The 112,800-nt window shown below is 63.6% G+C and carries 108 protein-coding genes and 3 tRNA genes (2 of these 111 only partly in view); 61 read left to right on the forward strand and 50 right to left on the reverse strand.

Going from position 1 to position 112,800, the window contains the following annotated elements:
- From G6P99_RS22270 to G6P99_RS22300, 7 genes are all read right to left on the reverse strand, one after another.
- On the reverse strand, positions 1-321 hold the 5' portion of the coding sequence (locus tag G6P99_RS22270) for a class I SAM-dependent methyltransferase (RefSeq protein ID WP_029084220.1). 477 nt of this gene lie to the left of the window's left edge; only the first 321 of its 798 coding nucleotides appear in the window; it begins with the start codon at positions 319-321; its stop codon lies beyond the left edge, outside the window.
- Between the two features lie 492 nt (positions 322-813).
- A complete protein-coding gene (locus G6P99_RS22275) occupies positions 814-2,151 on the reverse strand; it encodes an O-antigen ligase family protein (RefSeq protein WP_051346683.1) in 1,338 nt (445 codons plus the stop codon).
- A 6-nt stretch (positions 2,152-2,157) separates the two neighbouring features.
- Complete coding sequence (locus G6P99_RS22280; RefSeq protein WP_029084355.1) at positions 2,158-3,585, reverse strand: glycosyltransferase family 4 protein; 1,428 nt, start codon at positions 3,583-3,585, stop codon at positions 2,158-2,160.
- Positions 3,582-4,322 carry an ABC transporter ATP-binding protein gene (locus G6P99_RS22285; protein ID WP_029084356.1) on the reverse strand — a complete coding sequence of 247 codons (741 nt, stop codon included), beginning with the start codon at positions 4,320-4,322 and terminating at the stop codon, positions 3,582-3,584. The genes G6P99_RS22280 and G6P99_RS22285 overlap by 4 nt, the downstream gene beginning before the upstream one ends.
- Before the next feature lie 2 nt (positions 4,323-4,324).
- Positions 4,325-6,265, reverse strand: coding sequence for a glycosyltransferase (locus G6P99_RS22290; RefSeq protein ID WP_029084357.1), 1,941 nt, complete (start codon positions 6,263-6,265; stop codon positions 4,325-4,327).
- Between the two features lie 17 nt (positions 6,266-6,282).
- A complete protein-coding gene (locus G6P99_RS22295) occupies positions 6,283-6,471 on the reverse strand; it encodes a hypothetical protein (RefSeq protein WP_029084358.1) in 189 nt (62 codons plus the stop codon).
- A gap of 262 nt (positions 6,472-6,733) precedes the next feature.
- The gene (locus G6P99_RS22300) at positions 6,734-7,168 is read right to left on the reverse strand and encodes a hypothetical protein (RefSeq protein WP_029084359.1); all 435 of its coding nucleotides are present in this window, start codon (positions 7,166-7,168) and stop codon (positions 6,734-6,736) included.
- A 161-nt stretch (positions 7,169-7,329) separates the two neighbouring features.
- Here G6P99_RS22300 and G6P99_RS22305 point away from each other — a divergent pair, with 161 nt between their 5' ends.
- Positions 7,330-8,205: a DUF6502 family protein gene (locus G6P99_RS22305; protein WP_029084360.1), complete on the forward strand. Its 876-nt coding sequence runs from the start codon at positions 7,330-7,332 to the stop codon at positions 8,203-8,205.
- Positions 8,202-9,440, forward strand: a complete 1,239-nt coding sequence (locus G6P99_RS22310; protein ID WP_029084361.1) for a DUF5666 domain-containing protein — start codon at positions 8,202-8,204, stop codon at positions 9,438-9,440. The genes G6P99_RS22305 and G6P99_RS22310 overlap by 4 nt, the downstream gene beginning before the upstream one ends.
- A gap of 69 nt (positions 9,441-9,509) precedes the next feature.
- Here G6P99_RS22310 and G6P99_RS22315 read toward each other — a convergent pair whose 3' ends face one another.
- On the reverse strand, positions 9,510-10,874 hold the full coding sequence (locus tag G6P99_RS22315) for a M23 family metallopeptidase (protein ID WP_029084362.1): 1,365 nt from the start codon (positions 10,872-10,874) through the stop codon (positions 9,510-9,512).
- Positions 10,875-10,974: 100 nt separating this feature from the next.
- Positions 10,975-11,694 (reverse strand): peroxiredoxin, encoded by a 720-nt coding sequence (locus tag G6P99_RS22320; protein ID WP_165123435.1) that lies wholly within the window; start codon positions 11,692-11,694, stop codon positions 10,975-10,977.
- A gap of 241 nt (positions 11,695-11,935) precedes the next feature.
- Between G6P99_RS22320 and G6P99_RS22325 the strand changes: the two genes are divergently transcribed.
- Positions 11,936-15,640, forward strand: a complete 3,705-nt coding sequence (locus G6P99_RS22325) for a DUF3971 domain-containing protein (RefSeq protein ID WP_035977986.1) — start codon at positions 11,936-11,938, stop codon at positions 15,638-15,640.
- 37 nt (positions 15,641-15,677) lie between these two features.
- Complete coding sequence (locus G6P99_RS22330) at positions 15,678-16,301, forward strand: class I SAM-dependent DNA methyltransferase (protein WP_029084365.1); 624 nt, start codon at positions 15,678-15,680, stop codon at positions 16,299-16,301.
- A 60-nt stretch (positions 16,302-16,361) separates the two neighbouring features.
- On the opposite strand, the gene G6P99_RS22335 is transcribed toward G6P99_RS22330, so the two are convergent.
- The 3 genes from G6P99_RS22335 to tyrS all read right to left on the reverse strand — a co-directional run bounded on the left by G6P99_RS22335 (position 16,362) and on the right by tyrS (position 20,698).
- The gene (locus G6P99_RS22335; RefSeq protein ID WP_029084366.1) at positions 16,362-17,954 is read right to left on the reverse strand and encodes an alkaline phosphatase family protein; all 1,593 of its coding nucleotides are present in this window, start codon (positions 17,952-17,954) and stop codon (positions 16,362-16,364) included.
- A gap of 188 nt (positions 17,955-18,142) precedes the next feature.
- Positions 18,143-19,387, reverse strand: a complete 1,245-nt coding sequence (locus G6P99_RS22340; protein ID WP_029084367.1) for an MFS transporter — start codon at positions 19,385-19,387, stop codon at positions 18,143-18,145.
- A gap of 57 nt (positions 19,388-19,444) precedes the next feature.
- Complete coding sequence (gene tyrS, locus G6P99_RS22345; protein WP_029084368.1) at positions 19,445-20,698, reverse strand: tyrosine--tRNA ligase; 1,254 nt, start codon at positions 20,696-20,698, stop codon at positions 19,445-19,447.
- A 150-nt stretch (positions 20,699-20,848) separates the two neighbouring features.
- Between tyrS and G6P99_RS22350 the strand changes: the two genes are divergently transcribed.
- The 3 genes from G6P99_RS22350 to G6P99_RS22360 all read left to right on the forward strand — a co-directional run bounded on the left by G6P99_RS22350 (position 20,849) and on the right by G6P99_RS22360 (position 23,045).
- Positions 20,849-21,952 (forward strand): anhydro-N-acetylmuramic acid kinase, encoded by a 1,104-nt coding sequence (locus G6P99_RS22350; RefSeq protein WP_029084369.1) that lies wholly within the window; start codon positions 20,849-20,851, stop codon positions 21,950-21,952.
- A gap of 82 nt (positions 21,953-22,034) precedes the next feature.
- Complete coding sequence (locus G6P99_RS22355; protein WP_029084370.1) at positions 22,035-22,712, forward strand: glutathione S-transferase family protein; 678 nt, start codon at positions 22,035-22,037, stop codon at positions 22,710-22,712.
- A 3-nt stretch (positions 22,713-22,715) separates the two neighbouring features.
- Positions 22,716-23,045 (forward strand): DMT family transporter, encoded by a 330-nt coding sequence (locus G6P99_RS22360; protein WP_165123437.1) that lies wholly within the window; start codon positions 22,716-22,718, stop codon positions 23,043-23,045.
- A gap of 97 nt (positions 23,046-23,142) precedes the next feature.
- Here G6P99_RS22360 and G6P99_RS22365 read toward each other — a convergent pair whose 3' ends face one another.
- On the reverse strand, positions 23,143-23,790 hold the full coding sequence (locus tag G6P99_RS22365) for an alpha/beta hydrolase (RefSeq protein WP_016843213.1): 648 nt from the start codon (positions 23,788-23,790) through the stop codon (positions 23,143-23,145).
- Positions 23,791-24,148: 358 nt separating this feature from the next.
- On the opposite strand from G6P99_RS22365, the gene G6P99_RS22370 reads away from it, so the two are divergent.
- The 8 genes from G6P99_RS22370 to G6P99_RS22405 all read left to right on the forward strand — a co-directional run bounded on the left by G6P99_RS22370 (position 24,149) and on the right by G6P99_RS22405 (position 31,741).
- Positions 24,149-25,306, forward strand: coding sequence for a cysteine desulfurase family protein (locus G6P99_RS22370; RefSeq protein ID WP_029084372.1), 1,158 nt, complete (start codon positions 24,149-24,151; stop codon positions 25,304-25,306).
- Between the two features lie 94 nt (positions 25,307-25,400).
- Positions 25,401-26,897, forward strand: a complete 1,497-nt coding sequence (sufB, locus tag G6P99_RS22375) for a Fe-S cluster assembly protein SufB (RefSeq protein ID WP_165123439.1) — start codon at positions 25,401-25,403, stop codon at positions 26,895-26,897.
- Positions 26,898-26,956: 59 nt separating this feature from the next.
- Positions 26,957-27,709, forward strand: a complete 753-nt coding sequence (sufC, locus tag G6P99_RS22380; RefSeq protein ID WP_029083376.1) for a Fe-S cluster assembly ATPase SufC — start codon at positions 26,957-26,959, stop codon at positions 27,707-27,709.
- Between the two features lie 19 nt (positions 27,710-27,728).
- Entirely contained in the window at positions 27,729-29,051 is a 1,323-nt protein-coding gene (gene sufD, locus G6P99_RS22385; RefSeq protein ID WP_029083375.1) for a Fe-S cluster assembly protein SufD, read from the forward strand.
- Positions 29,048-30,295 (forward strand): cysteine desulfurase, encoded by a 1,248-nt coding sequence (locus tag G6P99_RS22390; protein WP_029083374.1) that lies wholly within the window; start codon positions 29,048-29,050, stop codon positions 30,293-30,295. The genes sufD and G6P99_RS22390 overlap by 4 nt, the downstream gene beginning before the upstream one ends.
- Positions 30,292-30,663, forward strand: coding sequence for an SUF system Fe-S cluster assembly protein (locus G6P99_RS22395; protein ID WP_028342143.1), 372 nt, complete (start codon positions 30,292-30,294; stop codon positions 30,661-30,663). The genes G6P99_RS22390 and G6P99_RS22395 overlap by 4 nt, the downstream gene beginning before the upstream one ends.
- A 74-nt stretch (positions 30,664-30,737) precedes the next feature.
- Complete coding sequence (locus G6P99_RS22400; protein ID WP_029083373.1) at positions 30,738-31,127, forward strand: HesB/IscA family protein; 390 nt, start codon at positions 30,738-30,740, stop codon at positions 31,125-31,127.
- Between the two features lie 143 nt (positions 31,128-31,270).
- Complete coding sequence (locus G6P99_RS22405; RefSeq protein WP_035977620.1) at positions 31,271-31,741, forward strand: TfoX/Sxy family protein; 471 nt, start codon at positions 31,271-31,273, stop codon at positions 31,739-31,741.
- Positions 31,742-31,949: 208 nt separating this feature from the next.
- Here the strand turns inward: G6P99_RS22405 and G6P99_RS22410 are convergent, their stop codons facing one another.
- The 5 genes from G6P99_RS22410 to G6P99_RS22430 all read right to left on the reverse strand — a co-directional run bounded on the left by G6P99_RS22410 (position 31,950) and on the right by G6P99_RS22430 (position 41,044).
- A complete protein-coding gene (locus G6P99_RS22410) occupies positions 31,950-33,017 on the reverse strand; it encodes a GGDEF domain-containing protein (protein WP_029083372.1) in 1,068 nt (355 codons plus the stop codon).
- Positions 33,018-33,333: 316 nt separating this feature from the next.
- Entirely contained in the window at positions 33,334-34,845 is a 1,512-nt protein-coding gene (locus G6P99_RS22415; RefSeq protein WP_029083371.1) for a DEAD/DEAH box helicase, read from the reverse strand.
- 390 nt (positions 34,846-35,235) lie between these two features.
- Positions 35,236-39,102, reverse strand: coding sequence for an autotransporter outer membrane beta-barrel domain-containing protein (locus tag G6P99_RS22420; protein ID WP_051346565.1), 3,867 nt, complete (start codon positions 39,100-39,102; stop codon positions 35,236-35,238).
- Between the two features lie 227 nt (positions 39,103-39,329).
- Positions 39,330-39,839: a hypothetical protein gene (locus G6P99_RS22425; protein ID WP_156928800.1), complete on the reverse strand. Its 510-nt coding sequence runs from the start codon at positions 39,837-39,839 to the stop codon at positions 39,330-39,332.
- 251 nt (positions 39,840-40,090) lie between these two features.
- A complete protein-coding gene (locus G6P99_RS22430) occupies positions 40,091-41,044 on the reverse strand; it encodes a helix-turn-helix domain-containing protein (protein WP_029083369.1) in 954 nt (317 codons plus the stop codon).
- 238 nt (positions 41,045-41,282) lie between these two features.
- On the opposite strand from G6P99_RS22430, the gene G6P99_RS22435 reads away from it, so the two are divergent.
- The gene (locus G6P99_RS22435; RefSeq protein ID WP_029083368.1) at positions 41,283-42,779 is read left to right on the forward strand and encodes a caspase family protein; all 1,497 of its coding nucleotides are present in this window, start codon (positions 41,283-41,285) and stop codon (positions 42,777-42,779) included.
- A gap of 64 nt (positions 42,780-42,843) precedes the next feature.
- On the forward strand, positions 42,844-44,088 hold the full coding sequence (locus G6P99_RS22440) for an FAD-dependent oxidoreductase (RefSeq protein WP_205751507.1): 1,245 nt from the start codon (positions 42,844-42,846) through the stop codon (positions 44,086-44,088).
- Positions 44,089-44,218: 130 nt separating this feature from the next.
- Here the strand turns inward: G6P99_RS22440 and G6P99_RS22445 are convergent, their stop codons facing one another.
- The 4 genes from G6P99_RS22445 to G6P99_RS22460 all read right to left on the reverse strand — a co-directional run bounded on the left by G6P99_RS22445 (position 44,219) and on the right by G6P99_RS22460 (position 48,752).
- Entirely contained in the window at positions 44,219-44,989 is a 771-nt protein-coding gene (locus G6P99_RS22445; protein ID WP_029083366.1) for an SDR family NAD(P)-dependent oxidoreductase, read from the reverse strand.
- 186 nt (positions 44,990-45,175) lie between these two features.
- Positions 45,176-45,967 carry an outer membrane protein gene (locus G6P99_RS22450; RefSeq protein WP_029083365.1) on the reverse strand — a complete coding sequence of 264 codons (792 nt, stop codon included), beginning with the start codon at positions 45,965-45,967 and terminating at the stop codon, positions 45,176-45,178.
- Positions 45,968-46,196: 229 nt separating this feature from the next.
- Positions 46,197-48,257, reverse strand: coding sequence for a DNA topoisomerase IV subunit B (parE, locus tag G6P99_RS22455; RefSeq protein WP_165123441.1), 2,061 nt, complete (start codon positions 48,255-48,257; stop codon positions 46,197-46,199).
- A 186-nt stretch (positions 48,258-48,443) separates the two neighbouring features.
- Positions 48,444-48,752, reverse strand: coding sequence for a hypothetical protein (locus G6P99_RS22460; protein WP_245284808.1), 309 nt, complete (start codon positions 48,750-48,752; stop codon positions 48,444-48,446).
- A gap of 188 nt (positions 48,753-48,940) precedes the next feature.
- On the opposite strand from G6P99_RS22460, the gene G6P99_RS22465 reads away from it, so the two are divergent.
- The 5 genes from G6P99_RS22465 (at position 48,941) to G6P99_RS22485 (ending at position 53,120) form a co-directional block, all read left to right on the forward strand.
- Positions 48,941-49,471 (forward strand): DedA family protein, encoded by a 531-nt coding sequence (locus tag G6P99_RS22465; protein ID WP_029083363.1) that lies wholly within the window; start codon positions 48,941-48,943, stop codon positions 49,469-49,471.
- 152 nt (positions 49,472-49,623) lie between these two features.
- The gene (locus G6P99_RS22470) at positions 49,624-50,613 is read left to right on the forward strand and encodes an MBL fold metallo-hydrolase (protein WP_029083362.1); all 990 of its coding nucleotides are present in this window, start codon (positions 49,624-49,626) and stop codon (positions 50,611-50,613) included.
- A 220-nt stretch (positions 50,614-50,833) separates the two neighbouring features.
- The gene (locus G6P99_RS22475) at positions 50,834-51,511 is read left to right on the forward strand and encodes an FMN-binding negative transcriptional regulator (protein ID WP_165123443.1); all 678 of its coding nucleotides are present in this window, start codon (positions 50,834-50,836) and stop codon (positions 51,509-51,511) included.
- Positions 51,508-52,488 (forward strand): N-acetyl-gamma-glutamyl-phosphate reductase, encoded by a 981-nt coding sequence (gene argC / locus G6P99_RS22480; protein ID WP_029083360.1) that lies wholly within the window; start codon positions 51,508-51,510, stop codon positions 52,486-52,488. Before G6P99_RS22475 ends, argC begins: the two co-directional genes overlap by 4 nt.
- Positions 52,489-52,502: 14 nt before the next feature.
- Complete coding sequence (locus tag G6P99_RS22485) at positions 52,503-53,120, forward strand: class I SAM-dependent methyltransferase (RefSeq protein WP_051346564.1); 618 nt, start codon at positions 52,503-52,505, stop codon at positions 53,118-53,120.
- 107 nt (positions 53,121-53,227) lie between these two features.
- Here the strand turns inward: G6P99_RS22485 and G6P99_RS22490 are convergent, their stop codons facing one another.
- The gene (locus G6P99_RS22490; RefSeq protein ID WP_165123445.1) at positions 53,228-53,626 is read right to left on the reverse strand and encodes an MAPEG family protein; all 399 of its coding nucleotides are present in this window, start codon (positions 53,624-53,626) and stop codon (positions 53,228-53,230) included.
- Positions 53,627-53,699: 73 nt separating this feature from the next.
- Entirely contained in the window at positions 53,700-55,499 is a 1,800-nt protein-coding gene (locus G6P99_RS22495; RefSeq protein WP_029083358.1) for a PHA/PHB synthase family protein, read from the reverse strand.
- A gap of 292 nt (positions 55,500-55,791) precedes the next feature.
- Here G6P99_RS22495 and G6P99_RS22500 point away from each other — a divergent pair, with 292 nt between their 5' ends.
- The 7 genes from G6P99_RS22500 (at position 55,792) to G6P99_RS22530 (ending at position 63,649) form a co-directional block, all read left to right on the forward strand.
- Positions 55,792-56,103, forward strand: coding sequence for a hypothetical protein (locus G6P99_RS22500; RefSeq protein ID WP_051346563.1), 312 nt, complete (start codon positions 55,792-55,794; stop codon positions 56,101-56,103).
- 214 nt (positions 56,104-56,317) lie between these two features.
- Positions 56,318-57,538 carry an LL-diaminopimelate aminotransferase gene (locus G6P99_RS22505; RefSeq protein ID WP_029083356.1) on the forward strand — a complete coding sequence of 407 codons (1,221 nt, stop codon included), beginning with the start codon at positions 56,318-56,320 and terminating at the stop codon, positions 57,536-57,538.
- Between the two features lie 22 nt (positions 57,539-57,560).
- Positions 57,561-58,880, forward strand: coding sequence for a homoserine dehydrogenase (locus G6P99_RS22510; RefSeq protein ID WP_029083355.1), 1,320 nt, complete (start codon positions 57,561-57,563; stop codon positions 58,878-58,880).
- Positions 58,881-58,959: 79 nt separating this feature from the next.
- Complete coding sequence (gene glpX, locus G6P99_RS22515) at positions 58,960-59,958, forward strand: class II fructose-bisphosphatase (RefSeq protein WP_029083354.1); 999 nt, start codon at positions 58,960-58,962, stop codon at positions 59,956-59,958.
- Positions 59,959-60,101: 143 nt separating this feature from the next.
- The gene (locus tag G6P99_RS22520) at positions 60,102-60,821 is read left to right on the forward strand and encodes a haloacid dehalogenase type II (protein ID WP_029083353.1); all 720 of its coding nucleotides are present in this window, start codon (positions 60,102-60,104) and stop codon (positions 60,819-60,821) included.
- A gap of 155 nt (positions 60,822-60,976) precedes the next feature.
- Positions 60,977-62,818 (forward strand): single-stranded-DNA-specific exonuclease RecJ, encoded by a 1,842-nt coding sequence (recJ, locus tag G6P99_RS22525; RefSeq protein WP_165123447.1) that lies wholly within the window; start codon positions 60,977-60,979, stop codon positions 62,816-62,818.
- A gap of 18 nt (positions 62,819-62,836) precedes the next feature.
- Complete coding sequence (locus tag G6P99_RS22530) at positions 62,837-63,649, forward strand: SDR family NAD(P)-dependent oxidoreductase (protein WP_029083351.1); 813 nt, start codon at positions 62,837-62,839, stop codon at positions 63,647-63,649.
- Between the two features lie 101 nt (positions 63,650-63,750).
- On the opposite strand, the gene G6P99_RS22535 is transcribed toward G6P99_RS22530, so the two are convergent.
- Positions 63,751-64,986 (reverse strand): lytic murein transglycosylase, encoded by a 1,236-nt coding sequence (locus tag G6P99_RS22535; protein ID WP_029083350.1) that lies wholly within the window; start codon positions 64,984-64,986, stop codon positions 63,751-63,753.
- Between the two features lie 55 nt (positions 64,987-65,041).
- Positions 65,042-65,614, reverse strand: coding sequence for a MarR family winged helix-turn-helix transcriptional regulator (locus G6P99_RS22540; protein ID WP_029083349.1), 573 nt, complete (start codon positions 65,612-65,614; stop codon positions 65,042-65,044).
- 93 nt (positions 65,615-65,707) lie between these two features.
- On the opposite strand from G6P99_RS22540, the gene G6P99_RS22545 reads away from it, so the two are divergent.
- From G6P99_RS22545 to G6P99_RS22555, 3 genes are all read left to right on the forward strand, one after another.
- Positions 65,708-66,181, forward strand: a complete 474-nt coding sequence (locus G6P99_RS22545; protein ID WP_029083348.1) for a carboxymuconolactone decarboxylase family protein — start codon at positions 65,708-65,710, stop codon at positions 66,179-66,181.
- 48 nt (positions 66,182-66,229) lie between these two features.
- Positions 66,230-66,736 (forward strand): cupin domain-containing protein, encoded by a 507-nt coding sequence (locus G6P99_RS22550; protein WP_029083347.1) that lies wholly within the window; start codon positions 66,230-66,232, stop codon positions 66,734-66,736.
- Positions 66,737-66,947: 211 nt separating this feature from the next.
- Entirely contained in the window at positions 66,948-67,841 is an 894-nt protein-coding gene (locus tag G6P99_RS22555; protein WP_029083346.1) for a dihydrodipicolinate synthase family protein, read from the forward strand.
- A 24-nt stretch (positions 67,842-67,865) separates the two neighbouring features.
- Here the strand turns inward: G6P99_RS22555 and G6P99_RS22560 are convergent, their stop codons facing one another.
- The 3 genes from G6P99_RS22560 to G6P99_RS22570 all read right to left on the reverse strand — a co-directional run bounded on the left by G6P99_RS22560 (position 67,866) and on the right by G6P99_RS22570 (position 71,054).
- Positions 67,866-69,452 (reverse strand): peptidoglycan DD-metalloendopeptidase family protein, encoded by a 1,587-nt coding sequence (locus G6P99_RS22560; protein WP_029083345.1) that lies wholly within the window; start codon positions 69,450-69,452, stop codon positions 67,866-67,868.
- A 144-nt stretch (positions 69,453-69,596) separates the two neighbouring features.
- Positions 69,597-70,163, reverse strand: a complete 567-nt coding sequence (gene efp / locus G6P99_RS22565; RefSeq protein ID WP_029083344.1) for an elongation factor P — start codon at positions 70,161-70,163, stop codon at positions 69,597-69,599.
- A 165-nt stretch (positions 70,164-70,328) separates the two neighbouring features.
- The gene (locus tag G6P99_RS22570) at positions 70,329-71,054 is read right to left on the reverse strand and encodes a hypothetical protein (RefSeq protein ID WP_165123449.1); all 726 of its coding nucleotides are present in this window, start codon (positions 71,052-71,054) and stop codon (positions 70,329-70,331) included.
- 243 nt (positions 71,055-71,297) lie between these two features.
- Here G6P99_RS22570 and epmA point away from each other — a divergent pair, with 243 nt between their 5' ends.
- The 4 genes from epmA to G6P99_RS22590 are packed head-to-tail and all read left to right on the forward strand — an operon-like array spanning position 71,298 to position 73,950.
- Positions 71,298-72,350 carry an EF-P lysine aminoacylase EpmA gene (gene epmA / locus G6P99_RS22575; protein ID WP_165123451.1) on the forward strand — a complete coding sequence of 351 codons (1,053 nt, stop codon included), beginning with the start codon at positions 71,298-71,300 and terminating at the stop codon, positions 72,348-72,350.
- A complete protein-coding gene (locus tag G6P99_RS22580; protein ID WP_029083341.1) occupies positions 72,347-73,438 on the forward strand; it encodes a lysine-2,3-aminomutase-like protein in 1,092 nt (363 codons plus the stop codon). Before epmA ends, G6P99_RS22580 begins: the two co-directional genes overlap by 4 nt.
- Positions 73,407-73,658 carry a hypothetical protein gene (locus G6P99_RS22585; RefSeq protein WP_245284807.1) on the forward strand — a complete coding sequence of 84 codons (252 nt, stop codon included), beginning with the start codon at positions 73,407-73,409 and terminating at the stop codon, positions 73,656-73,658. Before G6P99_RS22580 ends, G6P99_RS22585 begins: the two co-directional genes overlap by 32 nt.
- Before the next feature lie 46 nt (positions 73,659-73,704).
- Positions 73,705-73,950, forward strand: a complete 246-nt coding sequence (locus G6P99_RS22590) for a hypothetical protein (protein WP_246709598.1) — start codon at positions 73,705-73,707, stop codon at positions 73,948-73,950.
- A 113-nt stretch (positions 73,951-74,063) separates the two neighbouring features.
- Here the strand turns inward: G6P99_RS22590 and G6P99_RS22595 are convergent, their stop codons facing one another.
- The 5 genes from G6P99_RS22595 to G6P99_RS22615 form a co-directional block, all read right to left on the reverse strand.
- Positions 74,064-74,924, reverse strand: a complete 861-nt coding sequence (locus G6P99_RS22595; RefSeq protein ID WP_029083338.1) for a DMT family transporter — start codon at positions 74,922-74,924, stop codon at positions 74,064-74,066.
- A 70-nt stretch (positions 74,925-74,994) separates the two neighbouring features.
- The gene (locus G6P99_RS22600) at positions 74,995-75,591 is read right to left on the reverse strand and encodes a TetR/AcrR family transcriptional regulator (protein WP_029083337.1); all 597 of its coding nucleotides are present in this window, start codon (positions 75,589-75,591) and stop codon (positions 74,995-74,997) included.
- 194 nt (positions 75,592-75,785) lie between these two features.
- Positions 75,786-76,871 (reverse strand): 3-deoxy-7-phosphoheptulonate synthase, encoded by a 1,086-nt coding sequence (locus G6P99_RS22605; protein WP_165123453.1) that lies wholly within the window; start codon positions 76,869-76,871, stop codon positions 75,786-75,788.
- 239 nt (positions 76,872-77,110) lie between these two features.
- Complete coding sequence (locus G6P99_RS22610) at positions 77,111-77,683, reverse strand: HdeD family acid-resistance protein (RefSeq protein ID WP_165123455.1); 573 nt, start codon at positions 77,681-77,683, stop codon at positions 77,111-77,113.
- Between the two features lie 50 nt (positions 77,684-77,733).
- The gene (locus tag G6P99_RS22615; RefSeq protein ID WP_029083334.1) at positions 77,734-78,771 is read right to left on the reverse strand and encodes a PrsW family glutamic-type intramembrane protease; all 1,038 of its coding nucleotides are present in this window, start codon (positions 78,769-78,771) and stop codon (positions 77,734-77,736) included.
- A 674-nt stretch (positions 78,772-79,445) separates the two neighbouring features.
- On the opposite strand from G6P99_RS22615, the gene G6P99_RS22620 reads away from it, so the two are divergent.
- Positions 79,446-80,330: a sulfite exporter TauE/SafE family protein gene (locus G6P99_RS22620; protein ID WP_245284806.1), complete on the forward strand. Its 885-nt coding sequence runs from the start codon at positions 79,446-79,448 to the stop codon at positions 80,328-80,330.
- A gap of 28 nt (positions 80,331-80,358) precedes the next feature.
- Here the strand turns inward: G6P99_RS22620 and G6P99_RS22625 are convergent, their stop codons facing one another.
- Positions 80,359-81,591 (reverse strand): Zn-dependent hydrolase, encoded by a 1,233-nt coding sequence (locus tag G6P99_RS22625; RefSeq protein ID WP_165123457.1) that lies wholly within the window; start codon positions 81,589-81,591, stop codon positions 80,359-80,361.
- Positions 81,592-81,754: 163 nt separating this feature from the next.
- Between G6P99_RS22625 and G6P99_RS22630 the strand changes: the two genes are divergently transcribed.
- The 4 genes from G6P99_RS22630 (at position 81,755) to G6P99_RS22645 (ending at position 83,257) form a co-directional block, all read left to right on the forward strand.
- A complete protein-coding gene (locus tag G6P99_RS22630) occupies positions 81,755-82,102 on the forward strand; it encodes a hypothetical protein (protein ID WP_156928799.1) in 348 nt (115 codons plus the stop codon).
- Positions 82,103-82,479: 377 nt separating this feature from the next.
- Positions 82,480-82,554, forward strand: a tRNA-Glu gene (locus G6P99_RS22635).
- Between the two features lie 168 nt (positions 82,555-82,722).
- Positions 82,723-82,980, forward strand: coding sequence for a PilZ domain-containing protein (locus tag G6P99_RS22640; protein WP_029083331.1), 258 nt, complete (start codon positions 82,723-82,725; stop codon positions 82,978-82,980).
- 31 nt (positions 82,981-83,011) lie between these two features.
- Entirely contained in the window at positions 83,012-83,257 is a 246-nt protein-coding gene (locus tag G6P99_RS22645; RefSeq protein ID WP_029083330.1) for a hypothetical protein, read from the forward strand.
- Positions 83,258-83,269: 12 nt separating this feature from the next.
- Here the strand turns inward: G6P99_RS22645 and G6P99_RS22650 are convergent, their stop codons facing one another.
- The 3 genes from G6P99_RS22650 to G6P99_RS22660 form a co-directional block, all read right to left on the reverse strand.
- Positions 83,270-83,911 (reverse strand): glutathione S-transferase family protein, encoded by a 642-nt coding sequence (locus G6P99_RS22650; RefSeq protein WP_029083329.1) that lies wholly within the window; start codon positions 83,909-83,911, stop codon positions 83,270-83,272.
- Positions 83,912-84,279: 368 nt separating this feature from the next.
- Positions 84,280-84,732 carry a VOC family protein gene (locus G6P99_RS22655; RefSeq protein ID WP_029083328.1) on the reverse strand — a complete coding sequence of 151 codons (453 nt, stop codon included), beginning with the start codon at positions 84,730-84,732 and terminating at the stop codon, positions 84,280-84,282.
- Between the two features lie 866 nt (positions 84,733-85,598).
- A complete protein-coding gene (locus tag G6P99_RS22660) occupies positions 85,599-85,772 on the reverse strand; it encodes a hypothetical protein (protein ID WP_156928798.1) in 174 nt (57 codons plus the stop codon).
- Between the two features lie 166 nt (positions 85,773-85,938).
- On the opposite strand from G6P99_RS22660, the gene G6P99_RS22665 reads away from it, so the two are divergent.
- The 3 genes from G6P99_RS22665 to G6P99_RS22675 all read left to right on the forward strand — a co-directional run bounded on the left by G6P99_RS22665 (position 85,939) and on the right by G6P99_RS22675 (position 87,305).
- Entirely contained in the window at positions 85,939-86,286 is a 348-nt protein-coding gene (locus tag G6P99_RS22665; protein WP_029083326.1) for a GrlR family regulatory protein, read from the forward strand.
- A 244-nt stretch (positions 86,287-86,530) separates the two neighbouring features.
- Positions 86,531-86,716, forward strand: coding sequence for a hypothetical protein (locus G6P99_RS22670; RefSeq protein WP_035977618.1), 186 nt, complete (start codon positions 86,531-86,533; stop codon positions 86,714-86,716).
- Between the two features lie 313 nt (positions 86,717-87,029).
- A complete protein-coding gene (locus tag G6P99_RS22675) occupies positions 87,030-87,305 on the forward strand; it encodes a hypothetical protein (RefSeq protein WP_029083324.1) in 276 nt (91 codons plus the stop codon).
- A 145-nt stretch (positions 87,306-87,450) separates the two neighbouring features.
- On the opposite strand, the gene G6P99_RS22680 is transcribed toward G6P99_RS22675, so the two are convergent.
- Positions 87,451-87,612, reverse strand: coding sequence for a hypothetical protein (locus tag G6P99_RS22680; protein ID WP_165123459.1), 162 nt, complete (start codon positions 87,610-87,612; stop codon positions 87,451-87,453).
- 286 nt (positions 87,613-87,898) lie between these two features.
- On the opposite strand from G6P99_RS22680, the gene G6P99_RS22685 reads away from it, so the two are divergent.
- From G6P99_RS22685 to G6P99_RS22705, 5 genes are all read left to right on the forward strand, one after another.
- Entirely contained in the window at positions 87,899-88,660 is a 762-nt protein-coding gene (locus G6P99_RS22685) for an SIR2 family NAD-dependent protein deacylase (RefSeq protein ID WP_165128953.1), read from the forward strand.
- 211 nt (positions 88,661-88,871) lie between these two features.
- Positions 88,872-89,537, forward strand: coding sequence for a cold-shock protein (locus G6P99_RS22690; protein WP_029083322.1), 666 nt, complete (start codon positions 88,872-88,874; stop codon positions 89,535-89,537).
- Positions 89,538-89,718: 181 nt separating this feature from the next.
- The gene (locus G6P99_RS22695) at positions 89,719-90,198 is read left to right on the forward strand and encodes a DUF192 domain-containing protein (RefSeq protein WP_029083321.1); all 480 of its coding nucleotides are present in this window, start codon (positions 89,719-89,721) and stop codon (positions 90,196-90,198) included.
- Positions 90,199-90,318: 120 nt separating this feature from the next.
- Positions 90,319-90,395: transfer RNA gene (locus G6P99_RS22700), tRNA-Pro, on the forward strand.
- 181 nt (positions 90,396-90,576) lie between these two features.
- Positions 90,577-91,215 (forward strand): ImmA/IrrE family metallo-endopeptidase, encoded by a 639-nt coding sequence (locus tag G6P99_RS22705; protein WP_165123461.1) that lies wholly within the window; start codon positions 90,577-90,579, stop codon positions 91,213-91,215.
- A gap of 5 nt (positions 91,216-91,220) precedes the next feature.
- On the opposite strand, the gene G6P99_RS22710 is transcribed toward G6P99_RS22705, so the two are convergent.
- The 6 genes from G6P99_RS22710 to G6P99_RS22730 all read right to left on the reverse strand — a co-directional run bounded on the left by G6P99_RS22710 (position 91,221) and on the right by G6P99_RS22730 (position 96,408).
- Positions 91,221-92,105: an AbiJ-NTD4 domain-containing protein gene (locus G6P99_RS22710; protein ID WP_334262119.1), complete on the reverse strand. Its 885-nt coding sequence runs from the start codon at positions 92,103-92,105 to the stop codon at positions 91,221-91,223.
- 258 nt (positions 92,106-92,363) lie between these two features.
- A complete protein-coding gene (locus G6P99_RS22715) occupies positions 92,364-92,714 on the reverse strand; it encodes a hypothetical protein (protein ID WP_165123465.1) in 351 nt (116 codons plus the stop codon).
- 277 nt (positions 92,715-92,991) lie between these two features.
- Positions 92,992-93,909, reverse strand: coding sequence for a tyrosine-type recombinase/integrase (locus tag G6P99_RS22720; protein ID WP_165123467.1), 918 nt, complete (start codon positions 93,907-93,909; stop codon positions 92,992-92,994).
- 154 nt (positions 93,910-94,063) lie between these two features.
- Positions 94,064-95,779, reverse strand: coding sequence for a site-specific integrase (locus G6P99_RS22725; protein ID WP_165123469.1), 1,716 nt, complete (start codon positions 95,777-95,779; stop codon positions 94,064-94,066).
- Between the two features lie 168 nt (positions 95,780-95,947).
- Complete coding sequence (locus G6P99_RS47710) at positions 95,948-96,178, reverse strand: helix-turn-helix domain-containing protein (protein ID WP_165123471.1); 231 nt, start codon at positions 96,176-96,178, stop codon at positions 95,948-95,950.
- Positions 96,175-96,408: a helix-turn-helix transcriptional regulator gene (locus G6P99_RS22730; protein ID WP_165123473.1), complete on the reverse strand. Its 234-nt coding sequence runs from the start codon at positions 96,406-96,408 to the stop codon at positions 96,175-96,177. The genes G6P99_RS47710 and G6P99_RS22730 overlap by 4 nt, the downstream gene beginning before the upstream one ends.
- A 1,872-nt stretch (positions 96,409-98,280) precedes the next feature.
- Here G6P99_RS22730 and G6P99_RS22735 point away from each other — a divergent pair.
- From G6P99_RS22735 to G6P99_RS22760, 6 genes are all read left to right on the forward strand, one after another.
- Positions 98,281-98,583, forward strand: coding sequence for a hypothetical protein (locus G6P99_RS22735; RefSeq protein WP_165122986.1), 303 nt, complete (start codon positions 98,281-98,283; stop codon positions 98,581-98,583).
- A gap of 119 nt (positions 98,584-98,702) precedes the next feature.
- Complete coding sequence (locus G6P99_RS22740) at positions 98,703-99,089, forward strand: response regulator (protein ID WP_414645599.1); 387 nt, start codon at positions 98,703-98,705, stop codon at positions 99,087-99,089.
- Between the two features lie 108 nt (positions 99,090-99,197).
- Positions 99,198-99,977: a sensor histidine kinase gene (locus tag G6P99_RS22745; protein WP_165123475.1), complete on the forward strand. Its 780-nt coding sequence runs from the start codon at positions 99,198-99,200 to the stop codon at positions 99,975-99,977.
- A 712-nt stretch (positions 99,978-100,689) separates the two neighbouring features.
- Positions 100,690-101,157, forward strand: coding sequence for a hypothetical protein (locus G6P99_RS22750; RefSeq protein ID WP_246709600.1), 468 nt, complete (start codon positions 100,690-100,692; stop codon positions 101,155-101,157).
- Positions 101,158-101,238: 81 nt separating this feature from the next.
- Positions 101,239-101,610, forward strand: coding sequence for a signal transduction histidine kinase (locus G6P99_RS22755; protein ID WP_165128957.1), 372 nt, complete (start codon positions 101,239-101,241; stop codon positions 101,608-101,610).
- Between the two features lie 309 nt (positions 101,611-101,919).
- On the forward strand, positions 101,920-102,153 hold the full coding sequence (locus G6P99_RS22760; protein ID WP_165123477.1) for a hypothetical protein: 234 nt from the start codon (positions 101,920-101,922) through the stop codon (positions 102,151-102,153).
- A gap of 430 nt (positions 102,154-102,583) precedes the next feature.
- Here the strand turns inward: G6P99_RS22760 and groL are convergent, their stop codons facing one another.
- From groL to G6P99_RS22775, 3 genes are all read right to left on the reverse strand, one after another.
- Positions 102,584-104,230: a chaperonin GroEL gene (groL, locus tag G6P99_RS22765; RefSeq protein WP_165123481.1), complete on the reverse strand. Its 1,647-nt coding sequence runs from the start codon at positions 104,228-104,230 to the stop codon at positions 102,584-102,586.
- Between the two features lie 136 nt (positions 104,231-104,366).
- Positions 104,367-104,684, reverse strand: coding sequence for a co-chaperone GroES (locus G6P99_RS22770; protein ID WP_165123483.1), 318 nt, complete (start codon positions 104,682-104,684; stop codon positions 104,367-104,369).
- A gap of 832 nt (positions 104,685-105,516) precedes the next feature.
- Positions 105,517-105,777: a hypothetical protein gene (locus G6P99_RS22775; protein WP_165123485.1), complete on the reverse strand. Its 261-nt coding sequence runs from the start codon at positions 105,775-105,777 to the stop codon at positions 105,517-105,519.
- Positions 105,778-106,403: 626 nt separating this feature from the next.
- Here G6P99_RS22775 and G6P99_RS22780 point away from each other — a divergent pair.
- The 3 genes from G6P99_RS22780 (at position 106,404) to G6P99_RS22790 (ending at position 108,042) form a co-directional block, all read left to right on the forward strand.
- Entirely contained in the window at positions 106,404-107,084 is a 681-nt protein-coding gene (locus G6P99_RS22780; protein ID WP_165123487.1) for a Crp/Fnr family transcriptional regulator, read from the forward strand.
- Positions 107,085-107,169: 85 nt separating this feature from the next.
- Complete coding sequence (locus G6P99_RS22785; protein ID WP_165123489.1) at positions 107,170-107,334, forward strand: hypothetical protein; 165 nt, start codon at positions 107,170-107,172, stop codon at positions 107,332-107,334.
- 585 nt (positions 107,335-107,919) lie between these two features.
- Positions 107,920-108,042, forward strand: coding sequence for a hypothetical protein (locus G6P99_RS22790; protein WP_256434664.1), 123 nt, complete (start codon positions 107,920-107,922; stop codon positions 108,040-108,042).
- Positions 108,043-108,598: 556 nt separating this feature from the next.
- On the opposite strand, the gene G6P99_RS22795 is transcribed toward G6P99_RS22790, so the two are convergent.
- On the reverse strand, positions 108,599-109,855 hold the full coding sequence (locus G6P99_RS22795) for a site-specific integrase (RefSeq protein ID WP_165123491.1): 1,257 nt from the start codon (positions 109,853-109,855) through the stop codon (positions 108,599-108,601).
- 107 nt (positions 109,856-109,962) lie between these two features.
- Here G6P99_RS22795 and G6P99_RS22800 point away from each other — a divergent pair.
- From G6P99_RS22800 to G6P99_RS22810, 3 genes are all read left to right on the forward strand, one after another.
- Positions 109,963-110,049, forward strand: a tRNA-OTHER gene (locus G6P99_RS22800).
- Positions 110,050-110,518: 469 nt separating this feature from the next.
- Complete coding sequence (locus tag G6P99_RS22805) at positions 110,519-111,295, forward strand: cyclase family protein (protein ID WP_029083320.1); 777 nt, start codon at positions 110,519-110,521, stop codon at positions 111,293-111,295.
- 17 nt (positions 111,296-111,312) lie between these two features.
- Entirely contained in the window at positions 111,313-111,762 is a 450-nt protein-coding gene (locus tag G6P99_RS22810; RefSeq protein ID WP_165123493.1) for a GNAT family N-acetyltransferase, read from the forward strand.
- 819 nt (positions 111,763-112,581) lie between these two features.
- On the opposite strand, the gene G6P99_RS22815 is transcribed toward G6P99_RS22810, so the two are convergent.
- A protein-coding gene (locus G6P99_RS22815; RefSeq protein ID WP_051346561.1) for an adenylate/guanylate cyclase domain-containing protein crosses the window boundary here: on the reverse strand, positions 112,582-112,800 show its 3' end. 1,488 nt of this gene lie beyond the right edge of the window; 219 of the gene's 1,707 nt are visible here — the last part of the coding sequence; its start codon lies off the right edge, out of view; it ends in the stop codon at positions 112,582-112,584.

Genomic DNA, 112,800 nt, shown 5'->3' on the forward strand with positions numbered 1-112,800 from the left:
GTTCAGGACATCCGCTTGAGCAAAGCTGAGATTTTCGAGCCCCTGGCGCTGTGCCATGTCATTTGCGGCTTCGACAAAGGCAGGAATATAGTCGAAGCCCAATACCTCGCGTGCCTTCCTGGCGAACCGGGCGCTCGAGTGGCCATCGCCTGCGCCGATATCAAAAACCGTCGATCCGGTGGCCAGCCATCTTTCGATGGAAGCTTCAACCACCGTCTGCAGATACGGGTCGCGCGCGGTCGGACGTAGGCCGTCGGCATCCACCGGCTTTTCGGCCGCAGTCCGCCAGTAGTTTTCTATATCCGAAAGCGTAGGGGCCATTATGTGCTTTCCTTGCTCCTGACGACGTCATTGCTATGGATTCGGCTGGGGCATCTCGCTTGGCAATGTAACTCTCGCCGCCAGGTTTTTCATTGCCTCGGGAGTCGCCAATCTTGATGCTGCCGGATCTGTCGAGAATGACATTTGGGTCAATCTATGTGCGTTTTGCTACCGCGTTGCCGCGTCGCTCGGGGAGATCGCCGATAGACATGCGACGATTATCTAAGGGTCTTCTTTTCCGCCTGGAGCGTTTTGATGGCTGCTTTCAACTCGTCAACAAGTCCCATCCGGAACCCCTCAGCTAATTCTGGGTAGTCACTACCACCACCCCCCCAGCCGAGCAACCCGAGCCGTCGTTGGCGGAGGCGGTCTCTTCATTGGAGAACTCATTGTGACTTCTGGAATATTTGCCGCTGCCGGTTGGATTTTGCCGCAGCCCGCGTGCTAGCCGGTCCGGCATCCGTTCTCGTCGGATTCAATTCGTTCCGGCGGCTACCGTTTCAATGCGACGACCTCTGCCGCGGCACCTTTCGCCAAAATCTTCTCCGGCTGCCGCGCCCGCTCCGCCATGCCGCCGGCGACGCCGACGCCGATCACGTACATCCAACCTTCGTGAAAATCGGACAGATGCGAGTTGAGCAGCGAGCTCGTGATGTTCTGCACGACGACGGCAAGCCCGATCCAGGTGACGAGATCGCGGCTAACGAGATCGCGGCCGGTGAACAGGCGGATGTGGCTATACCACATGGCGTAGAGCAACAAGATGCCGGCAAGCCCCCACTGGATTCCGACATTGAAGGTCTGGTTGTGCGGATTGTTGATCACCTCGGCCTGCAGGCCGGTCTGTCCGGCGGCATCCTGCGTGAACATGTGCTTGATCGCGCCGGTGCCGTGCCCGAGCCATGGCGCCCCGGCGATGAATTTCACCGACTTCCGCCAATAGGTCAGCCGCTGCGCGGTGGAGGCGATGCCGGAGGTGTCGTGCGCGCGATACTCGATGCCGACATCGGCGATACGCTGGCGCAGATAGGGGGATGTGGTCCAGACCAAAAGGCTCGCTGCGGCGACAGCGGCGAACAAGAGCCGCGTGGCGCGTCGTGACAAATGCAGCGAAGCGAACAGGATCAGGAGCACCGGTATGTAGACCAGCGCGGTCCGCGCCGAGACGACATAGAACATGTTGGCGAGGAACAGCAGGATCAGCGCGAGGCAGCCTGCCGCGATGCGCCATTGCCGGGCCTGCAGCGCCGTCAATGCCGGCAGCGCCAGCGCGAAGGCGCACAGCGCGAATTCCTGGCTCTGGTCGACATAGTTCTTGACCGGCACGCCTGCGGACGCGGTGTGCGCGAGCTTGAGCTGCGGCAACGCCAGCACGATCCAGGACAGGATCATCATCAGCGTGCACGAGGCCAGAAAGGCGATGAAGACCCAGAGCCCGCGCTGCGAGCGCTGGAAGTAGCCGAGCAGGAACGGCAGCAGCAGCAGCTTGCTGAGCGGCTTGATGCCGTGCAGCCGTTCGGTCCAGTCGGCCTCCGACCAGGCCAGGCCGACCAGCGCGAGCGCGACCAATGCGATCGGCAACGCAAAGGACGGCCGTGCGAGATCGAGAACGAATTGCTCCCAGTCGATGGTCGGGAGCACCGCGACAAGCCACAGCAGCATGAAGACGGCGAGCGCGGTCGTCGACCAGGGCAGCGACGCCGCGGCCAGCGCGATCATTGTATCGGTGGCGCGGAGGTAGGCGACCGAGCCGGGCCAGGCGCGGACACGGTCGCGCCATCGCATCGGCGGTTCGATGGCAAGACCAATGGCGTCGGAATCGGTGGTCATGACCGGTCACACGCCGTGTGCGGTCGCGCTGTGGAATGTAACCATCGCGGCGGACAGCGCCGCGGCGGCGGCCGCGATTTCGGGGGCAGCCCGATGGGACAGCAGGTCGCGCGCCTGGGTATGATGGCCGAAGCGCTCGGCGAGCTCGGTCCGGCGCTCGCGGATCCGCTCGCGCCATTGCTCCTGCTGCGCCAGAACGCGCCGCACCGAGGCGCAGATCGATTCGGTCGAGAACGGATCGAAATAGTCTGCAAGCTCGCCCGCGACCTCGCGGAACACGGCAATATCGGAGCACAGTACGGGGGTATTCGCCGCAAATGCCTCGATGATCGGGACGCCGAAGCCTTCAGCGAGGCTCGGCATGATCAGGCCATGCGCGCCCGCGATCAGCGCCACCTTCTCGTGCTCATCGACATAGCCGGAGAAGCGGACGTTTTTCGGCTGGTTGCGCGCCTGATTGGCGCCGCCGGCATAGCCGATCACGATGAGATCAGCCTCCGGCAGCTTGCGGAAAGCGCGGATGACGGCCGCGAGGTTCTTGCGCGGCTCATTCGAGACGATGACGACGAAGCTCGGCCGTGCCGGAACGGCGGTGGTCACCGGCGCAAGCGGCGCTTCCGCCACGTCGAAACAGGTCCGCGGATAGACCACCCGCGTCGGAATGTGCGCATATTGCGGGAGCAGGGCGCGGAAGCGGTTCATGCTGTAGTTCGAGACGAAGGCGAGCTCGTCGGCCTGATGCACGCTGGTTAGAAGCCGCGACAGGAACAGGCGGGTCGCGATGTCATCCAGCTTGAGATCGGTGATCGGCAACAGGTCGTGGACCACGCAGATCACCTTGGCGCTCGGATGACGCTTGATCGCAACCCGGGTCGGGGTGTCGATGAGAATGACGTCATAGTCGCGCGCGTCGACCCGCGGCGGGGGCAGCCGGGTCAAGGCCGACGTGTCCTGATAGCTGTAGAAGCCGGGCTCGAGCAGGAAATCGCCGAACAATTCGAGATGGCGCAAATCGGTCGGAATGTATTCGAGGCCCTCGGTCCGGTTCTCGATCAGCTTGACGCTGGTAGGCAGCAGACGAACCGAGCGCAGGAAGGCGATGATGAATTCAAGCGAGGTCGCCGCCTTGAGCTTGTGCTTGAACCAGTCGACGGTGCGGCGCAGGCCGCCGCGCATGATCGGCGAGTTCATGTCAGTTTCATCGAGGAAACGATAGAGCGCGAGCAGCTCGATCAGCCGTGAGTCCTGGGGCAGCAAGCGCGTCCGCTGCTGCCTGCGGCGCAGTTTCCGATAGCGGCGCGTGGTCTCCACGACGAGCGTCAATTGATGTCCGTCGCCGGCGAGCGAGCGGATCAATTCGCGCGTGAAGTGGAAGATGCCGCGCTTGTGGTTGGGTTCGCCGAGCGCCTCGCTGACGACCAGGATCTTTGTCATGCGCTGATTTCTCTGAGCTCGAGGTGATGCGGGACGGGAGCATCCAGCGCAACGGTGCTGGCGATGCGGCCGTGATCGAGATTGATGATGCTGGTGCAGGTGCGGCGCAGCAGCGCATGGTCGTGCGAGGCGATGATCACGATCGCCGCGGTCTCGACCATCTTGCGCAGCCGCTGCTCCGCCTTGGCCGAGAAATTCTCGTCGACCACGCTGAGCCATTCGTCGAGCAGCAGGATGTCGGCGGGAAAGGCGGTGGCGGTCGCGAACAGCACGCGCATCAGCATGCCCGAGGAGAACATGCGCAGCGGCAGCCGCTGCATGCGTTCCTCCAGTTCGGTGAAGGCCCATATGCCGTCGAGGATAGCCGGCGTCGGCTTGCGTCCCGAGATCCGCAGCAGCAGGTTGATATTGTCGGCGGCGACGAAATCGAGGTTGACGCCGGCCCCTAAGCCAAGCAGCGGCACGATGTTGCCGGAAATCTCGACCCGGCCGCTGGTCGCCGGAAAGACCCCGGCGATCAGCCGCAGCAGCGTCGACTTGCCGGAGCCATTCGGCCCGGCGAGGCCGATGCGTGCGCCGGCTTTCGCATCGATCGAGATGTTGTCGATCGCGCGGATGGTGCGCATCTCGCTGCCCTGGCGGAACAGCCGCCCGAGCACGCGGCGCTTCAGCGAGAAGTCGTAGGCGCCGTACAGCGGATAGTCGAGGCAGACGTCGCGGAGCTGGATGCTTGCCATGCCTAGATCCAGAACGCCGCTTTGCGCAGATGGGCGACGGTGACGGTCGCGGCGACCGCGAGCACAGCGAGGCAGGCGAGCACGTAGATCACGCTGGTCGTCGCGACGTGACCGGTCGCTAAGGGATCGCGCCAGATCGCGAACAGATGCGTCAGCGGATTGAGCCGCATCACCGTGGAGCCGCGATCGATCATCTCCTCTGTCCAGATGATCGGCGAGGCCAGGAATGCCAGGGTCAGCGAGGATTCGATGATCGGCTTGATGTCGCGATAACGTGTTGCCAGCGCGCCGAGCACGAGGCTCAGGGCCAGCGTGCAGACGACGTAGAGGGCAAGGCCGGGCAGGGCGGCGATGGCGCCGCCGACATCGCGGGGCGTCAGCGCGAGCCAGAGGATCAGCGGCACGACCGCATTGTGGGCCGCGAACAGCGCCTGTCGTAAGGTACATTGCAGCAGGAACACCACCGGTAGCAGCGCGCGATCCTTGATCAGGCTGGCCGAGTTCTGCAACGCGGTGGTGGCGTCGAGCACGACGCTGTTGAGAAAGGTCCAGGCGGTGAGGCTCGCCGCAAGCATCGGCAGCCGCGCCAGCGCGCTCGCGTTGGAGAGATGGCCGATGACCGAGCCGAGCACGGCGACCATGATGGCCATCTGGATCGACATCCAGAAGGGTCCAAGGAGGGAGCGGACGTAGCGATGGCGCACGTCGGACCAGGCCAGTGCTGCCGCGATCTGGACCGCCCCGACGAGACCGGCCGTTTGGGGACGCGAGGCTGGGGCTGGTGAACCTGCGTCCTTTGCGGTGGCCTCGTCGGTAACGACCTTGCGGTACACTGTCTCGACTCCCTCCTTGAAGGCTGTGGTTGAGTATTTCGTGATGGCGCGATGGCGCGCGGCCTGACCCATGCGGCGGCGCCGCTCGGGATCGTTGATCAGGGTCTCGACGGCGTCGGCAAGCGCTGCGGGATCGCCCGGCGGCACCGTGATGGCCTCGAGGCCGTGGCGGGCGACATGCGGAACGCCGGTGTCGAGCGCGGTGTTGACGATGGGGCGGCTCGCGGCCATCGCCTCGAGCTGCACCAGCCCGAACGTCTCTGCATTGGTCACCGACGGCATCACGAAGACGTCGGCGATGCGCATCAGCTTGACGCGCTCGCTCTCGGACACCGAGCCGAGCAGGCGGACGCGGTCCTGCAGGCCGTAGTCGCGGATCAACTGCTCCAGATTCTCGCGTTCGCGGCCCTCGCCGACGATCCAGACCTCGAAATTGCGGGCGTGCGCCGCGCGCACCAGCACGTCAAAGCCCTTGTAGGGCACCAGCCGACCGCAGGCGAGCACCAGGCGGCCGCGCGCGTTGACGTCATCCGGCTGGGCCGCCGGCCGGTCATATTTCGCAACGTCCACACCAAATGGAACGGCGTGGCATTTGTCGGAAAATTCCTGCAGCAGCGGCGTGGTCTCGAGCAGCACCGGATCAGAGACGATGATCGCAGCGGCGCGACGCAGCGTCCGCCGCATCAACGGTTCGACGAGGAACCGCAAGGCCGCGTGCGAGACGATATCGGCGTGCCAGTGCACCACCAGCGGACGCGCACGGCCGAGCCCGAGCGCGAACACGAGGTCGGCGAGCGGGAAGGGGGCATGCAGCGCCAGCAGATCGTGCTCGCCGATGCGGCGCCACAGCCGCCACGGATAGGTCGGCGCGGCCGGCAGCGACAGCACGTCGCCGAACGAGTGCACGCGCTCGACGGCGACGTCGTTGACCACGATCTGCCGCTCGCCGCCGGAGCGCGAGCAGACCAATGCCGCGGCGTTGAAGGTGTCCTTCAGGCCGGCGCAGATGTCGCGGATGACCGTCAACGTGCCGCCGAACAGGTCGGGGTAGTAGACCTTGAAGATGTGCAGCACCGAGGGGCGCCGGACCGGCGCGTTGACAACAATCATGGGCGGCTCGATCCGGATCATGCTGCGAACAGGGCGACGACGAACGGCAGCGCTAGCGCGGTGAAGAACACCAGCGAGCGCAGCAGCGCCGGAAACACCGGCTCGATCGGGCCGCAGGGCGCCTGCGGCGTGAAGCGGAGTGTGGTGGCGGCGAACCGACCGGGTTCGCAAGGCGAACCGGGGTAGCGGACCGAACGAAGAGACATTGCGTCGGATTCCCTGCTGGATGGATTCTGGATACGTGGGAAAACTTCACACGTCAATGACGTCGAACTAAAATGTGGGATTATGTCCCACGTGTGGCGATGGATAACTTTTTTTGAAGAAGGGGAGACGCGACCGCGTGACGTCACGGTCGCGCCACGACGGCGCGAGCTGAGCGAAATGACGAGGAAATGAGCAGAGCTATCGCGTGCGGCAGGCGACAACTGATCGTCATGCCCGGGCACGACGAGCTGGGAGCAGGCGTCAGGCCGGCTCGGCCGTGCTGCGTGCGGCGGATGGCTGCAACTGGCCGCGGATGGCGGCGATGTCGAAATGGATCCGCTCGGGCAGCATCGCGGCCGCGGGTCGCTGCAGGTCCTGTTCGATCACGACGCGCTTGCCGCCATCCGATGTCAGCGCGATCGAGATCGACAGCGCCCGCGGCTCGGCGGAGAGCCCGGCATGCGCGCGGCAGGCATATTCGCCGGCACGCAAGGCGCCGAAACCGAAGGCGAGCAGGCGGCCATAGATGTACAGCGCCACCAGGTCGGTTTCGTCGAAGCGGCGCGGCGAGCCGGGCACAACACCCGGCAGGCAGGGATAGCTGCCCGCCATCACCGTCGCCACGAACTCCTCGTATGGAACCTGGGCGACCCGGCAGGCTTCCGCGATCGCAAGGTCGAATCGGGCAGGCGTCATGGAGCGGTCCGTATCGCTGGCGCAGCGCCACGCACCGTGACGTCAGCGCCCGCAAGCGCGCATTGTCTCCGGAGGTGACTTTATTTCCCATAAGTGGGAAAATGTCACACGTCAAGTGGGGTGGGATTGTGTCCCACGCGACGGACGGCTAAAACTTGGGCATGAATGCCAAAGTCCCGAAGCCGAAACCGGCATCGTCAGCGCCGATTGCCGCAGCGAAGCTGCATTCGCCGCTGGCGCGGATGCTGCGTCCGCTGGTCCGACTTTGCATCCGCGGCGGCATGACGTTTCCGGCGCTGACCCAGCTGTTGCGCGAGCTCTATGTCAACGTCGCCGAGCACGATTTCGCGCTCGAAGGCAAGGAGCAGACCGACAGCCGCGTCAGCCTGCTGACCGGCATCCACCGCAAGGAGGTGGCGCGGCTGCGCGGCGCCGGCGCGCCGGTCAACGCGGTGCCGGCGACGCTGTCGCGCACCAGCGCGATCATCGCGCGCTGGCTGGCCGCGCCCGAATTCACCGACGCGAAGGGCGACCCGCTGCCGCTGCCGCGCACCGCGGATGGCGGCGCGCCGTCGTTCGAGTCGCTGGTCGAATCGATCACCAAGGACGTGCGGCCGCGCGCGGTGCTGGACGAATGGCTCGACCGCAAGCTCGTCACCATCAACGACGATGACGAGATCATGCTGGTCGAGGAGGCCTTCGTCCCGCATGGCGACGACGACCGCAAATGGCACTATCTCGGCCGCAACCTGCACGACCACGTCGCGGCCGCCGAGATGAACGTGTCGTCGGCGACGCCGCGCTTCCTCGAACGCGCGGTGCATTATGACGGGCTGTCGGCCAAGCTGGCGAAACGGCTCGAGGGCCGCTCGCGTGAGCTCGCGATGGAGGCGCTGAAGGTCGCCAACCGCGAAGCCAACCGCGCTTTGGCCAAGGACAAGGGCGGCGACTATCGCTGGAATTTCGGCATCTACATCTATCGCGAAGGCCCGGACGGCCCGGTCGATGACGATGCGGACGAAGGCGGCGCGTCATGAAGCGCCCGCCCGTCATCTCGCGCCGCGCGCTGCTTGCAGCGTTCTGGCTCGCCGGAACGTCGCTCGCGGGCGCGCAGGGCAAGAAGCGCGGTAGCGACCAGGGCATCGGCGGCACCGGGATCACCGGCTCGGATCAGGGCATCGGCGGCACCGGCATCGTCGGCGTGATCCAGCGTTTCGGCTCGATATATGTCAACGGTGAGCGCGTCGCCTACGCGGCTGACGTGCCGGTGCGGATCGACGGCGAGGCGGCGAGCGCGAAAGCGCTGCGGATCGGACAGCTCGCGCGCGTGGTGGCGCAGCGCGATGCCGGCGGCACGCTGTCGACCAAACGCATCGATGTAGCGAGCGAGGTGACCGGGCCGGTCGAGCACATGAAGCCAGGCGAGCTGACGGTGCTCGGCCAGAAGGTCGCCTGGAGCGGCAGCGAGAGCTGGCTGAAGCCGGGCGCCCATGTCGCCGTGTTCGGGCTGCGCCGCACCGACGGCGTCGTCGTCGCGAGCCTGGTGCAGCAGCACAGCGCCGCCGCGACGCATGTCACCGGGCCACTCGAGCGCGATAGCTCCGGGGCGTTGCGCATCGGCGATCTCAAGCTGACCGGCGTCAACGCCGCGCTCGCCGGCCAGCGCGTCTATGCCGAGGGCCAGGTCGCGCAGGGCGTGATGCAGGTCGCGCGCAGCCGGGCCGACGATTTCTCCGATCTCGCCGGCGCCAACCGGCTCCTGATCGAGGCCTATGTGCGGCGGGTCGGCAATGATCTGCAACTCGGCTCCGGCTTCGTCGCGCGCGATCATTCGCGCTTCTCGCCGGCGGCCGATACGCGCGTGGTGGTCAATGCGCAGCTGTCTGGCACGCGCGAGCTGCGCGTCGAATCGGTGCAGTCGGTTGGCAAGTTCCCGGGCTCCTCGGTACGGAGCCCCGGCACGCCCGGACGTGGATCCGGTGGCGGCGGACCCGGATCAGGACATGGTCCCGGCGGGCGCGGTGGACCCGGCGGTGGTCCTGGTGGCGGTCCCGGCGGTGCGCCTCCGGGTTCGTCGGGCGGACTGCCGCCAGGCGGCGGTCCTGCGCCCAATCCGGCCACGGGTGGATCGACCGGTCCGGAGCCCGGCGGCGGCTTTGGGCCACCCGGCGGTGGATTCGGCGGAGGTGGTGGACCTTTCGGCGGTGGCGGGCCGGGCGGCGGATTCGGTGGCGGCGGACCCCCGGGTGGCATGGGCGGCGGCCGGCGCTGACGCCACAAACGAGATCGGCGCAAGCGGGGCCGCTTGCGCCGATGTTCAGATCGCTGTCGAGCGACGGAGCTAGCCCGCGCTGAGCCGGACGCCGGCGCGGAGGAATTTCTGCGGATCGACGGCTTCGCCGTCGATCCGGGTTTCGTAGTGCAGATGCGGACCGGTGGAGCGGCCGGTCGAGCCGACGGCGCCGATCACCTGGCCTATCTTGACGGTGTCGCCGACCTTGACGCCGATCTCGGAGAGATGGCCGTAGCGGGTCGAAAGGCCGTTGCCGTGATCGACCTCGACCATGCGGCCATAACCGCCGGCCCAGCCAGCCGACACCACCTTGCCGTTGGCGGTGACGCGTACCGGATCGCCCTGGGCGGCGCGGAAGTCGAGGCCGGTGTGCATCGCCGGCCGGCCGAGGAAGGGATCCGAGCGCACGCCGAAGCCGCTGGTGAACTCGACTTCGCCGACGACGGGCTTGCGATAGGGCACCAGCGCCAGCGTCTGGTTCAGCCGCTGCATCTGGGCGCGGTTGATGTTGATGCGATAGAGCTGGCGCTCGAACGCGCCGGCGTCGGCAGAGAGTTTCACAGGGACAAAGGGCCCGCCCATGCCGGAGCGCGGCGTCGCCGCTTCGAGTTGCGCCATGTTGAGGCCGAGATCGGAGATCACGCCGCGCATCCGGCGCACCCGCGATTCGATGCCGTCCTCGACCGAGGACAGCGCGGCAACCTGGCGCCGCTCGACCTGGTCAAGCGAGGTCTGCAGACGGACCAGGACGTTGTCGACGCCCTGGGCCTTGGCGAACTGGTTCGGCTGCGCCTTGGCGATCAGCGGTGCGCGCGATTCCAGCCGCGCCTCGCGATCCGGCGGCGCCACGAAGATCACGGTGTCGCTGATCGGCGAGGGTTTTGGCGAGCCGGAGGAGGGCGACGTTTCGGCGCGGCCCTGCGGCTTGATCGATCCGGTGGAGGTGGCATCGGGCATTGCGCCGAGCGCGGTGGCGCGCGATTCAAGCGTCGACTGCCGCTTCATGATCTGGTCGAGCTTCTGGTCGAACTGCTCCTGGTCGAGCAGCTGGCGGCTGGTGGTGCGATCGACCTTGGCGCGCAGCTCGGAGATGCGGTCCTCATAGGCGTATTGCATCTCGGCCTGGCGGGCGATCAGCCGGGTCAGGACGTCGTCGCGGAATGCGAAATAGGTCGCGGTCGCCGCCGACCACATGCCGAGCAGGACCACGGTGCCGACCGCGATCCAGAACACGACCGGCCCGAACCGGACCTGCTTGCCGGCATGGACAATGGTGTAGCCCTCGCCGGAGGCCGCCACCGCTGCGGCCGGAGCGGCGTGCTGCGCTGCCGGACGGCGTGCGGGCGTCCGGCCATGGTCCTGCGGATGATGGTGTTTCTGGTATTCCTGGTGATGACCGGACCGGCTCGACATCGGTACTCCCGCGGCCGGTCGGACCAAGCTCCGTACGGCTAATCTGCGGGGGCGATTTGAGCTCGCCATGGTTAATTTTCAGGAAACGGAACCCCTCCGATCAGATCGCTCGGGCGGCCTCCAGTACCGCTTCGGCATGGCCGTCGACCTTCACGTGGCGCCAAATCCGGGCGACTTTTCCGCCGGAATCGACCAAAACCGTGGTGCGAATAATTCCCATGAAGGTCCTGCCATACATGGATTTTTCGCCCCAGGCGCCATACGCCTCCAGCATCTGATGGGCCGGGTCGGAGACCAGCGGCACAGACAGCTGGTGTTTGTTTCGAAATGACTCCTGCGCCTTAACCGTATCGGCGGATATGCCGACCACCTCGGCACCCGTCGCGGCGAACTCGCTTTTGAGCCGGGTGAAGTCAATCGCCTCCCGGGTGCAGCCAGGGGTGTCGGCGCGGGGATAGAAGAACAGCACCAGCTTCTTGCCGGCGAAATCCTTAAGCGAAACAGTGCCGCCGCCGTCGCGCGGCAGGCTGAAGCCAGGTGCCGCGGCGCCTTCCGCGAGTGTGACGGCGGACGGCTTGGTCACTGACGCGGCCGGCTCACGCTTTAACGGTTTCGACGCAGCCTTGTGCGAGGCTTTGCTTCGAACACCCGCCGCGGTCCTGGTCCTGGTCTTGGTTGTTTTGGCGGCTGCCTCTTTCGCAGCGGTTGTGCGGGTTTTGGTCGCGGACTTCCCAGTGCTTGCGCTTGCGGCGCGCGCAACCTTTGTTGCGACCCGCTTTCCGGTTGTGTTGGAGGATTTCTTGCGCGTTTTCTTGGACATACGCCTTCCTTTCGTCGCTTTCCGAGGCTCAACCATTGAGGTATTGCGGGTCTCATTCGCGGCGGCCGGATTCGCATCGGCCGCTGGGCAAGTTTGATGGCCACGGAGTATGGTGACAAGGAATTCGACGCGTTACCCGTCCGCTTGCTGAATTGGCTTTTGTTTGGGTTGTTTGGTCCGTTCTTTTGGTCCGTTCTTGGGGCCATCGGCGAGTAACATGATTAGGCGAGGATAGGCGGCGATGCCGGCACAGGAGCGCTCGATACGAATCGACGGGCGTCCTGATGGCGGCGATCAGCTTCGCCGTCAGCACCGAGAGGCAATGGCAAGGAACACGTCGCCGCAGGGTCCAAATCCGCGCGCCGGGGCTGACTTCTCGCAAGGGGAAGACGACGCCGCGTGGGACGAGCAGGATGAGGCGGCGGGCCACCGTGCGCGGCAATTGCTGTCGCGTTCGAACGGCAACCTGCATCGCTTCACCGACTTCTGCTCCGGCATGCAGCGCTGGCTGAATGGCGGGCGCTGGATTCGTCGCATCGGTCTGGTCCTCGCGGTGCTCGTCGTGATCTTCGCGACCTGCTTCGCCGCGTTGTGGTGGCGGCTCGGTGCCGGTCCAATCAATTTCGACATGGCGACGCCGTGGCTTGCCGCGGCGATCGAGGAAAATATCGGCCACGGCAACACCGTCGAGGTCGGTGGAACCCAGATCGAGCGCGCCGGCCGCGTCAGGATCGCGGTGCGCATCCGGGACATCATCGTGCGCGACCGCGACCATGCGATCGTGGCGAGTGCGCCGAAGGCCGAGGTGCGGTTGTCGGGCACGGCGCTGCTGATGGGGCAGTTGCGGGCGGAGAGCCTCAACCTGGTCGATGCGGAGCTGTCGGTCCGCATCACGCCCGATGGCTATGTGACCGTATCCACCGGCGATACCGCCAAGCCGCTTGCTACCGGCGTTGCCTCCAAGAGGGAGGCGGGCATGCCGCCGACATTCCCGCGTCCGGTGCCCGCCGCACCGTCGCCCGCGGTGCCGTCGCCGCCGGTTGCCTCCGGGCCCTCGGCGGCCACGCCCGAATCGGCCCAGAGCGGACTGCTCGCCGGTCTCGACTGGCTCGACAGTCTCAGCCTGACCGGCCTCGACGGCCAGAACCTCAACGAGATCGGCCTGAAGAACGGCAATCTCGTCGTCGACGACCAGCAGCGCGGCAACAAATGGAGTTTTGAGAATATCAGCCTGAGCCTGCGGCGCCCGAGCGGCGGCGGCGTTGCACTCAGCTTCGGCGAGGAGGGCGCAAAGCCCTGGTCGGTGCGCATGGTGATCGGGCCGCAGACCAACGGCGTGCGCTCGGTCGACATCAAGGCCGACAAGGTTTCCACCAGCAACATCCTGCTCGCGCTCCGGACCAAGGACCTGACCTACAGCGCCGACCTGCCGTTATCGGGCGAATTGAAAGGCGAGCTCGGCCGCGACGGCCTGCCGACCTACTTCCGCGGCAAGGTCAATGTCGGCGCCGGCAACATCATCGACACCGACACGCCCGACTATCCGATGCCGGTAGATTCGGCCGAGATGAGCGTCGAATGGGATTCAGGGCGGCGCGTGCTGCTGGCGCCGATCAAGATCGTCTCGGGCGCCAATCGCATCACGCTGCTCGGCCATCTCGAACCACCGAACGACAATGTCACGGACTGGCAGGCCGGTCTGTCGGGCGGCACCATCGTGCTGGCCGACGCCGACAAGAATGAGCCGCCGCTGATCTTCAATCGCATCAACATCGGTTTCCGGTTCGATACCGACAAGAAGCGCGTGCTGCTGACCCAGGCCGACATCTCCAATGGCGAGATCGGCGTCGCCGGTACCGGCAGCATCGATTATTCCGGCGAGCCGCGGTTGCAACTCGGTTTTGCCGGCACGCCGATGTCGGCCTCCGCCCTGAAGCGGATGTGGCCGGTCATCATCGTGCCCGAGGTGCGCGAATGGGTGCTCGAACGGATCGACCGCGGCACGCTCCAGCGCATCGATGTCGGGGTCAACTCGCCGGTGCACAATCTGTCCCGCAAGGGACCGCCGATTCCGGATGACGGCCTCTCGGTCAACATTGTCGCCTCTGGAGTCACGGTGCGTCCGGTGGACAAGATGCCTGCGGTGCATGATGCGGACCTGAAGGCGAGGGTCACCGGCCGCACCGCGACCGTGACCATCAACCAGGGCATCGCCGACACGCCGGCGGGCCGCAAGATCACGCTGTCGGACTTCACCTTCGAAGTGCCGGACATGGCGCCCAAACCGTCGCCGTCGAAGGTCAAGTTCCGAGTCGACTGCCCGGTGCCGGCCGCCGCCGAAATCCTGGCATCCGACCGGCTCAGCGATCTCTCCGGTCCGCCGATCGATCCCAACGCCAGCAAGGGCAACGTCACGGCCACGATCAATCTCGGCATGCCCGTGAAGGGCGAGCTGACCAAGGCCGATACGCAATATTCCGTCACCGCCGATATCGCCGGTGTTGCCGTCGACAAGCTGGTGATGAACCAGAAGCTCGAGGCCAATACGCTGAAGGTGATCGCCAGCAACGCCGGCTTCCAGGTCAAGGGCGACGTCAAGATCAACGGACAGGCGGCGTCGCTCGACTACCGCAAGCCGGCCGACGGCGACGCCGACGTCAAGCTGCAAGCGACGCTGGACGACGCGAGCCGCGCACGCCTCGGGCTCGATCTCGGGCCGGCGGTCTCGGGCGCGATCCCGATCAAGCTGAGCGGCAAGATCGGCAGCGGCGACAATCCGGCCACCAAGATGGGCGTCGAGGCCGATCTCACCCAGCTCAAGCTCGACAACATCCTGCCGGGCTGGGTCAAGGCGCAGGGCAGGGCCGGCAAGGCGACCTTCAACGTGGTGCCGAAGGGGCAATCGACCCGGTTCGAGGACATCTCGATCGAAGGCAGCGGCGTGTCGATCAAGGGCGCGCTCGAGGTCGACCAGAACGGCGACCTGATGAATGCGAACTTCCCGACCTACGCGCCGTCGGAAGGCGACAAGACATCGTTGCGGGCCGATCGCGGTCCCGACGGCGTGATCAAGGTGACGATCCGCGGCGACGTGTTCGACGGCCGCGGCTTCCTGAAATCGGCGATCTCCGGCCGCGACAGCGATCCCAAGAGCAAGGCCAAGACCACCGATTTCGATGCCGATCTGAAACTCGGCGCTGTGGCCGGCTTCAACGGCGAGGCGATGCGCGGCGTCGACGCCAAGATCTCGCGCCGCAACGGGTACTTCAAGGCGTTCACGCTGGCCGGCAAGGTCGGCGGCCAAGCCACCCCCGTCAGCGTCGACTTGCGGCGCCAGCAGGCACGGGAAGTGATCTATCTGCAAACCGGCGACGCCGGCGCGCTGCTGCGCTTCATCGATACCTATTCCAAGGTGATCGGCGGTCAGCTCATGCTGGCGTTGGAGCCGCCGACACCGGATCAGGGTCCCAAGGACGGCCTGATCACCATTCGCGACTTCTCGGTGAAGGGCGAAGCCCAGCTCGACCGCGCGGTCGCCGGCGGGCCGATCAGCACCCAGAACGGCATCGGGTTCGACGCGCTGCGCGCCGAGTTCACGCGCCAGAGCGGCCAGCTTTCGATCCGCGACGGCGTGGTCAAGGGACCGAGCATCGGCGCCACCATCAAGGGCAGCATCGACTATGTCGGCAACCAGGTGCGGATGAACGGCACCTTCATTCCGATGTACGGCTTGAACAACATGTTCGGACAGATCCCGTTTTTCGGGATATTCCTCGGCGCAGGCAGCAATGAGGGGCTGATCGGCGTCACCTATGAGGTGGTCGGCACGCCGAACCAGCCAGTGCTGCGCGTCAACCCGATCTCGGCGCTGGCGCCCGGGCTGACGCGGAAGATCTTCGACTTCAATCAATACAATCCGACCGATCTGCCGCCGACGAACAATTAGGGCATGATCCGTTGCAGCCGGCCAAGCTGGATCAGACTTGCAGGACAGGGCCAGCCAGATCATCGATCACTACGAGCGCCACGCGACCGCGTGGGATGCCGACCGGCGCGCGGCCGACTGGAACGACAAGCCGTGGCATGATCGCTTCATCAAGGCGCTGCCTGCCGCGGCTGATGTGCTCGATCTCGGTTGCGGATCGGGTGTCCCGGTTGCCCGGCACATGGCCGAGCGCGGGCTTCGCGTCACCGGCGTCGACGCGTCGCCGACCTTCATTTCCCTGTGCCGTGAGCGACTCCCCGAACATGAATTCGTCGTCCGGGATATGCGGTCGCTGCGGCTTGGGCGTCAATTCGATGGCGTGCTCGCCTGGGACAGCTTTTTTCATCTCAGGCCGGAGGACCAGCGCGGGATGTTCGACGTGTTCGCCCGACACGCCGGCCCATCCGCTGTGCTGATGTTCAACAGCGGGCCGCACCATGGCGAAAGCGTCGGCCAGTATCGCGGCGATCCGCTCTATCACGCGAGCCTGGGGCCGGACGAATACACGGCGCTGCTGGATGGCATCGGCTTCGACGTGATTGCCCATGTCGTCGAGGATTGGACAAGCGCAGGCGGCCGTACGGTCTGGCTTGCGCAAAGGCGAGTTCACAGAACGGCATAAGAAAACGGCGCCCGAATGGATCGGGCGCCGTTGACTTTAAGTCTTCAGCAGACGTCTGACTCAGCGGTCGAAACCGGGCAGGGCGGCGGTGTGCTCCGCGCGGGCGCCGGTCAGCTTGTTGGGATTGAGGTGGAGTGCGCGCAGGATCGTCGGTGCGACCTGCTTGTTCTCGACCTTGTCATCAACCACAGCGCCTTCGAAGCCGGGGTTGGCGACGACCAGCAGGACGTGGGTATCGTCGTCGGTGAAGCCGCCATGCTCGGAGACCTTCTTCGAGCTGCCGCTGTAGATCGTGCCGTGGAGCGGCTGGATGATGATGTCGGGCGTGCGGCCCTGCGCCGGGTTACCGAATTTGTCCTCCAGCTCGTCGCCGGCATAAATCTTCTCGATCCGGGCTTGGTTCAGCAGGACCTTGTCGTTCTCGAGGATGCCGACGGCCTTCGCGGCCTGGGTCTGATCGGCCAGCCAGATCAGCGAGACGTCGTCGGCAGTCTCCTGCGCCACCTTGACGCCGCCGGCGGTCAGGAGGTCGACCGGGTCGACGACGTCGGCATGACCGATCGGCAGCCTCGGATTGGTAGAGCCCTTCAGCATGTGAAGCTGGCCCACGTCGATCGGCGACTGGCCATGCTTCGCTCCGACGACAACCAAAGTATTCTTCGTGAGATGCTGCTTGTCGAGCTGATCGAGCATCTGGCCAAGCGAGCTGTCGACGAAGTCGAGCGACAGTTCGAGCTGCGCGCTCGGTGTGCCCTTCGCGTCGGTGTAGCCGTCGGCCGTGACCTTCTGTCCGACGCTGACGGCCTGGAAGTTCATACCAAGGATCGCCGGCACGCCGACCGTCTTGGTCCCGGTGTGGTCGAGGCCCTTGATCCAATTCAGGACGGCGGTGACCTTCAGATTGTCGTAGTAGCGGGTGTAGACCGGGTTCACGGTCCAATCGTCACTGGCCTGAGGCGTCGGGATCAACTGAGGTGCGGTGGCAAGCACGGTCGTCGAATTGATCTCGGGCGCATAGAGCTCATCGAGGCCCTTGCCGGAGGGGCCGCTGATGATCTCATAGGCCGGGTGCTTGTCCGACCAGGCCGTGCGCAGGCCGGCCTCGTGGATGACTTCCATGATCGTCGTGGTGTCGTTCTTCAGGTACGCGTGCGGATAGACCGGCTGGCAGGCGCTGCCGATCTTGCGCAGCGGCAGGTTCGCCGGATTGATGTGGTCGGAATTCGCCGGACCACCGCCGTCGAGCTTGTTCAGATCGTAATCGAGCGCTTCGAAGTATGTGGCTTCAGTACCCGGCTTGCCCTGGCAGTTGCTTCCGGGCGGATACAGGGTCTGGTCGTAGGTGTCGTCATAAAACACGCCGTGCGTCTTCGGCGAGGCGCCGGTCATGAACGCCAGCAGCCCCGGAAAGGAATCCGACGGGCGGGACGTGTGCGCGTTGGTGTAATGGACACCGTGCCTCAGCAGCTTGGCGAAGGCCGATGTCGGGTGACCCTTGACATAACGCTGCAGGTCGACCTCGTGCATGCCGTCGACGCTGATCAGAAGCACATGTTCGATGGCGCGATGGTCGTCATCGTCGGCGCGTGCGGCCGCGCTGAGCGCGGTCGAACCGAGCAATACTGCAATCGCGAACTTTCCGAATCTATTCATGATTGACGCCCTCCCTGGAGAAATTGGCGTCCTTGAATACCGCTGCGAACAAGACGGCGATGTGAAACCGGAATGATGATGTCATGACTGTCCCGCACTCGAGCGATGCGGACCAGTTCACCAGGAGAAAATGCGTCAAGACAAAAAATCGAGAGCCCCGATCCGATTCAATCGGAACGGAAGCAGCGCTAGCGCCGCAGCGCCGGCACCACCAGGAACGGGATCAGGCCGAGCACGACATTGACCAGCGCGAAGGCGATCAGCGGATTGTAGCTGTGGGTCCAGTCGTGGATCAGGCCGCCACCCCATGAGCCGAGGCCGGAGCCCAGACCGCTGCCGATCATGATGGTGCCGTAGATGGTGCCGACGCGCTCGCCGCGGAAGATTTTCAGCGCGGTCGCAGTGATCAGCGGGCCGCGCGAGCCGATCATGCTGCCGAAGCAGATGATGAAGCCGGTCAGCAACCAGTAGTTCGGATACCACTGCAGCAGCCAGAGCAGGATGATGCCGAGGATCGAGACGCCGTAGCTGAACAGCACCGACGGGCGGCGGCCGATGATGCCGTCGAGCGTGGAGACGCCGAGCATGCCGACGAACAGCGCGACGCCGGAGAATCCCCAGGCCGTGGCAGCCTGCAGCGGCGGGAAGCCGACATCGATCAAATAGGCGACGATCTGCGCGGTCAGCGCATACATCGCGACCGCCGTGAAGAAGAAGGTGGAGAACAGTGCCCAGAAGGCGTGGTGGCGCATCGCGCCGAGCAGCGTCCAGCCTTCGTCGGCCAGACTGGTCTCTGCCTTCCTGACGATGTGCGGCGACCCGCCTGCGAGCAGACGCCAGGGCAGAAGGACGAGTGGAACAAGGAGGCAGAGCGCACCGACGCCGAACATTTGATAGGCGTCGCGCCAGCCGATCCGGTCGATCAGAATCTGCGACAGCGGCAGCAGTACCAGCAAGCCGGCACCCATTGCCGAATACATCACCGCCATCGCGGTCGGGAGCCGCGGTCCGAACCAGCGGCCGAGCAGGATCGAGTTCGACACATTGCCGATCAGCGCAGTGCCGAAACCGACGCAGAGGCCGACGCTGAGCTGGAATTGCCAGAGCTGCTGGGCACGCGACGCGACCAGGAAAGCGCAGCCGAGCAGCGACAGGCCGAGCGCATAGACCACGCGCGGGCCCGAGCGGTCGAACAGGCGTCCGACCAGCGGCGCGGCGAGGCCGCTGGCGAGCCAGGCCAGCGAATAGACCGACACCACCGAGGCGCGATCCCAGCCGAAATTTTCCGAGATCGGTTTCAGGAACACCGTAAAACTGTCGCTGAGGCCGCGCCCGAGCACCGACAGCACGAAGCACAGCGCCAGCACGTTCAGCGCGACGCGCGTGGATTTCGGCTTCGCGAGCCTGTCGTCGAGGGGCGTGTTCTGGTCCATCGCAAAGGACGGAGCGCGCTTTCGGCATGCCCCGCAACCGACAAAATGCGAATATGCCTATGCAGGCTTCAGCAGCACGTGCCGCTTCTTGCCGAGCGACAGCTTGACGACGCCTTCCGGCGTCAGGTTGGCCGACGTCAGCAGCATCTTCTCGTCGGTGACGGCGGCATCGTTGATGCGCAGTCCGCCGCCCTTGATCTGCCGGCGCGCTTCGCCGTTCGAGGCGACGAGTTCGGCCTTGACGAAGGCGGCCAGCACGCCGAATCCCGCTTCGAATTCGCCACGTGGAACTTCCACCGTCGGCAAGGTCTCGGCCAGCGCCCCTTCCTCGAAGGTGCGGCGTGCGGTCTCGGCAGCCTCAGCGGCCGCGGCGCGGCCGTGGAGCAGGGCGGTGGCTTCGGTCGCCAGCACCTTCTTGGCCTCGTTGATCTCGCTGCCGCCGAGCGCTGCAAGCTTGTTGATCTCGCTCATCGGCAGGATCGTGAACAGCTTGAGAAACTTGACGACGTCGGCGTCCTCGACATTGCGCCAGTACTGCCAGAAGTCGTACGGCGAGAACTGGTCGGCGTTGAGCCACACCGCGCCCTTGGCGGTCTTGCCCATCTTGTCGCCGGAGGCGGTGGTGAGCAGCGGCGTGGTCAGCGCGAACAGCTGCGGCGAGCCCATGCGGCGGCCGAGATCGACGCCGTTGACGATGTTGCCCCACTGGTCGGAGCCGCCCATCTGCAGCCGGCAGCCGGCGCGGCGCGACAGCTCGACGAAGTCGTAGGCCTGGCAGACCATGTAGTTGAATTCGATGAAGCTCATCTCCTGCTCGCGCTCGAGCCGGAGCCGCACCGAATCCATCGTCAGCATGCGGTTGACCGAGAAGTGCCGGCCGATGTCGCGCAGCATCTCGATCCAGTTCAATTTCGTCAGCCACTCGGCATTGTCGAGCATGATGGCGTCGGGATGTCCGTCGCCGTAGCGCAGCACCTTGGCGAACACGCCGCGGATCGAGGCCTTGTTCGCTTCGATCTCCGCGACCGTGCGCATCGCGCGCGTCTCGTCCTTGCCGGAGGGGTCGCCGACCATCGTGGTGCCGCCGCCCATCAGCGTGATCGGCCTGTTGCCGCTCTGCTGCAGCCAGTACAGCATCATCATGGTGAGGAAGTTGCCGATGTGCAGCGACGGCGCGGTGCAGTCGTAGCCGACATAGGCGGTCGCCTCGCCCTTCGCGGCAAGCGCGTCGAGGCCCTCGAAATCGGAGCACTGGTGAACGAAGCCGCGTTCCTGTAGAGTATTCAGGAAATCCGATTTAAATGCAGTCATTTGTCGGCGAGCCAGATCATTCTTGTTTTACGGTTTTTGCATCTATTTGCGGAACCTTGACGCTGAGGCCTCGCAGGCGGCCGCGCAGTGGCATTATAGGATGTACTTGTTTGAGACAAGCCGGGGGTTCCCGGTTGGGGCGCTTCCACGATGATGTTAACGGCACTCGGTCTGATGAGCGGCACCTCGCTCGACGGGGTCGACGTCGCGTTGATCGAGACCGACGGCCGCCAGATCAAGGCCTTCGGACCCACAGGCTATCGCCCCTATACCGACGGCGAGCGCAGCCTGCTGCGCCAGGCGCTGACAGAGGCGGTTCATCTGTCGCGGCGCGACGCCCGGCCGGGGATCCTGCGGCAGGCCGAGCAGGCGGTCACCACAGCCCATGCCGAGGCGGTCGCCAGCTTCACGGCGCAGACCCGGATCTCCGCCCAGGACATCGACATCGTCGGGTTCCATGGCCAGACCGTGCTGCATCGCCCGGAGCGGAAGCTGACGGTGCAGATCGGCGATGCCCTGGCGCTCGCCAAGGCGATCCACATCCCGGTGATGCACGATTTCCGCGCCGCCGACGTCGAGGCCGGCGGGCAGGGCGCGCCATTCGTGCCGGTCTACCATCGCGCGCTGGCGCAATCGCTGAACCGCGAGGGGCCGATCGTCGTGGTCAATATCGGCGGCGTCTCCAATATCACCTATATCGACGGCACCGACACGCTGATCGCCTGCGACACCGGGCCGGGCAACGCGCTGCTCGACGACTTCATGTTCCGCCAGATGCATCAGCCGTTCGACACCGCTGGGAAGTTCGCCGCGCTGGGCAAAGCTGACGAGGCCTGGATCGCCCAGGCCTTGAGGTTGCCGTTCTTTACGCTGCCGCCGCCGAAATCGCTCGACCGCAACGACTTTGCCAGCCTGAAGCTCGGCGCCGTGGCGCCGGCTGATGGCGCTGCAACCCTGACCGCCTTCACTGCGGCCGCGATCGCCCGCGTCGTGCCGCTGCTGCCGAAGGTGCCGAAGAGCTGGATCGTCTCCGGCGGCGGCGCCTCCAACCTCACCATGATGCGGATGCTGCGCGAACGGCTGGCGCCGGCGATCGTGGAACCCGCCGAGGCGCTGGGCTGGGCGGCGGACGCCATCGAGGCGCAGGCCTTCGGCTTCCTCGCCGCGCGCGGCCTGAAGGGCCTGCCGCTCAGCTATCCCGCCACGACGGGGGTGCCGATCCCGATGACCGGGGGCATCATCGCGCGACCGTGATTTAGATGCAAATGCATCTACCTTGACAGTTCCATGCCGCTGCATTTAATTCGATGCAGTTGCATTGAACGCGAGGTTCGCTATGGCCGCCCCGAAGCTGATCAGCCACAAGCTCTGCCCCTATGTGCAACGCGCGGTGATCGCGCTGCATGAGAAGGGCGTGCCGTTCGAGCGGATCGACATCGATCTCGGCAACAAGCCGGACTGGTTCCTGAAGATCTCGCCGCTCGGCAAGGTGCCGGTGCTGGTGGTGACCCGCGACGACGGCGCCGAGGTCGCGCTGTTCGAGAGCAACGTGATCTGCGAGTACATCGAGGAGACGCAGGCCGGCGCCAGGCTGCATCCCAAGGAGGCGCTGGTGCGCGCCGAGCATCGCGCCTGGATGGAGTTCGGCTCGGCCATTCTCGGCGATCTCTGGGGGCTCGAGACGGCAACCGATGCCGCAGCCTTCGAGGGCAAGCGGCAGGCGGTCGCCGCAAAATTCGCGCGGGTCGAGGCGGCGCTGGGTGCGGGGCCGTTCTTCGCAGGCCCAAATTTCAGCCTGGTGGATGCGGTGTTCGCGCCGGTGTTCCGCTACTTCGATCTGTTCGACCAGCTGACCGATCTCGCGGTGTTCACGCATACGGCAAAACTGCGCGCCTGGCGCCGCGCGCTGGCGCAGCGGCCTAGCGTGCGCAGCGCCGTTTCACCTGACTATCCGGCGCTGCTGCACGCGTTCCTGGTCGGCCACCGCGCGCACATGCTGAAGCTTGCCGCGTAAGCCATGTCGCACTCGGTTGCCTGGATCGCGCTCGTCGTCGCCGGAATGCTTGATGTCGGCTGGGCGATCTCGATGAAATATGCCGAAGGCTATACGCGGCTCGGCTGGACGCTGGTCTCGCTGGTGCCGCTCGCCGCCTTCGTGTTCCTGCTCGGGCGCGCGCTGCAGGTGCTCGGCGTCGGCGTCGCCTACACGGTGTGGACCGGCATCGGCGCGGTCGGCACGCTGACCATGGGCGTGCTGTTGTTCAACGAAGCCTTGAACCCGATGAAGGTTGCGGCGATCGCGCTGGTCTTGGTCGGCATCGCCGTGTTGAAGTTCGCGCCGGAATAGGCGGGGACCGTAGCCCGGATGAGCGAAGCGATATCAGGGGTTTGCGCCGTTGCGACCCGCATGTCGCTTCGCTCATGCGGGCTACAAGGTCTTGGCTTCACCGCACGTTGGCGAGGCGCATGTCGAGATAGCCAGTCACCGTCTCCATCAGCGGCTCGAGCTTGCCGTCGAAGAAGTGGTTGGCGCCGGGGATGACCTGCTGGTCGATCACGATGCCCTTCTGCGTCTTCAGCTTCTCGACCAGCGTGTTGACGTCCTTCGGCGGAACCACGGCATCCTTGTCGCCGTGCACGATCAGACCCGATGACGGGCAGGGCGCGAGGAACGAGAAGTCGTAGAGATTGGCGGGCGGTGCGATCGAGATAAATCCCTCGACCTCAGGCCGGCGCATCAGAAGCTGCATGCCGATCCATGCGCCGAACGAGAAGCCGGCAACCCAGCAGGCGCGCGCTTCCGGATTGATCGCCTGCGCCCAGTCGAGCGCGCTCGCGGCGTCAGACAATTCGCCGGTGCCGTGATCGAACGAGCCCTGGCTGCGGCCGACGCCACGGAAATTGAAGCGCAGCACCGAGAAGCCGCGATGTGCGAACGCGTAGTAGCACTGATAGACGATCTGGTGGTTCATCGTGCCGTGGAACTGCGGATGCGGATGCAGGATCATCGCAATCGGCGCGTTCTTCTGCTTGGCCGGATGATAACGGCCCTCGAGACGGCCGGCAGGGCCGGTGAAAATGACTTCAGGCATTGCGTTCCCTCGATTGACGTCGATCAATCAATCGGTTGGAGCCATCTTCAGCGACGGTGCGCGAACAAAGCGGCTCATGATGAAAGCGGCGCAGGCACCGCCGGGCGGCACGCTGGAAGGCCTTCTAGCATGACGCAAGGGGCAAAAATCAAGGAAATTGTGCAGCTTGGCGGGGGCGAATATGCGCTGTGTGATGCGCGCGCAGGGAGCTGTGACTGTCTTGCTTGGCAACAAGACGAGGCTCCGAGCGAGCGTGAAAAATCTCGCCTGCCGGTGACTCCGATCTGGTCTCAATGCCCGACCGTCGTTATGTCGCAGTGGAAGGCCGCAACCATGGTGGTTGCGGCGGACAGACTGCATGGCCGATCGCGTCTATCTCGACTGGAATGCCACCACGCCGCTTCGCGCTGAGGCGAAAGTGGCGATGGTTGCTGCGTGGGACTTGAGCGGCAACCCGTCCTCCGTGCACAGCGAGGGACGGCGGGCGCGACGGCTGGTCGAGGACGCCCGCGATGCGGTGGCGAAGGCGGTCGGCGGCCGCGCGCAGGACGTGGTGTTTCTCTCCGGCGGGACCGAGGCCAATGCGCTGGCGTTGACGCCGGGATTGCGCCGCGCTGCGAGCGCGCCGGTGCGGCGTCTCCTGGTGTCGGCGATCGAGCATGCGTCCGTGCTCGCGGGCGGACGGTTTTCGGCGGATGCGATCTCGGCAATCAATGTCACGCGCGCCGGGGTGATCGATCTCGATCATTTGCGCGCGCTGCTGGCGGACGGTCCGCCGGCTTTGGTCTCGGTGATGCTGGCGAACAACGAGACCGGTGCTATCCAGCCGGTCGCTGACGCCGCCGGGCTCGTCCATGCGGCTGGCGGGCTGCTGCATGTCGACGCGATCCAGGCGTTCGGCAAGATCCCGTTCGATCTGGCCTCGACGCAGGCCGACCTCATGACGCTGTCGGCGCACAAGATCGGCGGACCGAAGGGCACCGGCGCGCTGGTGCTCGCCCCTGATGTCGAAGGGCTGGAGGCGTTTCTGCGCGGCGGCGGACAGGAGCATGGGCGGCGGGCAGGGACCGAGAACGTCGCCGGGATCGCCGGGTTTGGTGCGGCAACGAAGGCCGCGATGGCGTCGCTGAAGGCTGATGCCGCCCGCGTCAGAGGGCTGCGCGACCGGCTCGAGCACGGTCTGCGGCAGACGCCGGGCTCGCTGGTCTTCTCAGACGACGTCAAAAGGTTGCCAAATACCGTTCTTTTCACAGCGCCCGGGATGAAGGCCGAGACGGCGGTCATCGGGTTCGACCTCGCGGGCGTAGCGGTCTCCTCCGGTTCCGCCTGCTCGTCGGGCAAGGTGCAGCCGTCCCATGTCCTGGAGGCAATGGGATACCGTTCTGACGTGTCCCAGGGAGCGGTGCGGCTCAGTCTTGGCTGGTCTACCACGGAGACAGACGTGGATTTGACCCTCAAGGCTTGGCGAAAGCTCGCCGATACCTTAGTTAGAGGAGAACGACGAAACACAGCTTGAACTGTTCTAAGCCGATTTCGTCGTCAAAGCTTCGTAAGAGATTTTCGGAACTTGAGATCCACCGCGGTCCTTGAAACCGCGAGCGGAGGATTGAATGCCTGCTGTACAAGAGACGGTCGAGCGCGTCCGGCGCATCGACGTCGACCAGTATCGATATGGGTTTGAGACGCAGATCGAGTCCGACAAGGCCCCGAAGGGGCTGTCGGAAGACACCGTCCGCTTCATCTCTGCAAAGAAGAATGAGCCGGCTTGGATGCTGGAATGGCGCCTGGAGGCGTATCGCCGCTGGCTGACCATGACCGAGCCGACCTGGGCGCGCGTGAACTATCCGAAGATCGACTATCAGGACATCTACTACTACGCGGCGCCGAAGCCGAAGAAGACGCTGTCCTCTATCGACGAGATCGATCCGGAAATCCTCAAGACCTACGAGAAGCTCGGCATTCCCTTGCGCGAGGTTGCGATCCTCGAAGGCGTCGAGCCGCCGCCTGGTGGCGCGCCGTCGCCCAGCCGCAAGATCGCGGTCGACGCCGTGTTCGATTCGGTGTCGGTGGCGACCACCTTCCAGAAGGAGCTGAAGGCGGCCGGCGTGATCTTCATGCCGATCTCGGAGGCGATCCGCGAGCATCCCGAGCTGGTGCAGAAATATCTCGGCACCGTGGTGCCGACCACGGACAATTACTTCGCGACGCTGAACTCGGCGGTGTTCTCCGACGGCTCGTTCGTTTACGTGCCGCCGGGCGTGCGTTGCCCGATGGAGCTGTCGACCTATTTCCGCATCAACGAGCGCAACACCGGCCAGTTCGAGCGCACGCTGATCATCGCCGACAAGGGCTCCTACGTCTCCTATCTCGAAGGCTGCACCGCGCCGCAGCGCGACGAGAACCAGTTGCACGCCGCCGTGGTGGAGTTGGTCACACTCGACGATGCCGAGATCAAGTATTCGACGGTGCAGAACTGGTACCCCGGCAATTCCGAGGGCAAGGGCGGCATCTACAATTTCGTCACCAAGCGCGGCGACTGCCGCGGCAGGAATTCCAAGATCTCCTGGACCCAGGTCGAGACCGGTTCGGCGATCACCTGGAAATATCCGAGCTGCATCCTGCGCGGCGACAATTCGAGCGGCGAGTTCTACTCGATCGCGATCTCGAACGGCTTCCAGCAGGTCGATAGCGGCACCAAGATGATCCACCTCGGCAAGAACACGTCGAGCCGGATCATCTCCAAGGGCATCGCCGCCGGCAAATCGCAGAACACCTATCGCGGCCTCGTCAGTGCGCACCGTAAAGCCACCGGCGCGCGCAACTACACCGCCTGCGATTCGCTCCTGATCGGCGACAAATGCGGCGCGCACACCGTGCCCTATGTCGAGGCCAAGAACTCCTCGGCAACGTTCGAGCACGAAGCGACCACGTCGAAGATCTCCGAGGATGTGCTGTTCTACTGCGTCCAGCGCGGGCTCTCGCAGGAAGAAGCCGTCGGCCTCGTCGTCAACGGCTTTGTGAAAGACGTGCTGCAGCAACTGCCGATGGAATTTGCGGTGGAAGCGCAGAAGCTGATCTCGATCAGCCTTGAAGGTTCGGTTGGCTAATCCATCCCGCTTGAGGGCGCGGCCGACGCGCCCTGCGGGTGATGCTCAGGAAAAATCAGATGTCTCTGCTGGAAGTGAAAGATCTGCAGGTTCGTGTCGAGGAGCGCGAGATCCTCCACGGGCTGTCGCTCACGGTGAACCCGGGCGAGGTGCACGCGATCATGGGGCCGAACGGCTCCGGCAAGTCGACGCTGTCCCACGTTATCGCCGGCAAGCCCGGCTATGAAGTCACCGGCGGGCAAATCCTGTTCAGGGGCGAGGACCTGCTGGAGATGGCGCCCAACGAGCGCGCCGCCAAGGGCGTGTTCCTGGCGTTCCAGTATCCGGTCGAGATTCCCGGCGTCACCACCTGGAACTTCCTGCACGCGGCGCTCAACGCCCAGCGCAAGGCGCGCGGCGAGGACGAGATCTCGTCGCCGGCGTTCCTGAGGAAGGTCCGCGAGGTGGCGAAGCAGCTCAACATCCCGCAGGACATGCTGAAGCGCGGCGTCAATGTCGGCTTCTCCGGCGGTGAAAAGAAGCGCAACGAGATTTTGCAGATGGCACTGTTCGAGCCGGCCGTTTGCATCCTCGACGAAATGGATTCCGGCCTCGACATCGACGCGTTGCGGATTGCCGCCGATGGCGTCAACGCGCTGCGCTCGCCGGAGCGCGCGATGGTCGTGATCACCCACTATCAGCGGCTGCTCAACTACATCGTTCCCGATGTCGTGCACGTGATGTCGAAGGGCCGGGTGGTGAAGAGCGGCGGCAAGGAACTGGCGCTGGAGCTGGAAGAGTCCGGGTACGCGCAGTTCGAAGACGCTGCCTGATTAGGTTACGGGTTTTCATATGAACGTTGTAGCAAAGACCGAGACCGGACGCGCGCTGGGCGATGCATTCGCCGTGGTGCGCGATCGTCTGCCGGGCAAGGGCATGATCGCCGATCAGCGCCGCCAGGCGTTCGAGGCCTATGAACGATCAGGCCTGCCGCATCGCCGGATCGAGGACTGGAAATACACCGACCTGCGCGCCTTGATGCGCGAGGTGCTGCCGCTCGCGCCGGCGCCCGATGCGGCCGGGCTGGACCGCGCGGCTGCTGCCGTCAAGCTGCGGGCGATCGACGGCGTGCGCCGCCTCGTGCTGGTCGATGGCGCCTTCGCGCCTGATCTGTCCGATCTCGGCGGTATCGAGAAGGGGCTCAGCATCCGCGCGATGCGCGAGGTGCTCGAGGCCAGCGATGGCGGGCTCTCCGCCCAGGCCTTTGCCTCCGACATTTCCAATCCGATGATCGCGCTGAATGGCGCGATGGCGACCGATGGCGTCGTCGTCGAGGTCGCCAATGGTACGGTGCTGTCGCAACCGCTGCACATCGTCCACGTCGCATCCAGCGCCACACCGGCCTCGACGTTCACGCGTTCGCTGCTCCGGCTCGGCCGCGACACCGGCGTGACGCTGGTGGAGAGCTATCTCGCGGGCGAAGGCGCCAAGGCCTACCAGACCCATGACGGGCTGATCGTCGCGATCGGCGACAATTCGCGGCTCGATCACATCAGGCTGGTCGAGGACTCCATCGACGCGTTCAACATTTCCTCCGCGACGGTTATGCTCGGCGCGCACGCCCATTTCAACACGTTCGGCCTGACTTCGGGCGGTCATGTCAGCCGCTACCAGCTGACGATCACCTGCGCCGGTGAGGGCTCGACGGTCGAGACCAATGGCGTCAATCTGATCAACGGCAAGCAGCACGCCGACACCACGCTGTTCATGGATCACGCGGTGCCGCACTGCGCGAGCCGCGAGATCTTCCGCGCCGTCGTCGACGACCGTGCCCATTCCGTGTTCCAGGGCCGCATCATCGTCCGCCCGGACGCCCAGAAGACCGACGCCAAGATGATGACCCGTGCGCTGTTGCTGTCCGACGACGCGGAAGCCGACAACAAGCCGGAGCTCGAGATCTTCGCCGACGACGTCACCTGCGGCCATGGTGCGACCACCGGCGCGCTGGACGAGAGCCTGCTGTTCTACATGCGCGCCCGCGGACTGCCCGAGAAGGAAGCACAGGCGCTCCTGATCCAGGCCTTCGTCGGCGAGGCGATCGAGACCATCGCCAGCGACGCGCTGCGCGAGGTCGCAATTGCCACCGCGCAGCGCTGGCTTCAGGCGAGGGCGTGAGCATGCACAAGGCGGTCGCCAACGGCTCTTACGACGTCGCGCTGGTGCGGCAGGATTTCCCGGCGCTCGCCATGCAGATCTACGGCAAGCCGCTGGTCTATCTCGACAACGCCGCCTCCGCGCAGAAGCCGAATGCGGTGCTCGACCGCATGACCGAGGCCTACAAGAGCGAATACGCCAACGTGCATCGCGGCCTGCATTACCTCGCCAATGCCGCGACGGAGGCCTATGAGGGCGCCCGCGAAAAGGTCGCGAAGTTCATCAACGCCCGCCGCAATGAAGAGATCGTCTTCACCCGCAACGTCACCGAGGCGATCAACCTGGTGGCGTCGTCCTGGGGCGGGGTCAACATCAAGGAGGGCGACGAGATCGTCCTCTCGATCATGGAGCACCACTCCAACATCGTGCCGTGGCACTTCCTCAGGGAGCGCCATGGTGCCGTGATCAAGTGGGCGCCGGTCGACGACGAGGGCAATTTCCTGATCGAGGAGTTCGAGAAACTCCTGACCCCGCGCACCAAGATCGTCGCGATCACCCAGATGTCGAACGCGCTCGGCACGCTGGTTCCGGTCAAGGAGGTGGTCCGGCTCGCCCACGCCCGCGGCATTCCGGTGCTGGTCGACGGCGCGCAGGGCGCAGTGCATCTGCCCGTTGACGTCCAGGACCTCGATTGCGATTTCTATGCCTTCACCGGCCACAAGGTCTACGGGCCGACCGGTATCGGTGCGCTCTACGCCAAGCACGAGCACCTGGTGGCGATGCGGCCGTTCAACGGCGGTGGCGAGATGATCCGCGAGGTCGCCAAGGACTCGGTCACCTATGGCGATCCGCCGCACAAGTTCGAGGCCGGGACGCCGCCGATCGTCGAGGCGATCGGGCTCGGTGCCGCGATCGACTACGTCAATTCGATCGGCAAGGAGCGCATCGCCGCCCACGAGCATGAGCTGCTCACCTATGCCCAGGACCGCCTGCGCGAGATCAACTCGCTGCGCCTGATCGGCACCGCCCGCAACAAGGGCCCGGTGATCTCCTTCGAGATGAAGGGCGCGCATGCCCACGATGTCGCGACCGTGATCGACCGTCAGGGCATCGCGGTGCGCGCCGGCACGCATTGCGTGATGCCGCTTTTAGAGCGGTTCAACGTGACGGCCACCTGCCGCGCATCCTTCGGGATGTATAATACAAGGGAAGAAGTCGACCATCTGGCGCAAGCGCTGATCAAGGCGCGGGAATTGTTCGCATGACCGATACAGCCGAAGTCAAGACGGCCACCATGGAAACCACCTCGGCACTTCCCGCGGAGGAGACCGAGCGCATGAGCGGCGAGATCGTCGCCGCGCTGAAGACGGTGTTCGATCCGGAAATCCCGGCCGACATCTACGAGCTCGGCCTGATCTACAAGGTCGACCTCAAGGATGACCGCTCCGTCGACATCCTGATGACGCTGACCACGCCGAACTGCCCGGCCGCGGGCGAGCTGCCGCAGATGGTGGAGAACGCGGTGGCCAGTGTTCCCGGTGTCGGCGTCGTCAACGTCAATCTGGTCTGGGATCCGGCCTGGACGCCGGACCGGATGTCGGACGAGGCACGCCTCGTCCTCAATATGTGGTGATGCGTTAGGGAACTAAACTTAGGCTCAAGAAGATCGGCAATTGATTTGCCGCTGGGACTGACCACATGAGTGACATGACGCAAGCTTCACCAACCCCAGCCAAGCCGAAGCGGCCGCGCCCGCAGGTCATGAAACTGACCGATGCCGCCGCGGAGCGGATCACCGAGCTGACCAAACGCGCCGATTCCGAGATCGTCGGCCTGCGCGTCGGCATCAAGAACGGCGGCTGCGCCGGACAGTCCTATACCGTCGAATACGCCCACGAGATCCGCCCGACCGACGAAGTGGTCGAGGACAAGGGCGTGAAGATCCTGGTCGATCCGAAGGCTGTGTTGTTCCTGCTCGGCACCGAGATGGATTACAAGGCCGACAAGATGCAGGCCCAGTTCGTGTTCAACAACCCGAACCAGGTCTCCGCCTGCGGCTGCGGCGAATCGGTGCAGCTCAAGCCGGCCACTGTCTGATTGCTGCTGCGCCGGCCGGCGCGCAATCGCGCGCGCCGTGGAGCCGCCAGCCGATAACCACCATTGTTGCGCGTCGACGCTGTCGTCGACCATACTGCTGGCACGCCGCGGCAAACGGATGCGCGCCGGTCACGGGTGGGCATATGGACCGCGAATTCCTGAGTGACCTGTTCGCCGACTTCGGCCCGGTCACGCTGCGCCGGATGTTCTCCGGCTACGGCATCTCCGCTGACGGCACCAATTTCGCGCTCGCGCTGCGTGCCGGGCTCTACTTCCGTGCCGACGAGGAGACCATCCCGCAATTCGAGGCCGAAGGCTGCGGGCCGTTCCAGTACCAGACGCGGTCGAAGACGGTCACGGTGAATTCGTACTGGCAGCTGCCGGCGCGGTTGTTCGATGATTCCGAGGAACTCGCGGTCTGGGCACGCTCGGCGCTTGCCGCCGCCCAACGCGCAGCGCTGCGCAAGCGGCCGAGGAAACGATCGGTCGCGCGGACGGCGAAGGCACCTGCGAAGAAAGCTTCCGCGAAGAAGACCGCTGGCAAGAAGGCAGCGGTGAAGAAGTCAGCGGCGAAGCGACCTTCAAAGAAGCGATCGAAGAGGTCGTCGTCCTGAGAGGATGTGAAGCTTTGTCCACATCCACTGTTGTCGTCGCCCGGCTCGACCGGGCGACCCAGTACGCCGCGGCCTATCGGCTCAAGCACGACCGTCTCTGGAATACTGGATCACGCGCATGCGCGGGTGATGACACTGAGCAAGCTGAGTAAGCCAATTCCGTCATCCTGAGCGCGCATCGCGCGCGTCGCGAAGGGGGGCGGGCAGATCACGCCACCCGGGTCTGGGTTTCGGCGCTGTATTCCGGATCGGTCTCGCAGATCACCCGGTTGCGGCCGGCGCGCTTGGCGGCATAGAGGCAGGCGTCGGCACGCTCGATCAGCGAATCCGTGTCGTCGCCCTGTTTCAGCATGGAGACGCCGACCGAGATCGTGACGCGGCCGAGGATCTCGCCGGTCGACTTCTTCTTCAGTTCCTTGGCCATCACGGCGCGGCGGATGTGGTCGGCGACCGTCAGCGCCTGGCGCAGCGCGGTGTTGGGCAGCACGACAGCGAATTCCTCGCCGCCATAGCGCGCGGTGATGTCCTGGCCCTTGATGGTCTGCTTCAACGACTGCGCCACCAGCCGCAGCACCTGGTCGCCGGTGAGGTGGCCGTAGGAGTCGTTGAACGACTTGAAGTGATCGATGTCGAACATCAGCAGCGACAGTGGTTCGCTGCTGGCGAGCGCAGCCTGCACCGCCATGTCGATCGAGCGATCGAAATATTTGCGGTTGCCGAGACCGGTCAGCGGATCGGTGAGGCTCTCGGCGCGGATCGCCTCGAGGCTGTGCTGCAGGTCGCTGATCTCGGATTTCGACAGCGCGAGCCGGTTCTCCAGCGCCTGGTTGGTCTCGCGCATCTCGCGGGTCGATTTCGCCAGACTGTCGACGATGGCCTTGATGTGATCGCGGGTGGTCGCGGTCGCAAGCTTGCTGGTGGCGCCGACCAGGCTCGCATCGTAGGTCGCCGACACGCCGAGCGCGTCGGTGATCAGCTTCATGACGGCGTCGATCTCGCCGATCACGCGCGCGCCGACCTGGTCGATGCGGTCCGACGTCTTGATGTGCGAGAGGTAGGTTTCGTAGATCTGCTCGAGATCGGATTCGCTGAGCTTGCCGCTGCGCGCCAGCGTCTCGTTGATGACCTTGTTGAGCGGAGCGTTGTAGCCGGTCGCGTAGACGTACCAGATTTCGTAGTTGCGGGGCACGGCGGTCTGGCGAAGCGAGCGGATCTGGCCAAGCGCGACTTCGGCAAAGGCCAATGTACGTTCTTGTTCGTCCAGCAGCTTAACCACTGTTACGTCCCCAATGCGCGCAATGCCGGTTATGCCCGGCGGCAATGACTAAACTATTGGCGGGAAGGTACGGGACGAGAGTGAAGGCAAGGTAAATAGTGGAACCGCGGAGATATGGCCGCGACGATCGTCGGACGAGCTCGATTGCGCCGAGGATCGCGCACAGCTTTCGGAAGCTTTTCGCTTGCTCACGATTCCTGTGCGAAAGCTGCGCGTATTTGCTTCAAACCCGAAGGAATCACGCGCGCCTCAACCGTCGGCGACGACGGAGATTGCCCGGAATGCCGCCGCTGGCGCGGCGGGATCGGAGCCAACCTTAGGCGCGTGCGCGCACAGGTCGCAGCAGGAAGGCGGGTAGGTGCGAATGATCGCCGGGCTCGTGGTCCGCCTCTCGCTGCGGCCGGCGTGGCTCGGCACGCCCGATCGACGGCACATGCGACGGAGCCGGCGGGCCAGCGTTGCGGCCGTGGCGCGGTTCGCGCTCCGGCTTCGCTGCACGCTCCTGCCGGGGCTCCCGGTCCTGACGCGGCTCGCGTTCACCGTGAGGCGCTTCGCGTTCGCTTTGGCGCGCTTCGCGCTCACCGTGACGCGGCTCGCGCTCACGGCGCGGCTTGCGGCTGCCACGGGCACCATCGCGCGAACCTTCGCGGCTGCGGGAGCGGCGCGGCGCGGCGTCCTCGTCGGAGGCATCGCTGCGAACGGTGTAGTCGCCCTCGGCGCGCGGGATCGGCTGGCCGATCAGCTTCTCGATCGCGGTCATCGACTTGCTGTCGAGCGAGGTGACGATCGAGATCGCGGTACCGGTGCGTCCGGCGCGGCCGGTACGGCCAATGCGGTGGACGTAGTCATCGGGGTGGTGCGGCACGTCGAAATTGAAGACGTGGCTGACGGCCGGAATGTCGAGGCCGCGGGCGGCGACGTCGGAGGCGACGAGCAATGGAATCTCGCCCTTGCGGAATTGATCGAGGGCCGCGGTGCGCGCGCTCTGATCCATGTCACCGTGCAGGGCGCCGACACTGAAGCCGTGCTTCTGCAGCGATTTGTGCAGGACTGCGACTTCGCGTTTGCGATTGCAGAAGATAATCGCGTTGTTGAGATCCTTGGCGTCGCGCAGCAGGCGGCGGAGGATATCGCGCTTCTCGTGCGCTTCGCGGCCGGCCGGGACCTGCAACTGCGTCACCGTGACGGCGGCGGTCGCGGGCTTGGAGACTTCAATCCGTGCCGGATTATGCAGGAAGGCCTCGGTGATGCGGCTGATCTCCGGAGGCATCGTCGCGGTGAAGAACAGTGTCTGCCGCGTGAACGGGACGAGCTTGCAGATGCGTTCGATGTCGGGAATGAAGCCCATGTCGAGCATGCGGTCGGCTTCGTCGATCACCAAGAGCTCGACGCCGGTGAGCAGCAACCCGCCGCGTTCGGTGTGGTCGAGCAGGCGGCCGGGCGTTGCGATCAGGACGTCGACGCCGCGCGTCAGCTTGGAGTCCTGGTCGCCGAACGAGACGCCGCCGATCAGCAGCGCCACGTTCAGTTTCTGACCGGCGCCGTATTTGTCGAACTGCTCCTTCACCTGCGCGGCCAACTCGCGGGTCGGCTCGAGGATCAGGGTGCGCGGCATCCGTGCCCGGGCGCGGCCCTTCTCGAGGAGGGTGAGCATCGGGAGAACGAAGGCAGCGGTCTTGCCGGTGCCGGTCTGGGCAATGCCGAGCACGTCGCGCCGGGCGAGGACGTGCGGGATTGCCTGTTCCTGGATGGGAGTGGGGGTGGTGTAACCGGTGGCCGCAACTGCGGCGAGGACCTTATCGGACAGGCCTAGATTGGAAAAAGACATTGAGCCTCTGGTCGAAACCGCCGTTCGGCATCGCAGGTAAAAGGCTGTCGCGTTCGGCCCCGAAACGGCTCGCTTTTCTATAAAGCTCGGGGGCTCTGACTAACGCTGACGGACGGCAAACCTGACGAATCGCGTTTCGATCCGAGGGCCGCGTTGCCCCGCAACATAGGGGCGAAACCGGTAAAGTCAATCTATGAACCGGCCGATGGCCGAAAAAGCTTAATATTTTCGCAGAAATAAGCGTCGTTTCCGTCATTTTGCGGTCAAATGAATCACCACCCCCGGATCCGGCGGCCGGGCCTCGGCAGGGGTGTCCGCGCTATTTTTCGGCCTGGATTCGTCTGATGTCAGGCCCCCGGATGCGCCGGCCCCGCCACGGCCCGGTACGCCCTACCATGCATAGCGGACCGCGCCCTTGCCGGCGTAGGAGCGGGTCACGTTGGAGAATTCGCCCTCGAAGCTTGCGAGCGCCGACCAGCCATTTGCCCATTTCAGCTCGGCGGAGGCGGTGGTCAGGGCGGAGTCGGACGCCTGCGCCGCGCCGTTCACGACGAAGCTCGCGCCAGGCAGGGTCTGGAATGTCGCGGCGATGCTGCGGTCGGGGTTGAAGTCATGCGCCCAGGCCGCGCGGCCGCGTAGCGTCAGCACCGCACTGGAGAGCGCAAAGGATTTGTCGGCGCGCAGGCCGAGCTCGCTGCGCGCGTCGGTGACGCTCTTTGCGTTGTAGGCCAGCGCAAAGGTGTTGGCGCCGACGATCGCTTGTTCGGTGTGGCCCGGCAGCTGGAACGTCGTGAACTGGCCGGCGGCATAGGGCGTCAGGCCGATGCCGCCGATCCATGGCGCGACGAGGCGGTAGCCACTCTCGACGCGACCCGACCAGGCGTTGGCGTTGAATTCGGCGCGCAGGCGATCGACGCTCCCGACCGTCACCGTGCGGTCGGTGGTGACGTCCTGCCAGCCATAGGCCAGCGCACCGGCGAGGTAGGCTGCGCCGACATTGTGCCGAACGAAGGCGCCGGCCTGGAACAGGTCGGAGCGGCCGCCGCCACTGTTGGCGACGCTGAAGTTGGTGCCGCCGCCGGCGAGCGCAAAGCCCGCGATCGTGTTCGGCGAGAACCGATAGTCGGCGCCGATGGCGGTGCCGAACACCTGACTGGTGGTGTTGTTCGAGCCGAGCGCGTTGTTGCCGTCGGTGGTCTGTGAGCCGCCGTACGCCGCCGCCCACACGCTCCAGCGCGGATCGTAGCTCACGGCGATCGGCGCCTTGCGATAGACTGCGGCATAGGCCTCGCTGGTCGAACGCCTGGCTGCGTAGGCCAGGGAATTGTCGTCGGCGTAGGACGTGGCGCCGGCCGGCACGGTCGTCGCACCGCGACCGTCGATGAAGGGATCGAGCATCGTTCCCATGAACTGGTTCATGGCATTGAACGTGGTCTGCTGCGAACCGGCCGCGCTCTCGCCGGAGAGCTGGGTCAGGCCCTTCAGGAGATTGTCGCCCGACAGATTGAAGATCGCGCTGAACGCGGTGGAAAGGTTGGCACCGCCGAGCAGGCCGTTGTCGATCGCGCCCGCGACGCTCCTGTGGTTGATACCGGCATTGGTCGGCAGGATCGGCGAGAGCAGGCCGGGATCGAGCGACAGCAACACGTCGTTGCCGACATAGCTCAGCACCGGATTGCGGGCGAGGTTGTTGGCGAGCAACAAATTCGCCGAGCCGAATGTGCCGCTCAGCGTTCCCGCATTGACGATCGTGTAGGTGACCTTCCTGGTGATCCGTTCGAGCGGATCGACGATGACATTGCCGGCGATGTTGGCGGTGCCGGTTACGATCGCCTTGTCGCTGATCGTGTTGGTGACCTGCACCAGATAGGTCGCGGCCGCCGTCATGGTCAGGCTTGCCATCGTGATGGTGCCGGGCGAATTGCCGGGCGACAGCGTGCCGCTGATGACGGTGTTTCCGATGGTGCCGTTGCCGGCGAGCGTGCCGGTCGGGCCGACGGTGACGTTGGCGTTCGGCATCGCGCCGTTGAGGGTGAACAGGCTGTCGACGTTGACGGTGCCCACAAAATTTGAGTTGCCCGAGAAGCTCCAACTCGAGCCAGCGAGCAGTGCAAGGCTGGAGAAGCCCGAGAACTGCGCGCCGCTACCGAGCTTCGACAGATCGAAGCTCGTCGCGGTCGTCCCGCCGAACTGCAGGATGCTGGTCCCGGTGCCGATGACATTGCCGTTGAATGCGGCGCCGGACTGCATTTGCAGCACGTCGTTGGTGCCGCCGAACTGCACCGCGGTGCCGCCGGTGCCGGTGATGGTGCCGTTGGCGATCAGCGTCGTGGTGCCGCCCGACGTCGTGATGCCGGTGGCACCGGTGACGGAGGTCCCGGTGGTGATGAAGATGTTGCCCGGCGTCGAGCGCGATGCGGCGATGCCGATGCCACTGCTCAGCACACTGCCCAGCGCGTCGATCCTGATGTCGCCGAGACCGTCGCGCTGGGCGAAGATGCCGTAGCTGCCAGCTGCGAGGCCGCTCGCAACGACATTGCCTTCCGCGCGCAGCGCCAGCGTTGCGGCGTTGTCGGCGCCATGGGTAATGACGCCACTGATGCCGCTCGCCGCCGCACTGGTCGATGTTGCGCTTACGGTGCCCTTGGTGACGAGGTCGATGCCGCCGAGCCCCGCGGTGATGGACGAGAATCTGGAAATGCCACGGCTCAGCGTGATGCCGGTCGCGGCGCCGTCAGAAGTCGCGGTCACGTCGCCATTGGCGCGAACGGTAAGTGTGCCGGTGTTGACGATGGTCGGCGGCAGGCTGACAGTTGAGGCAGTAATTCCGGTGGCCCTGCTGCCGGCGCCGATCGCGGTGGCCGTCACGGCGCCATCGGCGGTCAACCGGGTCGCGCTCAGATTGTTTTGTGCCACGCTGATGCCAACCACTGTCGACGCGGTGTCGCTGATCGACGTTGCCGTCACGGCGCCGTGCAGATTGAAGTCGACCGGGACCACGCCGTAGGCTGCCAGGGACGCTCCGGTCACATTTGCGACTTGGCCGGATGGCGTCATGCCGGCAATCGTGATCGATCCGTTGGCGTTCAGTGCCGCGGAGCCGTTGCTGGATGTACTTCCCAATCCGGCGGAGAGGCCGATGACGGTGCCACCGGCCGAAGGAGAGGTGGAAGTCCTGGTGTCGAAGGTTCCGGAGATATCGCCATTGAAGGTCGCGGTGTTGGCGCCGGCGCCGGAAAAACCGACGGACGCCAGGGCGCCGTAGTAGGCCTGGTCGGGGCCATTTCCCTTGGCAGTATTGCCGTCCACGACGAGGCTGTTGTTGGCGCCGCCGCCGCCGGACACGGTAAGCGTCCCGCCCGTGATGCCGCGCGTCCGGACCGTCATGGTGCCGGAGCCGTAGTTCGTCAAACTCACGGAGCCGCTGACATCCTGATTGAGCTTCGCCGTGAACGCGCTGGTGTTGGCCGAATTGTTGGCCTGGAGGATGATGCCGCCCGCGACGCTCGCATTGGTGGTGAGGTCGACGGTACCGGTGCCGCCGTCCTGGAGATAGATGCCGCCGACGACCGCGCCGTTGGTCGTGACGGAAAGATTGCGCGAATAATAGCTGCCCTGTCCCATGCGGACGTAAATCCCGCCGCCTGTTTGGGTGGTGTCGCCGGTGACTGCGCCTGTCGCGATCGTGACGTCGGACTGGTTACCGTTGCTCAGGACGTAGATTCCGAGGCCGCCTCGGGTCACGATCTGGCTGCCAACCGTGTTGATGTTGACGCTACCCCCCGGTCCTGCACTCAAGACATTGATGCCGGTGCCGGCCGTGATCGTGCCGGCGGTCTGCGTAATCGAGACCGGACCACTGGCCGAGACGTTGATTGCGTACCAGTTGGCGGTGACGTCGGCCGATCCCGTGTAGGTGATCGGGGCTTGGCTGCCGCCGAGGAGCAGGATGCCGTCGTACAGAGCCGATGTGATGCCCGCGGGGTCGTTGTGATTGAACGTGATACTGCCGGAGGCGCTCACGACCACGCCGCGGGTCGTGATCTCGGCGCCGGCGTTGACGTTCACGGTGACATCACCGTTGAAACTCGTGTTGAGCCCGCCGTCCGACGGATGGGCGGCGTCGCAGAGCACGTTGCCGGTGCCGACGCCCGAGCAGTAGACCGCCGCCTCGGCCGTGGACGTCATCGCAATCAATGACGCCGATCCAAGCAGCGCGCCGCGCCACATCCCCGGCCTGCCGCCGCCGCCCGCCATGACCTTGCCCCCACACGCCATTGTAGCTGTTTGTTTCTGGCGTAACGGTCGTGCGGTGTCTTCTCAGTGCGCGCATACCGTCGATCCAAAGCGCACTTGCCGCCGAAATGAGCGCAAGTGTGGCCGCTCGGCACCATGCTGCACGGGCCGCTTCGAATCGGCGCGAGGGCAGCGCCGACGCGCGGTGCTCCCGTCCTAGAGCCCCGCGGCCCGGTACTCGCCCGGTGTCAGGCCCTCGGATGCGCTGAAGATCCGGTAGACGCTGCGCGGTGACGGTCTGCGAAAAGCTCGCCTCGAGTCGCCTCGAACAGGACGTGCAGGTAACGGACCGAGACGCCGAGCAGGTCGGCGACCATGCCGGGCGAGAGAGCCGGCTTCGCGAGATGACGCGTGATCAGGCGTCGCGCCAGGCTGAGCCGGCCGACGCGGAGCGCCTGCTGGGCACGGCGGCTACCCGGCCTGATCGCGCCGCGCTCGATCAGCGCGAGGTCGGCTACGATCTTAACCAGCGCAGGAATGATGGCGGTCTCACCGGCCTCCGTCGCGTCCTTGAAGTCGGCAAGGCAGGCCTCGAGCAACGGTGCCCAGCCGCGATTGCTTGCCGTCGGAGCGCTGTGACGAGCGGCCCCGAGGGCTGGCGCCTGATCCGGATGCAACTCCACGACACCGGGGACAACAATGCGCGCCGGGCTGCTGGATGACGCTTCCAGGCTCTGATCCTCGTGCTTACCGCGCATCGTGCATGACCCCTCGCTCTGCATAAGAGCGCGCGTCGCCGGTAACGAGATTTGCGGTGTCTTGTCCGGGCGAAGCGCCTGCGCGGTTCTGGCGAAATCGCCGGAAAATATCTTCTCAATGCGCGCAGGCTGTTCAGGTCGGTTCGGAGAGCGTCGGATTGCGCGGCGGCGTGCTCGGTCGCCGGCACGGAAATAGCCATGCTTTAGCAACCCGCAACAGCCCCAGGGCGCGTGCGCGTCCGAACCGCCGCTTAGGCCAATCGCGCCCGGTAATCGCCCGGCGTCATCGATTCCGACGCATTGAAGAGGCGGTAGAACGTCGCAAGGCTTTCGAAGCCGCAGGCAAAGGCGACCTCGGCGATCGTCTGCCCCGGCGTCTCGCGGAGCAGGCGGCGGCTCCGCGCGAGCCGGAGCACGGTGACGGTCTCCGAGAAGCTCATCTCCGTCTCCTCGAACAGGATGTGCAGGTGACGGACCGAGATGCCGAGCAGGCCGGCAATCAGCCTTGGCGACAGCGCCGCATTCGACAGATGCCGCCGGATCAGGCGGCGGGCCAGCGACAAATGGCCGGTTCGCAACGCCTGCTGCGCGAGCCGGCTCTTCGGCCGCATGATGCCGCGGTCGATCAGCGCGATATGGGCGAGCGCCTGCACCGTCGGAGGCGCGTCCGCCGCCGCGGCGTTGCTGCCTTCGACCAGGTCGCGGAAGCATGATTCCAGCAGCTTCCGCAGCGCGGTCTGATCCGGCACGGGCCTGGGAACGAGTTCGCCGAGCTCGGCGCCCGGCGGGATAATCCCTGCCACCGGGATCTTGATGATGCGCAGATGGAAGCCGTCGTCGTGCAGCGGGACGGTGCGATAGGGCAGGTCCGAATAGCTGGTCGCGAACATGCCGTCGCGAACCGCGAACTCATCGAGCCGTGCGCCGCCGAACCAGCCGCCACCGCCGAGCTGCTGATAGATGCACAGGCTGTCGCTCTGCGCATCGGCGATGTCAGCTGCGCGCCGTTCGACGCGGTAGGGCGAGGCGCGCAGCTCGACCAGTCCTGCATCGCCGAGCTTGCGCAGCGAGAACTCGCCGAAGAAGTCCGCCCGCTGCTCGGGCTCGAGCTCCGCGGTGACGCCGAACAACCCCTTGGCGCGCACCTCGCGCCAATAGTCAAAGCGATCCCGGGGATCGACTTGCTCAGTGGACCATGTGTACACGGAAAAGCTCGTGGAAAACCTGTGGGACCTGCGGAGAGCTCGAGCCGGATGGAGAGGGCGAATCTTATCACGCGGACCGGAAAAAGAAACTTGACCTGAGAGGGGCATAGCGCCTCATTCACGGGGTGGCCGGTCGGAACGGCCATCCGCAGCCGGCCTTGAACCGGCCAAACGGCTGATCCGACTATTAGGCGGCGGTCGCGCGGGCGGCGCACTTGTCGTGCAGGCGGGGAATCGGATGAAGAGCTGGCTTTCGAGACTTTCGGCGACCGTTTTGGCGATTGGATTGGTCGCATTGGCGGCGCCCGCCCAGGCCGAGAAGCGCGTCGCGCTGGTGATCGGCAACAATGACTACAGGAACGTACCCAAGCTGCAGAAGGCGGTGAACGACGCCCGCACCATGGGCGACACGCTGAAGCAGCTCGGCTTCAACGTCATGGTGGCCGAGAATTTGAACCGGCAGGCGTTCTCCGAGACATTGCTCGCTTTCGACCGCGCCGTGGAACCAGGCGACACCGCGTTCTTCTTCTATGCCGGCCACGGCTTCGAGATCGCCGGCCAGAACTTCCTGCTGCCGACCGACGTACCGGCTGCGACCGAAGGGCAGGAGGAACTGGTGCGCGACGCCTCGGTGCTCGCCGACCGCATCATCGAGCGGTTGCAGAACAAGAAGGCGCGTACCTCGATCCTGGTGTTCGACGCCTGCCGCAACAATCCGTTCGAACGCGCCGGCACGCGCGCCGTTGCCGGCGGCGGCGGACTGGCGCCGATGACGCAGCTGCCCGAAGGCGTGTTCTCGGTGTTTTCGGCCGGGCCGCGCCAGACCGCGCTCGACCGTCTCTCGAACGACGATGCCAATCCCAATTCGGTGTTCACGCGGACTTTTGCCAAGGAACTGCTGCAGCCAGGCGAGAACATGGTGCAGGTCGCCCAGCGCACGCGGCGCCTGGTCAGCGAGATGGCCGACACCGTGAAGCACAAGCAGATCCCGGTCTATTTCGACCAGATGGTCGACGATGTCTTCCTGAACGGAATCGCGAAGGGGCAGGCCGAGGCGGCCAAGCCGTCCGCTCCACCGCAGCAGGTGGCCGCGCTGCCGCCGGTCTCGGTGCCGAAGCTGCCGAAGGAGGATACCGTCAACGCGCCGATCGCGAGCTTCTCGCGGCACAATGGCGGCTGGTCCGTCGTGTTCTCGATCGCTGATCCGACGCTCGGAATTTCCTGGCGGATCGGCGACAGCGGCGATTTCCGCGAGACCGGCTTCATGGACACGCTCGATCCGCGCACCCGCAAGCGGATGCCCAATCCGTCGATCGAGCTGCCGGCCGACGCGCCGGCCGCCACGATCCAGCTGCGCTATGTCGATACCCAGGGCGAGATGCAGGGGCCGTTCCCGATCAAGTTCGATCCCGACGCCGCGCTGATCCGCGACCAGCGCAAGATCCTCGACATGACCGCGACGAGCTGGCTGTCGTTCCGCGAGTTCAACGGACTGCTGGTCTACTACACCCATTTGATGTCGTATCGCTGCGCGATCCGCGAGGTGCGGATCGGCATCGATAGCGCGGTGCCGGACAAGGTCTTGAAGATGCCGGCCTGCAATCAGCGCGATCCGAGCGCGATCCCGTCCGACGCGCAGCCCTATCTGAAGCTCGCGCCGCAGACCAAATCGGTCTCGGTGGAGTTGACCTATCGCGACGGCAGCGTGTCGGAAATCAAGACGTTCAGGCGATAGGCTTGCAGCCCAGTCGTCCGATCCGCGCTACAATCAAGACCTGAGGCAGCGTGAGGACGGCATCATGGAGGCAGGCAATCCGGAGCAGGCGAACAGGCGTCGGATGAAGGTCCGCTGCTGCGTGGTCGGCGGCGGCCCGGCCGGCATGATGCTCGGCTATCTGCTCGGACGCGCCGGGGTCGACGTCGTGGTGCTGGAGAAGTACGCCGACTTCTTCCGCGACTTCCGCGGCGACACCGTGCATCCGTCGACCCTGCAGGTGATGGACGAGCTCGGTCTGATCGAGGGCTTCCTCAAGCTGCCGCACCAGGACATCCAGAAGCTCGACGGCATGTTTGGCGGCGCCCCGGTGCGAATCGCCGACCTCAGCCGCCTCAGCGTCAAATATCCCTTCATCGCGATGATGCCGCAGTGGGACTTCCTCAATTTCCTGCGCGAGAGCGGCCGGCGCTTTCCTTCGCTGCAGGTGCTGATGAGCGCCGAGGCGACCGACCTGATCCGGCGCGGCGCCGCCGTTACGGGCGTCCGGGCCAACACGGTTGACGGTCCTGTCGATATCGAGGCCGACCTCACGATCGGCTGCGACGGCCGCCATTCCATCGTGCGCGAGCGCGCCGGCCTCGAGGTCGAGGAGATCGGCGCGCCGATGGACGTGCTGTGGTTTCGCGTCGGCCGCCGTCCGGACGAGACCGAGAATCTGTTCGCCCGTGTCGAGCACGGCAAGATGATGGTGACGTTCGACCGCGGCAACTATTGGCAATGCGCCTATGTGATCGCCAAGGGGCAATACGAGGCCGTGAAGGCGAGGGGGCTAGCGGCGCTGCTCGACGACGTGGTGCGTCTCGCGCCGATCCTCAGGGACGGCATTGCCGACGTCAAAAGCTTTGACGACGTCAAGCTTCTCACGGTGGCGATCAATCGCCTGACGCGCTGGACCCGTCCCGGCCTGCTCTGCATCGGTGACGCCGCGCATGCGATGTCGCCGATCGGCGGCGTCGGCGTCAACCTCGCGGTGCAGGACGCGGTCGCCACCGCCAATATCCTGGCGGCCAAGCTCGTGCACGGCTTGCCGTCGGAGGACGAGCTCGATGCTGTCAGGCGTCGCCGCGAATTTCCGGTGCGGGTCACGCAGCGCATGCAGGTGATCGCGCAGAACAACCTCATCACCGCGGCGCTGAAGCCGGGCGATCAGCCGGCGCCATTGGCATTGCGGCTGATCACGGCGATGCCCTGGCTGCAGGGCCTCACGGCGCGTCTTGTCGCTGTCGGCGTGCGGCCGGAGCACGTCCATTCGCCGGCGGCGCGCTGATCCGCGCGGTCGGAAATTATCAAGGACAACAGTTACTTAAATTGGTCATTAAAAGTTGCTTGGTCGCGCCGGTCAGCGCGCTACTCAACAGGATGCAGGAGCCCCGGCGATCCGCCGGGGCTCTTGTGTTTCAGGCCATCACTGAATAGCCGCCATCGACCGGGATCGCGGTGCCGGTGACGAAGTCGGAGGCCGGCGACGCCAGGAACACGGCGATGCCCGCGAAGTCGTCGATCGCCCCCCAGCGTGCCGCCGGCGTGCGTGCGAGCACGCGCTCGTGCAGACCGGCCACCTGTTGACGCGCGCCCTTGGTCAGATCGGTGTCGATCCAGCCGGGAAGGATGGCATTGACCTGGATGTTGTCGGGAGCCCAGGCGTTGGCGCAGGCGCGCGTGTACTGCACGATGCCGCCTTTGCTCGCGGCATAGGCCGCAGCGAAGCTCGCGCCGAAGATCGACATCATCGAGCCGATATTGATGATCTTGCCGTGGCCCGACGCCTTGAGCGCCGGGTAGGCCGCCTTCGAGCAAAGGAACGCGCTGGTGAGGTTGGTGTCGATCACCTTGCTCCATTCGTCGAGCTCGAGCTCGTGCGGCGGCTTGCGGATGCTCATGCCGGCGTTGTTGACGAGGATGTCGATCCCGCCGAGCTCGCCAATAACCCGCTCGATCATCGCCGCGACCGCCGCCTTGTCGGTCACGTCGGTTGCCACCGCGATCGCCTTGACGCCGCGCTTGCCGAGATCTTCGACCGCCGCTTTCGATTTCGCCTCGTTGCGGCCGACCACGGCAATCGCGGCGCCGGCGTCCGCCAGGCCGCGCGCCATGCCGAGCCCGATGCCGCCATTGCCGCCGGTGACGATGGCGACCCGGCCCGAGAGATCAAACTGTCCGTTTTTCATTGTTGTTGTCCGCTTTGGTTTGAACCGGGGATCAAGAGTGCCCGATCGCCACAACGCTGACCAGATCAGGCGCAGCCGGGCGGCTCTGCGCCAGCCGGCATGCGCAGGGGACTGCCTCGCGAAGACGTTAGCGCAACAAAAAAGCCCCGGACAGTGCCGGGGCTTTTGGTCTGCTATCAGCAGAGATCAGTACTTGGCGACAACCGGGCCGGTCCAGTTGAAGCGGTAGACCAGCGCGGTGCTGATGGTCTGGACGAGCGGCCTGAAGGTGATGTCGCGACCGTTCGAGATATTGGTGCCGTCAGCCAGCTCGGAGATGTTCCTGTTGTCGTAGTAAGCGGCGCGGTACTCGGTCTTCATGAACCAGCCCGGCGCGGTGATGCCGAAGATGTTCAGGTTGTTCTCGACGCCGCCGCCGACGAACCAGCCGCTGCGATCGAAGCCGTCGGTGTGCAGACCCGAGGGAAGAGCGGTCGCGGTGTTGAACAGCGTGGTGCCCTTCCAGTGCGAGCTGGAGTAACCGGCGTTGACGTAGGACAGAACGTTCGGAGCGACCAGATAACCCAGGCGCGCACCGGCGGCCCAGCTGTAGTCGTTCTTAATATTGCCGGCGAGGAACGGACCCTGATCCTGGATCGTGCCCTTCAGGCTGCCGAACTGACCGTCGGCGAACACGCCGATAACCCAGCTGTTGGCGGTCTGCCAGTCGTAACCGGCGCCGACGGTGCCATACCAGCCATCGCCGCCCTGGCGCTGGTTGAAGCCGAGGATCGGCGCGCCCGTGGTGGTCGACTGGACACCGGTGTCAGCGTCCCAGATGCCGCCGCCGCCACCGCCGAAGATGTAGAAGCCGGTCCAGCTCGGAGCGACCGGGAGCGGAGCGGGGGCCTTGGTGTAGGGGCGGGCGGCCAGGTCGGCAGCCGACGCCGAAGCCGTCATCGCAGCAACCGCGGTCAGAGCGAGCAAAATCTTCTTCATTTCCAAATCCTCGACTTTAGCGTTCGATCGGGTCGCTGACGGGAGCGCCTTGGCACCGATTCCCGAAACTCATGTTGGGGACTATACGTGGTTCCGCCGGAAATGCTGTTGCGGGTGAGACACAACCGCCCGAAAACGAAATCGTCGGCGCTCTCGGAAAAGGCGAATGAAAACGGCCGCCCCGATCAGGAGGCGGCCGGAAAATCATTTCAAATCAGTTGGTTGTGACCTAGACGTCGAGCAGATCGTCGCTCGCGAATTCGGCCTTGTCCGAGATGAAGGCAAAGCGGGCTTCCGCCTTGGTGCCCATCAGCCGCTCGACCGAGTCGGCGGTGCCCTCGCGATCGTCGGCGAGCAGCACCACGCGCAGCATCATGCGCTTGGCCGGATCCATCGTGGTTTCCTTCAGCTGCGCCGGATTCATCTCGCCAAGGCCTTTGAAGCGATTCACCTCGACCTTGGCGTTGGCGTTGAACTCGCTCTTCAGCAATCGATCTTTGTCTGCGTCGTCGCGGGCATAGACGGATCTGGTGCCGTGGGTCAGCTTGTAGAGCGGCGGCACCGCCAGATAGAGATGCCCCTCGTCGATCAGCCGCGGTATCTGCCGGTAGAAGAAGGTGATCAGCAGCGATGCGATGTGCGCGCCGTCGACGTCGGCGTCGGTCATGATGATGATGCGCTGATAGCGGAGATCCTCTTCGCGGTAATGCGCGAGCGTGCCGCAGCCGATCGCCTGCACGAGATCGGAGAGCTGCGCGTTGGCGGTCAGCTTGTCCTTGCCCGCAGACGCGACGTTGAGGATCTTGCCGCGCAGCGGCAGCACGGCCTGCGTCTTGCGATCGCGCGCCTGCTTGGCGCTGCCGCCGGCCGAGTCACCTTCGACGATGAACAGTTCGGAGCCTTCGGTGCCGGCGTCGGAGCAATCGGCGAGCTTGCCGGGCAGACGCAGCTTCTTGCCGGCGGTCTTGCGCGCGGTTTCTTTCTCCTGGCGGCGGCGCAGCCGTTCCTCGGCGCGATCGATCACGAAATCGAGCAGCCGGTTGGCCTGGTTCGGATTGCCTGACAGCCAGTGGTCGAACGGGTCCTTGATCGCCTGTTCGACGATGCGCTGCGCTTCGGCGGTAGCGAGGCGATCCTTGGTCTGACCCTGGAATTCAGGCTCGCGCACGAACACCGAGAGCATGACGGCCGCGCCGACCATCACGTCTTCCGAGGTGATGGAGGCTGCGCGTTTGCCCTGGCCTGCACGTTCGGCATGATCCTTCAAGCCGCGCAGCAGCGCGCTGCGCAGGCCCGATTCATGCGTGCCGCCGTCGGGTGTCGGCACCGTGTTGGTGTAGGACGACAGGAAGCCGTCGGCATCGGCGGTCCAGGCCACCGCCCATTCGCAGGCGCCATGCGCGCCGCTGCGGCCGGACTTGCCGGAGAAGATATCCTGATGCACCAGCGTGTCGGCGTGGATCGCCGCAGCCAGATAATCCTTCAGGCCGCCGGGGAAGTGGAATTTGGCTTCCGCCGGGACGTCTTCGACGCCCTTCAACAGCTCCTGGTCGCAGCGCCAGCGAATCTCGACACCGCCGAACAGATACGCCTTCGAACGCGTCATCTTGAACAGACGTTGCGGCTTGAAGGCCGCCTTGGCGCCGAAGATGTCGGTGTCCGGCTTGAAGCGGATACGGGTGCCGCGGCGGTTGTTGATCTTGCCGAGGTCTTCGAGCTTGCCCTTGGGATGGCCGCGCTCGAAGGTCATGCGGTGCAACTGCCCGCTGCGCGCAACCTCGACCTCGAGCCGCGAGGAGAGCGCGTTGACCACGGAGACGCCGACACCGTGCAGACCGCCAGAGGTCTCGTAGACCTTGGAGTCGAACTTGCCGCCCGAATGCAGCGTACACATGATGACTTCGAGCGCCGACTTCTTCGGGAATTTCTTGTGCGCGTCGACCGGAATGCCGCGGCCATTGTCGGTCACGGTCAGGAAGCCGTCGGCGGTCAGCTCGACCTCGATGAAGGTGGCGTGCCCGGCAAGCGCCTCGTCCATCGAATTGTCGATCACTTCGGCGAACAGGTGATGCAACGCCTTTTCATCGGTGCCGCCGATATACATGCCGGGGCGCCGGCGGACCGGCTCGAGCCCTTCCAGCACCTCGATATCATCAGCGGTATAGCTGGCTTCGGCGCCTGAGGTCGGCCGGGAAGCAGCCTTCGCCGGGGCGCGGCCCTTCGGTTCCGGGGCTCCGAACAGATCTTCAGCGGATTTGCTTTTGGCGTTCGACTTCAATGCTTTGGCCATGGTTCTTCAAGTGGCGCGCCAGTTTTGGCGCAGCGAATCGGTTGCTCTGACTATGCCACGGATGGGCTGCCTATGGGGACGGCCGCACCCCGGGGGCCCGGCCGCCTCTGTAGATAGGAGCCCGCGATTACGCTTTCGAGGTGCGGAACACAACGACCGTGAACAGGGCCATGGCGACAACCACCGTCAGGGATCCGACGATCGGCGCCGCCTCGAACGAGGTCCCCTTGAGCAGCACCGCTGCCACGCTGCCGGGAACAGGATGCCGCCGACGATGTGCAGCCAGCCCTGGATCTTCGCCAGCAGCATGGTGCCCGCGGCCGGCACCAGCCGGTAGTACAGGCCGAACAGGAACAACAGCACGCCGCCCACGAGGTTGAGATGCGCGTGCGCCGGTCCTAACGTGAAGTCGTGCTCGATACCCATGGCAATGCCCGCGAGCATTCCGAACAACAGGACGAGAACGCTCACGCACATCATCAGCGATCCGATCATCCAGGATTTCCTTTTTCTTGTGAGGGGGATGCCAGCCAGCCTGGACCGCAGGGGCCTTACGGGAAATCACGTTCGATCCCCGCCTTTGTGACTTGATGTCACGCAATCGGCCGGCTTACCTGTTCTTAGGCTGCGTGCCGCTACAAAGGTTCATTCGAGGTTCAACGGAGCGGAAGGCACTCGACGAGATGGAAGATATTACGCGGGCCCTGGCCGAATTCGTCCGCCATCACCAGGTCTGGGCCGCTCCGATCGTCATGCTGCTGGCGTTCGCTGAATCGCTCGCCTTCATTTCATTGCTGGTGCCCGCCTGGGGCGCGCTGGTTGCGATCGGCGCGTTGATCGGCGTCAGCGGCATCAGCTTCTGGCCGATCTGGATCGCCGGCGGCATTGGCGCCGCGCTCGGTGACTGGGTCTCCTATTGGTTCGGCTACCGCTACAAGGAGCAGGTCGCGCAGATGTGGCCGTTGTCGCGCTATCCGGAAATCCTGCCGCGCGGCGAGGCCTTCGTGAAGAGCTGGGGCGTGCCCAGCATCTTCATCGGCCGCTTCTTCGGCCCGCTGCGCGCCTCGGTGCCGCTGGCGGCCGGCATTTTCGAGATGTCGTACTGGCAATTCCAGGTCGCCAATTTCGTCTCCGCGCTGGTCTGGTCGGCCGCGCTGCTGCTGTTCGGCGACGTCATTGGCCAAGCTATCGAGTGGATGTGGCGGGCGGTGTAGTGCACCTCGGAATAACGCCCCGATGCAGGGGTTAGGCGGGAGAGCCGCGCTCGCGGTTCTGTCATCGCACGAGCATCGAGACGCTGATACAACTTCACCGCCGCAAGCGCGACATCCACCGATCGCATCACCGTTTCACTGGGAGTCATGATATGGAATTGACACGACGTCACGCTCTCGCCGGCGCTGCCGGCATCGCCGCCGCACCGTTATTATCAGCCGGTCCCGCGGCCGCCACGGCACCCGCCGCCGACAAGCAGGCGCCGAGCTTCTATCGCTACAAGGTCGGCGACATCACGGTCACCGCGGTGTCCGACGGCAAGAACGTCTTCAAGCTGGAAGACGCCTTCATTCCCAATGCGAAGCGGGACGAAATCAACGCGGCGCTGGAGAAGGCGTTCATGCCGCGCGACATGGTGACGATCTGGTTCGCGCCGCTGGTGCTCAACACCGGCGGCAAGCTCGTCGTGATCGACACCGGCAACGGCGCGCTGGCGAAGGCCAGCTCGAAGGGCGCCAACGGCCTGTTCGCCGACAATTTCGTCGCGGCCGGCTTCGACCCCAAGGCTGTCGACATGGTCGTGATCTCGCATTTCCATGGCGACCATGTGAACGGCCTCTTGACCGCCGAAGGCACGCCGGCATTCCCGAATGCCGAAGTGCTGGTGCCGGCGACCGAATGGAAGTTCTGGATGGACGACGGCGAGATGAGCCGGGCGCCGGCCGGCCGCATGCAGGGCCTGTTCAAGAACAACCGCAACATCTTCGAGGCCGGCCTGAAGAAGAAGGTCACGCCCTACGAATGGGGCAAGGAGATCGCGCCGGGCCTGACCTCGGTCGAAACCGTCGGCCATACGCCGGGCCACACCTCCTACGTGCTGGCCTCGGGCCCGGACAAGGTCTTCATCCAGTCCGACGTCACCAACAATCCGCTTTTGTTCGCGACCAATCCTGGCTGGCATGCCTTCTTCGACCAGGACGCCGACGTGGCGGAGAAGACCCGCCGCCGCGTCTACGACATGATCGTTGCGGAGCGGCTGCAGGTGCAAGGCTTCCACTATCCGTTCCCGGGCCTCGGCAACGTGGTGAAGGACGGCATAGGCTACCGGCTCGTGCCGGCGCCGTGGAATCCGGTGATCTGAACGGTTTTTCTTGACGACAAGAGGGCGCGGCCTTATAGCCGCGCCCATGATCAACGCCGCGACCATTATCATTGCCCGCCGCCGCCGCATTCTCGCGGTATGGGCGGTCGCTCGCGTTTAAGACCATCGCCTCTGCCGCCGGATCCTGTCCCGCGGCGCTCTCCTCAAAAAGACACGCGGTTCGATCTGGCGGCTCCTTCGTCATGCAGGAGCTTCGACCATGTATACGCCACCGCCTTTCAAGCCCGACCGTGCCGCAAGCCTCGCCTTTGCGGAAGCGCGCGGTTTTGGCTTGGCCTGCGCGTCGGACGGCACCAAGCCGATCGCCTCCGCGCTGCCGTTCTACCTGAGCTACGCCGCCGACGGCACACCGCGGGCGCTGTTTCATGTTGCCCGTCACAATCCGCTGGTAAAGCTGGCGGGCGGGGCGGCTTGCGAGGTGCCTTGGCTGCTGGCCGTCACCGGCGCGGATGCCTATGTGTCGCCGGACTGGTACGTTTCGCCCGACCAGGTGCCGACCTGGCTCTATCAGGCCGTGCATCTGACCGGGCCGGTGCGGATGTTGTCGGGTGAGGAACTTGCGGTTCAGATCGACGCGCTGAGCGCCAAGTTCGAGGACCGGCTGTTGCCGAAGAAGCCGTGGACGTCGGCTAAGGTGACCGCCGCGCGGCTCGATGCCATGAAGAAGGCGATCGTGGGCCTTGAGATGACGGTGGAAGAGGTGGAGGGCAGCTTCAAGCTGAACCAGCACAAGTCCGAGACCGACTATGCGGCGGTCGCGGGCAACCTTGCCGCGCAGGCGAACGCCGGCGCGCAGCAGATCGCGCATCTGATGCGGCAGGCTAGGCCGGATGTCTTTGCTATCAAAACCAACGAGCTCGAAAGGAGCGTGCCATGACCCTCACCGACACCAACCAACCGAAAATCAAGAGCGGTGCGACCAAGGCCACCGTGTTCGTCGATGGCGCATCCGGCACCACTGGTCTCGGCATCCAGGAGCGGCTGCACGCGATCGGCGACGTCGCGGTGAAGCACATCGCCGAGGACAAGCGGAAGGATGCCGGTGCCAAGCGCGCGCTGATGGAGGAGGTGGATCTCGTGATCCTCTGCCTGCCCGACGAGGCCGCCAAGGAGACCGTCGCACTGATCGACACCATGGGCAATTCAGCGCCGAAAGTGCTCGACGCGTCGACGGCCTATCGGGTCGCGCCCGACTGGGCCTATGGCTTCGCCGAGCTCGCGCCTGACCAGGCCGACAAGATTCGCAACGCGAAAAAGGTCTCCAATCCGGGCTGCTATCCGACCGGCGCGATCGCGCTGCTGCGGCCGATCGTCGATGCCGGCCTGCTGCCGGCGGATTACCCCGTCACCGTCAACGCGGTGAGCGGCTATTCGGGCGGCGGCAAGTCGATGATCGCAAGCTTCGAGGACGGCTTGGCGCCGGCCTTCGAGCTCTATGGCCTCGGCTTCGAGCACAAGCACGTGCCGGAGATGCAACTGTATTCGCATCTGACGCGGCGGCCGATCTTCATCCCGTCGGTCGGCAACTACCGGCAGGGCATGCTGGTCTCGGTGCCGCTGCAGCTCGACGCGCTGCCGGGCAAGCCGACCGGTTCTGATCTGCAGGCTGTTTTGGCGAAGTGGTACGCCGGCAGCAAATACGTCTCGGTGATGCCGCTGCAGAACGAGGCCAGCAAGGGCGGAAAGATCGAGCCGGAGGCGCTCAACGAGACCAACCAGCTCGAGCTCTATGTCTTCGCCAGCGACAAGCACCATCAGGCGGTGCTGGTCGCCCGCCTCGACAATCTGGGCAAGGGTGCGTCGGGCGCTGCCGTGCAGAACATGCGGCTGATGCTCGGACTGGCCGACAGCTAACTGCGAGGCGCATGGTGGACGACGCCACGCTGCAATTCTACCGGCGCAATGCCGAGGCCTATGCCGGGTGGGCGAAAGCACCGTCCGCCCGGCTCAAGGGCTTTCTCGGCCTGTTGCCGAGAGGCGGCGCGATCCTCGAACTCGGCTGCGGCGCCGGCAATCATGCCGCGGTCATGCTCGCCGAAGGCTTTGTGCTGCGTGCGACCGATGGTTCACCCGAGATGGCCGAGGTCGCGGCGCGCCGCATCAATCATCCGGTCGAGGCGATGCTGTTCGACCAGCTCGACGATCTGGACGTCTATGACGGCGTCTGGGCCAGCGCGTGCCTGCTGCACGTGCCGCGCGACGAACTGGCCGGCATCATCAGCCGCATCCACCGGGCGCTGAAGTCCGGCGGTATCTTCTACGCGAGCTACAAGATCGGCCATGGCGATGGCCGCGACAGCATCGGCCGCTACTACAATTACCCCGCGGCCGACTGGCTGGCGGCGACCTACGCATCGTCAGGGGCGTGGACCCAAGTCTCGTCCGACACCAGCGAGGTCAAGAGTTTTGACGAGGCGCCCGCGACGATGCTGCATATCGTCGTGCGCAAGGGCTTAAGGAATAGCGCCGGCGCGACTAGAGCATGATCCGGAAAAGTGTGAAGCGGTTTTCCGAAGCGATCATGCTCAAGAAAAGAGTTGAAGCGCGATGACTTCATCGTGCTTCAGCACCGCGGCCGGCGCGAATTGATAGCTCAGACGATCTTGAAGATCGCGAGCGCGAGCACCGCTTGCGCGATGAAGCCGACCGTGAAGGCCAGGGTGCGGAACACCCGCAGGCCGAGCGTGTAGACGACCAGATGCGCGACGCGGGCCCAGAAATAGACGGCGCAGGCGAGCACGGTCCATTTGGTGGAATAGTCGGCGGCGTTGAGGATCAGGACCAGCGGCGCGAAGATCACGAGGTTCTCGACCGCGTTGTCGTGCGCGAACATCAGCCGGTTCGCCCATTCGGCGTGCGGCTTGTCGTTGCGCGAGGGATTGCCCATCGCGCCGGAGAGGCCGCGCACCTGGCAGCGGTTGATGATGTAGGGAACCCACAGCAGCCCGGTCAGGATCACCGTCAGCGACAGCCAGAACAGTTCGCGCGTCATCGTCTCCCCCTCACGTCAATTCGATTCCCGACCGTCGGGATCGCCTGTTTATAGCTGAGCGGGAGACCGCGCGCTACGCGCGGACACGGACATAGCTGCCCGGGGCGTCCTCGAGCGCCGGCATCCCGACCGTGCGCGCCGGCACCGTCTCAGGATCATGGCTCTCCAGCCAGCCGCGCCAATCGGGCCACCACGAGCCCTTGTGCTCCTCGGCGCCCTTTAGCCAGTCGGCGAGCTTGATGTCCTTGATGTTGTCGTTGGTCCAGTACTGGTACTTCTTCGACGCGGGCGGATTGACCACGCCGGCGATATGGCCGGAGCCGGACAGCACATATTTCACCGGGCCGCCGAAGAACTGCGAGCCGTACAGCACCGATTCCGCCGGCGCGATGTGATCTTCGCGTGCGGCGAGGTTGTAGACCGGCACCTTCACCTTCGACAGATCGAGCAGCGTGTTGTCGAGCACCATGGTGCCGGTCGACAGCCGGTTCTCCAGATAGCAGTTGCGCAGATAGTAGGAGTGGTTCGACGACGGCATCCGGGTCGCATCCGAATTCCAGTGCAGCAGGTCGAACGAGGAGGGCGACTGGCCCTTCAAATAGTTGTTCACGACATACGACCAGATCAGGTCGTTCGAGCGCAGCATGTTGAAGGCCATCGCCATCTTGCTGCCCTCGAGCACGCCGGATTCCTGCATGTCGCGTTCCAGCGCCGAGATCTGGTCCTCGTCGACGAATACCAGGAGGTCGCCGGCGTGGCTGAAGTCCACCTGCGCGGCAAAGAACGTCGCCGACGTCACGCGCTGGCGGCGCTTCTCGGCGAGGTAGGCGAGCGTTGAGGCGAGCAGGGTGCCGCCGACGCAATAGCCGGCGGTGTGCACCTTCAGCTCGCCGGTGGCCTTCTCGATCACGTCCATCGCGGTGAGCGGGCCTCCGGTCATGTAGTCGGCCCAGGTCTTCTTGCCGAGTTCCTTGTCCGGATTAACCCAGGAGATCACGAACACCGTGATGCCCTGGTCGACGCACCATTTGATGTAGGATTTCTCAGGGCGCAGATCGAGGATGTAGAACTTGTTGATCCACGGCGGCACGATCAGGAGCGGCGTACGCAGCACGTTCTCGGTCGCCGGCGAATACTGGATCAGCTGCATCAGCTCGTTCTGGTAGATCACCTTGCCCGGCGTCGTCGCCATATTGACGCCGACCTCGAGATTGGCCGAATCGGACTGGCGGATCCGCAGCGTGCCGTGGCCGGCCTCGATATCCTCGGCCAGCATCTTCATGCCGCGCACCAGATTGTCGCCGTTGCTCTCGACGGTGGCGCGCAGCACCTCCGGATTGGTCAGCACGAAATTCGACGGCGCCAGCGCGTTGCTGATCTGCTGGACATAGAACTCCGCCTTCTTGCGGGTATGCGGATCGATCCCGTCGGCGTCGTGAACCAGTTGCTGCGCCCATTTCGCGGTCAGCAGATAGAGCTGCAGGATGAAGTCGAAGAACTGGTTCGACTTCCACTCCGGATCCTGGAACCGCTTGTCGCGCGGTGCCGGCGTGATCGCGGGCTTGGCATCGGCTTCGCCGGCCATGCGGCGCACTGCCGCGCCCCAGAGATCGAGGTAGTCCTTGCCGAGCTGCATCTGCAGCGAAGAGGCGCGCTCCTTGTCGGACAGCCAGTATTCGGCGATCACGCTGAAGGTCTTGATGACCTCACCGAGCTCATTCGGCGGCTTGTCGCGGACTTCCCCGGTCTGGCGCGGCTTGAGATAGGCTGCAAGCGCCTGGCCGCTGCTCTCCATCGCCCGGGCGATGTTCATGGCGAAGGCTTCGGCGTTGAATTTCGGGGCGCCTTGGGTGTCGGTACTGACGTTGCTCATCTGAGGGACAATATCGCGTGGTTTGGAGGGCGTCATCGCGCGGTGCGGCAACGGGAATCGGTCAAAATCCAATGTTTCGCTCTGCTGCAGTGCGATAAAAAATTCTTTGTTCTGACATATTGAAGCCTCAGGGGTCGCATTTCCTGTTCCCGCTTTAAGCGTTTCGGGCGACAATGGTTTGAAACGCTAAAGCCGGGATTAACGCAGCGGGGACGTTGCAAAGCTCATACCAGTGCGACCCGTGTCGGCAACGTGCGACATGCGCGCTAGCTTGTTGGGGACATATCGGCACATGCCGATCGATTGGATGAAAAGGGCGCTCGCTGCAGCAGCGCTGCTCGCGTCGTTGACGGCGCTGAGCGGCTGCTCGAGCACGATTGCCGATATGACCATGCCGGCCGACGCACCGGCGCGGCCGAAGGATGCCACCGGCTACCTCCCGGTCCACGATCTGCCGCCCGACCGCGCCGATCCGACCATCAAGCCGGCGGATCAGGCCAAGATCGAGCAGGAGCTGATCGCCGCGCGCGAGCGCCAGGCGTCGGCGGCAGCCCAGAGCGGGACGGCAGCCCCAAGCGCGACAACAGCCCAGAGCGGGAAGTAGGCGTTCCAGGTGGCCGATCAGCGCTGGCGCCGCCCGGTGTCCGTGCTAAAAGAACCTCAATTCAACCGCATATCCGGCCGTAGCCTTCAGATCGTGCGCCTGAATTCGCTCTAAGTTATTGATTTGGCGCGACTTCCGTAAGAGCCCGAGCAGGCTTCGGCATCGATCCAAAGGGCGTCGATTCTGGCATTGGGGTTGTCGGAGCAAGGGTCCCATGGAAGATTTTTACCGCATTCGCCGTCTGCCGCCTTATGTCTTCGAGAAGGTCAACCAGGCCAAGGCGGCCGCGCGCAACGCCGGGGCCGACATCATCGACATGGGCATGGGGAACCCGGACCTGCCGACCCCGCCGCATGTGATCGAGAAGCTGAAGGAGACGCTGGGCAAGCCGCGGACCGACCGCTACTCGGCCTCGCGCGGAATCAACGGCCTGCGCAAGGCCCAGGCCGCCTATTATGCCCGCCGTTTCGGCGTCAAGCTCAACCCCGATAGCCAGGTCGTGGCCACCCTCGGCTCCAAGGAGGGGTTTGCCAACGTCGCGCAGGCGATCACCGCGCCCGGCGACGTCGTGCTGTGCCCCAATCCGAGCTATCCGATCCATGCCTTCGGCTTCCTGATGGCGGGCGGCGTGATCCGCTCGGTGCCGTCGGAGCCGACGCCGCAGTTCTTCGAGGCGGTCGAGCGGGCCATCATTCATTCGATCCCGAAGCCGATCGCGCTGATCGTCTGCTATCCGTCGAACCCGACCGCCTATGTCGCGGACCTCGACTTCTACAGGGATCTCGTCGCCTTCGCGAAGAAGCACGACATCTTCATCCTGTCCGATCTCGCCTACGCCGAAGTCTATTTCGACGAGAACAATCCGCCGCCATCGGTGCTGCAGGTGCCCGGCGCGATCGATGTCACCGTCGAGTTCACCTCGATGTCGAAGACGTTCTCGATGGCCGGCTGGCGCATGGGCTTTGCGGTCGGCAATGAGCGCATCATCGCAGCACTGGCGCGGGTCAAATCCTATCTCGATTACGGCGCCTTCACGCCGGTCCAGGTGGCGGCGACCGCCGCGCTCAACGGCCCTGACGACTGCATCCGCGAGATGCGCGACACCTACCGCAAGCGCCGCGATGCGCTGGTCGAGTCGTTTGGCCGCGCCGGCTGGGAGATTCCGCCGCCGCAGGCCTCGATGTTCGCCTGGGCGCCGCTGCCCAAGGCGTTCGAGGCGGTCGGCAGCATGCAGTTCGCAACCCTGATGGTGGAGAAATCCGGCGTCGTGGTGTCGCCCGGCGTGGCGTTCGGCGAGCACGGCGAAGGCTATGTCCGCATCGCGATGGTGGAGAACGAGCAGCGTATCCGGCAGGCCGCGCGTGGCGTGCGCCGCTTCCTTGAAAGCGGCATCGAAACGTTGCACAACGTCGTTCCTCTCGCCAACCGGCGTTAATCCTTCCAGGTTGCTTAATCTCATGGTCGCACCCCTGAACGTGGGCATAGCGGGGCTCGGCACCGTCGGTGCCGATGTCGTCCGCCTCATCGAAACGCAAGGACGGGCGCTGGCCGAGCGCAGCGGCCGCGGCATTCGCGTCGTCGCCGTCACGGCGCGCTCGAAGGCCAAGAAGCGCGGCCTCGACCTGCGCGGCATCGCGTGGGCGAAGAGCCCCGAGGCGCTGGCCGAGGATCCCAATATCGACTGCTTCGTCGAATTGATGGGCGGCGCCGGCGATCCCGCGCTCTCGGCGATCGAGACGGCGCTGAAGGCCGGCAAGTCGGTGGTCACCGCCAACAAGGCGCTGATCGCCAAGCACGGCCTGCGTCTCGCCACAGCCGCCGAGAAGCACGGCGGCGCGCTGAATTTCGAGGCGGCGGTCGGTGCGGCGATCCCGGTCATCAAAACGCTGCGCGAGGGCCTCGCCGGAACCAGCGTCAACCGCGTCTATGGCATCCTCAACGGCACCTGCAATTACATCCTGACGCGGATGGAGCAGGAGGGATTGTCGTTCGAGGAATGCCTGAAGGACGCCCAGCGTCTAGGCTATGCCGAAGCCAACCCGTCGTTCGACGTCGATGGTCACGACACCGCGCAGAAGCTGGCGATCCTGGCGAGCCTCGCCTTCGGAACCAAGGTCGCGGAAAGCGCGGTCTATGTCGAAGGCATCTCCTCGATCACGCCGGAAGACCTCAAGGCGGCCGCGGAACTCGGCTACCGGGTCAAGCTGCTCGGCGTCGCCGTGCGCACGGCAAAGGGCATTGAGCAGCGCGTACATCCGACCATGGTGCCGAAATCATCCCCGATCGCGCAGGTGATGGGCGTCACCAATGCGGTTGCGATCGACGGCGAGGGCATTCCGCCGATCACGCTGGTCGGTCCGGGCGCCGGTGGCGGCGCGACCGCCTCGGCCGTGGTCGCCGACATCGCCGACGTGGCGCGCGGCATCCGCGCCAAGCCGTTCGGCCGTCCCGTCGAGCGGTTGCGCGACACCGTCAAGGCGCCGATGGAGCGCCATGAGGGTGGCTATTATATCCGCCTGATGGCGCGCGATCTTGCAGGCACTGCCGCAACAATCGCCACCCGGCTTGCGGAACAGAAGATATCCCTGGAATCCATCGTGCAGCGGCATCCGGATGGCGTCGATGTGAACGGTGCGGCCAAAAAACCTTCACCGGTCCCGGTCATTCTGATTACCTATGCGACCAGCGAGGATGCGGTGCATCGCGCGCTGGCCGCAGTGCAACGCGATAAGGTCATCAGCGGCCGGCCGCAGGTGATCCGGATCGAGAAAAACTAGCGCATGGCCTGAACGGGTCGGGCGTGAGACGATTGATGCGGGCAGGCTGGCCTGTCCCCGAGGCTTAAGGAGTACGCTGATGTCGACCCATATTTCCGTTCCGCCGCAAATGTTGCTTGAGCGCATCCTGACGCTCGAAATCGTGCGGGTGACGGAGCGCGCGGCGGTGTCTGCCGCGCGGCTGCGCGGCCATGGCCAGGAGAAGGCCGCCGACAAGGCCGCGGTCGACGCCATGCGGCGCGAGCTCAACAAGCTGCCGATCGAGGGCACGGTCGTGATCGGCGAGGGCGAGCGCGACGAGGCGCCGATGCTGTTCATCGGCGAGAAGGTCGGCCTCAATGCCGGTCCCAAGGTCGACATCGCGGTCGATCCGCTCGAAGGCACCACGCTGTGCGCCAAGAACATGCCGGGCTCGATCGCCACCATGGCGATGGCCGACGGCGGCACGCTACTGCACGCGCCCGACGTCTATATGCAGAAGATCGCGATCGGTCCCGGCTACGCCAAGAACGTGATCGAGCTCGACGCGCCGCCGGCCGACAATGTCCGCCGCCTCGCCAAGGCCAAGGGCGTCGATCCCACCGCCATCAACGTGCTGGTGCTCGACCGTCCGCGCCATGCCGACATCATCAACAGCGTGCGCTCGACGGGCGCTGCGGTGCAGCTGATCACCGACGGCGACGTCGCCGGCGTCATTCACTGTGCCAAGCCCGATGAGACCGGCGTCGACATGTATATCGGCACCGGCGGCGCGCCCGAGGGCGTGCTCGCGGCGGTCGCGCTGCGCTGCATCGGCGGTCAGATGCAGTGCCGCCTGATCCTCGACACCGAGGAGAAGCGCGAGCGCGCGCACAAGATGGGCGTCATCGATCCGAAGATGATCTACGGCATCGAGGATATGGCCAAGGGCGACTGCCTGTTCGCCGCCACCGGCGTCACCACCGGCTCGCTGCTGACGGGCGTGAAGTTCAAGAAGGACGTGATCGAGACCGAGACGGTCGTGATGCGCTCGGTCACCGGCACCGTGCGCTACATCAAGGCCGAGCATCGGCAGCTGGAGAAATTCCACCTGGATTGAGCAGACACCGTCATTCCGGGATGGTCCGAAGGACCAGACCACAGATGCGCAATTGCGCATCGGGGAATCTCGAGGTTCCGGGTCTGGTGCTTACGCACCATCCCGGAACGACGGGATAAACAACAAGAAAAAGGGAGACGAGCATGTCTGATCTGTCCGGCGTCAAGGCACTGGTGTTCGACGTGTTCGGAACCGTCGTCGACTGGCGCACCAGCCTGATCAACGATTTCACCAAATGGGGCGAGACGCGGGGGATCAAGGCTGACTGGACCGCGCTGGTCGATGGCTGGCGCGCTGTCTATGCGGCCTCGATGGACGAGGTGCGCAAGAACCCGCAGAACGGCTACGTCATCCTCGACGTGCTGCACCGCCGCTCGCTGGAGAAGCTGGTCGCGCAATTCGACGTCAAGGGGCTGACCGAGGCCGACCTGCAGCATCTGACGCTGGGCTGGCATCGCCTGCACGGTTGGCCCGACAGCGTCGCCGGCCTGACCCGGCTGAAGACCAAATACATCATCTCGCCGCTCTCGAATGGCAACGTCGCGCTGCTCACCAACATGGCGAAGTTCGCAGGTCTGCCGTGGGATCTGGTCATGTCCGCCGAGCTGTTCGAGCATTACAAGCCAGATCCGGAAACCTATCTGGGCGCCGCAAAACTGCTCTGCCTGCCGCCGGAGCAGGTGATGATGGTCGCCGCGCACAATTACGATCTGAAGCATGCGCAGAAGCACGGCCTCAAGACTGCCTTCGTGGCGCGGCCGGCCGAATACGGACCCCTGCAGAAATACGATTTCGAGGCCACCGGCGAATGGGACATCGTGGCCAAGGATTTCGGGGAAATCGCCACCCGGATGGGCTGCTAGAACTGGTCTGCGAATCATCGAAGCGCTACGATTCCTGGCTGGAGCGTCGGTTCTGATTTGGGTCGGAACCGGAGCCCTAGATTTGTTTTGACGCGTTTTCTTCACGCGAACCGCTGCCCGCTTCGCTCGAAATCGCTCTGGCTCCAGAAGGGATCATGACGCTGCACGCATCCGCATTGCCCGTCGAGGCGCCGCCGGCGTTCCTCGGCGTGACGCGGTCGTTGACCGGAAAGCTCTGGCGCGACCGGCTGGATGCGCGCGGGGCGGCGCGGGTGCTTGCGATGGTCCAGCGCCACAATCTGCCGGAGATGCTGGCGCGCGTGCTGGCCGGGCGCGACGTCGGGATCGACGATGTCGCCGACTTCCTCGACCCGACCATCCGCAAGCTGATGCCGGATCCCCACACGGTCACCGAGATGGAGCTTGCCGCCAAGCGCATCGCGGATGCCGCGGTACGCGGCGAGAAGGTCGCGATCTTCGGCGACTATGACGTCGACGGCGCGACCTCGGCGGCGCTGCTGACCTGGCATCTGCGCCATTGCGGGCTGGATCCCCTGATCCATATTCCCGACCGCATCTTCGAAGGCTACGGTCCGAACGTCGACGCTGTCCGCGCGCTGGCCGCCAAGGGCGCGACGCTGCTGGTCACGGTCGATTGCGGCACCACCAGCATCGAGCCGCTGGCGGAGGCGAAGAAGCTCGGCATGTCGGTGGTGGTGATCGATCATCACCAGACCGGCGATGAGTTGCCTGAGGTGGACGCGCTGGTGAATCCGAACCGGCCCGACGATCTCTCGGGCCTCGGTCACCTCGCGGCCGTCGGGCTCGTGCTGGTGACATTGGTCGCGGTCAATCGCGAACTGCGCCAGCGCGGCTTCTGGAGCGGCGAAATGCCGGAGCCGGACCTGCTCAGCATGCTGCATCATGTCGCGCTCGGCACCGTCGCCGACGTCGCGCCGCTGATCGGGCTCAACCGCGCCTTCGTCGCCAAGGGCCTGATCGCGATGCGCCGCCGCGACCATGTCGGCCACACCGCGCTGATGGACGTGGCGCGGCTCAACGGCCCGCCGGAGGCCTGGCATCTCGGCTTCATGCTGGGGCCGCGCATCAATGCCGGCGGCCGCATCGGGCGCGCCGATCTCGGCGTGCGGCTGTTGCTCGAGGGCGATGTCTCGGAGGCCGCGCGCATCGCGGCCGAACTCGACCGCCTCAACGCCGAGCGGCGCGTGATCGAGCAGGCCGCCGAGGCGCAGGCCGAAGCCGAGGCTCTGGCCTCGCTCGGGCTCGAGGACAAGGGCGCGGTGATCGTCACCGCCGCCGAGGGCTGGCATCCCGGCGTGGTTGGGCTGGTCGCGGCGCGGCTGAAGGAGAAGTTCGCGCGTCCCGCGTTTGCGATCGCGCTTGAGCCGGGCGGCATCGGCACCGGATCGGGCCGCTCGATCGGCGGCGTCGATCTCGGCAAGGCGGTGCGGCAGGCGGTGCATGACGGCCTCTTGATGAAGGGCGGCGGCCACGCGATGGCGGCCGGCGTCACGCTGCGCAAGGAGAAGCTCGCCGAATTCCGCGCCTACATGGAAAGCGCGCTGGCGGCCGACGTCGCCAACTCGCGTCACGAGAACGAGCTGTTCATCGATGGTGCGGTGACGGCGCGCGCGGTGACGCCGGAATTTGCCGCGACGCTCAATCGCGCCGGCCCGTTCGGCAGCGCCAATCCCGAGCCGGTGATCGCGCTGCCGTCGCATCAGCTGGTCTATGCCGACGAGGTCGGGCAGGCGCATTTGCGGCTGCGCTTCAAGTCCGGCGACGGTTCGATCGTCAACGCTATCGCATTCCGCTCCGTCGGACAGAAGCTCGGCAGCGCCTTGACGCAAAATCGCGGCCAGCAATTGCACGTGGCAGGCTCTCTCGCAGTCGACCGTTGGCAAGGCACCGAACGTGTGCAATTCCGTGTGCTCGACGTCGCGGTGCCGGATCAGGGCCCGACGGTGATCCGATAAGAAACGTTGGGAGAGGACATGTCAGGACAGGTTGAAGGCAAGGTCGCGCTGGTGACCGGCGGCGCATCAGGCATCGGCGAGGCGATCGTTGAATTGTTCGCGCAGGAAGGCGCGACCGTTGTTGCGACCGATATCGATGAGTTGCGGGGACCGGAGCTCGCCGCGCGGCTCAAGAAGGCTGGTCGCGAGGTGATCTTTCTGCCGCAGGATGTCACCAGCGAGGAGCGCTGGATCGAGGTCGTCGCCGACATCGGCAAGCGCTATGGCCGCCTGGACATCATGGTGTCGAACGCCGGCATCGGCATCGGCGCGCCCTCGATTGTCGATATGTCGCTCGCTGACTGGCGCCGGCAGACCGCCATCAATATCGACGGCGTGTTCCTGTCGGTGAAGCACTCGCTGCCGCTGATGCGCAAGCATGGCAGCGGCTCCATCATCATGATGTCGTCGCTCGCGGGTCTGCGCGGAGCCGCGAACCTCGCCGGCTACAGCGCGACCAAGGGCGCGGTCCGGCTGTTCGCCAAGTCGATCGCGATGGAGTGCGCGCAGGTGAACGACGGCATCCGCGTCAATTCCGTGCATCCCGGCATCATCGACACGCCGATCTGGGGCAAGATTCCGACCGGAGCGACCGGCGCCGGGCAGAACGCGCCGATCGATCCGGAGGAACGCGCCAAATTCGCCACGCCGCTCGGCCGCGCCGGCCAGGCCATCGAGATCGCGCAGGGCGTGCTCTATCTCGCCTCCGATGCGTCGCGTTACGTCACCGGCACCGAGCTCGTAATCGACGGCGGCATGAACGCCGGCGGCGTGGTGCGGCAGCCGAAATAATCTCCGTCATTGCGAGAAGCGAAGCGACGAAGCAATCCATTGTCCCGCAAGCGCGGAGAGATGGATTGCTTCGCTGCGCTCGCAATGACGGCGAGGGTTACCTAGCCGCCTTGCCGCAGCCGCGCCAGCACCTTCAGCCCGCCGTAACCATCGGCGGGCAACAGGCCCATTTTGACCTGGTAGTCCTTGATCGCCTTCATGGTGTCGTTGCCGACGCGGCCGTCGGTGCCGCCGGTGTCGAAGCCCGCCTTGGTCAGGCGCGTCTGCATCTCCTGCACCTCGGCGAGCGTCAGCGCGCGCTCGGAGCCGGGGAAGGGCTGGATGAAGGGCGGTCCGCCGAGGCAGCGGTCGCCGAGATGGCAGATCGCCAGCGCGTAGTTCATCGAGGGATTGTAGCTCTTCACCGAATTGAAGTTCGGCCCGAGCAGGAAGGCGGGGCCGCCGGCAACCGGGATCCAGAGCTGCGCTGACGCGTTCGGCTGCGGAAATGGCTGGCCGTCGGCTCTGACGACGCCGGCGCTGGCCCAGGCCGCATAGGAGCGGTTGCCGCTGGCACTGCCGCCCGGCGCGCGGACTTCGTAGCCCCAATGCTCGCCGCGGTGCCACTTGCCGCGATTGACCAGGTATTTCGCGGTCGAGCCCAGCGCGTCGTCGGGACGGCCGAACGGCGAGACCTTGCCGTCGCCGTCATAGTCGAAGCCGACATTGAGCCAGACTTCCGGCATCCATTGCGAATGGCCCATCGCGCCGGCCCAGGAGCCGTTCATCTCCTCCGGCGTGCTCCAGCCGCGCTGCACGATCTTCATCGCGTTGATCAGCTCGGTCTCCCAATAGGCCTTGCGGCGCGGCTCGTTCCAGGCGAGCGCCGCCAGCGAGGGAAACACCGGCGTCATATGGTTCTGCTGCACCAGCGGATCGCCATAGGCTGATTCCACGCCCCACAGCGCGAGCAGCGTGCCGCGCTCGACGCCGAAGTCGCGCTCGATCCGGCCGAACAGCGCGTCGTTCTTCTTGAGCGCCTCGCGGCCGTGGATGATCCGCCAGTCGGAGACGCGGCGGTTGATGTACTGCCAGATCTGCTCGTGGAATTCAGGCTGGTTGCGCATCTGCCTGAACACGCTCATGTCGGGCTCGACCCGCCCCATGCAGCGGTTCCAGGTCGCCTCCGAAATGCCCTTTGCCAGTGCGCGGGCGCGGAAATTGTCGCGCCACTGGTCGAAGCCCGCAGGCGCGGCCGCCAGTGCACCGAACGGGTTGGCGAGCGTCACGCCTGCCGCGAGCCCCGCCTTCAGGACGGCGCGGCGGGCAGGGGATTTCAAAGAATCAGGCTGTTTCATCTGGCCAGTGTAGCGGCGCCGATCGGGTGAGCCAAAAGCCACGCCGCCGCAGGGACTAGCTATCCTGCAAATCCGTGGCGATTTTTGACAGCCACTGCCGGACCACCTGTTCCGACCCGGCGTCGAGGCTCGCGGCGAGCCGTCGCTCCTGCGCCTGGGCGATATGGCGGCATTTCTCCAGCAGCGCGGTTCCATGGCTGGTCAGCGTCCACTGCAGCACCCGGCCGTGGACGGGGTGCGGCGTCTTGCGGATCGCGCCGTCGCGTTCGAGGTTGCGGATGATCACGCTGACGGTCTGCGGCGTCAGAAACGCCACCCGCGCCAGATCGGCGCCCGAGAGCCCCGGATAGGCCTTCAGCATCGTCAGCACGACGAATTGCGGCGAGGTGACGCCAAGCTGCGCGAGCGCGCGCTCCATCGACAGCCGCGAGGCCGCGTGCGCCTGGCGCAGCAGATAGGCGAGATAGCCCTGTTCGCCGCGTTTACCTTCGCCGGGCGGCGGGATGGGCGTGGCGAGCAGGGCGTCTGCGGCCGATCCTGCCCCGACAGCAACCCTGCCGGCCGCCGTTTTCCCCGCCGGCCGCCGCTGGGCGGCGCCCGATTTCCCGCGTTTCTGCATTCCCGCCATGTCGTCCGATGCCGCCTTCGCCGATGTCCGCATCTTGCTCAGTATCAGAGCTCTGATAATATCTCAGTACACTGATAACATGAGGCCAGGCCGATGTCACATGCCCGCAAGGAATACACCGACTTCGAGAAGCTCGCGCCCGATGTCTTCGCCGCCGTGCGTGCGCTCGGCCAGTTCGCGGCCAAGGCCGGCCTCGACAAGCAGCTGCTCGAGCTCGTCAAGCTGCGCGCCTCGCAGATCAACGGCTGCGCGTTCTGCGTGCAGTACCACATCCTGCAAGGCGAAAGCCTCGGCGTGCCCGCAGACAAGCTCAACCTCGTCGTGGTGTGGCGCGAGGCGCCGCAGTTCTCGGCCCGCGAGCGCGCGGCGCTGGTCTGGACCGAAGCGCTGACGACCTTGCCGAACGGCGTCAGCGACGAGGTCTATGCGCAAGTCACCGCCGAATTCTCCGAGCAGGAGCTGACTTATCTCACCTCGGCGATCGCATCGATCAATGTCTGGAACCGGTTCGGCGCAGCCTATCGCTGGACGCCGCCGCCACGCAGGCAGAACGCGGCGGCTTCGTGAGCCGGACCGCGCGCGACTAATGAAGCAACTGACAGGGGAGAAGCACCAATGACCTCGATCGCGATGACACCATCTCTTCCATTCGCGCGGCCGCCGCGGCCGGTCTCGCTGGCCGTGATCGCGGGACTGGCCTGCGCCTTCGTGATCGGCAAGGCCTTGCCGACCCCGATGGATGCGATCGCCTCGGTGATCGCGCCGCTGTGCGCGAGCGCGAATGCGGCGTCACCGCTCGACAAGGTCGAGGTCATCACCTCGCATGCGTTGCCGAACGTGGCGGGCAAGCGGGTCACGGTGGTGCGAGTGTTCTACGGTCCCGGCGGGTTCACGCCGCCGCACCGTCATTCGGGTTCGGTGACCGCCTACATCACCAAGGGTGAAATCCGTTCCCAGCTCGGCGGCGGACCGGTCGAGACGTTCAAGGTCGGCCAGTCCTTCTTCGAGCCGCCGGGCTCGACCCACATGGTCTCGGCCAATGCGAGCACCACGGAGCCCGCCGAGCTGATCGCCGTGTTCGTGGCGGATGAAGGCGCGCAGCTGACCACGATGCTCGAATAGCGATCGGCGGGGCGCTGGTCTTGCAAGACGGGCGCACTGGACCAGTTTGGTGCCGAACTCGCATGAAAGTGGACCTTGCGCGCAATCCGATGCGTGGATTGATTGCGCGGCAGGTTGCTGTGCCGGTCGCGACCCAGAGCGTACCAATTGCGTTCCAAGAGCGTTCCGATCGCCGGTGCTCTGGGGGCGACTACCGACGAGGGACAAACCGATGATCAGTCTGAAGGGGCTCTCTGCCTTCCCGATTACGCCCTCGAACCGGGATGGGCGGGTCGATCTGGGAGCTCTTCGCGCAGTGCTCGACCCCGTGATTACGGCGAAGGTGGATTCGATCGGGCTGCTCGGAAGCACCGGTTCATATCCGTATTTCAGTCGCGATGAGCGGCGGCGAGCCGTGCAGGCGGCCGCCGCCTTGGCTGAAGGTCAAATGCCGATTTTGGTCGGCGTCGGCTCGCTGCGCACCGACGACGCGGTGCGGCTGGCCCAGGATGCGCGTGAGGCCGGCGCGACGGCGGGCCTTTTGGCCGCGGTTTCCTATACGCCTTTGACTGACGACGAGGTCTTTGAGCATTTTCAAACCGTGGCCCGCGAGAGCAGGCTGCCGATTTGCATCTACGACAATCCCGGAACGACCCATTTCCGGTTCACGCCGGCACTCATCGGCCGTTTGAGCCGCGTCGAGGGGATCGTCGCGGTCAAAAGTCCTGCGCTGGATGCGGCGGCGGTGTCCGGCCATCTCAGGGAATTGCGGGCTGTCGTTCCGAGCGGGCTCGCGCTCGGTTACAGCGCGGACTGGAATTGCACCGAGGCGCTGTTGGCAGGTGGCGATACCTGGTACAGCGTTCTCGCAGGCATCTTCCCCAGGGTTTGCGTGGATATCGTTCGTGCCGTGACGAGCGGCGATGCGGCCCGGGCGCGGCAGCTCAATGCGACTTTGCAGCCGATGTGGGATCTGTTCAAGACATTCTCGGGTCTGCGCGTTGTCTACGCGATCGCCAATCTCAGAGGTGTCTGTGTGGCCGAGCCGCCGCGTCCGATCTTGCCGCTGCCCGCGGACGCGCAGAGGAGGGTCAAGGAGACGTTGGCTGCGATGGAGATCGACTGATCGCATGCCTGAAGCGCGGCCGCTCTAGTTGCCGCCACCCTCCTGGGTGTCGATGCGATGCACGACATCGTCGGGCAGGGCGTGCGCCACGGCGGACGCAGGTCCGGGCTCGGGTCCGATCTCGTGGCCGCGGCCGCGGATCAGCCGCTCATAGGCCGACACCAGGGTGGTGTAGGGATTAACCCACAGCCAGCCGTCGCGGGTGAACACCTGGACGTCGAAATGCAGATGCCGCGACGTGCCGTTGGGGTGATCGAGATAGTTCGAGACCACGCCGATCTTCTCGCCCTCGCTGACGCGGCGTCCGTTGAGCAAACCATCGGCATCCATCGCCGACGGGTTCATGTGCATGTAGCGGAAGCGGATATGCTCGGTGCGGGTGTTGACCTGTAATGTCGCGGCCTGCTGCTGCGGCGAGCGGATCACGATGCTGTCGCGCACCGCGACCACGCCCTGCTGCTTGGGGTCGCAACCGTCCTTGCTGTCTGCGGGACAGGCGCCTGGCCTGATATCCTGGCCCTGATGGCCAAAGCCGCTGGTGCATTGGCCGACCTCAAAACTGCGGGCCTCGCAGAAATTATCCTGCCAGGGATACACGTCGACCGTCGCGCCCGCCTTGCGCCTGGCGAAGGATTGCGAGTGTGCGAAGGCCGGCGCCTTCTCCAGTGGAAAGCGGATCTGCGAATAGACGGTGAAGTCGGCGTGGCCCCCTTGCTGCCTGTGTCCGCCGCTGCCCGCGACGATGTCGCCGCTCGGGCGGTAGGTGAAGTCAGCCGATGCGGCCGCCGGCCGCTCGGCGATGTCGGAGGCGACGTCGCTGCGCGACCGCGACGGCTGGCCGCCTGCGATGTGCAACGCCTTCAGGAAGCGCTCGGCGACCGGATAGGCCTCACGACAGGCCAGCCGCTTCGGCCGCGGCGCGCTGTCGAGGCACTGGATCGAGACGACATAGGGAATCCCGAAACGGGTGAAGGCGTAGCGGACATAGCCTTCGCGGATGAAGCGGCGGATGTCCGGAAACTGCGCGGCCAGCGTCTTGACCGGCTCGCCCTTGCCGCCGAGCCGGTCGGCGAGGTCGTAGACCAGGATCGACCCCGAGATCTGCACCTCGACCGGTTTGGCAAACGTCCGCGGCGGCATGCCGTCGCCGGCGCCCGGGTCGAGCGAGAACACCACGTCGTAGCCGGACGCGCCGGCATGAAAGACATCGGCAGGGCGGAAATCAGCCTGATAGCGCGCGACCGACAGGCTGTCCGGCGCACCGCTTTTCCGCGCGTCGAGATAGCTTGCGGGGTCGAACGGCAGCAGCACCGGAATCGGGCTGCGCGCGATGCCGGGGAAGAGCGGCGACGTCAGCGCGTTCAGTTGCACCAGTGCGGGGGTCGCGCGCGGATCGGTGGCCGGGACGCGGCGTTGGCCGGCGAAGGCGAAATTGGAGGCAATGGCCGGCCGGGTGCTGATCTCCTGCCGGAGCTGGTCCAGCACCGCGCGCCATTCGACCCGCATGGCCGAGATCGACGGCGTTCGGAATTCGTCGGCATGAGCGCTGGGAGGAGGCGAGAGCAGGACTGCCAGCCAGCAACTGATGAAGCTGACAACCTTGCTGTTCACTGCACCCCCCGGCTCATGTCTGACCGCCGGGGATTCTAAAGCAATATCCGGAAAACTGTGTAGCGGTTTTCCGGAAACTTTATGCTTAAACAACAAGCTGATGCGCGGTGATGATTCATTCTAAATCCCACCGCGCCTCAGCGCTCAGTCCTTGGCGCGTTCAACGTACGAACCGTCCTCGGTCATGACCACGATGCGCGTTCCGGCGGCAACGTGCGGCGGCACGCCGGTGCGCACGCCATTGGACAGGATCGCGGGCTTGTAGGACGAGGAGGCGGTCTGCCCCTTGGTGACGGGCTCGGTCTCGACCACTTCCAGCGTCACGCGCTGGGGCAGCTGGATCGCGACCGGATTGCCCTCGTGCATCGAGAGCTTCACGGTCATGTTCTCCTGCAGATACGGTGAGGAAGAGCCGACGATCTCCTTGGAGACCTGGACCTGATCGTAGTTGTCGTTGTTCATGAAGTGGAAGCCGTCGGCGTCTTCATAAAGGTAGTTGTAGTTGTGGTCTTCGACGGTGGCCTTCTCGACCTGGTCGGTGGTCTTGTAGCGCTCCGAGACCTTCACGCCGTCGCCGATGCGGCGCATTTCGATCTGGCTGACCGGGGTGCCCTTGCCGGGGTGAATGTTCTCGGCGGACAGCACCACATAGAGCCGGCCGTCCTGCTCGATGATGTTGCCCTTGCGGATGGAACTGGCGATGACTTTCAAAGGTGTTTTCCTGAATTTGGGAGGCGGGGGCGCAAACCGGATGGCAGCCCCTCGGCCATGGCGGCGATTTCGGGCTGCAACATACTGATTTGTCCCTGAGATGCCAGCCTTTTGCGGCCGATTTTGGCAGTTTGCCAACCGCTGAAACCGGCCCGGAACAGGCCGTTATGGCTGGTCCTTGCCGGGGATCTTGCGGGCCTTCGCGTTGTGCTCGGCAAAGCTTGCAGGAACCGAAAATGTCCCGGTCTTCAGGTCGTAGACGCAGCGCCAGTCCTCGACCCATGGGAAGGGGGGGTGCTCGCCCTGGATGTCGAAGGACATGCCGAGCACGAGGTAGCGGCTGTCGGGCCATTTCATGCCCAGCCAAGCGTAGTTCTCGTCAAAACCCTTGATCAGGCCGATCTGCATATGGTCGAGCGTATAGGGGTCATCCGGGTCGCGGCGCACGCCTTCGGCGGCCGGCTGGGTGTAGAAGAAGTCCCAGGCGGCCTCGCCAAGCGGCTTTTCGGTCGCCGGCACGAACCGTTCGCCGGTCCGCTTGTAGAGGTAGAGGGTGTGGTAGCCGGCGCCGAGCTTCTGCATCCGCACCAGCCAGCGGCTGTCCGGGCTGAAGCGGAAGCCGGCCTGATAGCCGGCCGCATCGGTGCCTTCGCCCTGGTTCAGCAGCGCGCCGTGCTTGCGGGCACGGTCGAAGGTCCAGAACTGGAACAGGAGACCTTCATCGCCCATGTCCTTTGAATACTGCTCGACGCGGACCGTTCGATCCGGCGAGGTGAAGCTTGCGTCCGCAACCCGCTTGAACTCGCTGCTCGGGCTGTCGGCCATCGCCGGCGTCGCCGAGGCAAAGCCGAGCAACAGCAGCAGTCCAGCACTTCGCAACCAGCCGATCATGGGTGCATCCTGTTTCCGCGCAACTGGCGGTGGGACGCGCGAACCGGTGTTCAGGTTCAGTGGATCGCGAACATGGACAAGGCGGGCGTCTTTCGACATGAAGGGATCAGCTTTGCCGGGTGGCGCGGAGATCAAGGCCGTTTGGAGCATGAAGTCATTTGAAATCAGTCACTTGTTCCCGATTCTTAAGTGGAGGCGGCGGCTTGTTGATGTGGAATCCATGAGATCCGGAGGGCACCGGCAATGACCGGTCATGACCAGACCTCGCCGTGGTGGACGCCGCAGCGCTATGCCGACCGCCGGCCATTCCTGCAGGCGCGGACCGCGATCACGCGGGCGCTCCGCGCCTGGTTCGAAGAGCAGGGATTCGCCGAGGTCGAGACCGCCATCCTGCAGATATCGCCGGGCAACGAGACGCATCTGCACGCGCCGCGCACCGAGTTGACGCAGGCCGACGGTTCGCATGCGACGCGCTATCTGCGCACCTCTCCGGAGTTCGCCTGCAAGAAGCTGCTCGCGGCCGGCGAGCCCAAGATCTACGAGTTCGCGAGGGTGTTCCGCGACCGCGAGCGCGGCGATCTGCATTTGCCGGAATTCACCATGCTGGAATGGTACCGCGCCAATGCCCCCTACGATGCCATCATGGCCGACACGATCGTCGTGATCGCCCACGCGGCGCAGGCGACCGGGATCGGGCGGTTTTCCTTTCGCGGCAGGATGGCTGATCCGTTTGCCGAGCCGGAGCTGCTGACGGTCGCGGCCGGCTTCGAGCGCTTCGCGGGCATCGATCTGCTTGCGACGATTGCGGGCCGCAAGGGCGATCGCGAGGCGCTGGCGTCGGCGGCGAAGGGGCGGGTGCGGATCGCCGACGACGACACCTGGTCGGATATCTTCAGCAAGTTGCTGGTCGAGCACGTCGAGCCCAATCTCGGTCAGGGCCGTCTGACCGTGCTGTTTGAATACCCGTCGCCCGAGACCGCGCTGGCGCGCACCAAGGCTGGCGAACCACGCGTCGTCGAGCGCTTCGAGGTCTATGCCTGCGGCGTCGAGCTCGCCAACGGCTTTGGCGAGCTGACCGATGCGGTCGAGCAGCGCCATCGTTTCACCGCTGATATGGACGAGAAGGCCCGCCGTTACAGCGAGCGCTATCCGCTCGACGAGGATTTCCTTGCCGCGGTCGGCCAGATGCCGGAGGCCAGCGGGGTTGCGCTCGGGTTCGACCGGCTGGTGATGTTGGCGAGCGGCGCGCCACGAATTGATCAGGTGGTCTGGACACCGCCTGCAGGAGAGACATGAACAGGATCGATCCGAAGATGGCGGCGACCCTGCGCCAGCCGCGCGAACTGGTCGATGCGGGCCTCGCGCCGGCCGATGCGCTTGCCGGGCTCGAGCAGGTGGCCGCGCGCTACGCGGTCGCGGTGACGCCGGAGCTCGTCGCGCTGATCGATCCGGCCGACGCCAATGATCCGATCGCGCGGCAGTTCATCCCGAGCGCCGACGAGCTCATGGAGCAGCCGGGCGAGAACGCCGATCCGATCGGCGACGATGCGCATTCGCCGGTTGCCGGGATCGTGCATCGTTATCCTGATCGGGTTCTGTTCAAGCTCGTGCATGTCTGCGCGGTCTATTGCCGGTTCTGTTTCCGGCGCGAAATGGTCGGGCCGGGAAAGGCCTCGGCCTTGTCCGACGACGCCTATCGCGCGGCGCTGGATTACATTCGGGGCCATCGGGAGATATGGGAAGTCATCCTGACCGGCGGCGATCCGCTGATGCTGGCGCCGCGCCGGGTGACCGATATCATGGCCGATCTCGCTGCCATCGATCATGTGAAGATCATCCGCATCCACACCCGCGTCCCGATCGCCGATCCCGGCCGCATCAATTCCGACATGATCGCGGCGCTGCGGGTCGAGGGGGCGACGACCTGGATTGCTGTTCACGCCAACCATCCGCGTGAACTGGGTGTCAATGCCCGCGCGGCGTGCGCCCGCCTTGCCGATGCCGGCATCCCGCTGGTCAGCCAGTCGGTCCTGCTGCGCGGGGTCAACGACGATGCCGCGACCCTCGAGGCGCTGATGCGCGCCTTCGTCGAATGCCGCATCAAGCCGTATTATCTGCATCATGGCGACCTTGCGCCCGGCACTGCGCATCTGCGCACCACGATCGAAGCGGGGCAGGAGCTGATGCGTGCCTTGCGCGGCCGTGTCTCCGGACTGTGTCAGCCGGACTACGTGCTCGACATCCCCGGCGGCCATGGCAAGGCGCCGATCGGCCCGGCCTATTTGTCGCAGTCGGCTTCGCGCGAACGTGAAGATTCCGCGGAACGGCGCTACCGTATCGTCGATTATTGCGGTGACGTTCATCTTTATCCGCCGCAATCGTGAGCCTGTCATGAGCGGGGCCGGGGACGGACGGCAGGAGCCGCCCGAGGAGGAGGGCAACCGCAGCATCGAAAATGCTGTGATGTTCGGCTTCTTTGCAGTGCTCGTCGCCGCAGGAATCTGGCTCCTTGGCACAATGGCCGATATACGGAAGGTGCAGGATTGCGCAGCGCAGGGACGACGCAATTGTGCTACCGTCGAGGCGCCGGAACGGGCGCGATAGGGTTGAGAAGCAGCGGAGACGCGAGATGCGGAAGACAGTTTTGGTGATGGCTCTGATGATGGTTGCCCTTGGGGCGCCCCAGATCGGCGCACCCCAGGCTTGGGCGCAGCAGCAGGGCGGATCGTCCTCCATGCAGAAGAGCGCGCCGCTGCCGGAGGCGCCGATCGGACATCGTCAGCCACGCCGCAGTGACACTCCCAATGAGAAGAATCTGAGCGATCCGAACAGCGCGGCGAACAAGGAAGACGCGGCGCTCGACAAGAAGATCAAGAACATCTGCCGCGGTTGCTAGAGCGCGTGCTCATCGACCGTGCCCGCTGCGCTTCGATAGCGGTCACGTTTGCGCTGACGTAGCAAATGACGCGATGCACCAGGCTGGAAGTCGCCGCGGCGTGACTTCCGGGTTCAAACTGGTCGAGCGCGTGGTCTTGCTTGGGTCATGGCGACGCCGGAGATCGCGAGCAGTCCACCGACAATCAACTTTGGCGTCATGCGGTCGCCAAGGAACAGCACGCTCGAAATCAAGGCGAACACCGGAAGCAGCAGGCCGAATGGTGCGACGCGGCCCATGGAGCAACGGGCGATCAGCCAGAACCAGAGGCCAAACCCGATAATTCCGCCGATGAAAATTGTGTAGGCGAGTGCCAGCCAACCGCGCCCGTCCGCCGTGACAAGGCTCGCCAGCTGTCCGTATTCGAGCAGCAGCGACATCGCCATGACCTGCGGCACCGTGAGCAGCGACGACCACCCCATCAACATCAGGGGATCGAAAGGGCCATAGCGTTTCGTCAAGACGTTGGATACGGCGAATGCGAAGGCTGCGCCAACCACAAGCAACAGCGGAAGCGGGTTTGCCGACAGGCCAGGCTCCGCTGCCAGCACGACGACGCCGGCGAATGCGAGTACCACTCCGGCTGATGTGATGAGCGACGGCCTCTCAGCGAGCAGCGGCCAGGCCAGCAGGACCGTGAAGGGCGTCGCGAGTTGATAGGCGACGGCCGACAGGCTTCCCGAGCCGAGCCCAAGGCCAACATAGAACAGCCCGAAGTTCAGTCCGCCAAGGAAAAGAGAGATCGCGGCGACAGGGCCGAACTGTTGGCGCGTGGGTCTTTTGACGAACGGAACAAGCAGCAGCGCGATTGCCAGGAAGCGCAGCGCGAGGAAGAACAGCGGCGGAAACTCCGCAACTCCCACCTTGATGGCCACGAACTGATAACCCCAGAGCAAGGGAACGGCCACTGCGCAGACCATCTGAATGGACGACATGGCATCTTTTCTTTCAAGACCGTTCGGTCCAGATTTTGGCGTGCTCACAGCCGGAGTGTCCATGGGGTGCTTACCTGATGAAACGGTCGAGAAGGGCGTCAGCGGTGGCTTGCGATGCGATCCGTGCCGGCGCCGTTTTGCCGACCACCCGTAGCCCCTCGACGAAACAGACGAGAATTCGGGCGGCACTTGAAGGCTCCACTCCATCGGCCAGCTTGCCCGCTGCCTTTGCGCGGGAAAGTGCATCCGCCACCCTGGCCTCCATGACTTTGAAGAAGCCCGCAACGCGACGGCCAATTTCAGCATCCTGGCCGGCCAGTTCCATGGCTGTGGCCACCAGCAGGCATCCGCGCCGGCCATTGGCACCGCTGGTGCGGTCGACGTAGCCGGCAAGGTAGGCCCGCAGGCCGTCGACCGGCTCTCTGCTGGGGGCGAGTTCGATATCCATCCGTTTCACGGCATCGGCGATGTAGCGATCAAGCGCCCGCAGGAACAGCGAGTGCTTGTCGCCGAAAGCGGCGTAAAGGCTGCCACGCGAGAGCTTCGTCGCACGAAGCAGGTCCGGCAGCGCGGTGGCGTGATAGCCGCGCGACCAGAACACACCCATCGCGCGTTCGACCGCGGCGTCCACGTCGAAACTTCGGGGGCGGCCACGGGGCAACTGCATTGGGGGTTGGCGGCTCATCGCCAATATATAGACCGATTGGTCTTTAAATCGCAAGAGACCGCTTCGAGAGTATATTTGACCGCTTCAACGGGGTTGTCGGCTGGTTGATGTCCGCTTGGCCCTGACGGGTCCGCGGGAGACCGGCGGAACGCAACATTGCGTCCCGCCGGCAGCCCTCAATCGGTTCGGCGGCGTCAGGCCGAACGCTCCTTAAGGCCGTCACGCCGCACGTTGCGCCTCGCGTCGACGGCGTCGGCCAGTTGCTTCAGCACATCGGCGGTCGTTGCCAGATCGACGCAGCCGTCCGTGATGCTCTGACCGTAGGTCAGCGCCTTGCCCGGCACGACGTCCTGGCGTCCGGCGACGAGATTGCTCTCGATCATCACGCCGACGATGCGCTGCTCGCCGCTTGCGACCTGCTGTGCGATGCCGGCGGCGACCAACGGCTGGTTCTCCGGCTTCTTGCTGCTGTTGGCGTGGCTGGTGTCGATCATCAGGCGTGCTGCGACACCGGCGTGGCCGAGCTCGGCCGCGGCGGCATCGACGCTTGCGGCATCATAGTTCGGCACCCGGCCGCCGCGCAGGATGACGTGGCAGTCCTCATTGCCGCTGGTAGCGGCGATGGCCGAGCGGCCGCCCTTGGTGACCGCCATGAAGTGATGCGGGTGCGAGGCCGACTTCACCGCGTCCGCCGCGATCCGCACACCACCGTCGGTGCTGTTCTTGAAGCCTACCGGGCAGGACAGGCCGGAAGCCAGCTCGCGATGGATCTGGCTCTCGGTGGTGCGCGCGCCGATCGCCGCCCAGGAGACCAAATCGGCGATGTATTGCGGCGTCGTCATGTCGAGGAATTCGGTGCCGGCCGGCAGGCCGAGATTGTTCACGGCCGACAGCACGCTGCGGGCAAGGCGCAGGCCCTTGTTGATGTCGAAGCTGTTGTCGAGATCGGGGTCGTTGATCAGGCCCTTCCAGCCGACGGTGGTGCGCGGCTTCTCGAAATAGACCCGCATCACGATCTCGAGGCGGTCGGCGAGCTGTTCGCGCAGGCTGGCGAGACGCTCGGCGTAATCGACGGCCGCCGCGGGATCGTGAATGGAGCAGGGGCCGACGACGACCAGCAGGCGGTCATCGGTGCCGTTGAGGATCGCGTGGATGGCGTTGCGGGCGCCCATCACGACGCGTGTCGCGGTCAGGGTGCGCGGAACTTCCCGCATCACCTCTGCGGGCGTATTGAGCTCTTTCAATTCCTTGATGCGAAGATCGTCTGTCGTACTCAACACGGCTGGCTCCTTTGGATTTTTGGGACCTGCCGGCGCATAAAAAAAGCCGCCAGGTCTGGCGGCTTGTTTCGGACGTTTGCTGCAATTCTTCAGATTGAGCGCGATCCTCCTGCCGCCAGCGAGCTGTCGTAGCTAAAGTACCAAAAATAGCTGGTGGCGACGGTGATCATGGGGCGGGTCTATAGCGCAGGGATTTCTGCCTGTCACCCCCCAAATCCGCGGGGGCAGCCGGTTCGGCGTCAGGTGTTGCGCGCCGCCAACGCCATACCTATCAGGGTCGCCCCGCCGAACATCAGATTGAGGCCGACCAGGAGGCCGATCGCCCATTCCGCCGAGCCTGGCAGGCCCGCGATGATGAAGAAGGCGATCACGATGTCCATCAGCCCCGCGATCAAGAGCCAGGACCAGCGTCCTGACAATTCGCGGCGGTGCTCCAGCGCGTACATGATCGTGGCGACGCCCTCGGCGACGAAATAGGCGCCGATGACAATGGTCAGCGTCAGCACGCCCTGCATCGGACGGGCGAGCAGCACCATCCCGGCCAGCACGGCGAGCGCGGCTGAAATCAGCGACCACCAGAAGCCCGGCATGTTGCGCGCCCAGAACGTCACGATCAGCCCGCCGATGCCTGAGATCAGGAACATCCAGCCCAGGAAGATGGTGACGGCGAGGCTCGCGAAGGCCGGCACGATCATCGCCGCGATGCCGAGGATCGCGAGCAGGATGCCTTCGAACAGGAACGCCTTCCAGTGTTGCTTGACCGCGGCCTGCATCTGCGATCGCAGCTTGTCGAGGTCGTTGGACAGGGTCATCGCGGCTCTCCAAATCTGCGAACGAGACGTTTGCGCGCGTGCGGCGTATCCTAGCCCTGGCTTGGCGCTGACGGAAAGCCCTCCGCGGCGGTCCGCATCCGGTTGCGGCCGAACAGGTAGACGGCAGTGGTCGCAATCAACAGCGCCAGCCCGATCAGGATCGAGGTGAAGCCGATCGGGACCAGGATGAACGACGCGTTGCGCTCGGGATTGACGTACCAGTGATGCAGCGAGGTGAGCAGGAAGCAGACGCCGGCAAAGCCGGTGCCGCCGCCGATCAATAGCAGCGCCCACATCCGCCGCAGCTGGCTGAGCCGCTCGCGCGCAACGTCGGTACGCGGCGCATGATGCTTGCCGAGGCGGCGCACCAGACGGATCGCAAAACCGATCGAGGAGAAGCCGATCAGCACGCTGGCCGAACCGAGCAGCAGCCGCGTGGTCGAGCCGAGATCGGGGATGCGCTGCAGCGCGAGCAGCGGAAAATCGAACGCCGCGTGCAGCGCGACCGGCGCGACCAGCACCAGCGCCCAGTTCGTGATGCGCGCCCAGTCGCGGTGGCCGCGGTAGGCGCCGAGCGCGCCGCCCGAGCGAGCGATCGCGAGATAGGCGCCGGCGATGATGCCAAGCGCGCCGTGGAACGGCACGGTGAGCACGCTGCGCAACGCCGCAAGCGCGCGCCACATGTCCTTGTGCTGGACCAGATAGGCGAGGTTCTCATAGGCGGCGAAGCCGAGACCGGCGGCCGCGCCGTAAACCACCGTATCCATCGGATCGGCGAATGCGCGGCGCCGCGTCGAGATCGCGACGATGACGAGAACCTTGACGATCTCCTCCGGCGCCGCGACGCCGAATGCCGCGCGCACCGCCTGGGTCGCCCAGGGATTGTCGGGAATGGCGAGCAGCGCATTGAAGGGAATTCGCGCCAGGCCGAGCAGCGAGATGCTGGCCGCGCCGAGCACGAAGGCGAGCCACACCTTCACCGGCGGTCCGGGGCGCTCGTCGGCGGCGATGACAAGCCACAACACAAGCAATGCGGGGGCAATGGCGGCGGCGCCGATTACCGTTGGAAGCGACTCAAGCAACAACATGAGCCGGACGGGCCCCTTTGATGGCACCAAAGCGATGCGTCCGGAAGAAATGGCAGCAAGTTCAGCGGATTGCAAATCGAGCGATGGGGAGAATCGGTTCGACAGACGCCGTTCTCGTGTCCAAAATGCCACGGTGCCTGTGAAAGCGCGGCGGAAGCGTCGCGTAGTGGGATCTCGGTCAGCTCAAAGCAGAGGGCGGCTACCGGCCGCCGGGCGGGTTCCCGACGGCGCCCCATGCGGCGGTCCAGACGCAGAGCTTCGGCGCCCCGAACCATGATGGGGATGGCGACTTGCGGGGCCAACCGGTTTCGCCTGAATGTCGCGAGCCGCACGGCGTATCGCTGTGAGGTTGGGGGGCGCACCGACAAGGTGGCCCACGACATGGCGACATCACCGATCCGCAGATCGCGGCGAATTTCACGGCGCGCGGCGGAGCGCCACGTGGCGGCGCCGATGGTCTCTCGCGGGCGCAAGTCGCATCTCGGTCAGGCAGACGATGCGTCGGCCTTTTCGCTTGGCGAATGGTGCGCGATCCGCCGTCACGGCGAGCACCGGTCCTTCGCAAAGCACAACCGCCGCAAGTTTTGGCACCGCATGCCTTTCGTTGCGCTATAATGCCGCGGGCAAAGCGACTGATCCGGTAGAAGCCAAAGATGCCTTCGATTGATTCTGCGGTGATCGTTCTTGCCGTGATTGCTCTGTTTGCGGCCTTTGTGAACGGTGCGCTTGGTTACGGGTTTTCCTCTCTCACCGTGCCGGTCGCGCTGGTCTTCTACACCAACCGCGTTCTCAATCCTGCGGTTGTCATCGTCGAAGTCTTCGTCAACCTGTATGTTCTGTGCATCAATCTGAGCGGCGTTCCGGCCGTGTGGCGGCGCGTGCTGCCTATTCTCATCGGCATGCTGCCCGGCATCGCAGTCGGAGCCTTCGCCCTGACGTCGCTGCAGCCCGGCTGGATCAAATTCGCCACCTACTCGATCATTCTGCCGCTTATCTTGCTGCAGGCGGCCGGTTGGCGGAAGCCGATGCAGTCGAAATGGCTCGTCGGTTTGCCCTTTGGCGCGGCGCTCGGAGTCCTGTACTCGGTCACGACCATCTCGGGACCGCCGCTGGCGATCCTTTTCAACAATCAGGGCCTCGTCAAAGATGAGTTTCGGGCCGGTCTCGCGCTGGTTCGGGTGACGGAGTCGAGCTTGACTGCGATCGCATACTACAAGCTCGGTCTGTTCATCGAGGAGAGCCGGAGCATCCTGTTCGTGCTAGTTCCCTGCGTTGTCGTCGGCATACCGCTCGGTGCCTATCTCATCCGGCGGCTGGATGCCGAGACGTTTCGCCGGATCTGCATGAGCTTTGATGCGTGGGTCGTGGGATTCGGCCTGTCGCGTGTGTTGATCGAAGTGAAGCTGATGGAAAGCCCGTGGGCCTACAGCGTCATGGCCGGCACGATCCTGATCGACGTCTGCTTGTTGTACGTCTTCTTCACCGCGCGGAAAGGGACCGCGCAGGGCTCGCACGCGTTGGCTTCGCTGAGATCGGGCAACCAGGGCGGTCCGACCTGATGGCGACAATGCCGTGGGACGGCGTCGGCTAACCTGCCAGCAGGCGCCGGCAGGTTTCGACGAACACCTCGGCGCCGGTGACGATGTCGGCATCGTCGGTGTTCTCGCTCCAGTGATGGCTGATGCCGCCGATCGACGGCACGAACAGCATCGCCGCTGGCATGATGGTAGCGATGACCTGGGCGTCATGGCCGGCGCCGCTCGGCATCCGGATCGATTTGCCGCCGGCGCAGGCTGCGCTCGCGGCCTCGATCGTATCCTGGAAGGCAGGCGTCATCATCGCAGGCACGCCGGTGCGGATGCGCTCGACCTTCACGGCGCAGCGGCCCTGCGCAGTGGCCTCGGCCGCCAGGCGATGCAGGTGCGCCTCGAGACGCGCGATCACCTCGGGATTGTCGTCGCGGATCTGGAACAGCATCTCGGCGCCGCCGGGGATGATGCTCGGTGCGCCCGGGTCCAGCGTGATGCGGCCGGTGGTCCACACCGTGCGCGGTCCGCACAAAGCAGGGAATCTGTCGTCGATCGCGACGCAGAACCGCGCCAGCGCCAGGCCGGCATCCTTGCGCACCGCCATCCGCGTGGTGCCGGCATGGTTCTGCGCGCCGGTGAAGCTGATGCGATACTGCCAGATGCCGACAATCGAGGTGACGACGCCGATCTTGAGCCCGCTGCTTTCCAGCGTGTCGCCTTGCTCGATATGGGCCTCGAGATAGCCGATGTGGCGGCGCGGTTCGGCGTTGAGGCGCGGGCGGCCGGCAAAGCCCGCATCGCGCAGCGCCTGTCGCATCGTGCGATCGCTGGAGCGGTCGCGCGCCGCATCGATGTCGGCTTCGGTCACGGCGCCGGCGAAGGACCGGCTACCGAGGAAACTGCCGAAATGGCCTTCCTCGTCGCACCACGCCGCGACTTCGACTGCGCCGTTCGTGCCGGGATCGGTGTTGATGACGCGCGCGGCTTCCAGCGCATAGATCACACCCAGCGGCCCATCGAGCCAGCCGGCGTGGTTCTGGCTCTCGAGATGCGAGCCGGCGAGCAGTTTCGGTCCCGCCTTCGCGCTGCTGCCGAGCACATTGCCGATGCCGTCGATCGTTGCGGTGAGACCAGCGTCGGGCAAATGTCCGGCGAGCCAGTCCAGTGAGCGCAGATGCGGTTCCGAGAATGTCGGCTTGTGCACGCCGGTCTTGTAGGCGCCGATCGCGCGCAACGCATTGAGATCGGCGAGCACGCGCTTGCCGTCGAAGCGACCGTTGATGCCTGGCATGAGTTGGACTCCGGATTTGCGTCTTGATCTTACGCGTTGGCGCCTCAATCCCGTCTTGATGCCGTCGCGGTTGGATGCGACGGAACAATCAGGGCAAACGATTTCTTAGCGGTTCTGCTCTTAGGTCGCAGTACGACAGTACGAATAGCGTGTGAGTGTGATGATGTCTGCATTCCGGAACTGGGCTCGCAAGGCCGCTGTGCTGTTTCTTCCGATCGCGCTCGGCGCCTGCGCGCAATATTCGCAGCAATACAGCATGACCACACCGTCGGCGGGGACCGGGCCGCTGGCCTGGGACGGTGCCGGACAGGACCCCAATCTCCCGCAATCGCGGCGCCATGCCCGCAGTGCGTCACCGGCCGTCGCGGAGACGCCGGATGCGCAGACCTCGGAAGCGGATGCGGACGCACGGCTGGCGCGCAAGCTCGTGATCTGCAGCACCTGCATCAAGCCGACGCCGGTGGCGCAAGCGAACGATCGCCAGGACGTCGCAAGCGCAACCAACCACTAGCAATCGGCGCCCGCAGTTCCCAACGGTCGAGCATGCCCGCGGGCCTTAGTTAGGCCACGATGAGGTTCGAAGCGCAGGGCCATGTCGTTCCGAAGATTCGTTGTTCCCGCCGCTGTCGTCGCGCTCGCCGCCGCGATCCTGATTCATGTGGGCGGTTCGCGGGCCCACGCGCATGTGCCGTCGCATTGCGGCTTCTGGACCTCAATCGAGGCCGGATTGTCGTGCCAGTGACCCCGTGGGCGGGGATCCGGGAAAAGCATTCTCAACGCTTGCCCGTTCGCCCAATCGCCACTATACGTTCGCCCGTCGCAGCCGTTCGCCGGTAGCGGCCAATCTGGCATGTCTCACGTCTAACGTATTGATTTGCCGGGAGTTTTGCTCCCTTCGTCTATCGGTTAGGACGCCACCCTTTCACGGTGGAGAGAGCGGTTCGATTCCGCTAGGGAGCGCCATCGGCGCCAAATCGGAAATCCCGCAAATTCAACGGATTGTCTTCGGGCGGACAGCTTTGCCGCGCCGGCTCGGGCAGATGTGCACAACGCCCCGATCGCTGCAATCCGCCGCGATTTCGCAACCCTTTGTAAAGCCAGCGGCGCTAGGCGTGAGCCTGGGATGATGGAATGGCATTAGGGTCCAAGAAGCGCGAAACGCGCAAATCGCTGCGGCAATCCGGCTGGATCACGCTCGACGGCGGATTCGCCGCGCGTCCCTGCATGGTCGAGGACATCTCCTCGACGGGTGCAAAGATCACTGTCCAGGACAACAACACGCTGCCGGCCAAGCTGCGGCTGGCGTTTGCGCGGGATGCCCGCACCGGGCGTGCCTGCGAGGTGGTCTGGCGCAAGGGCAAGACGTTCGGCGTCAAATTCGTGCGCTAGCCTCATTGGGCGCCGCGCGATAAAAGGCCGGATGCGCAAGATCTGCTTCGCCATCGTCGCCGTCCTGCTTCCCGCCGCTGCGTTTGCGCAAGCCGGCGACCGCCGGAATTTTCAGACGCCCCCCGACGCCGGCAAGACCTTGCCGTCGAAATCCGCGACGAGGAGCAATCCTTGCGCCTCGTACGGACCGGGCTTCGTCAAGGTCGAGGGCTCCGACACCTGTGTGAAGCTCGGTGGCGCCGTCAGTGTCGGGGCCGGGATGTCCAGCGGACGCTAAGCGGCTTGCAGCTCACGACATCGGCGGCGCGACGACGCGCACAAAGGCCGGCCGCTGTGCGATCTCGCCGAACCAGCGTTCGAGATTGGGCAGCTTCGGCTTGGTGACGCCCTCGACACCGAACCAGCGCCGCGCAAAGGCGCCGAGCGCGATGTCGGCGATCGTGAACTGATCGCCCTCGACGAAGCGGCGGGCTGCAAGCTGCGCCTCGACCACGCGCCATACCACGCCTTCGGCATCGGCGTCCTTCTGGATCTGAACCATGTCGCGCTTCTCCGGCGGCGTGCGCACCAGTCCCCAGAACACCGGGCGGTCGACCGGCTGCAGCGTCGACAGCGTCCAGTCGAGCCAGCGGTCGACGGGGGCGCGCGCCTTCGGCGATTGCGGATAGAGCGGCGAACTCTGGCCATAGGCCATGCAGAGATAGCGCATCACCGAATTGGATTCCCACAGCACATAGTCGCCGTCGACCATGGTCGGGACGCGGCCATTCGGATTCATCGCGAGATAATCAGGCTGATCGTTCTTGCCGAACTGCATGCCGGCATCGATGCGCTGATATGGAAGGTCGAGCTCGGCGAGGCACCACAGCACCTTCTGCACATTGACCGAATTGGCCCGGCCCCAGATCGTCAGTTGCGGCTTGCTGTCCATCACGCGTTTCTTCCCGCTGTTGTGCTTTGCGCGCGTTCTTAGCGGAATCGATCCGGAAATGCGCGGGATGATTTGTACCGAGAGCAAAAAAGAACACAAAAAAAGAGGCTCCGCCGCATCGCGGCAGAGCCTCGTTCATACGCGTTGCGCATCAAGACGCAGTCAGTGACCGAACAGCAACCACAGCACTATGATCACCGGGATCGGCACACCCAACAGCCAAAGCAAAACACCTTTTCCCATCTCGTCGCCTCCTCGCATTCGCCATATGGGGAGGCAACGTCAGGGCTCGCGCCATGTTCCTATCGTTTGCTCCGCGTTGGCCACGGGTCAAACGCGGATCGGGAACGGGCACGCAAGCGGGGCGTTTACCAGTGCCCGGTGTTCGGCATCGAGGCCCACGGCTCGGCCGGCGCCTTCGGCTCGCCCTTCTGCAGGATCTCGATCGAGTGCAGGTCGGGCGAACGGACGAACGCCATGTTGCCGTCGCGCGGCGGCCGGTTGACGGTGACGCCCATCTTCATCAGCTTCTCGCAGGTCGCGTAGATGTCGTCGACCTCGTAGGCGAGATGGCCGAAATGCCGGTCCTCGCCGTACTTCTCCTCGTCCCAATTGTAGGTGAGCTCGACCAGCGGCGCGCCGCGGCTTTGCGGCAGCGACTTGAGCAGATGGAGATCCTCCTCCGCGCAGAGAAACACCAGCGTGAAGCGGCCCTTGTCGTTGTCGATGCGGCGCACTTCCTTCAACCCCAGCGCGTCCTGATAGAACTTCATCGCGACGTCGAGATTGCGAACGCGCAGCATGGTGTGCAGATAACGCATTTTTTATCCTCCTGAGGATTCAGCGATTTTGTTTGGTCTCGGGTGAGACGGGGGCAAGAAATAGCAGCAAAATGCGGCGCGGGGCAGGGGCTTGCACGACTTTTGCCGACCCCTCAGGTCCCTCGCATTCTCACGCGTTCGCGAGCTCTCAACGCGTGGCGGTGATCGCACTCTCCGTCGAGAGACCATGCGGTCACTCAGCCTGGTGATAGAGCGCGCGGATGCGGTTGCTCAGAATGCGGTCGACACGAACGACTGGCACAGCGACACGCTTGCACAGGACGAGATACGAGAAAGCCCCGCCCGGCAGCGAGGCCGGAACGGGGCTTTCGTGGTCGAGCCTTGGAGGCGCGGCCTCTATCTCACCAAACGCTCATCACGGCCAATCAAGGACGCGCGAGGTTGGACGTCCTCTAAAAAGAAAAACCCCGCGAGCGGGCTTGCGAGGTCTGATGCCGACCGGCCTTGCGGAGATCGTGCCGGCAACCGGACACATTACGGTGCGCGCGGCGGAAGGTTCCCCCATCCCAAAAAATGGAAAGCCCCGCAGGCTGGATGCGGGGCTTTCCCAGCTGACGGATTGGGGATCTCTCAGGGCGTGAGCCGTCAACTGTTGGGGAGCAAACTTAAGGTTGAATTTGTAAAATGCAACAGCGCCGCGTAGACGGAGTATTTTCGTCCCACAGCGCTGTGCCAGACACTGGGCCCTGAAATCCCCAGTGCCGGTTTGTCTTCGAATTGCGCCGAAGGTTCAAAAGAAAAACCCGTTAGGAGGATTTCGCGCGGGCTTCCAAACGCAGGGGTGCAATCTGCGCGGGTGCGCGTCGCCTACATCTCACGTGCAACCCCGGCGCCGATCGCCGGTCTCACACCTTGATGTCGAGGATGGTCTCGACGGCGTCGCGAACGGCCTGGTTCTTGGCGGCGAAGACGTCAAGCACATCCTCGCTGATGACGCGCGGCTGCGCCTTCGCTGTCTGGTCGACGACGAGCTGCACTCTGGCTTGCGTCACTTCGGCAGGCACGGGGTAAACCAGCATGGCTCTCTCCCTCCGGCTGACGAACCTTGTCAGGGCTTTCTTAACGATTTGTGAGCGCCCGGACCGGGCCCTTTTGGGCGCGAATCGGTGGCGGAACCGGCCGGCCCGCTCGCCTGCGGCGCCGGTTGGGGCCATAATGTGGGCCTTTCGGAACATGGCATGATCGATGAAGAACGGGCTCTATTCGGTCCATCTCCACATGACTGACGGCGTGCAGGGCCGCGACAGCAGCGTCCTTATCCTGCGCGACGGTCTGCTGATCGGCGGCGGGCCGCACTACTGGTCGATCGGGGCCTATACGGTCGGCGAGGGAACGTGGAAGGGCTATCTCAGCACCAACCAGCATACCCCCTTTTCCGATCCGTTCGTCCGGCCACTGTTCGCCGGGCAGGAGGTGACGAGCGGCTTCTCCGGCACGTTCAGCGGTGACGAGGCCGAGGTGTTCGGGACCGCGCTGGTTGGAACCCGCAGCATGAGCTTCCAGGCAACGCTGAAATGGCTGGCGGATGCATGATCGCCGCGAGCCTGTGGACGAGTGCGCAGCAAGATACGCATCTTGTTGGGCAAATGCGCCTGCCGAGGCTGTGGATTTGCTGCGGACAAGGGCGGGATATCGCTGTGGATCAGCGCAGACGGCCGGCGAGGGGGCGTCGTCGGAGACCATACCGGGCCACCGCTAACCCTACCTGGTTAGGTTAAGGGCAGCATCGAGTTGTCACGATCTAGGATTGCATCAAGGATGGCTGCAGGTGACAGCCATGATGCCATCGTTCCACAGCGCTGACCGAGCGACCCACCGGCGAGTGATGGTGGTGGGCTTGCTGTTCTGTTCGGCGTTTGTCGTGATCAGCTTCTGGCTCCGGCCGCAGCCGGACAATGGCAAGGTGCTGGTGAAGGCGGACCGGCTGGTCCGGACCGCGGGAGAGCCACGCAAGTCAAACTAGGACTGGCGAACTCCAATGCCGCCGGCGTTCAATCCGGCGATTTCCCGTTCGGATGCTTGTGATACATCGCGATGCCGATGAAGCCGGCGAAGCCCAGCACATTCAGCAGCAGTTCCATCCACACTGGCATCGATGCCAACCTCTTTCACCACCAAAGATAATCTTTGAGGTTGTGTTTTTGTTCCCGCGCTAACCGATGGTAGCTTTGCGCAATCGCATGGCTGCGGAACCGGAACGCGCCGCGGAACTCAACCCTTTTGCAACCATCCCATCGGGCCGACGTTAGCCTCCGAACCTACGTGAGGAGGTTGCGATGAAAAAGGCATTGGCAGTTTTGGCGACGGTTGCGGCCGTTGGCGCGACGATGGTCAGTGCGCCGGCGCAGGCGCGCGGTATCGGTCCGGGCCTGGCCTTTGGTTTAGCCGCCGGTGCGCTCGCCGCGGGCGCGGCCGGCGCGTATGCGTACGGCCCACACTATTATGGGCCCGGCGATTATTATGGCCCGCGTTACGGCTACTACGGCGATCCCGGCTACGCCTATTATCGCGGTCCGTACTACCGGCACCATTACTACCGCCATTATTGGTAACGGCGATCAGCCCGGAGCACACCGCTCCGGGCTTTCTCCTTTGCGCCTCAAGATGTGATCGCGCCAGCGCGCGCATCTTGTGCAGCTTCCCAACATCGGAATTGAGCGCGCTCGCTTACGCGCGACATCAAGCGCGCTCCTGCGATCAAGCGCTCTTGCGCTGAAATCCGCTCCAGACATTGCCGAGCGTGTTGTCGTAATATTCCTCGCGATCGCGCTCGAACTTCTGCTGGGTCGCCCGGAAGCTGGCAACGCGTGCGACGATCTCCTCGCGCTCGCGCGCGACGGTGTCTTCCTGATCGGTCATTACCCATCCTCTTCGTCGTGGTCCTATCCCCGCCGCGCATTGGCATCAGTGAATTGGGCGTCAATGCGGAGCAGGCTTTGCAGGATTGTGATGAAGCCAAGGCAGCTGGAGAACGACGAAACTGATGCGCCGGCGGAGCAGGTCGCCAACGCAGCCGGCATCGCTGCGGCCTGACGCCGATCGCTCACGTCCTGGTTGAGCTCGCAATCGCTTCGACCATGCTATAGTCGCGGCCGGCCAACCTGATCGTTCCCAGTGATTGCAAAAAATAATGATTGCAGAAGAAGTGATTGCAAAAGACCTGCGCAGCGGCGTCGAGCAACTCGGCAACATGATTGCCGAGGCATCATCGATCGTGCCCTTCACCGGGGCGGGCATCTCCACCGAGTGCGGCATTCCGGACTTCCGTTCGCCGGGCGGGTTGTGGACCCGCAACCGGCCGATCCCGTTCGACGAGTTCGTCGCCAGCCAGGAAGCGCGCGACGAGTCATGGCGCCGCCGCTTCGCGATGGAACCGACATTTGCCGCAGCAAAGCCCGGTCGCGGGCATCGCGCGCTTGCGTCGCTCTACCGGGCCGGCAAGGTTCCCGGCATCATCACGCAGAACATCGACAATCTGCATCAGACATCAGGCTTCAAGGCCGACGACGTCATCGAGCTGCACGGCAATACGACCTACGCCCGCTGCATCGGTTGCGGCAAGGACTACGACCTCTCGTGGGTGAAGCTGCACTTCGACAAGACCGGGTGTGCGCCCGACTGCGCGGACTGCGGCGATCCGGTGAAGACCGCGACGATCTCGTTCGGGCAATCGATGCCCGAGGATGCGATGCGCCGCGCGGCGGAACTCTCTCGGCAATGCGATCTGTTCCTGGCGATCGGATCGTCGCTGGTGGTGTGGCCCGCCGCAGGCTTTCCGATGATGGCGAAGGAGAGCGGCGCGCGGCTCGTGATCATCAACAACGAGCCGACCGATCAGGACGACATCGCCGACCTGGTGATCCGCCACGACATCGGCGACACGCTTGGTCCTTTCGTAGGCAATTGATGCCCGATTGATTCGCGGCTGTGCAAGGCTGTTCATAGTTCCCGCAAGAATCAATTTTTAGCTATGCCCGGCAACCGGGAGTGTTATCTTTTGATTGAGAGATTCGCGCAGCGTCCAGATGAGTGTCCAAGTGAGTTGGTCTTGGAGAGCAGCGTGTACAGGGTGCGCCGCAACGACGGCGATTTGCATTTGATGTGTGGGGTCCGGGGTCATGGGGTCGGACGGATTTGAGTCCAAGAAGCTCGGCGGGCCGCCGATAGGCGGAGTTGGGCAAAGTAGAATTGGACAAGGCGAGTATGGCGGCAACGCGCCGCGCGATCCGGCGATGGACGCCTTCTCCGGTCTCGGCGACGCCGCGGCCAACCTCGTCGAAGTCTCCGGCGTCATCAAATGGTTCGACGCCTCGAAGGGATACGGCTTCATCGTTCCCGACAATGGCTGGCCCGACATCCTGCTGCATGTGACGGTGTTGCGCCGCGACGGCTATCAGACCGCCTATGAGGGGGCACGCCTGATCGTTGAATGCGTACAGCGCGCCAAGGGCTACCAAGCCTTCCGCATCGTCTCGATGGACGAGTCGACCGCGATCCATCCGGCGCAGATGCTGCCGCCGCGAACCCATGTCACGGTGACCGCGACCAGCGGGCTCGAGCGCGCGCAGGTCAAGTGGTTTAACCGGCTGCGCGGCTTCGGCTTCGTGACCTGCGGCGAGGGCACGCCCGACATCTTCGTGCACATGGAGACGCTGCGCCGCTTCGGCATGACCGAGCTGCGACCCGGCCAGTATGTGCTGGTGCGGTTCGGGCCGGGCTCCAAGGGCATGATGGCCGCCGAGATCCACCCGGAGACCGGCCCGTCGGCGCTGTCGTCGCACTAAGCATGATCCGGAAAAGTGCGAAGCGGTTTTCCGAAAAGATCATGCTTAAGACAAGAAGCCTCCCCCTGCCGGACGCCCTGACGGAAACGTGAGCCGCCGCCGAGCCTCTTGGGCTCTGGCATTTGCCGCAATCATCGGGTTAGGGTCCGCCGGAAAATCTTCTCGGTGCGGGTATTTGTCGATGAATTTCGATTGTGTTGTAGGGCGGCTTCGCCCGTTGCTGCTGGCCGGCCTCGTCGTCATGTTCGGAGCGCTCTTGGCTCCGGCCGCGCAGGCTGCAAGCGTCCAGCCGCTTGAGATCGTCACCAAGTCAGGGGTGCACGTCTTCGCGGTCGAAATGGCGACCACCGAGCAGGAGAAGGAGACCGGCCTGATGTACCGCAAGGAGCTCGCGGACGGCAAAGGCATGCTGTTCGACTTCTCGCCGGAGCAGGAGGTGTCGATGTGGATGAAGAACACCTACATCTCGCTCGACATGATCTTCATCCGCGCCGACGGGCGCATCCTGCGGATCGCCGAAAATACCGAGCCGCTGTCGACCAAGATCATCCCGTCGCGGGGGCTCGCCAAGGGCGTCCTCGAAGTGATCGGGGGCACCGCGCAGAAATACGGCATCCAGCCCGGCGACCGGGTCGCCCATCCGCTGTTCGGCGGTCGCTAGCTCTCTGTTACTACGTGATTTCCGGCCCGAAACCGGTGCCGATTTCGCTGCAACAAGCCCCGCATCGGCGCCTTGCTGGCGCTGTCTGAAGCGTGTATCCACGGGGCTTCTCGGAAATGTCGGGGTATAGCGCAGCCTGGTAGCGCGGCAGTTTTGGGTACTGCAGGTCGTTGGTTCGAATCCAGCTGCCCCGACCATCTATCTAGTTGAGTTTTCTGATAATTATTGGATCGCTCCTAGCTTCCACTCAGCCCCAGTTCGTTGGTTCGCCACCGGGTCGCCACGAAAACGGTGGTGACTCTGCATTTTAGGCAATTCATGATATTGTGCTGCTTCGAGGGTGAGCCACGAGATATGGGGTTCCCACGGAGGACGGCCTTGGCGACATTTGTCTATAAGACGGACGAAACCCTTGAAGCGATCGGCCGCGAGTTTTTGGCTCGCTTGGGGCTGGACGGGCAACCTAACCCAGACGTGATGACGATCTTCGCGAAGGTGAAGCACGGCAATCACAAGTTCAATTACCGCCGTGTGCCGGACAAAGAGATGCCCGACTCGGAAGGCGACTGGAATTCGGACAAATCCGAGTTGCGGATGCGCGAGAGCATCTTCGTCGGCATGAACCGGGGGGACACTCATTCTCGGTTCGTGGTGTTTCACGAGCTATCGCACTACGTGCTGGGTCACCAAGGATTTCGTAACCGCATCGTTGATTCTAAGGTGCGGCAATACTCTGCGGCTCACGTCAAGCATGAGGAGGCGGAGGCATCGCGGCTCGCCGTTATTCTGATGGCGCCTGAGCATCTCATCCCTGATGCCGCTACGGCTGAGGAAATTGCAGCGCGCTTCGGAATGAGCCTGCCAGCTGCGATCATGCGTAAGGACGAGGTCGATAGGGTGAGGCGCCGCCGAAAGGGTGAGCTGCGGCCTCTACCCCAATGGACCAAAGAATTCCTGCGCAAAGCGCGCGACAGCGGTATTCCCATTCAAACCAAGCTGGACGACGACGATAACTGACGGGGTTAGTTGATCAGCCCATTTGATCGCGCCTTGTTGAGAAGATAGGAAACGAATGCTGCGCATGAGCCGAACATAAACAGCGCGTCGGTCTCATCGACGTTTGCTGCGTCGTCTAGCAGTGCGTGGCGTATTCCACCTTCGTCGCTGGTATAAGCGTACAAAGATTCAAAACCCTTCTTCATGGCAGGATGTATAGAAATCTTTTGTTCAAGCCTTGCCAGTGCCTTGGACAGCACGTTCGCGGATGGCTCCAGCGTTCTGGCTACAGCCTCGACCGCATGGATGCTTTCCCTCACGCTATCAGCGTAATTCCCCGCTGTCAGTTGCGAAGCGGCGTCACGCAAGTGTTTGCGAGCGCCGTTGAACTGCGTCGCCGCCAGATCGGCAAACGACTTTTCAATGGTTGCATGTTCGGTGTCTGAACCTATGGGGCAAATCACCGTTCGATCTACGACGCGATAAGCAGCCCTGCAATTACGCAGGATATTCTCGATACTCTCCGCGAATTTATGGGGGCAGGATGGGTGCCTGATCACGAATTCCAGCCAGCCAAACACGTCGGCGTAGTTGCCTGCTTCGAATGTCTGCCGTGTTTGCTGGACTAGCACTTTTGCATTGTTAACAAACCCGTCGACCATTCGATGCTTGCGGTAGACGTGCTCGTCTCTCAGGATTGTGGACCACGGAGTGTCCAAATACGGAGTACCGTAGTCAGTGCTGTCTGTACTTTCCTTCAGATCATTATACACCTTGTTCCATAACTCTTGGGATACTTCGCGTAATTGAAGCTGCTGAGGCAGAGGCGCGAGTCCTTCGGCCTGCTCGAACGTGAGTGTCTTGCGTTTTGCTAAGTCGTCGGCCATTTCTGCAACAAGTCCCGGGTGCATTGGTCCACCTAGTCTAAACAGAATCAACGGTGGCGACCAAAGGTCAAAATAGCGATTGATCAGCAAAATGGAAACCGTCCCGCGCGGCTGGCGGGACGGCGATTACCTCGCGATGATCGAACTAAAGAGCCAAGAGAATTCGCTCTCCTAATGTGCTCACGAAGTGATCTGCAAAGTCCGGCTTCCATTCACGTAAACGAGCTCTCCGGCGTTTAGTCGAACGCGGACGTTTTCGTCCATGTTTATGAAGCCCAGGCATCACTCTGAGATTAGCCCGAAGGTCCGCAAGCGTTGCGCGTTCCTTGTCTGCTCGTCTTCCAGCAATAGTCCCTTCAAAAATCTTACACGTGCTGCGGAGTCGTGAATCTTTATCACTTGGAGACGGAACGTCCATTCCTCTTCGCTCACGTCTTCCATCAAATACCAGTACATGATACCGGCCTCGATGAGTGCCCGGCTCAAGATTGCTATTGAAGTCGAGTCTAATATCGGAAGGCGCTTCGCCTCGTGACCCCGGAACAGTTCGTTAGCGCTCATCGCGCCGATGCACATTCGGCGGATCATCTGCGTTGCGAGTGATTGGACGTGAGGCTTCGCCTTGTCTTTCATCTTGAAATATATATCGGTGAGAACGGCTACTGCCGTTTCAAAGTGCTCCTCGGATGAAATAGCTTCGCTGAACGGGACAGGGGTTTATCCCTGTCCCGATGTCCATGGAAGAGTGTCTAGCCGGTCGCGGTCAGCACTCGGTGGGCTCGCGTCTGGACCACGGCGGTCGTGAACCACACCAGGTCCTATGCAACGGCGAAAGGCTTACTCTCCTCTGTCTTCTCATTTGTTTATAGAGCGGCCATCGTGCGCTAACGCGCTCGGGCGCGGAGCCGCATTATCCGACGCAATGCCGACCACCCCGGCGTTTCGCAATTTGCAATATTTTCGCCAAGCTCCTGCTTGCCTGCACGCCGTTGGCACGATTGTAGTGCTTCTCCGTCGTGCGAAGGTCACTGTGCGAAAGCAAATCTCGAGAAATTCCAATCTGAGTAGGCGCGGCCAGCGCCCACGTAGTCGCCGCCGCGTCGCGCGTATCGTGCGGTGTGAGGCGGATTCCCAATATTGCAGTCGTGTGTCGGGACACAATTTCTCCGATTGCGCCGTCGCGCAATGCTCCGCCACGCGGGCTGACCCAGAGAGCTTGGCATTCAGGGTCGTTCAAGAGTCGTGGGCGAACTGTCGCGAGATAAACGTCGAGATACGGCAGCAAGAGCTCGGGGACTGCGAACTCGATTGGCGTGCATGTCTTGGTTTCCGCGGCCGGGATGTAAACAAATCGACTGTTGCCTTCCTTTATGAGGTGACGATCGATTTCGAGCGCCGCGAGGTTCTTTCGGCGGAGCGGCAAAAACGCGAGCAATGAAATCAGTAGGCCGTCGCGGTAGCGGATTGCCTGTGCGAGAGTGAGCGAATATTCCGTTTTGGGATCGTGGTCCTCCATTAGCCGCTGTCCGACCTGGAGGATTTGCAGGCTGGTGACAACTGGGCCGCTCGCGCGTTTGAGCGGAGCCGCCGAATGTAGCCGCGCCTTCATTGATCTAAACCACGACAGGTCCAACTCAGGCATCATGACGCGAGCGGCTTTGTAGAGCGCGTCCACCTGGATCGCAACCGAGCGGGGTATATTGGTCTTGGCGAGATGATCGGAGAATGACCGGACCCGGGCCTTGGTTAGCCGCTCGCCGGCGGGCAACCCCAACGCTGATTGATCCGCAATCGAAAGAAACCCAAGAAAGCGCCGCCACGCGAACATGTATTGTTTTTTGGAAGTGACAGCTAGCCTTGTGCCGGTTGCGTCGCTGAACGGATCGTTTCCGTTGGTTGCAGCTTGCCAAAGATCTCGATCGGCCTCCGGCCATCGATCGAACGGGAGGTGAAGTCTTGCCGTATGATGTGGGGGCACTTCACTAGCTTCCGTAGCCCGAGCGCACCTGACGGCGTTGTGTCGGGCGGGCTCGTTTGTCCCTGAGGCTCATGAGCAGCTCAGTGTGGGCACGACCGGCTCGGAGCGTATCAATACCAGCGTAGAAGTTGGTGGTTGTTTTCATGTTCTTGTGACCAAGCAGCTGTCTGACAGCCTCAAACGCGCCCGGGTTCGCGTCCAGTATGATCTTGGCCGCGAAGTGCCGGAATTGGTGCGGCGTAAACTTCAGTCCAAGATTCTTGAGGATGGCTTTTTCAATCAAATTGGTGATGGTCTCTTGCATTCGTGGTTTCCCGGCGGTCGTGACGAACAGCGCGTCCGGCCGCTTACCGACGATGGCGGGTGCGATTTCGTTGCGGTAGGTCCAGATGCGCTCGGCCAATTGGGCGGGAAGTTCGAACTCCAAAGGACTGCTGTTCTTGGTTTCGGCACCGTCGAAGGTGACCATTGCGGCATTATTGTGCCCCTGCGGCCAATGCAGATGGTCCTTGAAATTCAACGACGCTAGGTTTTTCATTCGCAGCGGAACGTGCAGCAAGATATCGATGGCCAGCGCGGTCTGGAGGTCGATGAAGGCGCGCTTCGATCCTGAGGGCGCCCGGCGGGCCTTTCGCCAGAGTTTGTCCGGGAGCTGGATCAGCGCATCGAGCAGGCGCGGATCGGCGAGTTGGCGCAGCGTGGATTTGTTCTTTTCGGTCAAGCCGGAGGGCAGGGCGCCCAACTTGCGCCGCAGCTTCTTCAGTGTTGCGACGTCTTCGGCGCTAGCTTTGGTCCACTCCGACGCGACGGTGATGAGCGTTCCGGCGACGCCATGGGTGTAGGCAGTCAGCACACTGCCGTCGGCCTCGTAGAGCCTGCGCAGCAAGGTCTTGAAGTGGATCGGCGTAACCAGGTCCGCCAGCGAGGAGAGGCTCTCGCAAGCAATGCCGGCTGCGACTGCAGCGGTTACGGCAGAATGGATCTGATCACGGCGCAGGCGTATCGTGCCGGGCTTCAGCTTATTGGCCCGCGTGTCGTCGTCGAGCGGGTCGAGTACCTCACACCAGATCAGATATTTCTGGACGTCCGCGTAAAAGGGCGCTGGCAGGCTCGCCCACGGGATGCGCTTGGCCGCCGACGGCCTGGACTCAGACATGATCGTGGGCAGCTCAGGCTTCAGCAAGGCCAGTGCATTCCAGGCCGCCACGATGCTGCAGCGCTGATCGCCGATCTTCCGGACCAAGGTTTTGGCCTCCAAATCGGCGAGAAATCGCTGGGTGACCGCTTCACTCATCATCCCGGGAAGAACGTCATTGGCGCTAGCCCAGCGAGCCAGACGTGAGAGCCCGTTGCGGATCCGCAAGCTGGCGGTGGACTCCAACAGCGTCGCCCAGGCCGGATCGAGCTTGATGCCGCCGGTCCGGAGCATCGGCAGCAGCCCGGAGAGGTCCACCGCCGCCGTGAGACCGCTGCGCAAATTGGCCTGGCGCTTGGGTGACATTTTCGAGACGCCACCGGCATTGTCGAGCACGTTCCGGATTTCTGCCAGATCGAGCCCGATGGAGGAGGGGAGCCTGTCGACCAGCTTTCCGTAACTGATGATTGCCGAACGCAGGTCACGCTTGCGGCTTTCGTTGATGGCGGCGTTGCCGGTGATTTGGTCGAGGACGCTCTGGAGCGTCAGCGGGTCGGCGTGGGTGATGGCCGGAACATGCTTCATGTGGAGGGGCCTTTGATGACTGTCGCAGACAGGCGCCGACTCTGGTTGCCGGGGGCTGACATTCGGGATGACTAGCACGGAATAGATGGAACGATTATTGGGTCAGTGTCTTCCCGACGCCGGCTACCTTGCTGACATAACGGGACAATTTACGAAAGGAGAGGCGCGTTAGGCGCCGTAGCGACGGGCCGCGAGATACTGCTTCAGATCGGCCTCTGAGATGCGAACGCACCGACCAACGCGATGGACGGCCAGCTCGTTGTTCTTGATCCAGCGGTGAACCGTGCGCGAGGAGATATCGAGATGCTCTGCGACGGCTCTCACAGTGAAGAATTGAGGACATTGCTTGCGATCACCGTGGTTCGCTGCATGCCCACTGGCTTGTCCTGGGATGCTCATGATGCGTGCCCACCCGACGCTTGTGCCGGTGCGCGGCTGGATTGCTCAATGTGGCGCGCGACCGACGCGGACATCCAGGCGTCGATGTCGCTCTTCCGATAGCGGACCGCGCGGCCGATGCGAACAAAGGTCGGCCCTCGTTTGGTAAGGCGGGCCTTTGCCAGGGTCGAGGTCGACGATCGCAAATACTCTGCGGCTTCGCGGGGGGTGAGGTAGGTTTCGGTGCTCATAGTGTAGGCCTCCAATAGGAAAGGCCCGTCAATGCACGAGGTGCCAGCCGGAAATCGCAGTACAGCGCAGGAAAACGCTGGCCAGGGATTGCATCCAGCCGCGCGACCGGCAGGAGGGCCGATAACGGGGGAAGTTTTTCCGAAGTACTGATCAGTGCCGGATTGCCCGTACGGCTCGGGGGCGCGCTGCGAGGGACAGGGCGCCTAATGTGGTCGTGGTTTCCTTAGTGGCTCTATTCCAGAGCCGGGCACCGACGACAAGCCCTTCATACACAGGTATCTTTCATTTTTCCGTGGCGTCGTCAGCCTCTTTTGCCGGCTTGGAAATCATCGGCAAGGGCTTCGAAGGTAATACTCTTCGCAGAGTAGCCTGATCACACTTTACCACCCACGGATCGGTCGCGGACGCTTTAACTCAACGTTTGAGTTGCATACTCTGCTCTGAGCTCGGGGATCATTTTCTCCATGGCGCATGTCCGCTATTAGTGCAAGTTCGGAAAACATATACTCAGTTGGAGGTTTTCGGCGCTCCCACAGCAGAGTGGCTTCCTCAGAATGGGGCTAAAAATGACAGAACTTCGAATTGACGCGGGCAAAGCAGAACGAATAATCGCGCACCTTGCGCGACGAAATGGGCATACCTCCAGCCGATGCAGCCGCCGTGGCTGCAAATATTTGTCGGCGGCTTACGATGGCGATGCCGACGAGCCCCTCATTGGATCGCTATCGCATCATTTCGAGAGAGCCTCCAGCCGGCGACGGTTTCGCGAGTGCAGTGGGCAAAAAGCTTACTGAAGGGAAGAGTGAGCTTTGGAACGCCAGCGAACTTTGGGAGCTTGTTTACAATCAAGGTCGCCATCTTCGGACGAACTAATAAACCGCGTTCAATGCCTGCTATTGCTCGGACCCAACTGCCCGAAAGCATCGACCACCAGACCCCGCGGCTCGACGCTCCCGGACTAACACCACATCTAAATTGAAGAGTGAGCAATTTTGCTCAGACGAGAGCTAAGCCGTGTGCTGATTTAGCAAGCACCGGAGGATTGCTCTATCCGGGGCTAGCGCAACGCCACCAAGCATTATTCGGCTTGGGGGCGTTGTGAGCCTGCCTAGGTGGTGAGTTGTCCCGCATAAAGTTGCATTCGGCCCTGCGTGGTCATTCGCAGCCTGCCCGATAGTTCGACCGTGTAACCCATTGCGATCAGCCGGGCGCTGTGTTCGGCCGGGATCACTGCTGGAGGGCTGGTTACGCCAGACGGCTTGCCGACTATAAGCAAGGAAGCAAACTCTTCCGGGCTAAGCGGTTTCGTTTTTGAGACCATGATTCGAGTATGGCCATATCTCGGCAGTTCCGGATGTTCAATTTTGAACACATCAGCAAATAAGGCCGCCTCAGTTGGCGACCTCGTTCATTTATTGATGCGATGCCATTTCGCCTCTTGGCCCCTTTCGGAACTACCGCGCTGGCTATCGAAAGTCCGATGTCGGGGGCGAAGCGGACGTCACGGTTGCGCGCTCCGACTTCCGAGTTTGGCTGCTCGCAACCTGGTCGGCTTCACACATCGAAGACGTGCGGTTGGTCAATGTCATTGACAGGATTTGGGCGTGGCTAAGCTTCGCGCTGCCGTAAGGGCGATGCTGAAGCAATACGATGGCACTGCGATTCGGATGGCTACTCAATTCCGCATTACAATGCCTGCCAGGCAACCGCAGAAAACAAATTGTGATTCTCCTCGCTATTCGGCAGATAGTCGCTATATCTGAGATATCACCGCGCGCCCCGGGGTGTTATCGGTGACTGAGAGCATTGCGCTCCCGCCTCAACCAAAAGGGCGGTCATATGCCAAAATTCCCCGCATTCAATCTTCGTGAGTGGCTGGTACCTCCGGTATTGATGCCGATCTTTCTTGTGCTGCTGGTCGCCGCTGCGATGGTTATTCAATGGTGATCGAGCGTAGCGCGGCTTCACTGCAGGACGGGCTATCTCCGATTAAACAATACCAATCGTCGCTGGTGCACGATCTGGACGCCAGGGCGTTGATCGCCCTGGGCGAGGCTCGCGAGATGCCGCCGGGAGATGAGCGCAACGAGGCTACTCACAAAGCAATCATCCTTCGAAATGCCACTGAAATGCACGAATGGCTCTGCGGCAGGCGCGGCGTACCGGACGTATGACGGAGACTTAGTCCGTTGGCACGGGCTTTTGGTGTCATTGTTAAGTCAGCGGGGATCATATGGGCCGCGAGATACTTGTCCCATATGAACATCTATCCAAGTCGATCGCCATTCCCCTTATGATGGCACTTGATCGTGCATGCATTCCCGCCGTCGTTCTCATTGTCGAGGACGAGATGGTGCTCCGCATGCGCGTGGTCGATATGGTGGAAGACGCCGGATACACGCCACTCGAGGCGCTGGATGCCGCCGAAGCCGTCGCCATCCTGGAATCCCGATCCGACGTCGCACTAATATGCACCGATATCCAGATGCCTGGCCAAATGGACGGCGTCGGACTTGCGCATGCCGTGCATGAGCGTTGGCCGGCGATCAGGATCATCGTGGTATCGGGGCAATTGAACCTGCCACAGCTCGATCTTCCTCCCCGCAGCAGGTTTCTCGGCAAGCCGCTCAATGCCGGCGAAGTGATAGCAGAAATGCGCGACATGATCGGCTGCACCTGAGACGCCCGTGCTTTTCACGCCTAATACCGCCTAAGGCGCGTGATTTCGGCAAAATCCCACCCCCCCGAAGATCAGTGCGGTACCCAGCCTATGATGATACAATCGGTGATGTCTGAAGCCGATCTCCGAACCGACCCGCGTCCCGCAAGCGGCGCAGCACAGCACTACGACGATCTCGCGGAAGAGAACGTCAGCCTGCGGCTTCTGCTCGCGCAGGCCGAGATTGATGCACGGGGTTTGCTTGCCACGGCCGGCATCGACGCCAGGGAGCGCGAGGCGTCCGACAAACTGCAGAAGCTGATCCTTGAGGAACTGCACCACCGTATCAAGAATACGCTTGCGACCGTTGGCGCCATCGTCTCGCAGAGTCTGCGCCATCTGCCAGCTGCTGAGCAAGCGCAGCAAGCGATCGAGGGCCGGCTACTCGCACTCGGACGCGCGCACGACCTCCTTTTGCAGGCAAGATGGAGCAGCGCAGACCTTGGCACGATTGTCCGTAGCGCTACCGAAGCCTTCGATAATCCCGACGAGCCGAAATTCTCGATTTCGGGACCTGACATCCGGATGATGTCGGGCGCCGTCATCGCCATCGCGATGACACTCAACGAGCTTTGCACGAACACCACGAAGTTTGGAGCCCTGTCGGTCCCGCAAGGGCGCGTCGACATCAACTGGACGCTGGATCAGCAATCGCAGCGCCTGCACCTCACATGGGCTGAGAAGAACGGTGCGGCGGTTCGCCCGCCCGAAAAGCGCAGCTTCGGGACACGGCTGATCGAGACGCTCGGCAGGCAGCTCCGGGGCGACGTGCGGCTGACCTATGCGCTCACCGGTTTCGTCTACGCACTCGACGTGCCGATGGCTTCTCTGACTTCGGCGGCGGCATAAGCCCGTATTCGGGTATTGCGGAAGCCGAATCGTATTTGCATTCGCTCGGACCGTACCGAATTGAAATCGACGACCGGGCTGAAAGGATATCTAGTTCTGATATCACCGCTCTGCCTCTGGCAGATATCGGTGACCAAGAGTGCTGCAAGCTCCCGCTAATGCCGCTTGTCCAACATAACCAATCTGACCCGCTGTTCCGCGATCTCCTGCGTTGGACACTTTGCCCCCTAGCTAGGGATCCGCCAGCAACGGATAACACGCCAGCCCTGCGACCCGGCCCCGAGCGTGAGGCGATGCTTCGCAGGGCGCGCCTGGTGGAGACCGCCTCGCATATCGATGAATGGCTGGCATCGCCCAGCTTGCGGGCCCCGTGCTAGAAGCTGATTTCAGGGAAAGAACGGCCCCAGCACGGGGGCGTACTGAGGCCGTCATTCATCGGATGCCAAGGGGCATAGCATCCGGTCGCCTTTAATCAAGCGATCCCGGCGACAACAGTTCCAACCCGTATTCGTCAGGAACGGTTGCCAGCGATGAAGCTCGTCACGTGGCGCCAACACCCACGCGCGCCATCGGGTTCGTGCTGGTGAAATATAACGTGGTGATTTGTCACCGGGTCCTCGTTATTCGACCTCTGATCCCCACATAAAAGCGTATCCTCGTCAACCATCGAGATTGGTCAGAATGCGCGGAGACTCCAACGAAAGGACCCGGCATGTTCAGATCTCAGCAGCACCGCGAAAAGGCAGCCGCACACGGCGAACTGATCAAGCGTTCGAGCGATCAGGGCGGAAGCGGACAATTTCAGAAACTAAGGGATCGCCACTCAGCGCTCGCCGACAGCGAACAGGGACTGGCTGACAATTACGACAGTGCGGTGAACGCAGCGGAACACGATCGCGCTCGCGGCCTGGCCCTTGCGGCCGAAGAGGAGCACGTCTTGCGATGTCTCGGCGCAGCCGACATCATGCAATGGAACGCGCTGCCGAAGTCCATGCAACGTGAGATCTTCGACACCGCCGCATCGGTCGGAGAGTTATTGGATACGGCGGCGCTTCGCGGGCAGATTGCCCGCTTTCTGCACAAGCATAAGAATGGTGCCGGTCGCAAAAAAGGCTTCGACGGAGGGTGCGCATCGCGACGCAAAATCGCGCGCCGCGGCTCTGTCGCGATGGGACGATGAGGGAGGCGCAGTCCCCGACGGACTGCCGAGGTGAACCAACGTCGGCAACAAGGAGGATTCCCCATGTCACTTACAAAAAATATGACACTTACGAAATTCGGCGTCGATGACGGACCGCACAACATGGACGGGCTGCGGCTTCTCGCGCGGGACGGAACTGAACCGGTCGAAGCGTTCATCGGCCGCAAGGTGATGGACGTCTGGGCCGAGTCGATTGAGCACCTTGGAGGAAGACAAAGTCTGTTCCGCAGTCAGTACAACGCGCTTGGCAAGCTTAACCTTGCGGCGCTTGAGCGGATCGTGAGCGCGAAATACCACCGCGGCGCCGGGGCCAACCGCCAGCATCCCTTTGTCGAGGTTCTGGTCTCGGACATCACGGAAAGCGGCGAGGTCCTAAATCTAAGTGAACTCGTGCGCGAGCCTTTGCCGCCGGCTTTTCATAGGCTGGCTTGAGATCTGCACCGCGAACAGATGGCAGATGTTTCGTAAGAAGAAGGTCTTGTGACATGCCGCTTGGTGGTTTGGAAGTGGGATGCGCGATTCAGCTCCTGCCATGGACGACCTGCATGGATCAACGGGAAGGCACCCATCACCACATCGGCCGGTGCGTGCCTTTTGCGGTACACTCAAGAGCGGTCTTGGAGAGGGACAACGGCCGTCTGTCGAACGGTGAGCAAGTCAACCGCCTCGCAGCTTTGTCTTTGAAGCGTGGCGAGTCAGTTGATTTTGGTAGCTATGGGCCGCGGCACTCGAAAGATGTTCATGCCTAAGCAAAAGCTTCATGCGCACGAAGAAGTCTTTAAAGATCATGTCTCCGGTCAGTATGACGAAACCATATTTCGTTTCAGAGTGCCGGGCGGCTGGATTTATACGCACACTATTATCCGGTTTGGCTCGGTCGATAAAAACTATGTAGCCGATACTTTCGTTCCTGACTCTACAGTCGACGTGGACCTTCCAATTCATCCCACGGATGATCCGCGACGCGATCTATGAATTGTTCGCGCGCAACCGCTATCGCTGGTTCGGCCGTCGTGACGCTTGCATCCTGCCGAATTCGGATCGTTGTGGCCATCGTGGGCCGCCCCGAAACGGCGGGACGATGGCGCCTGGCGCCGGCCGGCATGACGAAGGAAGCAGCGTTACTGCAATTCAACTCAGTCCCAGACGCAGGCGAGCGCACCTGGCCACGACGATCAGCCGAACGTGGGCAATCTGATCGGCTATTCCTATCGCAAGCCCGGCACAAATTCTCGCAGGTCTGGTACGAGCGCGCGCTGAAAGCCGATCCGAACCATGTGCTGACGTCAGTATAGGGCCTGTGGCAATTGAGCGGGGCAACCGCGATCAAACGCACGAAAATGCAGAAAGGCCCGGGCATCGCTGCTGGGCCTTTCTTTTTCTTTTGAGCGCTGTACGGGTGGACTTAGAAATCCATACCACCCATGCCACCCATGCCGGCACCCGCAGGCATGCCGCCGCCTGCGTTCTTCTTCGGCACCTCGGCCACCATGGCTTCGGTGGTGATCAGCAGCGCCGCAACGGAGGCCGCGTTCTGGATCGCTACGCGAACCACCTTGGTCGGATCGATGATGCCCTTGGCGACCAGGTTGCCGTACTCGCCGGTCTGCGAGTCGAAGCCGTAGGCGTACTGGTCCTTCTCGAGGATCTTGCCGACAATGACGGAGCCGTCTTCACCCGCATTCATTGCGATCTGGCGGGCCGGATAGGAAAGCGCCTTGCGCACGATCTCGACGCCGGTCTTCTGGTCATCGTTCTTGGTGCGCAGCCCCTTGAGGTGCTGGGACGCACGGAGCAGGGCGACGCCGCCGCCCGGCACGATGCCTTCCTCGACAGCCGCGCGGGTCGCATGCATCGCGTCATCAACGCGATCCTTGCGCTCCTTCACCTCGACCTCCGTCGCGCCGCCGACGCGGATCACTGCGACGCCACCCGCGAGCTTGGCCAGACGCTCCTGCAGCTTTTCGCGGTCGTAGTCCGAGGTGGTTTCCTCGATCTGCGACTTGATCTGCTGCACGCGCGCCTCAATGTCGGCCTTCTTGCCGGCGCCGTTGACGATCGTGGTGTTTTCCTTGTCGATCATCACCTTCTTGGCGCGGCCAAGCATCTGCAGCGTGACGTTCTCGAGCTTGATGCCGAGATCTTCCGAGATGGCCTGGCCGCCGGTCAGGACCGCAATGTCCTGCAGCATGGCCTTGCGGCGATCACCGAACCCCGGTGCCTTGACGGCCGCGACCTTCAACCCGCCACGCAGGCGGTTGACGACCAGAGTGGCGAGCGCCTCGCCTTCGACGTCTTCCGCGACGATGACCAGCGGCTTGCCGGTCTGCACCACGGCTTCGAGCAGCGGCAGCAACTCGTTCAGCGAGGACAGCTTCTTCTCGTAGACGAGAATGTAGACATCATCCATTTCAACGCGCATCTTGTCGGCGTTGGTGACGAAGTAGGGCGAGATGTAGCCGCGATCGAACTGCATGCCCTCAACCACCTCGAGTTCGGTCTCCAGCGACTTGGCTTCCTCAACCGTGATGACACCCTCGTTGCCGACCTTCTTCATGGCGTCGGAAAGGAACTTGCCGATTTCGGCGTCGCCGTTGGCGGAGATGGTGCCGACCTGGGCGATTTCCTCGTTCGAGGTGATCTTCTTGGAATTCTTGACGAGGTCGGCGACCACAGCTTCCACCGCCAGGTCGATACCGCGCTTCAGGTCCATCGGGTTCATGCCGGCGGCAACCGACTTGGCGCCTTCACGGACGATCGCAGCCGCGAGCACGGTTGCGGTCGTGGTGCCGTCGCCGGCTGCGTCGGCCGACTTCGAGGCGACTTCGCGTACCATCTGCGCGCCCATGTTCTCGAACTTGTCCTCGAGCTCGATCTCCTTGGCGACGGTGACGCCGTCCTTAGTGATGCGGGGAGCGCCGAACGACTTGTCGAGCACGACGTTGCGGCCCTTGGGACCGAGCGTCACCTTTACCGCGTTGTTGAGAATTTCGACGCCGCGCAGCATGCGGTCGCGGGCATCGACGCCGAATTTGACTTCTTTGGCTGACATAATGGTCTCCGTTTGAAACTGATCATCATCCTGAGGAGCCCGGAGGGCGTCTCGAAGGATGAGATGAGTTGAGCTTGGAGCTCATCCTTCGAGATGCCGGCTGCGCCGGCTCCTCAGGATGAGGGAGCGGGTGCCGTTAGGCGGCCTTCTTCTTGGCAGCCGGAACGTCGGTTAGGACGCCCATGATGTCGCTTTCCTTCATGATCAACAGCTCCTGGCCGTCGATCTTGACTTCGGTGCCGGACCATTTGCCGAACAGCACGCGGTCGCCAACCTTGAGGTCGATCGGGATCAGTTTGCCAGCTTCGTCGCGGCCACCCGGGCCCACGGCGACGATTTCGCCCTGCGAGGGCTTTTCCTTGGCACTGTCCGGAATGATGATGCCGCCTGCGGTTTTATCTTCGGCATCGATGCGTTTGACCACGACACGGTCATGCAGCGGACGGAATTTCATGCGGTCCTCCTTGGCTTTTGTGATTTTCTGGATTGGCAGTCGCAATGCGCGAGTGCTAGCCGGTCTTCACATAAGCCTATGATACCGGGGCGCAAGGGCTTCGGCCCACGATGTTTGACTGCGACTTGAGTTTCTGGAGGAGGGGCGACTGCTAGCAGGTGAAGTAACACCTAGAGCGAGGGCGCAGAGCTTTGGGGTGATCTCGATCGCAAATGCTTTCGGGAAATCTACTCTCTTCAGGCGGGCAATTCAGCGAGATCGCAATCCCTCATTCTCTGTTCGCCGGCGCCAACGAAGTGATCGAACAATTCGAGTTGTTTGCTGCTGTGCATGAGTCCGTAACTGGCACTTTTCGGAAGTGGCCGCGCTGACGTGTGATGTCTGTTGTTAAGGAAAGATCGGAAGTCGGCTGTCGGGACAACGAGGACCGTTTTTGACCCCAAGCCGACATGGCGCTTCCGACAGGGGGCCTTAGATGGAAGGAGCTTTTTGGCCCGTCTTCCGGTTCGCGCTTGGTCGGAGTAGTGTGGATTTCAACATTGGTACACCTTCTTCTGTGGGGCATGCGATCAACCGGCGCATTCCCACAAAACAAAGCAATAAGGCCACCCCAGTTGGTGGCCTTTTTCACTTATTCTTGCGATGCCATTTCGCCTCTTGGCACTCTTCGGACCTGCGGGAGCGGTCTGATGATGTCGGCTCATCGGTGTAAAACCGGACCTCGCAACTGCGCGCACAAGTCCGAAAATGCATCCGTCGGGCAACGTAGTTAGCGGGGCGGGTCAGTAGTTTTGTTGAACCATAGACCCACCCCTGTACTCGCGCCGTCACTTCATTCCTTGCAAGTCTTATCAGCCATCAAGGCGGTTTGTGCTGATGCCTGTGTCGGATGTGCCGTACCGATGGCCTTCATGTTGCCGCCAGCGGCAGGCTGGGCATTGACAACTTGACACTTCATCGTCGCGGTATCTTGAGCCACGTAGAACGAAGAAGCGCCTGATGGTGGCGCTTGACCAGTAGTTTTGTCCTGCTGCGCGAATGAAGGTGCAGTGAATGCGATAACAGCAACCGTCGCCAAAAGAACTTTCGTCATGGTGTCTACCTCCTGGTTAGAGACAGGGAGCAAATAGAGCCGGGCGATAAGAGGTTCCTGCGACAATGGATTTATTTCATATGCGAGTTGGAGTTGATTTCGTGCGGCTTCGGTTAGCTTTTCCGATGTGAGCAATATTGACCAGCCCCGCATTGGCGTATTGGGCTAGACTGGGTCCATCGCCGTCCGAATAGGCAGTTATCGGCGACAGAGAGATCGGTAGTGCTCCCGCCCAATACAGGGGGAAAGCATGATGTCATCTGTCCAGCCAAATCCGCTATACGGCCGCGCGGAGATCGGAATTCTCCTGTGCTCCAGGTGTGGCAAGCCTATTCGGTTGGCTTGCATCGAACCTGCTCAACCCGGTCATGAAGTCCGCACCTTCCAGTGTCCGGAATGCGAGACGACTGGAAGTTTTGCAGTTGCGATCTAGCCGCCACTCTAGTCGGTGTTTGCGACCCGTTGGGTCCGGCTCGGGCTTCGCCTGCTGACCGTTCCATCAGCTTATCGGCAGCCGGGCGCTCCCATCCTGGCTGCGAAAAGCTTCCATTGTGCGGCACTTTTACTTCGAACGTCGGCGGCTGAATGGTAAGCTAGGCGTCCCACCGCGCGGGACGAAACGGGACATGCCAGAAAATACCAACTACGCAATATTTGATCCTAAGGAGTTTCTCGCCAAGGTAGGCGAAGGGAAGACCATCCTCGCGTTTCGCAAGGATGAGATCGTCTTTGCGCAGGGCGACGTGGCAGATACGGTTTTCTATATCCAGAAAGGCCGGGTCAAGGTTGTTGTCATATCCGAGCAAGGCAAGGAAGCCGTGGTCGGCATTTTGGAGCCCGGCCAGTTCTTTGGCGAAGGCTGCATGAACGGCCATTCGCTGCGTATCGCGACGACGACAGCGATGGAGGAATGCCTGGTAACCGCGATAACGAAGACCGCCATGGTCGCGGCATTGCACGATGAACCCAAATTTTCCGAGCTGTTCATGGCCTATCTGCTGACCCGCAACAGCCGGATTGAAGAGGACCTGATCGACCAGCTCTTCAACTCCAGTGAAAAGCGGTTGGCGCGCCTGCTGCTCCTGCTGGCGAATTTCGGCAAGGAGGGCAGCCCTCAACCGATCAGTCCAAATATCAGCCAGGAGACATTGGCCGAAATGATTGGAACGACGCGATCCCGCGTCAGCTTCTTCATGAACAGATTCCGCAAGCTCGGCTTCATCAGCTACAACGGAAAAATCGAGGTCAACAGTTCATTGCTGAACGCGGTCTTGTACGACAAGCCCGAGATCAAGCGCGAATTGTAAAACGATAAAACTGCGCCTCAAGCGTCGCGGGCCAACGCCAACCGCCGCGTCGTTAGGGGCGACTAAACTCTTCAGAGCCAATTGCATGGACGCGCCGGCATCGCACCGGCCCTTCCTGTACCTGGACAAGGGCACACCTGCTGAATATGGCGCCGCCCTCAAGCACACCATCGCGCAAGGCTGGCTGGAGATCCACGAGAGCGGGACGTACGTGAAGATTCTCCCGGCCGGAAACGACCTGTTCGCCTGAAAAGAAAAAGGACCGCGTCACGCGAATGAGGATCCTTTAAAGCACCTTGCGCGTTGAGGTCCCATCGAGGGGCTGAACCTGAAGGTGGGTTATGAGCGACGTTCCTCGGGATATTCAAAGAAAGTTCGAACGGCGGTGGGCCGCCAGATTCGCGCGGCCAATGGAAGCGCGCCGGCCGGAAAGGCATCAATTTAAAAAGCCGGATCAGCCCCTCGCCGCTCCCTTCAAACCCCACAGAAGACCCGCCGAATTGAACCGGCGGCCTTGACTGGGAACGATAGCCGGTTGCGCCTCAATCGCACTTACCGTGCTGATCCTCATCGTCCTCTTCACGACATCGCCAAGCGCCTCGGGTTCTCCGTGGGTGAACGGAGTTCCTTGCGTGAATCTGCTCTGGAGCCGCACGCCCTGCCTTCCGGATCGCGGCAGTCGCGCCCAAATCGTTAATTTCTTTTCGAGAGTGATCAAAATTGACCAGCCTTGGAACGTCGGCTGTTCCAACCTCCGGCCATCACCGCCCTGTAACGGCGTCTGCCGGTGACTGAGAGCGTTCGCGCTCCCCGCCCAGAGACAAGGGAGCGTGGCATGATCGAACAACCCCATTTCGATTCATATTCAATCCCAGCACGCGTCAGTCTTGGCATTGCTATTTTCGGCGGCACACTGCTTATCGCGGTGATGCTTACGGGTGCCTTCATCGTGCATTGAGGCCGCCTCAGTTGTCTTCCGTGATCTTGCCCTTGCCGTCACAGGCTTTGCATTTGACCGGATAGATTTTGTGGCCCGGCTTTACCGACTGCATTACGGCCGGGACGTTCCATTGCAGGCCGGGCAGATTCGCTCTTTGATCTTCGGCTGCATTTGAAGCGTTTCCGGCCGCCTCAGTTTGGGGGGCCACTATTTGTCAGGCGCGATCACCGGAGGCAGCGGCTGCGTAGGCAGGATGTTCGTCCGCCGCTCACGCGACATCGCGAGAGCCAACGCCAAGACGCCTACGGTTATGATGATCGCCCGACGCATGCGAGCATCTTGGTCTCTCCGGACAATATGCACAATCTGACTGAAGTCGAAGGTCGCCTCAGTTGGTGGCTACTTCCGTTTTGCTCAAGTCGCTTGTTGGCCCTTTTCGGACGTAGTCGGCCTAGCAGACGAAGTCCGTTCTTGAGGGCTAAGCAGGCCTCACGAATGCGCACTCGAGTCCGATTGATTTCAACAATCAAATCTGTTTCACCCTGAGGGGCTTTCAAGGTTTTCATGGGGCGACCTAACCAGTTTCACGTAGCGCAGGTTCGCCCATAGCCTTTGATATTGCCCCGCTTATCGCATCGGACGCACGCCGCAGTGGGTCCGATGCGAGGTGAGCATAACGTTCGGTGGTCTTGGAATTCGAATGCCCGAGCAGCTTGCCAATGACGGGCAGGCCAAATCCGGAGCCCGCGCCGACGCTCGCGAAAGAGTGTCTGAGATCATGAAGTCTGAGGCCCGCCAAATCGGCCCGCGTGGAAACCAGGGCCCAGGGCCTTTGCAGGTCCGCGCGGGGCTTGTCATTGTCCGTACCGGCGATGACGAACTTCCCGACGCGCGGCAGGTTTTCCAGCACGGCAAGCGCGGCCATCCCGAGCACGATGGTTTTCTTTCCGGTTTTCGAATCCGGCAAGAACAGTAGCCCGCGCGGCAGATCGACATGGTCCCATTGCAAATCAAGTATCTCGCGCAGGCGCGCTCCGGTGAAGATCAGCAGGCGCAACGCCGCCGCGGCGTGCGGGCCAATATTGGTGACACGATTTTCAGGTTTGGGCGCATGCTTTGACTTGCTTTGCTTGATCCAAGGGACGCCAACCGTTTCCGCTTCCCGGATCGCCTCACCAAGACGGAGGAGTTCCGATTCCGAAAGGAACCGCTCTCGAACCTGTTCGCGAAACCGTTCAATTCCGCTGGCTGGATTGGCCAAGCCTTCAGGCAGATGGCCGGATCGCGAGCCATAGGTGTAGGCCGCGCCGATCAAAGCCAGCACCCGGTTGGCCGTTACGGGGTGGGTCTTGCCGATGGCCTTGTGAAGACGCTGGATGTCCGCACGGGTCAGTGAGGGGGCTTTGCGTGTCCCTAGAGCCGGCTCAATGTGGTTATCTACATAACCCTGAAATAGCTTCGCAGTTCGGGCCTTCCGCTTTGCACGAATGTGACCGTCCATAAACGAAGTGAGGAGGTCACTGACTGTTTCTGCCTTGCGCGCATTCGAACGCTCAGCGGCTGGATCGTCACCTAGTCTTACGCGGGCGAGAATCCCTGAGGCCTGATTGCGGGCCTCCTCAGGCGTCAGGTTTTTGGGTGTGCCGATCACCATCCTCCGCTTGGAGACGCTGCGGCCGCCTGCTCCAGGGCGATACTCAACAATGTATGAGAGGGCCCCAGTTGGTGAGGCTTTTAATCCGAAGCCTGTGAGATCGGTGTCATAGAAAATGGTGGGACGGGTAACCGCGGGGAGAGCGGACAAGGATCGCCGTCCAATCTTGATCTTCATTTTTTTGCCTTAGTCGCCACCGGGTCGCCACCATTACCGGAAACACCAGCATAGCTCAGGAAACCTCTGGAGCAAGAAGTATCGACAATTAAAGGATATTATCATCACGGGGCAACCACAGGAAACTCTGAAAAACAGCGAAAATCAGTTTTGGGTACTGCAGGTCGTTGGTTCGAATCCAGCTGCCCCGACCATCCCATCCCAAGGCATCATCCCAAGGCAAGTTGCCAAGAACTTGTCGCCAAGAACGTGCCGCGCTGGCCCTGCGCGCGCGGCGGGAAACCCCGGGTCGAAATTGTATCGCCTGATGCAACAACGCCGCCTGGACGGAATATGCTCGTCCAGACGGCGCCGTCGAATTACTGGGCCCTGAAATCCCCAGTGCCCATGGGTCGCCCCGGCGGCAAATAGGTTCAACGTTGCGGCGCCTCGCCGCTGCGGCAGGCCGCAGGGTGTGAGCAGCATCACGAGCAGATGGGGCCCGGTGGTCGAACGGGATGCGGCAACTTGTCCCGTTCCGGTTGCCTGCTAGTGTCCCGGCGGCGAGAGGGCTTGCTGGATCGCGGTCCGGCGTGTGAGCACCGCCAAATGAATGCAGACGTTCTTAGCGGTATCGATCGGCAGCTAGCCCAGCTCGACAACAACAACCAGAGAGGAACGGCCATGGCGCGCAGACTGATCGATATCTCCGTTCCCCTGCAGAATGACGTTCCGGCCGATCCGCCGGGCAATCACCCGACCATTCAATACATCGACCACCAGCAGGGGCTGCCGCGCATGCTGCAGTTCTTCGATGGGTTGAAGGCGGAGGACCTGCCTGATGGGCAGGGCTGGGCCGTCGAGCAGGTATCGCTCTCTACCCATAACGGCACGCATCTCGACGCGCCCTGGCATTTTCATCCGACCATGAACCGCGGCGAGCGGTCCTGGACCATCGATGAGGTGCCGCTGGACTGGTGCTTCCAGCCGGGCGTGAAGCTCGACTTCCGGCATCTGCCTGATGGCTACGTCGCGACCGCCGGCGATGTCGACGCGGAGCTGAAGCGCATCGGTCACACCCTGTCGCCGCTCGAGATCGTCGTCGTCAACACCAGCGCCGGCGCGAAATACGGCCAGCCCGATTACGTCAATTCGGGCTGCGGCATGGGCTACGAGGCGACGATGTATCTGCTCGAGCGCGGCGTACGGCTGACCGGCATCGACGGCTGGAGCTGGGACGCGCCGTTCGTCTTCACCGCAAAGAAATATGCCGAGACCAGGGACGCCAGCCTGATCTGGGAAGGCCACAAGGCCGGACGCCACATCGGCTATTGCCACATCGAGAAGCTGCACAATCTGGAGCTGTTGCCGTCGACCGGGTTCATGGTGTCGTGCTTCCCGGTGAAGATCGAGCGTGCCTCGGCGGGGTGGACGAGGGCGGTCGCGATCCTCGACGGTTAGCGCGGCGGTCCAGCATTATGACCCAAGCCATCGTCCGCTCTGCGACAGAACACGATCTGCCCGAGGTGCTGAAGCTTTACCGGCACCTTCATCCGCACGATCCCGAGCTGGAGACGGCTGCCGCGGAGCGCGTCTGGTCGAAATTGCTGACGTCCAGCTTCATGACCGTGATCGTCGGGCAAGCCGCCGACCTGCTGGTCTCTTCGTGCACGCTGGCGATCGTGCCCAACCTGTCTCGAGGCGGCCGATCATATGCGGTGATCGAAAACGTCGTCACTCACGCCGACCACCGTCGGCAGGGGCTCGGCCGGCGGGTTCTTGCTCATGCGCTCGATGTTGCCTGGCGGGCCGACTGCTACAAGGTTCTGTTGGCAACGGGTTCGAAGCGGGAGACCACCCTCCGTTTCTACGAGGAGGCCGGCTTTCATCGTGGGGGCAAAACCTACTTCGAAATACGGCGTCCCTAGCGCGCAGCTACTCGTCAGGCGGATGAGAAGCGGTGCCAACATCGCGGGTGATGTCCGGGCTCAGGCATTCGGTTGCAGGAACGTGCCGTATTGCTTGCTGGTGACGACCGCGGCGGCGGCCTGTGATGCCGATGGCGCCGGCTTTCAGGATCATCGCCGCAGAATTCGCGGCGGCGTCTGCCGTGTGAGCTCACGTTCCAGTTTTGGCCATTTCGGGAACCGGTGGACAAGCCGATAATTCCACCAGGTTGTTGCGGCACGGCTACAGCCTGAGGCAGCCGAATCTGCTTACATGCACGTCGTAGATGCATTGGGTGATCGGGCCGGCGGCTCGTCCTCGCGTCCTGACCTCCGAAGCGTTCTCTCCCGTGACTAGAGCCCCGGCGTCTTCCGGGGCTCTTTCTTGCGCGCGTCAGGTCCGCCATCGCCTCAACGAAAATCATCCCCCCAAAAGCAAATCAGGTGCGCCGGAACCGACACACCCGATCTCAGTCTCTTAATATCGCTGATGTCGGCCGGGCGGTTGTTACCACCGGCAAACGCGAACACCACGCGGGGTCCACCAGCAACGGGGACCACCATATCCATAGCCGCGATAGCCGTAACCGCGTCCGCGGCCCCAGCCGCCGCGATAGCCCCAGCCGCTATGTCCGCGCCATTGCGCCCGCGCCGACGACGTGGTGGCGCCGACCAGGATGGCAGAGGTGCTTGCGACATAGACGAACAACAAAGCGACTGCTGCAAGGCAACGAGTCAGGGTGCAGGGCGTGCGCGAGGAAGGACTCGGAGCGGACAAATGGCTGGTTACGGTCTGCTCTCTTATTTCTCAACGTGACGCCAGACACCGTCCCAGTCCGCGGCCGGAGGCGCGCGGTGCAAATGCGCAATTCGTTCCAGAAAGACGCGCGTCGGACCGTCGTCGGGTATCTTGCACAGGCAGTTTTCGAACGCCGTCCGCGCACCAGACCAGTCCCGGCTGCGATATGCGGCAAGTCCTTGCGCGAACAACCCCCGTAATTCGTCCCGCGCGGATTCGAG

The organism is Bradyrhizobium sp. 6(2017), assembly GCF_011058295.2.
Lineage (GTDB): Bacteria > Pseudomonadota > Alphaproteobacteria > Rhizobiales > Xanthobacteraceae > Bradyrhizobium > Bradyrhizobium septentrionale.

What these genes read in the sequence shown, in the direction of transcription:
- G6P99_RS22275 (WP_051346683.1), bottom strand. Translation starts at nt 2,151, where the DNA reads ATGACCACCGATTCCGACGCCATTGGTCTTGCCATCGAACCGCCGATG.
- G6P99_RS22280 (WP_029084355.1), bottom strand. Translation starts at nt 3,585, where the DNA reads ATGACAAAGATCCTGGTCGTCAGCGAGGCGCTCGGCGAACCCAACCAC.
- G6P99_RS22285 (WP_029084356.1), bottom strand. Translation starts at nt 4,322, where the DNA reads ATGGCAAGCATCCAGCTCCGCGACGTCTGCCTCGACTATCCGCTGTAC.
- G6P99_RS22290 (WP_029084357.1), bottom strand. Translation starts at nt 6,265, where the DNA reads ATGATTGTTGTCAACGCGCCGGTCCGGCGCCCCTCGGTGCTGCACATC.
- G6P99_RS22295 (WP_029084358.1), bottom strand. Translation starts at nt 6,471, where the DNA reads ATGTCTCTTCGTTCGGTCCGCTACCCCGGTTCGCCTTGCGAACCCGGT.
- G6P99_RS22300 (WP_029084359.1), bottom strand. Translation starts at nt 7,168, where the DNA reads ATGACGCCTGCCCGATTCGACCTTGCGATCGCGGAAGCCTGCCGGGTC.
- G6P99_RS22305 (WP_029084360.1), top strand. Translation starts at nt 7,330, where the DNA reads ATGAATGCCAAAGTCCCGAAGCCGAAACCGGCATCGTCAGCGCCGATT.
- G6P99_RS22310 (WP_029084361.1), top strand. Translation starts at nt 8,202, where the DNA reads ATGAAGCGCCCGCCCGTCATCTCGCGCCGCGCGCTGCTTGCAGCGTTC.
- G6P99_RS22315 (WP_029084362.1), bottom strand. Translation starts at nt 10,874, where the DNA reads ATGTCGAGCCGGTCCGGTCATCACCAGGAATACCAGAAACACCATCAT.
- G6P99_RS22320 (WP_165123435.1), bottom strand. Translation starts at nt 11,694, where the DNA reads ATGTCCAAGAAAACGCGCAAGAAATCCTCCAACACAACCGGAAAGCGG.
- G6P99_RS22325 (WP_035977986.1), top strand. Translation starts at nt 11,936, where the DNA reads ATGCCGGCACAGGAGCGCTCGATACGAATCGACGGGCGTCCTGATGGC.
- G6P99_RS22335 (WP_029084366.1), bottom strand. Translation starts at nt 17,954, where the DNA reads ATGAATAGATTCGGAAAGTTCGCGATTGCAGTATTGCTCGGTTCGACC.
- G6P99_RS22340 (WP_029084367.1), bottom strand. Translation starts at nt 19,387, where the DNA reads ATGGACCAGAACACGCCCCTCGACGACAGGCTCGCGAAGCCGAAATCC.
- tyrS (WP_029084368.1), bottom strand. Translation starts at nt 20,698, where the DNA reads ATGACTGCATTTAAATCGGATTTCCTGAATACTCTACAGGAACGCGGC.
- G6P99_RS22350 (WP_029084369.1), top strand. Translation starts at nt 20,849, where the DNA reads ATGATGTTAACGGCACTCGGTCTGATGAGCGGCACCTCGCTCGACGGG.
- G6P99_RS22355 (WP_029084370.1), top strand. Translation starts at nt 22,035, where the DNA reads ATGGCCGCCCCGAAGCTGATCAGCCACAAGCTCTGCCCCTATGTGCAA.
- G6P99_RS22360 (WP_165123437.1), top strand. Translation starts at nt 22,716, where the DNA reads ATGTCGCACTCGGTTGCCTGGATCGCGCTCGTCGTCGCCGGAATGCTT.
- G6P99_RS22365 (WP_016843213.1), bottom strand. Translation starts at nt 23,790, where the DNA reads ATGCCTGAAGTCATTTTCACCGGCCCTGCCGGCCGTCTCGAGGGCCGT.
- G6P99_RS22370 (WP_029084372.1), top strand. Translation starts at nt 24,149, where the DNA reads ATGGCCGATCGCGTCTATCTCGACTGGAATGCCACCACGCCGCTTCGC.
- sufB (WP_165123439.1), top strand. Translation starts at nt 25,401, where the DNA reads ATGCCTGCTGTACAAGAGACGGTCGAGCGCGTCCGGCGCATCGACGTC.
- sufC (WP_029083376.1), top strand. Translation starts at nt 26,957, where the DNA reads ATGTCTCTGCTGGAAGTGAAAGATCTGCAGGTTCGTGTCGAGGAGCGC.
- sufD (WP_029083375.1), top strand. Translation starts at nt 27,729, where the DNA reads ATGAACGTTGTAGCAAAGACCGAGACCGGACGCGCGCTGGGCGATGCA.
- G6P99_RS22395 (WP_028342143.1), top strand. Translation starts at nt 30,292, where the DNA reads ATGACCGATACAGCCGAAGTCAAGACGGCCACCATGGAAACCACCTCG.
- G6P99_RS22400 (WP_029083373.1), top strand. Translation starts at nt 30,738, where the DNA reads ATGACGCAAGCTTCACCAACCCCAGCCAAGCCGAAGCGGCCGCGCCCG.
- G6P99_RS22405 (WP_035977620.1), top strand. Translation starts at nt 31,271, where the DNA reads ATGGACCGCGAATTCCTGAGTGACCTGTTCGCCGACTTCGGCCCGGTC.
- G6P99_RS22415 (WP_029083371.1), bottom strand. Translation starts at nt 34,845, where the DNA reads ATGTCTTTTTCCAATCTAGGCCTGTCCGATAAGGTCCTCGCCGCAGTT.
- G6P99_RS22420 (WP_051346565.1), bottom strand. Translation starts at nt 39,102, where the DNA reads ATGGCGGGCGGCGGCGGCAGGCCGGGGATGTGGCGCGGCGCGCTGCTT.
- G6P99_RS22425 (WP_156928800.1), bottom strand. Translation starts at nt 39,839, where the DNA reads ATGCGCGGTAAGCACGAGGATCAGAGCCTGGAAGCGTCATCCAGCAGC.
- G6P99_RS22435 (WP_029083368.1), top strand. Translation starts at nt 41,283, where the DNA reads ATGAAGAGCTGGCTTTCGAGACTTTCGGCGACCGTTTTGGCGATTGGA.
- G6P99_RS22440 (WP_205751507.1), top strand. Translation starts at nt 42,844, where the DNA reads ATGGAGGCAGGCAATCCGGAGCAGGCGAACAGGCGTCGGATGAAGGTC.
- G6P99_RS22445 (WP_029083366.1), bottom strand. Translation starts at nt 44,989, where the DNA reads ATGAAAAACGGACAGTTTGATCTCTCGGGCCGGGTCGCCATCGTCACC.
- G6P99_RS22450 (WP_029083365.1), bottom strand. Translation starts at nt 45,967, where the DNA reads ATGAAGAAGATTTTGCTCGCTCTGACCGCGGTTGCTGCGATGACGGCT.
- parE (WP_165123441.1), bottom strand. Translation starts at nt 48,257, where the DNA reads ATGGCCAAAGCATTGAAGTCGAACGCCAAAAGCAAATCCGCTGAAGAT.
- G6P99_RS22460 (WP_245284808.1), bottom strand. Translation starts at nt 48,752, where the DNA reads ATGATCGGATCGCTGATGATGTGCGTGAGCGTTCTCGTCCTGTTGTTC.
- G6P99_RS22465 (WP_029083363.1), top strand. Translation starts at nt 48,941, where the DNA reads ATGGAAGATATTACGCGGGCCCTGGCCGAATTCGTCCGCCATCACCAG.
- G6P99_RS22470 (WP_029083362.1), top strand. Translation starts at nt 49,624, where the DNA reads ATGGAATTGACACGACGTCACGCTCTCGCCGGCGCTGCCGGCATCGCC.
- G6P99_RS22475 (WP_165123443.1), top strand. Translation starts at nt 50,834, where the DNA reads ATGTATACGCCACCGCCTTTCAAGCCCGACCGTGCCGCAAGCCTCGCC.
- argC (WP_029083360.1), top strand. Translation starts at nt 51,508, where the DNA reads ATGACCCTCACCGACACCAACCAACCGAAAATCAAGAGCGGTGCGACC.
- G6P99_RS22490 (WP_165123445.1), bottom strand. Translation starts at nt 53,626, where the DNA reads ATGACGCGCGAACTGTTCTGGCTGTCGCTGACGGTGATCCTGACCGGG.
- G6P99_RS22495 (WP_029083358.1), bottom strand. Translation starts at nt 55,499, where the DNA reads ATGAGCAACGTCAGTACCGACACCCAAGGCGCCCCGAAATTCAACGCC.
- G6P99_RS22500 (WP_051346563.1), top strand. Translation starts at nt 55,792, where the DNA reads ATGCCGATCGATTGGATGAAAAGGGCGCTCGCTGCAGCAGCGCTGCTC.
- G6P99_RS22505 (WP_029083356.1), top strand. Translation starts at nt 56,318, where the DNA reads ATGGAAGATTTTTACCGCATTCGCCGTCTGCCGCCTTATGTCTTCGAG.
- G6P99_RS22510 (WP_029083355.1), top strand. Translation starts at nt 57,561, where the DNA reads ATGGTCGCACCCCTGAACGTGGGCATAGCGGGGCTCGGCACCGTCGGT.
- glpX (WP_029083354.1), top strand. Translation starts at nt 58,960, where the DNA reads ATGTCGACCCATATTTCCGTTCCGCCGCAAATGTTGCTTGAGCGCATC.
- G6P99_RS22520 (WP_029083353.1), top strand. Translation starts at nt 60,102, where the DNA reads ATGTCTGATCTGTCCGGCGTCAAGGCACTGGTGTTCGACGTGTTCGGA.
- recJ (WP_165123447.1), top strand. Translation starts at nt 60,977, where the DNA reads ATGACGCTGCACGCATCCGCATTGCCCGTCGAGGCGCCGCCGGCGTTC.
- G6P99_RS22530 (WP_029083351.1), top strand. Translation starts at nt 62,837, where the DNA reads ATGTCAGGACAGGTTGAAGGCAAGGTCGCGCTGGTGACCGGCGGCGCA.
- G6P99_RS22535 (WP_029083350.1), bottom strand. Translation starts at nt 64,986, where the DNA reads ATGAAACAGCCTGATTCTTTGAAATCCCCTGCCCGCCGCGCCGTCCTG.
- G6P99_RS22540 (WP_029083349.1), bottom strand. Translation starts at nt 65,614, where the DNA reads ATGGCGGGAATGCAGAAACGCGGGAAATCGGGCGCCGCCCAGCGGCGG.
- G6P99_RS22545 (WP_029083348.1), top strand. Translation starts at nt 65,708, where the DNA reads ATGTCACATGCCCGCAAGGAATACACCGACTTCGAGAAGCTCGCGCCC.
- G6P99_RS22550 (WP_029083347.1), top strand. Translation starts at nt 66,230, where the DNA reads ATGACCTCGATCGCGATGACACCATCTCTTCCATTCGCGCGGCCGCCG.
- G6P99_RS22555 (WP_029083346.1), top strand. Translation starts at nt 66,948, where the DNA reads ATGATCAGTCTGAAGGGGCTCTCTGCCTTCCCGATTACGCCCTCGAAC.
- G6P99_RS22570 (WP_165123449.1), bottom strand. Translation starts at nt 71,054, where the DNA reads ATGATCGGCTGGTTGCGAAGTGCTGGACTGCTGCTGTTGCTCGGCTTT.
- epmA (WP_165123451.1), top strand. Translation starts at nt 71,298, where the DNA reads ATGACCGGTCATGACCAGACCTCGCCGTGGTGGACGCCGCAGCGCTAT.
- G6P99_RS22580 (WP_029083341.1), top strand. Translation starts at nt 72,347, where the DNA reads ATGAACAGGATCGATCCGAAGATGGCGGCGACCCTGCGCCAGCCGCGC.
- G6P99_RS22590 (WP_246709598.1), top strand. Translation starts at nt 73,705, where the DNA reads ATGGCTCTGATGATGGTTGCCCTTGGGGCGCCCCAGATCGGCGCACCC.
- G6P99_RS22595 (WP_029083338.1), bottom strand. Translation starts at nt 74,924, where the DNA reads ATGTCGTCCATTCAGATGGTCTGCGCAGTGGCCGTTCCCTTGCTCTGG.
- G6P99_RS22600 (WP_029083337.1), bottom strand. Translation starts at nt 75,591, where the DNA reads ATGCAGTTGCCCCGTGGCCGCCCCCGAAGTTTCGACGTGGACGCCGCG.
- G6P99_RS22610 (WP_165123455.1), bottom strand. Translation starts at nt 77,683, where the DNA reads ATGACCCTGTCCAACGACCTCGACAAGCTGCGATCGCAGATGCAGGCC.
- G6P99_RS22615 (WP_029083334.1), bottom strand. Translation starts at nt 78,771, where the DNA reads ATGTTGTTGCTTGAGTCGCTTCCAACGGTAATCGGCGCCGCCGCCATT.
- G6P99_RS22625 (WP_165123457.1), bottom strand. Translation starts at nt 81,591, where the DNA reads ATGCCAGGCATCAACGGTCGCTTCGACGGCAAGCGCGTGCTCGCCGAT.
- G6P99_RS22630 (WP_156928799.1), top strand. Translation starts at nt 81,755, where the DNA reads ATGTCTGCATTCCGGAACTGGGCTCGCAAGGCCGCTGTGCTGTTTCTT.
- G6P99_RS22640 (WP_029083331.1), top strand. Translation starts at nt 82,723, where the DNA reads ATGGCATTAGGGTCCAAGAAGCGCGAAACGCGCAAATCGCTGCGGCAA.
- G6P99_RS22645 (WP_029083330.1), top strand. Translation starts at nt 83,012, where the DNA reads ATGCGCAAGATCTGCTTCGCCATCGTCGCCGTCCTGCTTCCCGCCGCT.
- G6P99_RS22650 (WP_029083329.1), bottom strand. Translation starts at nt 83,911, where the DNA reads ATGGACAGCAAGCCGCAACTGACGATCTGGGGCCGGGCCAATTCGGTC.
- G6P99_RS22655 (WP_029083328.1), bottom strand. Translation starts at nt 84,732, where the DNA reads ATGCGTTATCTGCACACCATGCTGCGCGTTCGCAATCTCGACGTCGCG.
- G6P99_RS22660 (WP_156928798.1), bottom strand. Translation starts at nt 85,772, where the DNA reads ATGCTGGTTTACCCCGTGCCTGCCGAAGTGACGCAAGCCAGAGTGCAG.
- G6P99_RS22665 (WP_029083326.1), top strand. Translation starts at nt 85,939, where the DNA reads ATGAAGAACGGGCTCTATTCGGTCCATCTCCACATGACTGACGGCGTG.
- G6P99_RS22670 (WP_035977618.1), top strand. Translation starts at nt 86,531, where the DNA reads ATGATGCCATCGTTCCACAGCGCTGACCGAGCGACCCACCGGCGAGTG.
- G6P99_RS22675 (WP_029083324.1), top strand. Translation starts at nt 87,030, where the DNA reads ATGAAAAAGGCATTGGCAGTTTTGGCGACGGTTGCGGCCGTTGGCGCG.
- G6P99_RS22680 (WP_165123459.1), bottom strand. Translation starts at nt 87,612, where the DNA reads ATGACCGATCAGGAAGACACCGTCGCGCGCGAGCGCGAGGAGATCGTC.
- G6P99_RS22690 (WP_029083322.1), top strand. Translation starts at nt 88,872, where the DNA reads ATGGGGTCGGACGGATTTGAGTCCAAGAAGCTCGGCGGGCCGCCGATA.
- G6P99_RS22695 (WP_029083321.1), top strand. Translation starts at nt 89,719, where the DNA reads ATGAATTTCGATTGTGTTGTAGGGCGGCTTCGCCCGTTGCTGCTGGCC.
- G6P99_RS22710 (WP_334262119.1), bottom strand. Translation starts at nt 92,105, where the DNA reads ATGCACCCGGGACTTGTTGCAGAAATGGCCGACGACTTAGCAAAACGC.
- G6P99_RS22715 (WP_165123465.1), bottom strand. Translation starts at nt 92,714, where the DNA reads ATGAAAGACAAGGCGAAGCCTCACGTCCAATCACTCGCAACGCAGATG.
- G6P99_RS22720 (WP_165123467.1), bottom strand. Translation starts at nt 93,909, where the DNA reads ATGTTCGCGTGGCGGCGCTTTCTTGGGTTTCTTTCGATTGCGGATCAA.
- G6P99_RS22725 (WP_165123469.1), bottom strand. Translation starts at nt 95,779, where the DNA reads ATGAAGCATGTTCCGGCCATCACCCACGCCGACCCGCTGACGCTCCAG.
- G6P99_RS47710 (WP_165123471.1), bottom strand. Translation starts at nt 96,178, where the DNA reads ATGAGCATCCCAGGACAAGCCAGTGGGCATGCAGCGAACCACGGTGAT.
- G6P99_RS22730 (WP_165123473.1), bottom strand. Translation starts at nt 96,408, where the DNA reads ATGAGCACCGAAACCTACCTCACCCCCCGCGAAGCCGCAGAGTATTTG.
- G6P99_RS22740 (WP_414645599.1), top strand. Translation starts at nt 98,703, where the DNA reads ATGATGGCACTTGATCGTGCATGCATTCCCGCCGTCGTTCTCATTGTC.
- G6P99_RS22745 (WP_165123475.1), top strand. Translation starts at nt 99,198, where the DNA reads ATGTCTGAAGCCGATCTCCGAACCGACCCGCGTCCCGCAAGCGGCGCA.
- G6P99_RS22750 (WP_246709600.1), top strand. Translation starts at nt 100,690, where the DNA reads ATGTTCAGATCTCAGCAGCACCGCGAAAAGGCAGCCGCACACGGCGAA.
- G6P99_RS22755 (WP_165128957.1), top strand. Translation starts at nt 101,239, where the DNA reads ATGACACTTACGAAATTCGGCGTCGATGACGGACCGCACAACATGGAC.
- G6P99_RS22760 (WP_165123477.1), top strand. Translation starts at nt 101,920, where the DNA reads ATGCCTAAGCAAAAGCTTCATGCGCACGAAGAAGTCTTTAAAGATCAT.
- groL (WP_165123481.1), bottom strand. Translation starts at nt 104,230, where the DNA reads ATGTCAGCCAAAGAAGTCAAATTCGGCGTCGATGCCCGCGACCGCATG.
- G6P99_RS22770 (WP_165123483.1), bottom strand. Translation starts at nt 104,684, where the DNA reads ATGAAATTCCGTCCGCTGCATGACCGTGTCGTGGTCAAACGCATCGAT.
- G6P99_RS22775 (WP_165123485.1), bottom strand. Translation starts at nt 105,777, where the DNA reads ATGACGAAAGTTCTTTTGGCGACGGTTGCTGTTATCGCATTCACTGCA.
- G6P99_RS22780 (WP_165123487.1), top strand. Translation starts at nt 106,404, where the DNA reads ATGCCAGAAAATACCAACTACGCAATATTTGATCCTAAGGAGTTTCTC.
- G6P99_RS22785 (WP_165123489.1), top strand. Translation starts at nt 107,170, where the DNA reads ATGGACGCGCCGGCATCGCACCGGCCCTTCCTGTACCTGGACAAGGGC.
- G6P99_RS22790 (WP_256434664.1), top strand. Translation starts at nt 107,920, where the DNA reads ATGATCGAACAACCCCATTTCGATTCATATTCAATCCCAGCACGCGTC.
- G6P99_RS22795 (WP_165123491.1), bottom strand. Translation starts at nt 109,855, where the DNA reads ATGAAGATCAAGATTGGACGGCGATCCTTGTCCGCTCTCCCCGCGGTT.
- G6P99_RS22805 (WP_029083320.1), top strand. Translation starts at nt 110,519, where the DNA reads ATGGCGCGCAGACTGATCGATATCTCCGTTCCCCTGCAGAATGACGTT.
- G6P99_RS22810 (WP_165123493.1), top strand. Translation starts at nt 111,313, where the DNA reads ATGACCCAAGCCATCGTCCGCTCTGCGACAGAACACGATCTGCCCGAG.